The sequence below is a fragment of the Streptomyces angustmyceticus genome, from assembly GCF_040701845.1.
Lineage (GTDB): Bacteria > Actinomycetota > Actinomycetes > Streptomycetales > Streptomycetaceae > Streptomyces > Streptomyces angustmyceticus_A.
The window spans coordinates 342,129-457,471 of the sequence record NZ_JBFBHQ010000005.1; the positions used below are offsets into that span (position 1 = coordinate 342,129).

A 115,343-nucleotide genomic window follows, 5' to 3' on the forward strand; every position below is an offset into this window, starting at 1 on the left:
AGTTGCCGCCCCGTGGTCTCGCCGTAGCTCCCGTCCATCAGTCCGGACAGCACGCTGCTGAGGCACGAGACCACCACCGGCCGCACATACCCGCTGCCGACCCGGTGGTCGAGTTCGGCCAGCGCCTGGGTGGTCGCCCGGACCAGCTCCACATCGGTCATGCCCACCCGCGGCCCCGACCGCCCGTTGCGTGCCACCTGCGGGTCGGGGGAGCTGATCAGCCAGTCCCTGCTGGGCTCCACCAACGCCGAGGCGGTCATGGCGGAACGGGACAAAAGCCCCCGGGATTCGGCGTCCATGTGCCATAGTTCACGGACCTGCTCCAGTGCGTCCTCGACGGTCGCCGCGAAGTGGAGTCCCACCCCGCAGGTCACGCTGTTGCCGTTGGCCATGCCGATCTCCTCCGTCGAGACCGTGCGGCCCAGCCTGCCGCTCAGTGCCTCGGCGATGATGGCGGGCACCCTGCCGCGCGGCCGCTGACCGCCCAGCCACCGGCTCACGGACGTCTTGTCGTACCGCAGGTCCAGGCCCTGTGCCTCTCCCAGGACGTTCACCTGGCGGGCCAGAGCGGAGTTGGACAGCGAGGCTTCCTGGATGAGGGACCGCAGTCGCTGGTTGGTCTGACGCGCGACGAGTGGTCGGGCGGCCATGGTTCGCCTCCAAGCACATGCCGCCAACGGTTCACGTTGGCATATCCAGAGAGAACGGGATGGAACAGTCAATACCCAACAAGCGGGACTGAATCGCGATGACCAAAGTCAAGTAGCCGCCTGGGCGTGGCGCGCAGTAGCGCAGGCGCGCCAGGGGGCTCCAGCCATCTCCTTCTTGCGCCCGGCACTCATCCGCGCCCCGCGGTCCCCGCCGGCGCCCGCCCCTCCGCACCGCGCACAACGGCGTGGCCCGGGGGCGCGGAAAGACTCATCCGCGAGGCACACCTGGCACACTGGCCCGCAGATGTGAGGACGATCGCCGCTTCGCCCTGGTACATGCCGGTACGGTGAGCGGCGGAGGGTGAAGGTGAGGCGTCGTGGGGACCGAACCGCTTCCCCCGGGACAGCGCAGGGTCGGGGGCTGGCCCGTCGCGCACTACGGCCCGGTGCCCAGGTTCCGTGCCGACAACTGGCATCTCCAGGTCTTCGGCGCCACCGCCACGGGCGCCAAATACACCTGGACGTGGGACGAACTCGCTCACCGCCGAACACGGCTTCCCGCTCCGCCTGGTCGTCCCGCACCTCTACGGCTACAAGGGGCCGAAGTGGCTGCGCGCCCTCGAGTACATGACCGGGGACCGGCGCGGCTTCTGGGAGGAGCGCGGGTACCACAACATCGCCGACCCCTGGGCCGAGCAGCGCCACTCCTACCAGGAGGAGGACCCGGCCGTGCGGTAGGGGAGTGCCCGGCGCATCCGGTCCGTTCTAGGCTGCCGGGAGCGGGGCAACGGCTCCGCGCCCGCCTGTCGTCGCCGGATCGGGGCCACCGTGACCACTTCCCTCTCCCTCGTCGGTTTTTCGCTGTTCGCCCTGGTGGTGACGGCGGCCCCGGGCCCGGACACCCTCCTGGTCCTGCGCAACTGCCTGCGCGGCGGCCGCTTCCCGGGCATCGCGACCGCGCTCGGTGCCGCCGCGGGCTCGCTCGCCTGGGCGGTGGCGGCCGCCGTCGGGCTGGCCGCGGCGCTGCAGCGGTGGGACGCGGCGTTCACCGTGGTCCGCCTGGCCGGCGCCGCCTACCTGGTGTTCCTCGGCGTGCAGAGCCTGTGGGCCCACCGCCGCGGCGCACCGGCCCGGCCCGAGGCGCCCGGCGGGCCGGCGGATCCGGCCCCGGCCGCCGGGCGGGCCTTTGGGCAGGGGCTGTTGAGCTGCCTGCTCAACCCCAAGGTGGGCATCTTCTTCGTCTCGGTGGTCCCGCAGTTCCTCCCCGACGGCCACGCGGCGCTCTCCACGACCCTGCTCTTCGGGATCATCGACGCCGCCGTCGCCGCCGTGTGGCTGACGCTGGTCACGGTGTTCGCGGCCCGCATGCTGACCTGGCTGCGCCGCCCCCGCGTGCACACGGCGATGGAGCGAACCGCCGCCGGGGTCCTGGTGGTTCTGGGGGTGGGCACGGCTGCCGAGACGGTCTGAGGGGCCGGCGGAGGCCCGCCCCGCCCGGGCTGTCCCCCGGCGCTGCCCCTCAGGGAGTCGCACGAACGATGACGAGTGCCCCTTCGTACGCCGGCTGCCTGCGCAGATGACCCAATTCCCGGTCCCAGGCGCCGGACGCCAGATCCTGGCGCAAGGTCGTGTCGAAGTGTTCGCGCACGCGGTCGTCGACGAAGCTCCAGGCCGAACAGGCCTGGCGGGCCGCCGGATCGAGCAGCATCTCGGGGCGGCCGTAGTACGCCTCGTTGAAGCCGTCCGTGCAGTCGAAGGGGACGGGCACGGGCCGGACCGTGCAGGTGCCGCCCAGCGCGGCGGTCAGCTGGTCGACGGGCGGATAGCGGCGGGCCTCGGTGTCGAGGACCTCGGGCGCGTACCGGTACAGCCAGAAGTCCCGTACCAGCGCGGGATCGCAGGTGAGCAGGACGACCGGCCCGCGGGTCACGCGCCGCATCTCGCGCAGCCCGGCACCGGCGTCGGACCACTGGTGCACGCTGAAGAGCGTCATCGCCCCGTCGAACGCCCCGTCGGGAAAGGGCAGGTCCTCCGCGACGGCGTCGATCGCCCGGGCGAGCTGCGCCGGCCGCTGGGCCCGCATCGACTCCGAGGGCTCGACCGCCGTCACCGCAGGCACCGCTGTCTCGTACGACCCCGCGCCGGCGCCGACGTTGAGGACCGTCCGGCAGTCGCCCAGGGTCTCGGCGATGAACCGGGCGATCCGCGCGTCCGGCCGGCGGAAGGAGGAGTACCCGGAGCCGATCGCGCCGTAGTCGACGTCCCCGGCGCTGCCGTCCTCGGTTCGAGTGGTCATCGGCCTTACCTCGCCTCGTGAGCAGGAATCAGGAGAACAAGGGCCCCGCGCGCTCCCGGTTGTGTGCCCGCCGGCGCACAGGGGCCCGTGAACGTGCTACGACCGGAGCGGCGGATGGCCCCCACTGCCGCCGGAACCTCCGCAGCCTTGGCACTCCCATCCTGCATCTGCGGTAAGAATTCGACAATCACCTGGTGATTGCCTGTTTCATCACCCAAACTGCATGGCAGATGTGCAACCTGAAATGGGAGGTAGCGACAGTGCCCACCGGGGAGCAGGCGCCCACCCGCACCTCCACCCGCCTCCATGCCGGCACGCAGACGTGCGGTGCGGATCTGCTTGCTTCGGCGCATCCGGCCGGACGATGATCGACTGCGAATGCGCACCGCACCCGGGCGGCTGCCCCGGTACGCCGCTTCGCGGCGGTGCGCCCGCCACCACGGGAGGGAAGACCTCGTGACAGACGAGAGACCGGACGCGGACGGGACACCGAAGGTGCCGGAATCCCGGCGGGCCGAGGGACTGGTCGCGGCCCAGGAGAAGGCCGTCGCGCTGTTCGCCGAGATCGAGAAGCGCGGACTGGTGGCGCCCGGCCGCGGCGAGCGCGAGGTCAGCGACATGGTCCGCGACCTGGCCAACGACATGTTCGGCACCACCAAGCACTGGCACAAGCGGATCATCCGCTCCGGTCCCAACACCCTGCGGCCGTACCAGGACAATCCGCCCGACCGGATCATCGGCCCCGACGACATCGCCTTCGCCGACTTCGGCCCGATCTTCGAGGAGTACGAGGCGGACTTCGGCCGCACCTACGTCTTCGGCGACGACCCGCACAAGCACCGCCTCATGAACGACCTGCCGCGCATCTTCGACGCCGGCCGCGCCTTCTTCGCCGCCCACCCGGACCTCACCGGCCGTCAGCTGTACGCCGAGGTGGACCGCCTCGCCACGGCAGCCGGCTGGAGCATCGGCATCTGGCACTCCGGCCACCTGGTCGGCGAGTTCCCCCACGAGACCAACGACGGCGCCAAGGCCGACTCCTACATCACCCCGGAGAACAACTCCCCCCTGCGCCGCACGGATCGCGCCGGCCGCACCTCCCACTGGATCCTCGAACTCCACCTCGTCGACCGCACCCGGGGCTTCGGCGGCTTCTACGAACAACTCCTCGACCTCGCCTGACACCCCTGTCCCGCAGCCCGGAGGGCGGGAACCCGCGTCACCCGATCTCCAGTGGCGCGGTCTCGGTGTCCTGTTCGGTGTCGCTGGTGCGTACGGTGACGGTCACCTTCCACTTCCCGGGGAACGGGATCTCGAAGTCCTTCGCCGCCCAATAGCCGCCGATCTTCTTCATCTTCACGTGAAGGGGGCCGAGGCCCTTTCCGGGGAGTGCGAGGGTCACCTTGAGTTCCGGCACGACGGCCACCCCGCCGTCGGGCGTACGCACCAGCGCGTTCAGGGCGTTCGTCCCGGTGGTGGCGGGGTCCACCGTGACGGCGACCCGTCCCTTGCCGCGGCCCTTCGCGGCGCCGGTGTCGAAGGGGATGTCGGCGTAGGCCGCTGCCCGCTCGTGCGCGATGGCGGGGGACACCACCGCGGCCGGCCGGCTGTCGTTGCGTCCGGGGTCGGTGCCGGTGAGCAGCGCGGTGAGGGCGAGGACGATGCCGCTGACGGCGGTCTCCACGGCGACGGAGCGGCGCAGGGCGCGGAGGGCGGGCGTCTCGGCGTCGCGAGCGTCGTGCCGCACGGTGTGTGACGCGAGGGAGAGGCGGGCGGGCGCCGACCCGCCTCCTCCCGGGGTGCCGGCATCCTCGCCGGCCGAGGCGGCATCCGCTGATACGGCCTCGGCCGAGGCGCCGGCGGAGGGGACCGCCGAGGGGACCGCAACCAGGTGGACTTCCGGCGTCCGGTCCCGTTCGATGTCGGCGCGCGGGGGGAGGGGACGCAGGTTCCGCGTCCACCGGCGGGAGAGTCCGGCCGCGAGCAGCATGAGCAGGACGGCGCCCACCTTGGCGAGCAACAGTGCGCCGTAGAGGGTGGATCCGAGGGCGTGCCAGGAGCCCACTTGCCGCCAGGACTGGTAGATGCCGGTGAGGACGATGGCCGCCACCGCGGTGAAGGCCAGCCGCGAGAAGCGCGCGGCGACCGCGTCCATGCCGTCGTCTTCGGCGGTGGCCCGCCGCAGCGCGACGAGCAGCGCGGCCAGCCCGCCGAGCCATACGGCCATGGCGACGGAGTGCACCACGGACACCGGCACGGCCAGGGCCACCTGCGGCCCCACCGAGGCGTGCTCCGCCAGCGACCAGGTGCCGGCCACCGCGGCGGCGACGACCGTGCCGGCGGCGAGGACGGCTTTCCGTGCTCCGCCGACGAGTTCGCCGCTCAGCCGCTGCCCGAGGAAGTTCCACAGCAGCCAGGTGCCGAGCAGGAGTGCCACCCGTGCCATCAGGAACTGGCCGGTGTCGCCGATCAGGGTGTTGCGAAGGCCCGTCACGTCGAATGCGTCCCCCGGTCCGCTCCCGGACTCGTACGGTGCCCGCAGAAGCAGTTGGGCGGCCGTGGACGCCAGCAGCAGCCCCCAGCCCGTACCCATGAGCCGGCGCAGCGGCCGACGGTTCAGGCCCCGGGGCAGACACAGGACGGCGAAGGCGGCCACGCCCACCATGAGCGCGTACCCCGCGTAGGTCGTCCCGCGCGCCACGCCGTACAGCGCCCCCGTCACCTCGCCCGCCGGAGAGTCCGCCGGCACCGCGGCGCGGTGGGGGGTCACCTTTCCTATGGAGAAGGCGAAGGCCCCGGAGATCGGGTGGCTGTCCGCCGAGACCGCTCGCCACGACACCGTGTAGGTGCCCTTGGCCAGGCCCCCGGGCAGTGCCGCGCGAATCGTGGCGTGGTCGTCGGGGGCCCACCCCGCCGTCCCGGTGCGCACCCGCTTGCCGTCCGGCGCGAAGACGCGGAGGGGCTGATCGGGCAGCGACATCGTCTCGGTGAAGGTGATCGCGACCGTCTTCGGTGCGGTTTTGAGGACCGAGCCCTCCGCCGGAGCGGTACTGGACACCTTGGCGTGCGCGGACGCCGTACCCGCGCCGCCCAGCAACAGCCCCCAGGTGGAGGCCAGAAGCAGGAGCACGGCCAGGATCCCGCGGCATGGGCGACTGTGCCACGGCGCGCCAGTGGGCATGAGAGCTCTCCATACACTCGGTCGTCATCCGCCGGCCGGCATGAACGGCACCCGCCCGAGTCCGCGTCGCGGCGGTGCCGGACGGGTGGTTCCCGGCGGCTCCGGGCCCGCGTCCGCACCGGTCCGCTGCGCCGCGACGCGGCCGGCCCGCGCGCGCAGGAGGCCCGGACGCCGACGACCTTCATCACCTCATGAACACGCCTGTCGGCGACGCTCTTTGGCAGCTTCTGACATACGCCGCGCCCGCTCTTGCGCCCCCGCCGACCACACTGTTAAGGACGGGGAGCGCGGCCGGACCGGTGTGGACCGGGAGGTGAGGCGGGGGGCGTGCGGCGCGCCGCGGCGCGTGCGGCGGGCCACCGCACGCCCACGAGCATGCCTCCGGCGTTCTCCGGCGTTCTCCGGCGTTCTCCGGCGCTCTCCGGCGCTGTCCGGGCCGACCGGGAAGGCGGCCCGGACCGTCACGTCTCCGCAGCGGGTATCGGGGCCGGAGCCATCGGGGGACCGGAGCCACCGGGGAACCGGAGCCACCGGGGAGGCGTGGCCCCGTCAGTCGTCCTCGCCGTCGTCCTCGTCGTCGCCTTCGAAGAAGTCGCCCACCTCGTCGACGACTTCGGCGGCGACCATGCCTCCGACCACGCCGACGGCGACTCCCGCCGCACCGGCCGCGATGGCCGTGCCCATTCCGGGCCCGGAGCGGTGCCCGTGGCCGTCGCCGTGGTGGTCGCCGTGCCCGTAGTGGCCGCCGGGGTGCGGGGCGTGTCCGTGCGAGCCGTGGTCGTGCGCGCCGTGTCCGCAGGGCGCACGGTGTTCGACCAGGCTGCGGATCCAGGAGTCGACCTCGGCGTTCCAGTCGAGGTGTTCGACGCCGTGGTGGTCGACGGTGAAACGGTTGACCGCGTCGTGGCCCCCGGAGAAGAAGCCGCCGCGCTTGTCGGCCTCCAGGACCACCTCCAGCCCGCCCGGACCCGCGAGGAACGTCAGCTCGATCTCGTTGACCTGATGCGCGTACCGGGGGGACGGGGAGAGTTCGATCTCCTGGTAGAAGGGCAGTCGCTGGCCGGTGCCGCCGATGTGGCCCAGCTCCAGGTCCGCCGACCGGAAGCCGAATCCGAGCTGCCCGAGTGCTTCGAGGACGGCTTCCTGCGCGGGCAGGGGACGTACGGCCAGCGGGTCGATGTCGCCCTTGTCCTTCGCGCCCGCCACCGCGAGGTCGGTGCGCACCCCCAGGGCGATGCCCAGGCTCTGCCCGTGCAGTTCGGTGATCGGTGTCTCCCACGGCACCGTCAGGCCGAAGGGCACGCTGCGCAGTTCGCCGGCGGCGAGGCGGAAGCTCCCGCCGGCGCCGAACCGGTCGAAGACGACCGTGCCCGCGGCCTCCCCGTCGTCGTGCTCCGCCTCGACGTGCGCCACCAGCTCCAGGCCGATGTGCTCGATCGTGACGTCGCGGTCGCCGCCCTTCAGCTGCACCTGTCCGCTCAGGGGCCCGCCGGGGAGCACCGGGCCGGGGTCCAGGACCGTGTCGACCGTGGGTCCGCCCACGCCGAGTGAGCCGAGCAGCCGCTTGAACACCATCGTGGCGTTCACTCCTTCATTGGTACGTGTTCGTGGTGCGTGTTCGTCGGTACGTGTGTGTCGGCACGTGTGGATCGCCAACCGGAGGTCGTCCGACCGGATACGACGGGCGCAGCCCACCGGCCGGTCAAGGACTCTGTCCCTCTACACGCGTGTAGAAGCATAGGGTCGAGGGCCTCGCGGGGGTCGCATTCCGGCCTCGGGCCTCGGGCCTCGGGCCTCGGTGGTCGGTCGCGGTCGCGGTCGCGGTTACGGTCCCGCGTCCCGCGGTCTCGTGGTCTCGTGGTCTCACGGTCCCGCAGTGCCGCGCTCCCGGGTCCGGTCCGCCGCGACGCGATGGCCGCCGCCCGCGGACGGCCGGACACCGCCCCCGGACCGTCCTTCCTGGCCCGCTCGTCTGCGCCCTGCTGAAGTGACGTTCCGCGTGGGAATGATTACGTTGGGTGCGTGACGGTGAGAGTGGTGCGCGGCAGCGGAGTGCGGGGACGCCCGGTGAGGGCGGCCCTGTTGCTCGGTCTGCTGTGGCTGGTGGCCGTCCATCTGGTGGGCGCCCTCCACGGCCCGGGATTCCTCGGGCCGTACACCGCGCACTCGGCCGCGGTCTGCGGCGAGCAGGCGGTCCTGGTCGCCGCGTCCGGCGACCGGCCACACGCCCGCCCCCAGGACGACGGGCCCGGCCAACAGGCCCGGGGCCGCGGCCACGGTCGTGGGCACGAGCACGGCCACGACGACGGGGTGACCCACGCCGTGGACCGGCTGCGCGCGAGCACGGGAGCGCCCGTCGGCGCTCCCGGGACCGCCGTGGCGCTGCCCGCCGACCCGGTCGTCGCGACCGCCGCCCCCGCTTCTCCTCCCGGCCGGCCGAGGGGCTCGCCCCCGTGCGCCGGTGACGGCCGGTCCGCGCTGGCTCTGCACTGCGTCCGGCGGCAATAGGCGCGCCCGCACGCCCGTCCCCACCCGGAGGCGGGCGTGTCCGCGTGCCCGTGAACCGCCCGACCGCGCCCCGGGAGAGGGGCGCCAAGGAGTCATGCCCCCATGAACCTCTCGCTGCTCGAACCTGTCCCGGGCACGGCGCCCGGCCATGCCGTGGGCGTCGCCCGCCACCCCGCCCAACTCGTCGGCAACACCCCCGTACTACGGGTCGAGGAACCCTTCGCCCCACCGGGACGGGGCTTCTTCGCCAAGCTCGAAGGAGCCAACCCCGGTGGCATCAAGGACCGTCCGGCGCTGCACATGGTCCGCGAGGCCCGGCGCCGCGGCGACCTCGCCCTCGGCGCCCCGATCGTGGAGTCCTCCAGCGGCACCCTCGGACTGGGCCTCGCGCTGGCCGGCCTGACCTACGGTCACCCCGTCACCATCGTCTCCGACCCCGGCATGGAGGCGGCCATGCTGAGGCTGCTCATCAGCCTGGGCGCCACCATCGACCAGGTGGCCGCACCGCACCCCGAGGGCGGCTGGCAGACGGCCCGCCGGGACCGGGTCGCCGAACTGCTGGCGCGGTCCCCGGGCGCGTACTGCCCGGACCAGTACCACAACCCCGACAACGTCGCCGCCTACCGCCCGCTGGCCGCCGAGCTGATCGCCCAACTGGGCCGTATCGACGTCCTGGTCGCCGCGGTGGGCACCGGCGGACACTCGGCAGGGACCGCAGCGGTGCTCCGCGAGACGTTTCCCGAGCTGACCCTGATCGGCGTCGACGCGGTCGGCTCGACGATCTTCGGGCAGCCCGCGGCACCTCGGCTGATGCGCGGACTGGGCTCCAGCATCCACCCGTCCAACGTCGACTACGCCGCCTTCGACGAGGTCCACTGGGTGGCACCGGCCGAGGCGGTCCGGGCCTGCCGGCAGCTGGCCCGGCGCCACCACACCTCGGGCGGCTGGAGCGTCGGCGCCGTCGCCCTCGTCGCGGGCTGGGCCGCCCGCACCCGGCCCGCCGGCACCCGCATCGCGGCGATCTTCCCCGACGGGCCGCACCGCTACCTGGAGACGGTCTTCAACGACGCCTGGTGCCACGGACACCACCTGCTCGACGGCACCCCGCCCGACGAACCCGACGAGATCGCCGACCCGAGCGAGTGCGTGGTGGACCGCTGGACACGCTGCACCCGCGTCCGCGACCCGCTCGGCCGCGACCGCCATGCGACCACCGGCGGCGCGGCCCGGGAAGGTGCGCGATGAAGCGCCTGACGGCCCAGGTGGCCGCCTTCACGCCCGGCGCCCGGCTCCTGATGGCCAACCAGTTCGCCATCAACCTCGGCTTCTACATGCTCATGCCCTACCTCGCCGACCATCTCGCGCACGGACTGGGGCTCGCGGCCTGGGCGGTCGGCCTGGTCCTGGGCGTACGCAACCTCTCCCAGCAGGGCATGTTCCTCGTCGGCGGCACCCTCGCCGACCGCTTCGGCTGCAAACCCCTGATCCTGGCCGGATGCGCCCTGCGCACCGTCGCCTTCGTGCTGCTCGGGCTGGGGAGTTCGCTCCCCGCCCTGGTGGCGGCGTCGGCGCTGACGGGGCTTGCCGGGGCGCTGTTCAATCCGGCGGTCCGGGCCTACCTCGCCGCCGAGGCGGGGGAGGAACAACGGGTGGCGGCGTTCGCCGTGTTCCACGTCTTCTACCAGGCGGGCATCTTCGTCGGACCGCTGGCCGGACTGGCGCTGCTGGCCTGGGACTTCCGCCTGGTCTGCGCGGTGTCCGCAGCGATCTTCGGGGTCCTGGCGCTGTTGCAGGCCCGCGCCCTGCCGTCCCGTCCGCCCGCCGCACGCGGTGCGGAACCGGCGTGGCGGGCGGTGGCGGAGGACTGGCGCGCCATCGCCGCCAACCGGCCGTTCCTGCTGTTCGCCACCGCCATGACCGGCTCGTACGTGCTGGCCTTCCAGGTCTACCTCGCGCTGCCCCTGCGGGCGAGGGAGCTGTTCGGGGACCGGGCCGGGCTGGTGACCGGTGTGGTCTTCGCGGTGTCGGCGCTCGCCGGAGTCACCGGTCAGCTCCGGCTCACCCGGTGGGCGAAACGCAAGCTCCCCGGCGCGCGGGCCATCGTCTGGGGGCTGGCACTGATGGGTGCCGCCTTCCTGCCGCTGCTGCCCGGCCCGTACGGCGGAACGGCCGGCCGGGTCGCCGGAGTGGGCGCCCTCGCGGCCTGCGCGGCACTGCTGGCCTGGGGCGGCGCCCTGCTCTACCCCTTCGAGATGGACACCGTCGTCCGCCTCGCGGGAGAGCGGCAGGTCGCCACGCACTACGGCGCCTACAACACCGTCTCCGGCGTGGCGATCTCCCTGGGAAACCTCGCCGTGGGCGCCCTGTTCGACGCCGGCGTGGCCTGGCTGCCCTGGATCACCCTGGCAGCCACGGGCCTCCTCTGCGCCGCGGCCATGGCGGGCCTCCACCGGGGCGGGCACCTCACCCCCCGGTCTGCTGTGGTGGCGACGGTGGGGTGAGGGCGATTGGCGCGGGGCCGCCGGGGGCGCGGCCGGCGGCTACGAGGCGCGCGGGGCGGGTGACGCAGACGGGCGCAGCGGCCGCACCGTGACGCACCGTCCGCACTGTGACGCACCGTCCGCAGCGGCCGGAAGGACGACGGCGGTGGCCGATGCCGGGGCCGATGCGGCCGATGCCGGGCCGGGGCCGGGGCCGATCCAGGCACCGGCGGCAGCCCGCCGTCGTCGTCCTTCAGGCAGTTCTCCTGAGCGTCCTCCTGGGCGCCCTCCTGACGTCCTCCTGACGTCCTCCTGGGCGTCCTTCCGCCCATCCCACCTGTGTTAGCCGGACGTTAGCGGGGCGGCAGGCCTGCGATAGTGCCGCCGACCAGAGTGGGGGACGTACCGAGGAAACAACGAACCGACTGCCCCGGGGGACCCCGTCATGAGCGCCAACACCACTGCCCGCACCGCTCGTCGCCGCCGCACCCTGCGCATGGCCGCCGCGGCCCTGACCGCGGCCGCCGGCCTCACGCTCACCGCCTGCTCCGGCTCGGACGCCGCCGGCGCGAAGCCCGCGGGCCGGGCGGACTCGGGCGCGGCCGCCGCCGAGACCGGCGGCGCGGACTCCTCCGCCGGAGCACAGGGTTCCGGTGCCCAGGCGGGGTCCGGCGCCCAGGCGGAAGCCGGGGCCAAGACGGACACCAAGGCGGGCGCCGCGGGCAAGCAGTCGGGCAGCGGGCACGCCGCGGGCGGTTCCGGGGCGAGCGCGGGCATCGAGCGGTGCCACACCTCCGGCCTGAAGGCGGCGTTCGCCACGGGTGGCGACGCGGCCCCGGACCCGGACGCGGACGGAGCGACGACCACCAGCGTCGTGCTGACCAACAAGGGCGGCCGCGCCTGCAAGATCGGCGGCTTCCCGGGCGTGGACCTCAAGTCCGAGAACGGCGGCGAGCGCTGGGCGCTGGCCCGCTCGTCGAAGAAGTACGGCGCGATCACCCTGCAGCCCGGCGACAGCACCGACTTCACGATCAACGTCGCCATGACCAAGGAAGAAGAGGGCTTCTACCAGCCCGCCTTCGCGGACGTCACCCCGCCCAACGAGACCAAGTCGATCACCATCAAGTGGCCCTGGGGCACGCTCGTCGACCAGCGGAGCGCCACCCACCCGGCCACCTTCGTCAACCCGATCGGCTGACCACCTCGGTACCGCCCCGGACCTGGGCCCAGAGCCTCTCTGAGCCCGACCAGCTCAGAGCGTCGAAGAGGAACAAGGAGATCACCATGAAGTCGTGGCGCACGCGCATCGGCGTCGGTCTTGCTGTCGGTGCCGCAACGATCGCCGTCCCCCTGACCGCCACCACCGCCTCCGCCGCCCCGCCCCCCGGCGACGGCTGGGTCCCCGTCGGCGCCGAACGGTACCCCTCGAAGGGCGAGTGCGAAGCCAAGGAACTCCCGAACGCCCAGGCGAACGGGTACCACGAGGTGTGGTGCGACGACAGCAAGGCCATCATGCCCATCTTCTACCGCTGACCGGCCTCCGCCCGGCGGGAACCCGCCCCGCTGACGTGGTACCGAGAAAGCCCGCTGCCCGGTGTGACACACCGGGCAGCGGGCTTTCCGCTTCCCACGGAGGAGACCCGCGGGCGCATGGATCCGCCGGTCGGGAGCCGCCTTCGTCTTGACCTTGATGGAGGCGGGCCCACTTCCTCGGCTTTCGGGAAACTCGTCCGCACTCTGCCCTCTGCCTTCTGCACTCCGCGCTCTGAACTCGCCGGCAACGTCAGCCGGCAGATCCCCAGCGATTCCGTCTCGGGAGTCGGATGAGCACGGGAGGGAGACGGGGCCGAGGCGCTGCTGCGAAACGCTCCCGGTGCGCCCCGCGCGGACCGTACGATCGAGGCGAGGTGAGGGGGCTCATGAACATCTCCGCGTTACGCAATCCCTATGACTACCGGAACCCGGTGCGCGATGCCGCCTTCTTCGCCGGGCGGGGCGAGGAAGTCGCGGTCCTCAAGTACGAGCTCGACCAGGCCGCCGTGGACCGGCCGTCGGTCTGCGTCGTCGTCCACGGGCCACGAGCCGCAGGGAAGACGAGCCTGCTCAACGCCACCGAGTGGATGGCCAGGAAAAACGGGTTCGTCACCGTACGCGTGGAGCTGATCGAGGGAGACGGGGAGCCCGCGGCCTTCTTCCGGAAGGTGTATGAGGAACTGGTCTCCGCGATCACCGCCGAGGGCGGGGACGAGATGAGCGTTCCCGGACCGGCCGCGGTGCGGAGGGTGATGGCGGGAGCGGCCGACGCCGCCTCGGTGGCGCCACTGGAGTTTCCGGAAGCCGTGGCACTCGCCGGGTCGGAGGGGCGGGTACCGGAGGCGGCGCTGCGGGCCGATCTCGCCTACTTCATACGGCTCCTCGGGCATCCGATCGTCCTGCTGGTCGACGAAGCCCAGCTGATGGCCCACGACGCCCGTGCGCTGTCCGCTCTGCGGTTCCTCACCTCACGCGTGGACGGGCTGGTGCTGGTGCTCGCCGGCACGTCCGGGCTCATCGACCGGATCACCGACGTTCACTCCCCGATCCTGCGGCAGTTCAAGGAAATCGAGGTCAGAGGATTCGTCGAGTGGGAGGACGTCTACGCGTGCATGAAGCGCCCGCTGGTGAGCGTGGGTATTCACGGCCTCGCATCGGCCAATGCGGTCTCCGCTCTGAGACAGCTCACGGACGGCAATCCCTACGAAATTCAGCTGTACTGCCACGAAATGTTCGCCCGCTGGCAGCGTGGTGCGGCAGAAGGCATGGAGCTCACCGCGGATGTGCTGGAAGGTATCCGTTCCCGCATGGAGTCGGGGCGTGATGTCCTCGACCGTCCACTGATCCGCGCCGTCCGCGCGATGGAACGGCATGATCTCATCGCGTTCAATGTGTTGTCCTCGGCACTCGGCCATGCGACGGCGGACGAGACCTGGTTCGCCTACAACTTGGCCGGGTCACCGGAGATCACACGTGCGCAGTACGACCGATGTCGGCAATCACTGATCGCGGAAGGCATCGTCGCCGACGAGGACACCGTGCGGTTCGCCCTGCACACCGAACTCTTCGACGAGATCTATGCGCGGCTGTGGACGGCCGGGAAAGTCGGTTCGCCACCGCACCCTCAGTACACCAGCCGGAACAACCTCCATCGGCTGCTGGTCCAGCGCCTCGACCATCTTCTGTGCGACTTTTCCACCGGGCCGCTCAAGACCTTCCCCACCTGTTGCCCCGCAATGAACGGGAGTCATATCGAGGAGATCTTCCACGCGCTGGAGATGTTGCCGGAGGAAGGCCCGAACGCCGCCCCGCGGATCAGCCTCCTTCATAAAGCGATCCTGCAAGCGGGCGAGCCCTCGGCCCTCGACCTCACCACGGTGACCTGTACCTATGCCGGTCACACCGTGGAGCGCTGGCTGTACGCGGCAGACACGGACGACATCGTTCTGGCTGATTCTCCCGATTTCAAGGGGGCCACCGAGCGGGTCGCACGGCTCGGTGGCGAGGTCACCGCTGACCGGGTCCGTGTGCCGCTCCGGTCGTGGCCGGCGCGGAGCTGGTTCCAGAGCGCGACAGGACCACTGCGTGGCGAACTCGCGGACAACCACCTCAACGCGGCGTACGGCAAGTACGGGCGGGGTGAAATCCCCGCCGCCGTTGATCATCTCCAAGTGTCGTTCGCACTGACTCCCGGCTGGGAGCAGGCCAACAGCCTGACGTACCTCACCCTGGTCACTCGGGGCACAGATGACGCGCTCACCTGGGCAGAACGCGCCGTCGACCTGGCCGAGGACCCACTGGACCGTTCCCTGAGCCTCTACAACGCCGCCATGGCACATCTCCTGGCAGGAGACCGGGCAGCGGCCGCCGACCGCTTGGCGACCGCGGCCGAGTTGTTGGACTTCGTGACGGTCTCCGATCACCTGGTGGGCTTTCTGCTTCTGCCGGATCCCGACGACATGGCGATCCTGCGTGAGGAGACCCAGGTCAACCTGGTGGAGGCGGTGCGGCGCTCCCACGCCCTGCTCGGCACCGGTTCCGGTGGCCCGGGGAGCCCTCAGAAGCGGGAAGAGGAGGAGCCCGAGAAGAGCACGCTCCGCCCTCAGCGTGCCGACCAGCCCGCTTCCCGTCGAGCACCGGTCATCCTGTCCGTGGCGACCGAGTGGGCGTCCTCTCACGGCGGCCTCAGCACCTTCAACCGCGACTTGTGCCGCGCGCTGGCCGACGCCGGCGCGCAGGTGTTCTGCGTGGTGCTCGCTGCCACCTCCGAGGAGGTGGCAGCGGCAGCCGAGTGGGGCGTCACCCTGCTTCCGGCCCCCGACATGCCCGGAGCCTCCGAGGACATGCGGCTCACCAGCCGGCCGCAACTTCCCCAGGGGACGCTGCCCGACCTCGTGGTGGGACACAGCCGGATCACCGGGCCGGCGGCGAAAAAGATCGCCGACGACTTCTTTCCCACGTCCCGCCGGCTGCACTTCGTCCACATGGCTCCGGACGAAATCGAATGGCACAAGCCGGACCGGCGGACCGACGCCGGGATACGGGCAGAGGAACGGACGGACATCGAACGCACGCTGGGCCGAAGCGCGTATCGCGTGGTCGCGGTCGGCCCCCGGCTGCACGACCAGTTCCTGGCCGAGTTCACCGGTACGGAGGCCCTTCCGCCGTTGCGGCTCGACCCGGGGTTCGACTCCGCCGCGTCCTCAGTACCCCGCATGCCGCCAGGCGGCTCCCCGTGGCGGGTGCTGCTGATCGGCCGTACCGAGGACGCCCGCCTGAAGGGGGTGGATCTCGCCGCTGCGGCCTGCGGCCGGGTGGCGACGTGGTTGCACGAAGACGGTCTGCGCCGGCTGAGACTGCTCGTCCGAGGGGCGCCGGAAGCGACTGTGGAACAGCAGCGGGCGGAGATCGTGACATGGGCCGCCAGCCCGCAACTCGAAGTCGTCGTCCGCGCGTACGCGTCCGCCGAGGAGCGCGTTGCCAACGATCTGAACAGTGCCAGTCTGGTGATCGTGCCATCCAGGTCCGAGGGGTTCGGCTTGGTCGGTGTCGAAGCGATCGCCCGAGGTGTGCCCGTTCTCATCAGCTCGGGGAGCGGTATTGCCCAGATGCTGCGCGAGACGCTCGGGCACGAGGCGGCCGACCCGTTCGTCGTGTCCATCTCCGGCGACGACGCAAAGGACACGGACAAGTGGGCGCGGGCCATCGACCGGAAGCTGAGGGACCGTGCAGGAGCCTTCCGGCAGGCGGCGGAGCTGCGGGCGCAACTCGCGGAGCGAGTGACGTGGAGACAGGCTGCCGCCGTGGTGCTCGGCGCCGTGGCGCCGCAGTGAGCGCCTAAGCCGGTGTGAACGCGGCCGCAGAGACGTCGCGTTCGAGTATGGCCCGGTGGAACTCGTAGGTATCGATGTTCGAGACCTTGATCAGCAGGCAGTAGCGTTCCTCCGAGGCGATCTCCCTGGCCACCGTTGCGTACTCGCGCCGGAGGAAGTGGATGGCGGCCTGGTTCGCCAGCGCGCTCTGCCCGCACACCAGGACCACGGGGCGGCTCGACTCCTGGGGCGTGAACTTCGCGACGAGGGCGTACTCCTCGTTGCCGTGGTCGAAGAGGTACCGGTCGCCGCCGACGGAGAAGGCCACCGAATCGGGCCGGTCGCTATAGGGGTGGATGGTGACGCCCGGCAGATACGCGGCGAGATGCCCACCGGCGCGGACATTGGCGTCGCCGAGCGGACCGCCGACGCAGAACTCCGTGAGGTCACCGTTGCTACCGCGGAAGGAGTCGGGTGCCACCGAGACCTGACAGCTCAACTCGCCCGCGAGCATGGCTATCTCCATCACGGCCCGCACGTCCCTGCGGTGCACGGTGCGGGTCGAGTTGTGTTTGTTGGGCAGCACGACGAGACAGGTCTCGCCGGGCCTGACACCGAAGAAGGCCGCCTTCCTGTGCAGCCTGCGGGTGCGCTTTCCGCGCTCCCATAACCAGACGAAACCGCCGCTGAGAAGACTGGTCACCAGCCCTATCGCGATGTTCGCGAGCGTGGAAAAAATCGCCTTCCCCTCCCCTTACGGACCGCTCTCCCACCCATCCCCCGTGCGTATCCGGCCCGAAAGCACGGTCTGCGGGGCAGAGCTCTCAAGCGGCCCTGAGACCGTGCCCCATGGCGAGGCGGACGAGCCGTTTGCCGCAACAGCAGGGTAACGACCGAGCCGAGAGGCGGATGGGTGCGGGCGTGCGCTCGTAGGGAGGGCCGAGCCGGCGTCACCCGCCCGGCTGGGAACCGTCCGCTCCATGCCCCACTGGCGTTGCCTTACGGGTCGGTGGACGAGGAGGCGAGGGACGCAGCCGAGGCATGCTCCCCATCCAACGTCTCCTGGCCCTTCCGGATGGGCGGTCGGCGCCCCGTCGATCGCGACGCGCAGCCACGGACCGCCGTCCGCCGCCGTCAGCTGCTCGGGTAGCGCCCGGGGGCGAAGAACGACTCGTTGTACGGCTGGTGGGTGAGGGGGTGGAACGCCGCCGAGAAGTCGTCGGCCAGCTCGGTGATCGTGCCACGGCCCTCGACGGCGGTGAGCCAGGACGGGGGGAGGGCGAGGTCGCCGTGGTGGGCGCCGAGGAGGTTGCCGCAGATGGATCCCGTGGAGTCGCTGTCACCGGAGTGGTTGACGGAGAGCAGGAAGGCTGACTCAACGCGCATGCGCCGGGGTGCCGGGTCGGCGGGGCGGGCGAGGGCACAGTAGACGGCGATGGCCAGGGCCTCCTCGGCGATCCAGCCTCCGCCGAGGGTTTCGACCTTCTCGGGGGTCGCTGTGCCGTCGGCAGCCAAGTCGACCGCCTTGCGGAGGGCTGCCGTCGTCTCCTCGTGGCCGGGATAGCGGGCGAGGAGTTCCATCGAGCGCAGCACGGCGCCTTCGAGGGAGTCGCCGTCCAGTAGGTGTCCGATCATGGCGGCGAAGGCACCGGCCGCGTAGTAGCCGGTGGGATGGCCATGGGTGATCTGGGCGCAGCGGGCGGCGAATTCGAAGGCTCGGCGAACGGGCATGCCGGTGAGGCCGAAGGGAGCCGAGCGCATGACCGTGCCGCAGCCCTTGGAGTCGGGGTTGACCGGCCCCGGCGCTCCGAGCTCGCCGAGCGTGTCGGGGATGTGCTCGTAGCGGAGGCCGGAGACGCAGGCGTTGCCGGGGGCACGGCGGGCGTAGAGCCAGGTCTGCTGGCGCAGCCAGCCGGTGCGTCGAAGGGCGTGTTCGGCCGGCGGCGGCGGCGCGGGGTGGTTCTGGGTGTCGAGCCAGCGCAGATAGGCGTTCCGCACGAGGACGGGCCCGGCGGAGCTGATGCCGTTGTCGGTGGCGGGGCCGTAGCGGGCGTAGGCGCGGATGAGGCCTTCCGCGGTGAAGAGGGTCATCTGGGTGTCATCGGAGACCTGGCCGAGGACGACGCCGCCGACCGGCAGGAAGCCGGTGACCCCGGACGGCCCGTAGCCGTTGCGGATCGAGGCCAGCGGCTGGAACTCGATCGGGTATCCCAGGGCGTCGCCTATCGCCCCGCCCAGAAGACAGCCACGGACACGGGCACGGCGGGCGACGATGTCGCCCCACGACTGACTGTTCAAGCCGGCTCCCTCACTTGATGGTTGTGCTCATGATCATTGCGTCGATCGGTCGCGTGGTCGGAGCCTTCCGGCTCAGAAGATCCAGGCCAGGTAGAGGCTGAGCGCCGCACCACCGGCGCCGCCCAGGACCAGCCGCTTCATCCAGGCACTCGCGCGGGTTCCGGCGATCAACCGGCCCACGGCCACGGCCTGTCCCCTGCTCGGCATGATGCCGGTCGCGGCGAACGGGATCCCCAGCGCGGCGACGATCCAGCCGAGGAAGAACAGTGCGCACCAGCGCCAGATCTCGCCGAAGCCGGTGGCGAGGTAGCCGCTCACGGTCTGCTGGACGGGGATGCGGTCGCCCCGTTCGCGGTCTGCCGTGACGGTCGCCTCGTGATCGACGGTCGTTCCGTCGTCTGCGCGGAAGGTGCCGGCGCACACCGTCTTGTCGCTGTGGTGACGGCTTCCGTGGTCGATCCAGCAGCGCTCGACCGTGAGCGTGCCGTGACGACCGACGAGGCCCGCTGCGTGCGTCGAGTTGTACAGCGAGAAGCCGGCGCAGAGGAGCGCCAGAAAGAAGAAGAGGCCGCCGAAGAGACGCCCTTTCGCACTCGGCGCGGGCATCGAGACGAACGGATCCGGCGTCCCCAGTCCTGGCTCCAGCATGGCGCTACCACCCCCTCCACTCCGGCTGCTCCCGTGATCGCTCACCTTACTCAGCCGGTGCGTCGGCCCCACTGTCAGTGCCATGCCCTAGGTCAGGATTCGCCGAAGAAGTACTGCGCGCCTATGCCTTCGCGTGTGCGATGTGCGGGTACGACGGGACACTGGGACGGAACCCGGTCGGGACGAACCGCCCTATCTCCCCGCCGCCAGCCGGAGTTCATGCCCGCCCAAGCCGAATCGAAGGATCGCATTCGGTAAGCGGATAGCGTCTCAGGGTCAGCCGAAGGGGCTCACCGCCACCTTGGAAGCCGCAATGTCGAGGCATGCCGCGCTCCCCTCGTCGATCTCGATGTCGAGATTAATCATGCGACCCGCCACCTCACTTGGTGCGGCGGTAGCCGGTGAGGGTCGCTGCTATGCCGACGAAGGCGAGGAAGTGTTCGGCCTTGCGTTCATAGCGGCGGTGCAGGCGGCGGCATCCGGCGAGCCAGGAGACCGTCCTTTCGACGACCCAGCGGTGGCGGCCCAGCCGGGTGGAGGACTCGATGCCCTTGCGGGCGATGCGGTGACGGATGCCTTTCTTACGGAGCCATCGGCGCAGGTGGTCGTAGTCGTAGCCCTTGTCGGCATGGAGCTTGGCTGGATGCCGGCGGCGCGGTCCGCGGCGGGAGCGGATGGGCGGGATCCTGCCCACGAGTGGTTCCAGTCCGAGGCTGTCGTGCATGTTGGCGCCGGAGATGCCCAGGGGCAGGGGCAGCCCGTTTCGGTCCGTGATCAGGTGGATTTTCGATCTGCTCTTGCCTCGATCGGTCGGATTCGGTCCGGTCAGTGGCTCCCTTTTGCCGCCCTGACGCTGACGGAGTCAATCGCACACCGCGACCAGTTCAACGCTCCGCGGGCGCCGAGCTCGTCGAGGATGACGCGGTGCAGCCTGGCCCACACCCGGTCCCGGCTCCACTGGGCGAAGGCCGTCCTCATCGAGCACGAGTACAGCTCGCCCGTCGGCAAGCGTGCGTACGACCTTCGCCACACCTGCCTGACGACGTGGCTCAACAACGGCATCCCGCCGGCCCAGGTCGCCGCCTGGGCGGGCAACAGCGTCCCCGTCCTCCTCGGCCACCTACACGCGCTGCATCACCGGACAGCTGACCGAACTCCAGGGGCGGATCGAAGAGCCCCAGCGGCTGCCCACCGTGCCCGCAGCTGTGAAGGGACCGTCGAAAAACTTCGGGAAGTTTTCGGGAAAACCAGCCGCGGAGAGCCGTTCAAAACCCGCGCCAGCCGGACTGACGCCCTCGCCGCCGGGAGCCGTTCCGGCCCTGCCGAAGCTGCCACGACGCGTCCGCTAAACAGCCCCTGACCAGCAAAAAAGCCCTCCACAAGGGAGGGCTGGACGCAGTACGGGCGATGGCGCCCCCGGCAGGACTCGAACCTGCGGCCAAGTGCTTAGAAGGCACCTGCTCTATCCACTGAGCTACGGGGGCCGGGTGTGGACGTGGATCACGGACCGCGGTCAAGGATAGAGGTCCGGGTGCCTCGTCCCGGTTGCTTCACCTCCGTGGCACGTTGTGGAGGTTCGGTGAAGCGGTCCCGATAATCGCAGGCAGGTACGAATCCTGCATCGCTTTTGACGTCTCGTGCGGCGGGTGTTGTGCACTCGTTATGCCTGTGCCTCGCTTGTCGCGAACGTCCCATGCGTCACTCATCCCGTTCTGTGGGGATTCTCGCGGCGCGCACAAGGGGTTATACGCTTCAAAAACCTAACGAAATTGGGCATTCTGCACATGTGGCGACCTTGGACGTACGACCCCGGCTGATCGACGCACTGTCCGTTCTGCGCGACCGCGTCGACGCCGCACGTTTTCCCCTGCCACTCCGGGGCGCTGCCCGGGCCCGGCGCAACCGGGCCGAGCTGCTCGCCCAGCTGGACGACTATGTGATTCCCCGCTTGCGGTCCCCTCAGGCACCGCTGCTCGCGGTGATCGGCGGATCGACCGGAGCGGGCAAGTCCACGCTGGTGAATTCCCTGGTGGGGCGCCGGGTCTCGGAGGCGGGGGTGCTGCGGCCGACGACGCGGACGCCGGTGCTGGTCTGCCATCCCGACGACCTCCACTGGTTCGCGGGGCCCCGGGTCCTGCCGCAGCTCGCCCGGGTGTGGGTCCCCGAGCAGGACGACGGCGCCGAGGGCGGATACGCGGCGGCGGGGGACGGCCTGGGCCGGGGTGAGTACGGCGTGCACGGCGCGGGCGGGATGGCGTCCGGCGGTGCGCGTGGGGCGTTCGGCGCCGGAGGAGCGTACGACGGCGTCGGCGGCGGTGGTGGCGCTGTTCTGGGCGGGGGACCGGGCTCGGGTGCGGTGGGGGGCGGGGGTGAGGCGGGGCTGCTCACGGTGCGGATCGAGACGGACCGGGCGCTGCCCAGCGGGCTGGCGTTGCTGGACGCCCCGGACATCGATTCGCTGGTCGCGCGCAATCGGGAGCTGGCCGCGGAGCTGATCTGCGCCGCGGACGTGTGGGTGCTGGTCACCACGGCGGCCCGGTACGCGGATGCGGTGCCCTGGCATCTGCTGCGCACCGCCAAGGAGTACGACGTCACGCTGGTGACCGTGCTGGACCGGGTGCCGCATCAGATCGCCACGGACATCTCGGGGCGGTACGCGGAACTCCTCCAGCGGGCCGGCCTCGGCCACGTGCCGCGGTTCACCATTCCCGAGCTTCCCGAGTCGGCCGGCGGCGGCAGCGGTCTGCTGCCCGCCACCGCCGTGGCGGCGCTGCGCGACTGGCTGGAGCGGCACGCCCAGGACCCCGTCGCCCGTACCGCCGCCGCGGACCGAACGGCCGCCGGAGTGATCGCGTCGCTGCGCAGCAGGCTGCCCGCGCTGGCGGGAGCCGCCGCCGCGCAGCACGCCGCGGCGCTGCGGCTGGCCGGGCGGGTCGAGGAGGCGTACGAGCGGGCCGCGGAGCGGGTGCGGCAGGAGGTCGCGGCCGGTGAGGTGCTGTCCGGGGACGCACGGGCGCACTGGCGCGACCACGGGCTCGACGGCCGCTCCGACGAGCTGCTCGACGCACTGACGCACGGGCTGACCTCGCTGCTGACCTGCGCGGTGGAAGAGGCCGACGAGCGGGCCGCGGAGTGCTGGCGGCGCGATCCCGCGGCGGCCGAGGTCTCGCTGGCGGCCGCCGCGGGCGCGGCCGGCCGGCTCGGTGTGATCGTCCGGCGCTGGCGGCGCTGCCTGGAGGAGCTGGCCGAGGAGGAGACCCGTGAGGCGCGTGCGGGGCAGGCCGGTGAACGGGCCGGGTCGGTGGAGCCGGAGGAGTCGGCGGCGCTGTTGGCCACGGCACTGCTCGGCGGCCGGCGGGCCCGTACGGCGGGCGAGAACCTCGCCGACCTCTTGGGGGCCCAGACCGCGCTGCGGCTCTGCGACCGGGGCGCCCGGCTGCTGGCCGTGTACGTGGAGCGCGCGCTCGACGGGGAACGTGAGCGGCGCCTGGCACCGCTGGACCAGCTGACCGTGCCACTGGACCAGCAGGCGGAGCTGATCGCCGCGCTGTCCGTACTGCAGAGGGAGCGGCAGACGGGGAGGCCGGGAGAGGCGGAGGAGCGCAAGCGACGGCGGGACGAGGAGGAGAGGGCGCGGGAGCGGGCCACGGAACGGGCCAGGGAGCGGGAGCGGGCGATGGAGAAGGAGGAGGTGTCGGGGTGAGCGATTCCGAGGCGGTGGCTGGTGTCGAGGCGGTGGCTGGTGCCGAGGGGGCGGTTGGTTCGGGGGAGGCGGTTGATTCCGGGGAGGGCCTGAGGAAGGGGCGGGAAGCCGAGGGGAGGGCCGGGGAGCGCGTGGCGTCGGTGGACGGGGCGGCCTCGGCGGGATGTGAGGTGCCGGTGGGGGGCGTAGGGCCTGTGGGGGCCGGAGGAGTTGGCGGGGGCGGAGAGGCTGAGGGGCTTGCCGAGCCTGAGGAACTCGTAGGGGAGCAGGAGGGTGGCGCGGGGTCGGAGCCGGTGGGGCGGGCGGTGGCGGCCGGTGGGACGTGGGATGACGGGTTGATCGCGCGGCGGGCGCGGGACGTGGGGGTGCCCCGGGCGGTGGTGCGGCAGGCGGGGAGTGAGGAGCGGGGAGAGACGCCCGTGGTGGCGGGTGTGGGGTCGTCGGGCGGGGCCTGTGCGGCGTCGGGGGTACGGGCGCGGGGTGCGTCGCGGGGTGCGTTGCGTGGTGAGGCGATGGTGCAGCCGCGTTCGCCGGTGGAGGCGGCGGGCAACGGGGGCATGGGCGGGTACCGGTGGGTCGCCGACGGTGGCCGGCGGGCCGTGGCGGGTGGTCTGCGCGGGCGGCTGGATGCCTTGCGGGAGCTGATCGCGCTGTCCCGGTCCCGGCTGGACGGGCGGGCGCTGGAGGGCGCGGGGCGGGTGTTGGAGACGGCGGACGAGCGCTACCGGCTGTCCGGTGAGCACACCGTCGTCGCCATCGCGGGGGCGACCGGCAGCGGTAAGTCGTCGCTGTTCAACGCGCTGGCCGGGGCGAACCGTTCGCAGGTCGGCCCGCGGCGGCCGACGACCGCGGAGCCCGTGGCCTGTGTCTGGCCGGGCGGCCGGGCGGGCGCCGAGGGGCTGCTGCACCGGCTGGGCGTGCCCGCGCACCGGCGGCACGCCCCGGCGGACGGCAGCTCCGAGCTGCACGGACTCATCCTGATCGACCTGCCCGACCACGACTCCTCGGCCACCGAGCACCGCGCCCAGGTGGACCGGATGCTGGAGCTGGTGGACGCGGTGATCTGGGTGGTGGATCCGGAGAAGTACGCGGACGCGGTGCTGCACGAGCGGTATCTGCGGCCGCTGGCGGGCTACGCCGAGGTGATGTTCGTCGTCCTCAACCAGGTGGACCGGCTGCCCGGGGACGCCGCCGACCAGGTCGTGGACGATCTGCGCCGGCTCCTGGACGAGGACGGGCTGGCGCTCGGCGAGCACGGGGAGCCCGGGGCGGCGGTGCTCGCGCTGTCCGCCGCCACCGGCAAGGGCGTCGGCGAACTGCGGGAGGCACTCGGCCAGTTCGTCGCGGAGCGGGGCGCGGCGGACCGGCGTCTGGCGGCGGATGTGGATGCGGCGGCCGAACGGCTGCGGTCCGTATATGTCGCACAGAGCCGGGTCGGGCTGACCGAAGACGCGCGGGCGGAGTTCGACGACCGCTTGGCGGAGGCGGTCGGGGCGGTGGCCACCGGGCGCGCCGCGGAACGCGATTGGCTGCGGTACGCGGAGCGCGCGTACGGGTCGCCGTGGGCGCGGATGCGGGGGTGGCGGGGGAGCCGGTGGCGGAGCGGCGGCTCCGGGGCGGGGCTGACCGGCGCAGGGGCGCTCGGGGGAGGGCCGACGGGCGCCGGGCCGGCACACGGGGGGCGGGGCGCCGGCGGGCGTGGCTGTGCGGGGCGTGGCGAGGGGGGACGGACGGGGACGGGGAGAGCCGAGGTGTGCGGGACCGGCGCCGGCCAGTCGGATGCGCGCAGGGGCGGGACGGGCCGGACGGGTGCCGGTCGGGCCGCTCCACGGCGTGGCGGCATGTGGCGGGGATCGGTAGGGCGGCAGGGGGGCCCGGGGCAGATGCCGCCGGTCGGCGGCCTGCCCGGTGGTGCGGTCGAGGGGGGCGAACCGGCGGTGGACGGGCGGGCGGCGGCGCGGCCCGTGGTGGAGCAGGCCGTACGCACGGTGGCCGGCGAGGCGGCGCACGGGTTGCCGGCGCCCTGGGCCCAGGCGGTGCGGGAAGCGGCGGACCGGGGCGCGTACGGCCTGCCGGAGGCGTTGGACAAGGTGGCGGCGGACGCCGAGGAGGCGCTGCGGGGCGGACCGGCCGTGAAACCGCGCTGGTGGGCGGTGGCCGCCTGGCTGCAGGGAATGCTGTGCGTGCTCCAAGTCGTCGGCGTGCTCTGGCTGCTGGGCGCGGTCACGGGCGCGGGCGGGGCGGTGGCCTGGATCTCGGGGCTGCTGCCCGCGCTCATCGGCTCGGTGGGCGGGCCGGCGCTGACCTGGCTGTGCCGGGTGGTGGCACGCGGCCCGGCCAGGCGTTACGGGCAGGACGCCGAGCGCCGGCTGCGGAGCGCGGCGGCCGGGTGCGGACGGGCACGGGTCCTGGAACCGGTCGCCGCCGAGCTGTTGCGCTATCGCGAGGTACGGGAGCAGTACGCGGTGGCGTCGGGCACCTGAGGCTGCGCGCGTGAGGGCAGTTGCCCGTCGGCGGGGGTTTGCGAGGGGCGGTTGCCCGACGGGTGGGGGTGACGGGACGGGCGGTCGTCCGATGCCTGACCGGCGGTCGCCCGGCGCATGGCCCGCGGTCAACGCGACTCCTACACCGGGCCCTCGCCCCCCGACACCCGCCCCCGCTCTCCCCGCTCTCCGACACCCGACGCCCGGACCCCGACCGGCAGTTGCCCGACGGCCGGTGCGTGAGGGCGGATTCCCTCTCCCGGGTGGCCGGGTTTTCCACAACCGGCCACCCGTCCACATGCCGCGGCGGCGCCCGCCGTATCCGTGCAGCATGAGGTCAACGCAGCGCGAGCGGTACAGGCCAGGAGCGAGCGCATGACGCGGGGGAGGCGTGTTCCGTGAACGACACGATGGTGACGCTGGTGGGGAACGCCGCGACAGCGGTGGAGCACCGGCAGACGACGGCGGGGGTGACGGTGGCCAGGTTCCGGCTGGCCGCGACGTCCCGTCGGTGGGACCGGGCGCAGGAGCGCTGGACCGACGGGGGGACGAGTTTCTACACGGTCCGGTCGTGGCGCGCACTCGCCGACAACGTCGCGGCGTCGGTGGCGGTGGGGGAACCACTGGTCGTCCAGGGGCGCTTGCGGCTGAGGGAAGGGGAATCGCCCCCGGAGCGGGGCGGGCAGCGCTGGTTCTCGGCGGAGGTCGACGCCGTGGCGATCGGCCACGATCTCGCGCGCGGCACCGCCGCGTTCCGGAGAGTCGTCCGGCCGCCCCGTATGGAGGGGACGGTGCCCGGGGACGAGTCGCCGCCGGCCGCCGCAGGTTCACCGCCGAGCGCCGCAGACTCACCGCCGGCCGCCGCCAGTTCACCGGCGGCGGGGGGAGAAGGCGAGGCGGGACGAACGGCGAAGCCAGGTGGAGCGGCCAGGACAGGTGGCGCAGCGGGGGCAGGGGAAGGGGGGAAGGCAGAAGAAGCAGGGACGGCAGAAGAAGCAGGGACGGCAGAAGAAGCAGGGACGGCAGGAGGGGAACAAAAGACTCCCGTGGAGCCGCCGACGCCCCCCAAGAGACCGGTCCCGGCCGCCCTTTCGTCACCGTCCGAGCCGCCGGACGCTGTCGTTCCGCCGACCTTCACCGCACCCTCTTCGCCCGAGAAGGCTCCTATGCCCTGAAAAGTCCCGACGATTTGTCGATAATGCCAGGTAAGGGTGCCCGTTGTCGGTAACGATTGCGATTCGGATCGCTTATGGGATGCCATTACTGGGGACCCTGATGCGCCTGCTCCATAAGATCCGACAAGTACTCACGGGGGCTGACGTGTTCGGCTGTTGAGTTCTTTGGGATCTTTCCGGCGAGGCATCCTCTCCCACTCGACCGCCTCGCCCAGAGGGGAATTTCATGCTTTCGATGAAGAGGCGGGGCGCAGCTCGCCTTGCCGCCGCGGTCGTGGCCTCGGGCCTGGTCGCGGCGGGTGCGATAGCCACCGCGGGCACTGCCGCGGCGGATGACGCCACCCCCACGCACGGGGGTGCCACCGCCACGCTCGGCGGTCTGAAGACGTTCGACCAGGCGGTCGTGCACAACGACGGAGGGGACCAGCGCGTCGGCGCCGGCCTCTTCGAGATGGCGGTCGACAACGGCGGCACGCTCCAGACGTACTGCATCGACATCCACAACCCGACGCAGCAGCAGGCCAAGTACCAGGAAGTGCCCTGGAGCGCCTCGTCGCTGCACAACAACGGGGACGCGGGCAAGATCCGCTGGATTCTGCAGAACTCCTACCCGCAGGTGAACGACCTGGCCGCGCTCGCGACCAAGGCCGGCGCCGGCAACCTCACCGAGAAGACCGCCGCGGCCGGCACCCAGGTCGCGATCTGGCGCTTCTCCGACCACGTCAAGGTGGACGCGGTCGACCCGGCGGCCGAGAAGCTCGCCGACTACCTCGAGAAGAGCGCGCAGAACGTCGGCGAGCCCAAGGCGTCGCTGACGCTGGACCCGCCGGCCGTCTCCGGCAAGTCCGGCGGCAAGCTCGGCCCGGTCACCGTGCACACCAACGCCGACAGCGTCACGATCTCCCCGGCCGCCGGTGCGCCGGCCGGCGTGAAGGTCGTCGGCAAGGACGGCAAGCCGGTCACCAGCGCGGCCGACGGCACCCAGCTGTTCTTCGACGTGCCCAAGGGCGCCGCCGACGGCAGCACCTCGCTGACCGCGCAGGCCGCCACCAAGGTCCCGGTCGGCCGTGCCTTCACCGGCATCGGTGAGCACGCCAAGAGCCAGACCCAGATCCTGGCCGGCTCCAGCGAGTCCACGGTCTCCGCGGCCGCGTCGGTCTCCTGGAAGAAGCAGGGCGCCATCCCGGCGATCACCGCCGAGAAGAACTGCGCCAAGGGCGGCGTGGACGTCACGGCGGCCAACAAGGGCGATGAGGCGTTCCGCTTCCAGCTCTCCGGCAAGGAGTACGAGATCGCCCCGGGCAAGTCGCAGACCGTGACCGTCCCGGTGGCCGAGGACCAGCCGTACAACATCACCATCAAGGGTGAGGGCGGCTTCAAGAAGTCCTTCTCCGGTGTCCTGGACTGCAAGACCGCCGGCAGCGGCGGCGGCAAGCCCTCCAGCAAGCCGAGCCCGGCCTCGGTCGGCGGCAGCACCACGGGCGGCGACAAGGGCGGCGACCTCGCCGAGACCGGTTCCAGCAACGCCACCCCGATGATCGCGGGCATCGCGGTCGTCCTCGTCGTGGTCGGCGGCGGCGCGGTGTTCTTCCTCCGCAAGAAGAAGACCGGCACCACCGCATAAGGACACGCGGCGCCCCGTGCGAACCGGTTCCCGGCGACACCCGGCCGGACCGGTGAGCACCGGCGCACGGTGACCACCGGCGGCCACTCGGTCACCTCAGGGTGAGCGAGCGGCCGCCGAGCGGCAAAACCCCAGCGGCCCCGGAGCGCAGCGACGCTCCGGGGCCGTCGCCGTCCGTCGCCGGACGCCCGCCCGGCGACGCGTCTGCCCGGTCTCCGGTGCCTGCCCGGCGACGCGTCTGCCCGGTCTCCGGTGCCTGCCCGGCGACGCGTCTGCCCGGTCTCCGGTGCCTGCCCGGCGACGCGCCCGCCCGGTTGCCGCGCCCGTTCGGCGACGTGCCCCCGGTGCGGCGTCCCCGCGGCGTCGCGCCCGCCCGGCGACGTGCCCTCCCGCACAGGATCGCGGCACCGGGCAGGGGAGGCCGGGCAGGTTCCCGACGGCGCCCGGCAGGACGGCAAAGACCCCGCTCCGCAGAGACCAACGCTGACAGACGGCGACCAAGCGGACACCGTGTCGTGGCGGGCCGGTGCTGAACAGGGCTGCTCTGACCTACTCGTTTCCGCCAGAGCACAGGCGTACGGCAAGATGGGGTGTATCTGCCCTCCCTCGGATTCGTCGCACGACGGCCCGGGGCGGTGCCGCACAGACCCTGATCGATCCAATCTGCCGGACGGTTTCTCTTGGCTGAGTACATCTACACGATGCGCAAGGCGCGCAAGGCGCACGGCGACAAGGTCATCCTCGATGACGTGACGCTGAGCTTCCTGCCCGGCGCAAAGATCGGTGTCGTGGGTCCCAACGGCGCCGGTAAGTCCACGGTGCTGAAGATCATGGCCGGTCTTGAGCAGCCGTCGAACGGTGACGCGTTCCTCTCCCCGGGTTACACCGTCGGCATGCTCCTCCAGGAGCCGCCGCTGGACGAGTCGAAGACCGTGCTGCAGAACGTGCAGGACGGCGCCGCCGAGATCATGGGCAAGCTCCACCGCTTCAACGAGGTCGCCGAGCTGATGGCGACCGACTACTCCGACGAGCTCATGGAGGAGATGGGCAAGCTCCAGGAGGACCTCGACCACGCCAACGCGTGGGACCTGGACACCCAGCTGGAGCAGGCCATGGACGCGCTCGGCTGCCCGCCCGGCGACTGGCCGGTCACCAACCTCTCCGGTGGTGAGCGCCGCCGCGTCGCGCTGTGCAAGCTGCTGCTGGAGGCCCCCGACCTGCTGCTCCTCGACGAGCCCACCAACCACCTGGACGCCGAGTCCGTGCAGTGGCTGGAGCAGCACCTCGCGAAGTACCCCGGCACCGTCGTCGCCGTCACCCACGACCGGTACTTCCTCGACCACGTCGCCCAGTGGATCTGCGAGGTCGACCGCGGCCGCCTGCACGGCTACGAGGGCAACTACTCCAAGTACCTGGAGACCAAGCAGACCCGTCTCAAGGTCGAGGGGCAGAAGGACGCCAAGCGCGCCAAGCGCCTCAAGGAAGAACTGGAGTGGGTCCGCTCCAACGCGAAGGGGCGGCAGGCCAAGTCCAAGTCGCGACTGGCCCGTTACGAGGAGATGGCGGCCGAGGCCGACAAGATGCGGAAGCTGGACTTCGAGGAGATCCAGATCCCGCCGGGCCCGCGTCTGGGCAATGTCGTCGTCGAGGTCGACAAGCTCAACAAGGCCTTCGGCGAGAAGGTCCTGATCGAGAACCTGAGCTTCACGCTGCCGCGCAACGGCATCGTCGGCGTCATCGGCCCGAACGGCGCCGGCAAGACCACGCTGTTCAAGATGCTCCAGGGCCTGGAGACCCCGGACTCCGGCGACATCAAGGTCGGCGAGACGGTCAAGATCTCCTACGTCGACCAGAGCCGCGAGAACATCGACCCCAAGAAGACCCTGTGGGCCGTGGTCTCCGACGAGCTCGACTACATCAACGTCGGCCAGGTCGAGATGCCCTCGCGCGCCTACGTCTCGGCGTTCGGCTTCAAGGGCCCGGACCAGCAGAAGCCGGCCGGGGTGCTCTCCGGTGGTGAGCGCAACCGCCTGAACCTGGCGCTCACCCTCAAGCAGGGCGGCAACCTGCTGCTCCTCGACGAGCCGACCAACGACCTCGACGTGGAGACCCTGTCCTCGCTGGAGAACGCGCTGCTGGAGTTCCCGGGCTGCGCCGTGGTCGTCTCCCACGACCGCTGGTTCCTCGACCGCGTCGCCACGCACATCCTGGCGTACGAGGGCGACTCCAAGTGGTTCTGGTTCGAGGGCAACTTCGAGTCGTACGAGAAGAACAAGGTCGAGCGTCTCGGTCCGGACGCCGCCCGCCCGCACCGCGCCACGTACAAGAAGCTCACGCGGGGCTGACCACGGTGCGACACCTCTACTCCTGCCCCCTGCGCTGGTCGGACATGGACGCGTTCGGCCACGTCAACAACGCGGTGTTCGTCCGCTACCTCGAAGAGGCGCGGATCGACTTCATGCGCCGGCTGGCGCCGGGGGACGGCAGCCCGTCGTTCACGGGCGGCTCGGTCGTCGCCCGGCACGAGATCGACTATGTGCGGCCGCTGGTCCACCGGCCCGAGCCGGTGACCGTCGAGTTGTGGGTGACGAAGGTCAGCGCCGCGTCGATGACGGTCGGCTACGAGGTCAAGGACGAGGACACCCTCTACCTGCGGGCCTCGACCGTCGTCGTGCCGTACAACTTCACCGAGGAGCGCCCCCGCCGCCTCACCGCGGAGGAGAAGGCGATCCTCAAGGAGTACCTGGACGACGCCTCGCGCCAGGAGGGGGCCGTCGCGGTATGACGGTGCTGCACCTCGCCGACGCGGGGGAGGCGGCGGATCTCGCCGCCTTCCTCGCCCGGCTGATCCACTACGACAAGGCCGCCGCGGTGCGTCTCCAGGCCGGCGGCGGGGTGCTCGCCGTGTTCGGCCGCCCGCCGTCCTTCGAGGTGCTGGCGATCCGCACCGCCCGGCTCGCCGAGGACAGCACCCTGGACACCACCGTCTCGGCCGGTGAACTCCTCGACGGCATCGAGGAGTCGGCCGACGCGGTGACCGTGCCGGACGCGGTCACGGGCCCGCCGTGGACCGGGCTGCTGCCGCCGCGCGGCGGCTGGCAGCGGGTGCCGGGGCTGCCCGCCCCCGAGGCGCTGGTACGCACGGTGGCCGCCGCGGTGGCCGAATTCCGCGCCCGGGACGAGGCGTTGCCGCCGCAGCACCGCACCCGCAGCGAACGGGACCGTATCGGCCGGGAGATCTGGTCGCGGACCCTCGGCGACACCCACCTTCCGCTGCGGGCCGCCCATGCCGCGCAGTCGCTGGGCTTCCTGCGCCCGGCGCGCGCCGCCGCGCTCGTGGGGGGCGGTACGGCTCCCGGAGCGGCTGCCCCCGCGCCCCAGCAGCTGAGCCTGCTGTCGGCGGGCGGCTGGCTGCGCCTGAGCACGCCGTACGGGTCGGTTGCCGTACGGACCGGGGGCCCGGCCGGGCTGTCGGGTCTCACGGTGACGCCGGCCTGACGAGGCGGCGGCCGACCGGCCGGCAACCGGCTCTGCCGGGGCCGGAGGCCGGCGCCGGGTGTCCGGAGGCCGCCCGCAGACCGCCCCCGGGGGCCGTCCGCCCGGAAGCCGCCCGGTGCGCGGCGCTCCCCGGTCCGCGACGTTCCTCGCTCCGCGACGTTCCCCGCTCCGCGGCCTTCTCGCTCCCCAGAGCCCTCGGTCCGCGGTGTTCCCGGGCCCGCCGCGCTGATCAGTCCGCGGTGTTGACCATCGAGGCGGCGGCGTACGTCAGGTAGTTCCACAGCTGCGTCGCGTGTGCCTCGGAGAGGTCGAGGGAGTCCACCGCGTCCCGCATGTGGCGCAGCCAGGCGTCGTGGGCGGCCCGGTCGACGGTGAAGGGGGCGTGCCGCATCCGCAGCCGGGGGTGGCCGCGCCCGTCGCTGTACGTACGGGGGCCGCCCCAGTACTGCATGAGGAAGAGCGCGAGCCGCTCCTCGGCCGGGCCCAGGTCCTCCTCCGGGTACATCGGCCGCAGCAGCGGGTCCTCGGCGACTCCCTGGTAGAAGCGGTGCACCAGGCGCCGGAAGGTCTCCTCGCCACCGACCTGTTCGTAGAAGGTCTGCTCCTCGAGCGTGCCGCGTGGAATCTTGTTCACCCGTCCATGGTGGCAGACGCACCGGCCGAGGACTTCGGTCGTAGGGCGGAAGGGGCGGCGGGGCCGGAAACGCACCCGGGGCGTGACCGGTTGGTCACGCCCCGGGGTCGCCGGCGTCCGGCGGCGGTCAGCCGCGGCGGACGGTCAGCGTCGTCCAGGCACCGACATGCACCCGGTCGCCGTCATGGAGCGGCACCGGCACGTACGGCTGGATGGGGTCCTCGGCGAGGTTGATCGTCGTGCCGTTGGTGGAGTTCTGGTCCACCACGGCCCAACTGCCGTCCTGCTGCTGCACCAGCAGCGCGTGCTGGTGCGAGACGCCCGGGTCCTCCGGCGCGCTGCCCAGATCGATGTCCGGGGCCTCGCCGGTGCTGTTCCGGCGGCGGCCGACCGCGATCTGGCCGTTGGCGAGCGGGAGCACCTGCTCGGGGGAGTACGAGGGCAGGTTGAGCCCCGCCGCCTCCGGGCCGCTGCGGCCCATCATCGCCATGAAGTACTCGCGGTCCGGCGCGATCGCCACCACCCAGCCGTCGCCGACGACCGGCGACGGACCCTGCGGCGGCGCGGCGGGCCCCTGGCCGGGGCCGCCGTTCCACTGCTGGTCGGGGCCGGGCTGCTGCGGCGGCATCTGCTGCTGCTCGAACGGCTGCTGCTGCGGCGGGAACGGCGAGGGCTGCTGCTGCTCGTACGGGGCCTGCGGGCCCGGGCCGGGCGGCGCGGGTGCCATCGGCGGGGGACCGGGCTGGGCGCTCGGCGGGTTCAGCGTCCAGTCGTCGCCCTGCTGCGGCGGCGGGCCGGGCTGACCGGACGGGCCGGGACCCGGCATGCCGGGGAAGCCGCCGGGGCCGGGCTGACCGGGGCCGCCGGGGGGCATGCCGTGCTGCTGCGGGGGCTGGGGCTGCTGCGGCGGCGGGAAGCCGTAGCCGTCCTGGCCGCCCTGGGGGCCCGGGCCGGGTGCGGGGGGCGGGAAGCCGTAACCGCCCTGGCCGTCCTGGCCGCCCTGCGGGCCGGGCGCGGGCGGCGGGAAGCCGTAACCGCCCTGACCGCCCTGCGGGCCCGGCTGCTGGGCCGGCGGCGGGGCGTAGGACGTCGGGGAGTTGGTGAGGAAGTTGTAGCGGCACCCCTCGCAGAACGGTGCCATCGACTCACGCGGCGTACCGCACTGCGGGCACGTCTCGGGCCGGCCGGACGGCGCGGGGCCGCCCTGGGGGCCCGGTGCGGGGGGCGGGAAGCCGTAGCCGCCCTGGCCGCCCTGCGGACCGGGGCCGGGCGCGGGCGGGGGGAAACCGTAGCCGTCCTGGCCGCCCTGGGTTCCGGGGCCGCCCTGCGGGCCGGGTGCGGGGGGCGGGAAGCCGTAACCGCCCTGGTTGTCCGGGGCGCCGGGGCCGGGGCCGCCGAAGCCGGGCGGCGGTCCGGCCTGGCCCGGGGGCGGGCCGGGCTGTCCCGGGGGCGGGCCGGGCTGCCCGGGCGGCGGGCCGGGCTGCCCGGTGGGCTGGCTCGGCGGTGCGTTGAGGAAACCTGCAGGCAGGGAGGGCGGCGGGGGGACAGCGCCCGCCATCCGCTGGCCGCACACCTCGCACCAGTCTTCGGCCACCGACTGGTGGCCGCTCGGGCAGGTAGGCATGTCGGTTCTTCCCCCTCCGTACCGATGGCTGCGGTGGTACTGCTCGGTACTGATCGTGGCTATATCTTCACGCGAACGGTTCTCGTCGAGCGCGTCTCGAGAGTCATCTCGTCCGCTTCGGCGACCTTCGCCTTCAGTCGCACAGTACCGGTCGCCGCATCGACGACGTCCACCACCTTCGCAAGCAGTTTCGCAGTCTCCTCGTTCCCCGAGGCGCCGGCCAGCTGGACCGCGCGGCCCAGTTTCGCGAGGGCGCCGGCGGTATCGCCCGACTTGCGCGCATCAAGTCCCTGTTGGATGACATGGGACAGTTCCGCCTGGCCTGTGTAGTGCGCGACCTGCGGATCGATCGCTGTGGAAACGGCCACATCGTCCGTCCACACGGCGCGTACGAGCCCCTGGGACAGGGGGCGCGGCGGGCCGTCGGACGAGGGGAGGGCGTCCGGTGCGGCGGCGATCAGTGTGACCCGGCCGGCGAGCATCTCCCGGCCGACGGCGGCGGCCGGGACCCGCAGGCAGAGGTGGTAGTCGCGGGCCTCGTCACCCCAGGAGCCGGTCGGATAGTCGCCCGACCGCGGGCCGGAGTCCTGCCGCCGGCCGGTCAAGTCCGCCACGGTGGGCGCCACTTGCCGGACGAAGACGGTCTCGGCGCCCAACGGGGTCCACAGCCGCAGGGCGACACCGGCGATCCCCTTGCCCATCGCCTTCTCCATCTGCCGGGTGAAGTCGGCGGCGAGGCCGGCCGGATCGGCGACGATGTCGGCCGTGCCGAGCAGCGCCGAGGCGATGCCGGTGACCTCCTTGACCTCCCAGTCCGTGCCGACGCCGCGGGCGTCGCAGGTGAAGGAGCCGCCGCAGGCGTCCAGGGCGGCGCGCAGGTCCTCGGGCGACTCGTGCTCGTTGCGGCCGTCGGTGAGCAGGAGGGCGTGCCGGATGCCGGCATCGGCGGACGACAGCAGCCGGCCGGTCAGCCGCAGCCAGCTCCCGATGGCCGTGCCGCCGCCCGCGCTCAACCGCCGCAGGGCCTCCTTCGCCCGCGTACGGGTGGCCGCACCGGCCACGGCCAGCCGGCCGCCGCCGGGGAAGACCTCGGCGGCCCGATGCGTTCCGGCCACCACCGCGAAGCCGACTCCGTCACGCAGCGTGTCGATGGCGGCGGCCGTCGCCTCGCGGGCGCCGCGCATCTTCGCCGGCGGACGGTCCATCGACCCGGAGCAGTCCACCATGATCACCACGGCGGCGTCCGGCCCGCCGGTGCCCGCCGCGGGGACCGGACGGCCTCCGGTCGTGCCGCCCCCGGTCGCGGTGACCGTGACGATGGCGTGCACCTCGCGCCCGCCCTCGGGCAGATAGGGGTTCTGGTGCACCTCGGCAAAGAAGCGCGGCACACGGGACTTGGTGAGGTGGGCCATCCGTTCCGCTCCTCGGGACGCCGTAACCGGTCGATCGGGGCCGTCGTGCGCGGTGCGTGGTGCCTTGCGCCTGCTGCCTTTGTGCCGTGGGCGGGGTGCGGGGAGCGCCGTCTGCCCGCGGCTGACGCGCCGTTCCTCGCCGGCGGGGCGCTCCGTACCGCGCCCCGCCGGTCTCCGGACGTGTCCGGAGGCGAGCCGTCAGGCCGGTGCCGCCTGCCCCGTGGGGGCGGGGAACGGCACCAGCGCCACCGTGACGTTGTCGTGCCCGCCACCGTCGAGGGCATGGGTGACCAGCGTGCGGGCGCTGTTCAGGAGGCTGGTGGGTGCGTCGTACGGCAGCACCGCGGCCATCTGCTCCGCGGACTCCGCGTAGTTCCACAGCCCGTCGGTGCACACCACCACCACACCGGGGCCGTCCGGCTTGAACGTGGCGGTGTGCGGCTCGACCTCGTAGGCGTCCGCACCGAGCCAGCCGGTGATGGCGTGCGCACGCTCGTCGGCGTTCGCCTCGGCCTCCGACATCAGGTTGTTCGCGACCATCTGGGCGGCCCAGGAGTCGTCCTCGGTGAGCCGGGCGGGCGGCGCCGTGCGGTCGTTGGGGATCCAGTAGGCGCGGCTGTCGCCGACCCAGCCGACGGTCAGCAGCCCGCCGCCGACCACCGCACCGACGAAGGTGCAGGCGGGGGCGTTCTGGCGGTGGTGCTCGTCATGGGCGGCGGAGGGGTCGGCGGCCAGCGCGTCGACCGCCGACGAGGCCGCCAGGATCGCCTCGTGCATGGCCTGCTGGGGGTGGGTGCCGCGCGGCAGCGACGCCCGCAGCGCCTCGCCGGCGGCCTCGGACGCCGCCGTGGACGCCTCGTCGGGGCGGGTCGCCGAGGAGACGCCGTCGCAGACCACCGCGATCACGGCGGGGGTGCCGTCCGGGAGCGCGGCGGAGCGCAGCGCGAAGAAGTCCTCGTTGCGGTGGTGCCGGTGGCCGAGGTCGCTGACCGCCGCGACGCCCGTCAACTCGCTTTCCATGTGGTCGCGTTCGCGGGGGCGGGCGTGGCCGCAGTGCTCGCAGTAGCCGTCCGGTCCCACCGCGCCGGACCGGCAGACGGTGCACAGGGCGGTGCCGTGGGCGGGGGTGCCGGACGGTGCGGCGGTCGTCCCGGCTGCCGTGTCCGCAGCGGCGGAGGCCGGGGCGGGCGCGCCCCCTTCCGCGGCCGGGGCGCCGGACCCGGCGGCTGCCGCGTCGGCCACCGCCTCGTACCCGGCGACGCGCGGGTCGGCGGGCTGCGGAGCGGCGGCCACCGGGGCCGGGCCGGGCACCGAGGGCGCATGGCCGGGCGGCGGCGGGATGCGGCCGGGCGGCGGCGGGGCGCCCGGATCCCCGTACGGGAGACGGGCCTGCGGGTCCGGAGGCGGCGGCCCGGGCGGCCCGGGGGGTGACGGCGGCAACGGAGGCGGGGGCGGTACGGCGGGGGCGCCCTGCGCGGGCGGGGCGCCGTACGCCGGCGGCGCGGCGGGCGCCAGGAGAGCGGCACCGCACCGCCCGCAGAAGTTGTCTCCCGCGTCCAGCGGTTCGTCACAGCCCGGACACCGGGACGGCCCAGTCACACCCATGTCACACCCACGTCCTGGGGCGGAAACGGTTGGCCCGTTCCACCAGTTCGATCCTTTTCTCACCACGCTGCGCCAGTCGCGCCAGCAAGCGGTACGACCCCTCCAGGCCGAACCGCAGACCGCGCTCGTCCAGCGGGCTGCCGAGCAGCGAGGGCCGCTCGTCCACGGCCGCCGTGCCGTCCGGCCCGGCACCGTGGCTACCGGAGAGTACCCAGTCCAGGGCGCTGCCCAGTACTTCGGTGGTGAGTTGTTCCCTTCGTTCGGCGTCCAGACCGAAGTCCGCGAGCGCCTCGACCTGTTCGGCGGCCGCGCGCAGGTCCGCCAGCAGCGGATCGCGGGGCGGCCGGTCCCGCAGCCGGGCGCGGACCGCCGCGATCCGCGCCGCGATGTAGTGGATGGACGACTCCGGGACGGACTCCAGCGCCTCGACCGCGCCCACGCGCTCGCCCACCGTCAGCCGTACCCGCGCCAGCCCGAACGCCGCGCTGACATAGCTGTGGTCGGTCGCCCACACCAGACGGTAGTACTCCACGGCGTTGTCCAGCTGGCCCAGCAGCTCCGCGCATATCCCCAGCGCCAGCTTCGGTGCCGGCTCACCGGGGAACGCGTCGTAGACCGCGTCGAACGCCAGCGCGGCGCTCTCGCGGTCGCCGCTCCACAGCGCCACCAGGCCGCGGTGCCACACCACCCGCCAGTCCGCGCCCCAGGTGCCGGGCTCGTCGCCGCCCCGGCGGGCGGCGGCCCACTGCTCGGCGGGCTCCGCGGCGATCTCCGCCAGCACCCGCCGCGCCGCCGCGCCGTCACCCGTCTCCAGGTGGGCGCGCAGGGCGTGCAGCCGGATCTCCAGGGAGTCGGCGGGCGCCGAGCGCAGGGCGCCCAGCAGGTCGGCGGGCGGGGCGGCCAGCAGCCCGGCCAGCAGCTCGGCGTGCGGATCGCCCGGGTCGACCCGCGGCACCGGCAGGGCCAGGGCGGCGCCGGCGACGTCCAGCGGGAGCAGCGCGGGGCCGCCGGGGGCCGGTTCCGCCCGGCGCGCCGGTCGGGCCCCCCGCGCGCCCAGCCGCGAACTGTCGCCCTCCGCAGGGGCCGTCAGCTCCGTGTCGACCACCCTCAGTTCGGGCCCGAACAGCGGGGACAGCGCGGGCCGCGGCTCGCCCGACTGGAGCGCCACCACCTCCCGCAGCACGCCCGTCAGCTGCTCGGCCATCTCCTCCGCCGAGGCGAATCTGCGCCCCCGGTCCGGGTCCGTGGCGCGCACCAGCAGCCGGTAGAACGACTCGTAGGTGCGGAACACCTCGATGTGGTCGGGATCGGGCAGGGAGTCCGCGAAGACGTTGGTGTAGCCCTGGAAGTCGAAGGTGAGGACCGCGAGGGTGCGCGCGACGGTGTAGAGGTCGGAGGCGACCGACGGGCCCAGCGCGGCGACCTCCGGCGCCTGGTAGCCGATCGTGCCGTAGATCGGGCTCTCGTGGTCGTCCATCCTGCGCACCGCGCCCATGTCGATCAGCTTGAGCCGGTCGTGCTGCTGGATGGCGTTGTCGACCTTGAAGTCGCAGTAGAGGTAGCCGCGGCGGTGGAGGTGGCCGAGCGCCTCCAGCGCCTCGATGCCGTACGCACAGGCCTGTTCGACCGGCAGCGGATCGCGCCTGCCCCGGGGTGTGCGCCGGTCGTTGGCGAGCTCCTTGAGCGACTTGCCGCCGACGTACTCCATGACGATGTAGCCGTCGAGGCTGCCCGTCGCCCGGTCGAGGTGCTCCACGAAGTTGTAGATCCGCACGATGTTGGCGTGCTCGATCTCGGCGAGGAAGCGCCGTTCGGACATCGCCACCGCCAGCGCCTCCTCGTCGCCGGTGTCCAGCAGGCCCTTGAGCACCACCCACCGGTCGGAGACCGCGTGGTCGGTCGCGAGGTAGATCCAGCCGAGCCCGCCGTGCGCCAGGCAGCCCACGACCTTGTACTGGCCGTGCACCATGTCGCCGGGCCGCAGCTTGGGCACAAAGCTGTACGGGTGACCGCACTTGGCGCAGAAGCCTTCCGTGCGGCCCGGCTCCTCGCCGCGCGCCCGGCCCACCGGAGCGCGGCAGTCCGCGCGGCTGCAGAACCGCTTCCGCTCCGGGACCTCCGGGTCCTCCAGCACCGCCGTACGCGGATCGGGCCGCGGCACCTCCGGCACCGCCACCAGCCCCGCGCCCAACCGCCCCCGCGCCGCCGCGGACGACGAGCCGCTGCCCGCCCCGCGCAGCGAGACCGCGGCCTCGCCGGACGCCCCGTGCGACAGCCGCCCGGGCACCGAGCGGCGCGACGCCGAAGGGCGGGCGGTCGGCGTGCTGCCGCCGGAACCGGGGGCGGGCGAGGGGACCGTCAGCAGCGCCCCCGCCGCCTCGCGGTCCGCCGCGGCACCGGCGAGCGCCCGGTCCGTCGCCTCGTCCGCGAGCGCCCGGCCGGTCAGGCCCGTGGGCGGCGACGACACCAGACCGTCCGGCGAGACCACCGGCGCCAGCCCGCACAGGTCGCAGTACAGCTCGCCGCCGCCGACATCCTCGTAGCTGCCCGCGCACTCACGCCGCTGGCAGCGCTCGTCGGCCCGCTCCGTCACGAATCCCCCCTGCCCTCCCGCTGCACCGCCAACGCCTCCGCCGCCGCCTGCTGATAGCGCCACACCGCCTGCTCGGCCGCCCGCAGATCGCACGGCGCACTCCACAGCATCCGCCGCCCGACGTCGTACCGCTCGGTGAGCAGCGGATCCTGGGCCAAACCGTGACGTGCGAGCTTCGCGCGGTACGCGTCCAGCCGGCCGCGCAGCTCGGCCCGCATCGCCAGCGGCGCCGTCACCGCCGTCAACGACTCGCGGGCCCGCAGGAGTTCGTCCTCGGCCCGCTCCTCCAGGCTCTCCAGCAGCGGCGACAGCCGGTGCCACTGCGCCCGCCTGCGGTAGTCGGCGGCCGCCGCCAGCTGTTCGTGCAGCGCCGTCGACGGGCCGCTGACCGCCGGCACCTCCGACGCGGCGATCTTCGCCAGCACCTCGCCGCGGGCCTGCCGCGCCTCGGTCAGCGTGCGGTCCGCCCGCGACAGCACGTCCCGCAGCTGCATCAGCCGCCGCTCCGCGTCCTGCCGGACGTCCAGCACCGCCGCCACCTCCCGCCGGATGTCCTCCAGCGCACGGGCCGCACGGTCGTAGCGCCCGGTGTCCGGACGGCCCCCGCCCGGCGCCGAACTCCCCGTCGACGACGACACCCAGTACGCCAGCGGATCCGCGATCACCTCGGCCCGCAGCCGCACCAGTTCGTCCGTGATCCGCTCCAGGTCGTCGCCCGCCGGGTGTTCACCGGGGCGCACGCCCACGGAGTGCGCCAGCGAACGCGTCCGCTGCAACTCGGCGGACAGCAGGTCTATCCGGGCCGGCAGCGTCGACCAGACCGCATCGGCGGCGACGATGACATCCAGCGACCTGGCGTACAGCCCGTTGATCCGCTCGACGAGCCCCTCCAGGCTGAACCGTTCGCCCGGCAGCGCCGGGGAGTCCTGGGCGTCGCCGTCGGCCGCGGCCGTCTCCGGCACCGTCACCCCGTCGCCGTGCAGCAGCTCCGTCAGCTCCGCCAGGTCCTCCGGCGACGGCCAGCGCCGCCGCTCCCGCAGCTCGCGCGCCGTCTCCAACGCCGCCGTGTACGCGTCGAACAGCGTCCACAGGACCGTGATGGACCGCTCCGCCTCGGCCCAGCGCTCCTTGGTGAGGCCGGACAGCCCGGCGCCCTCCAGCAGCCGGCGTCCCGCATGGTCCTGCAACGCGAGCAGCGACGTCTCGATCGCCTCGTACTCGGCACCGAGCCGCGCCAGGGCGCGGTCCACCTCCTCCCGGTCCAGCACCGGGGCATCGGGCCTCCCCGGAGAGCCGGGGAAGGGTCCAGGGACCCCCATCGATCACCTCTCCAATACGCGTACGGTGCACGGCGTTCGGTGCGGCCGGGCGGCCGCTGCGGTCTGCTCCTTTCACGTCCCGTTCCATAGTGACGGCATCCGGGCCTCCCGGGGCGTTCGGCGGCGTGAGTCCGCTCCTTGGAGCGATCAGTCGCTGTACTGCGGCGAAGGCGGCCCCGATATGCCCGGCAGGTCGGCCCGCAGCCACGTGCGGTAGGCCTGCATCCAGGGGCTCTTGGTGCCGCCGCCGCGGTAGTCGTCCAGGACCTTGTTCACCCGCCGCACCAGATCCGTGTCGTCCTTGTTCATCGCCACGCCATAGGACTCGTCCGTGAACGGCTTGCCCTTGAGCTCCACCGTCGGATCCTGCGCCGCCTGCGCCGCCGCCAGCGCGCTGTCGGTGACCACCGCGTCCGCCCGGCCCAGCTGCAGCCGCACCAGGCAGTCGAGTTGATTGGGCACCGTCAGCACCTGCGCGCCGTGCGGCCGCGCCCGCAGCGCGGTCTCGCCCGTCGAACCCGCCGCCGTGCACACGCGTTTGCCGCGCAGCGAATCGTCGAACGCCGTGACCTTCGAGGCGACCGGGGCCAGCACCTGCTGCCCCGCCTGGAAGTACGAGGTCGAGAACGCCACCTGCTGCTTGCGCACGCAGTTGATCGTCATCGTCCGCACCACCATGTCGACCGAGCGCTTCTGCAGCGCCGGGATCCGCTGGTTGGTGGGCACCGCCTTGAAGACCACGGGCGGATGCGGCCCCAGGATGTCCTCGGCTATCGCCCGGGCCAGGTCGATGTCGAAGCCCTCCAGCTCGCCGGTGGCCGGATTGCGGTATCCCCACCGGTAGGTGTTCTGGTCCACCCCGACGACCAGCTGGCCCTTCTCCTTGATCCGCTTCACCGCCGCGCCGTCCTCCGTCGACGGGCGCAGGCTCTCCGCGGCGGTGCGCGCCGTGCACGGCGCGAGAGCCGGTGCGGCCTGCGCCGTCCCCGGGACGTACGTCCGGTGCGTGGCCGCCGGAGGGGAGACCCGGCCGGGGCCGGGCGTGTCCCGTGCGGCGTCGCCGCCCAGCGCCGGGACCAGGACGGCGGCGGCCGCGGCCATCACCCCCATCCCGGACGCGACCGGCGCCAGCACGGCCCGCAGATTCACCAGGCCTCGCGCGCGCACCCTCATCCCTCTCCCACCGGACCTCGTCACCGGTACTCCGCCAGCCTGCGGCCGATCCCCAGCACCGCGCCCACCGCTCCCGCCGCCGCCAGCACCCCGGCCCCCACCGCGAGCCCGCGCAGCGCCGCCCGCCCGGCGTCCGCCGCCGACCGGAACTCCGCTTGTTCGTGCACCAGCGCCCGTTGCAGCCCGGCGGCCACCCGGTCGAAGGACTCGCCGGTGGACCCCTCCGGGCCGATCACCTTGGCCAGCGCCCTTTCGTAGTCGCCCTTGTCGTCCGCCGCCCGCGCCGCGCCGTGCCGCTCCTGCCACTGCCGCACCCGCGTCAGCGCCTCGCGCACCGGACGCCGCCCGGCCTCGTCGTCCGCCAGCGCCAGCGCCGCGCCCAGCCTGCTCCCCGGCCCCGCATCGCCGTGCTCGCCCCCGCCCGCCAGATCCGCCATCCCGGAACGGAAACCGGCCTCGTAGAAGTCCTGCCCGCCCCCGGTCAGCACCGCACCGCGCGCCACCAGCGTCAGGTTCTCGTCCCCGCGCGCCTGCAGCGCGTCGATCCGCGCCTCGTTGAGCACCCGCAGTGACCGGGCACCGTGCTCGTACGAACCCGTCAGGCCCGTACGCGCCACCGTATGCCCCGCCACCAGCCACACCAATACGACGGCGGACGAGGCCGTCGCCGCCACCAGGCCGCGGTTGAACACCCGGTTGGTGCGCCGGTAGTGCCGCCGCTGCGCCCACCCCAGCGCGCCGATCGCCACCACCCCCGCCCCCATCGCGAGCCACGGCCGTGCCCCGGCCGCGCGGTAGTCCGCCGCCAGCCGGTCCGTCTCCGCGTCGTACAACGCGCGTGCGGCGGGGAGGAGTTCCGTCCGCATCCGCTCATTGGCGTACCGCAGGTACGCGCCGCCCAGCGGCAGCCCCTGGCGGTTGTTCGCCCGCGCCGTCTCCACCAGCCCCGCGTAGCGCGGCAGCCCGCTGTTGAGCCTGGCGATCTGCGCGCGCGCCGCGGGCGAACCACTGCTGTTGGCGGCCGCCTTGACCAGCAGCGCGGACGCCGTGGAGAGGTCGGCGGCATAGCGGTCGCGGATCGCCCCGCTCTCCGTGCGGCCGGTCAGGAAGCCGGCCGCGGCCGTCGTGTCGGCGTCCGCCAGCGAGCGGTAGATGCTCGCCGCGTCCGCGGTCAGCGGCTGGCTGTGCTCCACGACGTCGTCGGCGGCCGCCGCCCGGTTCGTGACCTGCCAGGCCGCCACCGTGCCGAACACCACCACCAGCAGGGCCAGTACGGCACCGATCACCCGCAGCCGGCCCGGCTCCGTCCGCGCCGCGGCCCGCAGCTCGTCCAGCCCCTCGGCCCAGGCCGTCCTGCGCCCCGTGGCGGGCGGTGACACGCTGGTGGTCGACACGGAACCTCCCCCTGGGCGCTGACGTCGGGACCGGCCCCCGCGCCCGGCGCCGGGGAGCGCTCACACGGAGGACTGGTGCATGGGCAGCAGTATGTCCGCAGCCGCCGGGGCACACACCGCGATTGCCCCGATCTTGTTCGGATCGCGATCCGGCGGGCATGCCGTGCCACCGGGGCGGGAGCTTGCGGGCCCGCTGCCGCCGGGTCCCGCACTAGAGTTGGCGGCAAGTCGTCAGACATCAGGTGAGACCGGATTCCGGCCACCGTGCCGGAGGGGGAGTGAGCTCGTGCAGTCGGTGCGCAAGGGCAGGGTGTCGCTCGTGGAGACCGCGACCGACGAGATCCGCGCCCAGATCGTGAACGGCACCTGGCCGGTGGGCAGCCGCATCCCGCCCGAGAGCGCGCTCTCCGACACCCTCGGTGTCAGCCGTGCCTCGGTCCGCGAAGCCGTCCGGTCCCTGGTGCACTCCGGCCTCCTGGAGCCCCGGCAGGGCGACGGCACCTTCGTGATCTCCGACGACGACAGCGCGGTCGCCCTGCGCCGCCGCCTCGAACGCGCCGAGCTCAGCCATGTCACCCAGGTCCGCCAGGGCCTCGACGTGGTCGCCGCCCGCCAGGCCGCCAAGCACCGCACCGACGCCCAGCTCGCCGGGATCGAGGCCGCGCTGTCCCGCCGGAGGGCGGCCCTCGCCGCGCAGGACGACGAGGCGTTCACCGCCGCCGACGCGGAGTTCCACGTCCTGGTCGCCGAGGCGAGCGACAACCCCGTCCTCGCCGACATCTACCGCTCCCTGAGCGCGGCCCTGCGCGAGGAACTCCGGCGCGCCGCCTGCCTGGACACCGCCACCGCCGCGCCCGACGACCCGCACTCCCGCCTCACCGACGCCATCCGCGCCCGCAACCCCCAGGCCGCCGTGGACGCCGCGGTCCTCCTCCTGGCCGGGCACGTACGGGACCTGGCGCTTCCGGGGGAGGACTGAGGGAGGACCCGGGGGAGAGAGGGTTCCTGCTGAGGGAGAAGACGCCCTCCCGGAAGGCGCCCTCCCGGAAGACACCCTCCCGGAAGGCGCCCTCCTACTCCCACGTTCCCCTCAACCGCCGGTAGGCCCCCGGCTCCGCCCCCGCCCGGTCCAGGGTGTCCAGGGCCGCGCCCATGACCGGCGGGGCGGTCACCACACGGGGGCTCGCCCGGGGGGCGCGCTCCGCCAGGAGCCGGGTGACGTGGTCGTCGAGGAGGGGGTGCCGGGCGGCCAGGACCCCGCCGCCCAGGACCACGGGGACCGGTGTGCCGAGGAGGCCGAGACGGCCCAGGGCGACGCCGGCCAGGAGGGCGATCTCCTCCGCCTGGCGGACCACGAGGGCGCGGGCGACCGCGTCGCCGGAGTCCGCGACGGCGAAGAGGAGCGGCGTCAGCTCGTGGCGGCGGTGGCCGGGCAGGGACCGCAGGTGCAGGGCCTCGGTCAGCTCCGCCATGGTGGTCAGGCCGAAGTGCGCGGGCAGGACCGTGGCCAGCCCGGTCGGTGCGCCGCGGCCGTCCTCGGCGCGGGCCGCGCACCACAGCGCCTCGTCGGCGAGGAACGCACCGCCGCCCCAGTCCCCGGAGAGCCGGCCGAGGGCGGGGAAACGTGCGGTGGCCCCCGCGCGGCCGGTCCCCGCGCAGTTGATGCCCGCCCCGCACACCACGGCGACGCCCACCCGCTCCCCGTCGTCCGGCAGCCCGGCCCGCAGCAGCGCGAAGGTGTCGTTGCGCACGCGCACCGTGCGCGCCCACCCGCGGCCCGCGATCTCCGCGGTGAGCGCGGCCTCCTCCACGGGGAGGTCGGCGTTGGCGAGGAAGGCGGAGAGGTGGTCGACGGGGCCGGGGTGCCCGGCCCGGGCCAGCACCGACCGCACCAGCGGGGCCAGGACGTCGACCGCCCGGCCGACGCCGACCACCGGCGGCCGGAAGCCGCCGCCGCGTGCCGTGCCGAGCACGTCGCCGTTGGCGGTCACCAGCGCCACGTCGGTCTTGCTGTTGCCCGCGTCGACGGCGAGCGCCGTGCCCGTCAGGCCCACGCCAGGTGCTCCCGGTTGTGCGCGAGCAGCTGGTCGGTGAGCCGGTCGGCGTGGTCGGCCCGGCCGATCAGGGGGTGGGCGAGGAGGGCGGAGAACACGGCGTCGCGCCCGCCGGCCCGGTCCGCCCGCCGGCCGCCCCTGCCCCACAGCGCGGCCTCCAGGGCGAGGTGTTCGTAGGCGGTGACGTGTGCGACCAGCCCGGCGTACAGCGGTTCGAGGGGGCGCACGGGAAGGGGTGTTGCGCCCGTCGCGTCCACGGTCGCGGGCACCTCGATGACCGCGTCGTCGGGCAGGAACGGCAGGGTGCCGCGGTTGAGGGTGTTGACGACCTGGGTGTCCCCGGTGTCCCGCAGGAGGGAGGCGGTGAGCGCCACCGCGGCCTCCGAGTAGAAGGCACCGCCGCGCCGGGACAGCAGCTCCGGCTTCTCGTCGAGCGCCGGATCGCCGTAGCGCTCCAGGAGCTGCCGTTCGAGGGCGGCGACCTCCTCGGCCCGGGAGGGCCTGCCGCGCAACTCCTCCACGACCGCGTCGTGTTGGTAGTAGTAGCGCAGGTAGTAGGAGGGGACGGCGCCGAGGCGGTCGAGGAGCGCGCGGGGCAGGCGCAGGTGGTCGGCGAGGGCGCCGCCGTGGTCCTTCAGCAGCCGGGGCAGGACGTCCTGGCCCCCGACGCGGACCGCCCGCTCCCAGGTGAGGTGGTTGAGGCCGACGTGCTCCAGCTCGACCTCGCCCGGTGGGACGCCCAGCAGCGCGGCGAACCTGCGCTGGAGGCCGATGGCGACGTTGCACAGCCCGACGGCGTGGTGGCCGTGGGCGAGCAGGGCGCGGGTGACGATGCCGACGGGGTTGGTGAAGTCGACGATCCAGGCCCGGGGGGTGCGGCGGCGCACCCGCTCGGCGATGTCCAGGACGACCGGGACCGTGCGCAGCGCCTTGGCGAGCCCGCCGGCGCCGGTGGTCTCCTGGCCGACGCAGCCGCACTCCAGCGGCCAGGTCTCGTCCTGGTGGCGGGCGGCCTGGCCGCCGACGCGCAGTTGCAGCAGCACGGCGTCCGCGCCGTCGACGCCGGCGTCCAGGTCCGCGGTCCAGGAGATCCGGCCGGGGTGCCCCTGCCTGGCGAAGATCCGCCGGGCCAGGCCGCCCACCAGCTCCAGCCGCTCCGCCGCCGGGTCGATCAGGACGAGCTCCTCCAGCGGCAGGACGTCCTGCAGCCGCGCGAAGCCGTCGACGAGTTCGGGGGTGTAGGTCGAGCCGCCGCCGACCACGGCGAGCTTGATGCGGGGGTGCGCGGCGCGTCCCTGGGAAACCGGCATACAGGATCAGCCCTTCACTCCGGTGAGCGTGACGCCTTCGACGAAGGCCTTCTGGACGAAGCGGAAAACGATCGTGAACGGTGCCGTGGGCGGCGGCGTTGCGGCCATGGCGGGGAACCGTCCGGCCCCGGCCCGGACCGCTCAGCCCGTGTGGAACACCGCATCGCGGGCCTTCGCCAGCGCGGTCCGCAGGGCGCCGATCAGGATCGGCGGGCCGTCGACATCGCTCAGGCGCAGGGCGGGACGGGGCAGCGCGAGCCCGGTGAACTCCTCCTCCACCAGGGCGCGCAGCGCTTCCCCGCCGGCCTGCGCGACCTCGCCGGAGAGCACCACCAGCCGCGGGTCGACCACCGCGACCACGGCCGCGATCCCGGTCGCCAGCCGCCGTGCGACCTCCGCCCGGACCTCGTCCCGCGCCAGCGCCCCGGCGACCGTACGGACCTGCGGGTCCCCGTGCTCCCGGGCCAGTGCGAGCACGCTCGGCGCCCCGACCAGCCGCTGGAAGCCGCCGCCGGCGTCCGGCCGCGCGGCGCTGCGGTCGCCGCCCCGGGACAACGGGGCGCCCGGCAGCGGCATGTAGCCGATCTCGCCCGCGCCGCCGGTGGCTCCGCGCAGCAGCCGGCCGTCCAGCACGATGGCGGCGCCGACCCCCTCGCCGACCCACACCAGCACGAAGTCGTCGACGTCCCGGGCGGCCCCCTCGTACTGCTCGGCGACCGCCGCCAGGTTCACATCGTTCTCGATGGTGACCGGCGTGCCCAGCACCTCGGCCAGCTCCTCCTCGAGCGCCCGCGAGTGCCAGTCCGGCAGGTGCGGCGCGTAGCGCAGCCGGCCGGTCCGCGGGTCCAGGGCGCCGGGCGTGCCGATCACCGTCCCGTGCACCTGCTCGCGCGCCAGCCCGGCCCCGGCCAGCGCCCCGTCGACGGCCCGCGCGACCAACCGCGCCGTCCGGTGCGGCGCGCCCGGGGCGACGGCGTCGGTGCCGACCCGCTCCCGACCGAGCACCTGCCCGGTGAGGTCGGCGACGGCGGCGGTGATCCCCTGCTGATCGACGGCCAGCGCGGCGACGTGCGCCGCCGTCGGGTCGATCTCGTAGAGCTGCGCGCTGGGCCCCGGCCGCCCGGTCACGTTCCCGGTCGTCCGCACCAGCCCCGCCGCCTCCAGCCGGGCCAGCACCTGCGAGGCGGTGGGCTTCGACAGCCCGGTCAGCTCCCCGATCTGCGTGCGGGTCAACGGGCCCCGCGACACCAGCAGATCGAGCGCGGCCCGGTCGTTCATGGCCCGCAGCACCCGCGGCGTCCCCGGCACCCCCCGCACACCCTGCCCCCTGCCCATGCCCCACCCCGTCCACCGGGGGCCGTACGACCCACCGGTCATCTGTTAACAAACCTTCCAATAACTGAACAGGAAGGTAGGGGGCGGGCGGGGGCGCGTCAATGGGGCGGCGGCGCAACTTCGCGGCGGTCCGCAGGCCCCCTGGCTGCCGGTCGCCGGGCCCGGGGCATCCGGCGCTCCGTCGGAGAGACGGCGAAGCCGTGACGCCCCGGGCTCGGCGAGCGAGGCCCGGGGCGTCACGGCGGTACGGCGCGGCGGGGTGCTACTTCCCCGTCTTCGACGGCGAAGCGATCGGGCTGGTGGCCACGGACTGGGGGGAGAGGGGGTTGTTGAGGGCCGAGGGGGCGGCCATGGCGGCGGTGGGGTCGGCGGCCTCTTCCTCCTCGTCCTCGGGGGCCGGGCGGGGGGCGAGGTGGACGCCGGCGGCGTCGAGGGCGCGCTTGATGCGCCAGCGCAGTTCGCGTTCCACGCCGGGTGCCTTGCCGGGCATGGTTTTGGCCGAAACGCTGATGGTGACCGTGTCCAGGTGCACCTCGCTCAGGCCGAGGACCTCCACCGGCTCCCACAGCTGCTCGTTCCAGGGCTCGGCCTTGGACATCTCCTCGCCGGCGGCGGTGATGGTCTCGCGGGCGCGCTCCAGGTCCTGGTCGGCGGCGATCACCACGTCGACGGCGGCGGTGGACCAGCCCTGGCTGAGGTTGCCGATCCGCTTGACCTCGCCGTTGCGGATGTACCAGATCGCGCCGTTGGGGCCGCGCAGCTTGGTGACGCGCAGGCCGACCTCGATGACCGTACCGGTGGCCACCCCGGCGTCGATCTCGTCGCCGACGCCGTACTGGTCCTCCAGGATCATGAAGACGCCGGAGAGGAAGTCGGTGACGAGGTTGCGGGCGCCGAAACCGATGGCGACACCGGCCACACCGGCACTGGCCAGCAGCGGCGCCAGGTTGATCTTCAGCACGGAGAGCACCGTCAGTGCGGCGGTGCCCATGATCACGAACGAGGCGACGCTGCGCAGCACCGAGCCGATGGCCTCGGAGCGCTGCCGGCGTCTCTCGGCGTTCACGAGCAGACCGCCCAGCGCGGTGCCCTGGGCGGCGGCCGCGGTGCGGTTCATCCGCTCGATGAGCTTGGTGATGGTGCGGCGGATCACATGCCGCAGCACCACCGCGATCACGATGATGAGCAAGATCTGCAGGCTGGACGTGAGCCACGTCCCCCAGTTCTCCTGCACCCAGCCGGCGGCGTTGGTGGCCTTCTGAGTGGCGTCGTCGAGCGACGTCGGGCCGGATGTGCCGGGCGTGGCGGCGCGCAGGTGCGCGCCGGCGGCCGGCGAAGCGGACCAGAACACAGTCGAACCTTCCGTGTGGGACAGCAGACCCGGGCCTCGGTGGGACCCCAGGAAACCGGGCAGACCAACCACACTAACGGGGCAACGGGAGCGGTCCGCGCCCTTGTTCGAGTCGGATAGTTGTGCGGAGGCCGGAATGAGCCCGGTTCCGGACGGAGGTACCGGTGTGTGGTGGAAAACACCTCCGACCCGTTACTCGGTCATGGTGGCGCTCTCACCAGGCACCGGGGGACACTGTGGGGAGATCGTCCCGGCGCGAGCCACGCGCCGCCGGCGTACAAGGAGGCACCCGTGCCGCATGTCCTGGTCCTCAACGCGTCGTACGAGCCGCTCGGCGTCGTACCGCTCCGCCGCGCGCTCATCCTCGTCCTCAATGAGAAGGCTGTCAGCCTCGAGGAGTCCGGCGCCCTGATGCACAGTGCGACCCATGTCATACCCGCTCCGAGCGTGGTCCGCTTGAAGCGGTTCGTGCGGGTGCCCTTTCGAGGCCCCGTGCCACTGACCCGCCGGGCGCTGTTCGCCCGTGACGGCGGGCGCTGTATGTACTGCGGTGGCGTCGCAACCAGCGTCGACCACGTCATCCCGCGCAGCCGCGGAGGTCAGCACACCTGGGAGAACGTCGTCGCCGCCTGCCGGCGCTGCAACCACGTCAAGGCCGACCGCCATGTCGCCGAGATCGGCTGGCGGCTGCGGCATCAGCCCGCCCCGCCATCAGGACTGGCGTGGCGGATCATCGGGACGGGCCATCGCGACCCGCGCTGGCTGCCGTATTTGCAGCCGTACGGCGCGGATGACGCCCTGGCCCGGATCGACGCCGTATCGGCGTAGGTCCGGGTTTCTGCGTCTTCGACGGTGGTGCGGACGTCCCGCCCTTCGGGGACGTCCCGCTCCGGCCGGGGCGGACGCCGCCGGACCCTCGCCCCGTGGCCGGGTGCCGCGGCGACGAGGGTCCCGCGGCGCCCACGACGGCAGCCCGTTGCCCCAGGAGGAGGGGAACCGCCCGCGCGCCCCGGGGGCACCTACCGCTCAGCCGTGGCCCGCGCCCGACTGCTCAGGGCCCTTCCCCTTGCCGGCCGGCCCGGGGCCGTTCCTGCCGCCCGGTCCGTCGTCCTTCCCGGCCGGCCCCCGGTCCGCGCCGTCCGGCCCGTGGTCCGTGTCCGCCGGTCCCCGATCCGCGTCTCCCGGCCCCTGGCCGGCGACCGCGTACGCCTCCACGGACCACAGCGAGTAGCCGAAGCGGGTGGCCCGCTTGTCGCCCTGGATGCGGACGAAGCGGGCGCCCTCGGCGTCCATCCTGATGGATTCGCGACCGCCCTTGCCGTCCCGGACCGTGGCCGCGGTGCGCCAGCTGCGGCCGTCCGCCGAGACCTGGATGCGGTAGCGGGCGGCGTAGGCGTCCTGCCAGTTCAGGACGATCCGGCCGAGGCGGGTGGGGTGGGCCAGTGCGAACTGCAGCCAGGCGCCGTCCTCGGCGGGGGAGGACCAGCGGGTCCCGGGGTCGCCGTCGGTGGCCGCCGATGCCGGGAAGCCGGCGGTCTCGTCCCCGGAGGAGGTGGCGACGGTGCCGCGCGCCAGGTCCTTGCCGCCGGTGCGCGGGTACGTCCGCACCGTCAGCGTCTGCTCCGCGCCGCCGATCTCCACCGGGATCTCGTACGTCCCCGACGGCGTGTCCTCGGGGACGTCGACGGTGATACGGACCGTGGCCGTGCCGCCGCGCGGCGCGGTGACCTTCGCGGGGGCATGCACCGTGAAGCCCTTGGGCGCCTTGACCGACAGCTTCCCGCGGACGTCGCCGGGGCGGCGGGAGTAGACCAGGGCGTCGACCGTGGCGCTGCCGCCGGTCTGGGCGTCCGCCTCCTTGCGGGACAGTTCGAGGCCGGCGGCCGGGGTGTCGTCGAACCAGGGCGTGACGGCGTGCACGGCCGGTGCGTCCGCGCCCTTCGCCCAGGTCAGCCGTACCGCGTCGGCGCGCAGCCCGGGCGTCTTGGATTCGGTCCAGCCGGTGGGGGAGAGCCGGTCGAGGCGGCGCCAGCCCTCGCCCGGGACGTGCGCCTCGACGGAGACGGCGCCCGCGGACGGCCCCGGGTCGGTCAGGGCGGTCACCGCGGCCAGCGGGCGGGTCCGCTGGAAGGGGACGGTCAGCGACGTCGTGTCGGCGCCGTCGTCGGGCCGGGGGGTGTCCCGGCGGGCGCCGGTCCAGGCATCGGCCTCGGTCATCGCCCGCTCCAGGAACGGGGCCAGCACGCCCTTGCCGACCGTCGCCGGGCTGTGCGCGCACTCCGTGCGCAGCCGCTGCACGGCGCGCTGGGCCGACCAGGCGGCGTCGCCGTCGCCATGCGCCTGCGCCATGAGCGTGTCGACGGCCTGCTCACCGGCGCTGCCGTAGCGGGCCAGCTGCTCGGCCCACGGACGGATCTCGGTGGCCAGGTCCGAGCGCAGGTCGCGGGGCACGTCGCGCATGGTGCGGAACGCGGCCCGCAGCGCCTCGGCCGCCTCGGCGAGGTCCGGGTCCCGGCCGGGCCGGCCGTGGTTGACCGCCGCCTCGCGGGCCTTCCAGAAGCGGTCGATCAGGGGTCGCAGATACCCCGACTCGGTCCGGTCGAGCAGCGAGGAGGAGGCGTTGCCGGCCAGCGCGCGCAGCGCGGCACGGCCCCGCGGATCGCCGCCCGCCAGGTCGTCGACGGCCGCGTCCCAGGACCGGTCCGGGTGGTAGTCGCGCGGGTTCCATGCGTAGTCGGCGGCCGTGAACAGCGGGATGCGGGAGGCGAGGGGCTGCTCCATGGCGTTGGCGAGCAGCGCCGTCGAGCCGGTGGCGACGGCCGGTTCCCTGCCGCGGTAGGCGCCGAGGAAGATCCGGTCCTGGGCGTAGTCGTTGACCGGGTAGTTGTCCATGGTGACCAGGGAGTGGCCGAACGCCTGGCGGGCGGTGGACAGCTCGCCGCCGGTGATGGTCCGCGGGACCACGCCCACACCGGTCCAGGCCACCTCGACCCCGTCGCCGAGCGCGTCGGCCAGCGCCCGGCGGTACGCCGTCGTGCCGTCCTGGTAGTACTCGGTCGGCATCAGCGAGAGCGCCGGGGCCCGCGGGTGGCGCCGCGCCAGGTGTGCGGCGAGCGCGTTGGCGACCTTGGCCTGCGCCTCGGCGGCGGCCCGGGGGCCGGAGCCGAAGGCGTCCGCGTCGGCGTCGCAGTGCCACTCGCTGTAGCTGACGTCCTGGAACTGCAGCTGGAAGGAGCGCACGCCCAGCGCCCACATCGCGTCCACCTTGCGCCGCAGCGCCCGCAGGTCCTCCTCGGACGACAGGCACATCGCCTGGCCCGGGGCGACGGCCCAGCCCAGCGTGATGTGGTTGGCGCGGGCCCGCTCGGCCAGCGCCCGGAAGCCGGCGCGCTGGTCGGCCGGGTAGGGGTCGCGCCACCGCGCCTGGCGGTACGGATCGTCCCCCGGCGCGTACAGGTAGTGGTTCTGCTTGGTGCGGCCCATGAAGTCCAGCTGGGCGAGCCGCTGGGCCTGGCTCCAGGGCTGCCCGAAGAAGCCCTCGGTGGTGCCGCGCACCGCCGTGCCGGGCCAGTCGCGCACGGCGACCGAGGCCAGCTGCCGGCCGGCCCGCCGCCCGCCGCCCCGGCCGGAGGACCCCTCCGTGCCGTCGGTGACCAGCTGCCGCAGGGTCTGCGCCCCGTGGAAGAGGCCGTCGGGGCCGACGCCGTCCAGGGCGACGGTGTCCCGGCCCGCGACCTGGCCCACGGCCAGGCGGTAGCCGCCGGCGGGCAGATCGCCGCGGGCCGGTGCCCGCAGCGCCCGCAGGGCGTCCGCGGCCTGCTCGCCGCCGACCCGGATCACCGGCCCGGCCGCGGGCAGCCGGTCGCCGGGCGCCACCTGCCGGACGGTGCGTACCCCGGCGTCCCGCAGCAGGCCGCGCAGCACGTCCAGCGCGTAGGGGTCGGTGTCCGGCGCGGCCACCAGGGTCGCCTCGTCGCCCAGCGGCACGGCGGTGCCGAGTTCCCGCATCGACTGCGGGCGCGGCCAGACCGCGGGCAGCTGCCCGGCGCCGGCCGGCCGGTCCGGCTGGTCGGGGGCGGCGCCGACGGTGTGGCCGGCGGGCGCCGCCTGGGCGCTGGGCACCCCGCCGAGCAGGCCCCCGATGACCGCGGCGGCCAGCGCGGTGGTCCCCGCCACCCGCGCACGGGCGCCCGTGCCGATCCCCCGGCCGCTCCTACCGATACTTCCGACGCTCCATACGCCCCGGCCTCGCACGGCTGCTCCTCGTCCCCGTCCATCACCCGCCGGTCCGCACCGGCGCCCCGATTTACCCCGCCGATGCCCGTTCGGACAGACCTTCGGCCGTGAGCCCACCATTGTGGCGGTTCGGGTGTCAACAAGGCGATGGCGGGTCCCGGACGGTCGGCCGCGGCCCCGCGCCCGACCCCCTCGGCGACCGGGCCGGCGACCCCTTCCGCAGCCGCGCCGGGGGCGGTGCCGGGGTGGTTCCCGGTCCGCAGGAATTCCGCCCCGGAGCCCCGCTTCCCGGCGTTCTGTACGCCCTCCGGGGCTCCGCGCAGTGAAATCGCCTGCGTGGGGGATAATGTGACGTGGGACACGTTTCATGACCGGATACGTCTGCGATCGTGTCGAGTGGGTAGGGCCAACGTGTCCCATTACCGATGAACGGGAGGCCCTCGTGGCCGCATCCGCTCAGCTGCTCCTCGACGCCCTGTCCTCCAAACCGGGAGGTGCGACGATGGAGTCCGACATCTTCGACGGGGTGTCCGACCCCGATTCCGGCCTGGACGGCTCCGGATCCTTCAGCTTCGTCGAGCCGCCCCTGACCAGCGAGCCCCCGCTCGCCGACGCCGCCCCGCTGACCAGCGAGGTCCCGATCTCCGCCGAGCTGCCGCTGACCAGCGAGCCGACAGCCGCCGGCCTGGGTACGGAGTCCATGGAGGTCTGAGGACCCATGGGCCGCGCGCGGCTCGCCCGGCTGCACGGCATCGCCACCTCCTACGAACCCTCGCCGGGCAGGAGCATCCAGGTCACCGGCGACACCGTCGTCGCCGTGCTCGGCGCACTGGGGGTCGATGCCTCCACCCCGCAGGCCGTACGCAGCGCCCTGGCCGCGTACGAGGACCGCGCGGCCCGCGCCCTGCTTCCCCCCACCGTCGTCGCCCGCCCGGGCCGCCCGCCCGACCTCGCCCGTCTCCCCGAAGGCACCGCCCTGCGGGTCGAGACCGAGAGCGGGGCCGCCGCGGAGGGCCTGGCGGCGTCCGGCCCGGCGGCCCTGGCCCGGCTGCCCCTCGGCATCCATGTGCTGCACGCCGCCGCCCCCGACGGCCGCGGTGCCCGCGCCCGCCTGATCGTGGCGCCCGACCGGGTGCCCGCACCGCCCGGCCGCAGTCACGGCTTCCTGGTGCAGCTCTACTCCCTCCTGTCCCGGCAGTCCTGGGGCATGGGCGACCTGGGGGACCTCGCCGACCTCGCCGCCTGGTCCGGGCGCGCCCTGGGCACCGGCTTCCTCCAGCTCAACCCGCTGCACGCGGCCGTCCCCGGTCCGCCCACCGACCCCTCGCCCTACCGGCCCTCCTCGCGCCGCTTCCCCGACCCGGTCCATCTGCGCATCGAGCACATCCCGGAGTACGCCCGGCTCACCGGCGCCGCGCGATTACGGGCCGAGGAGCTCGCCGCGCGGGCCGGGGCGCTGCGCGACGGAGTGCTCGACGGGGGCGCGCTGATCGACCGGGACGCGGTCTGGGCGCTCAAGCGCGAGGCCCTGGAGCTGGTGCGGACGGTCCCGCTGACCCCGGGCCGCCGGGCCGCGTACTGCGACTTCCTCGCCGAGCAGGGCGAGGCGCTGGAGGACCACGCCACCTGGTGCGCCATCGCCGAGCGGCACGGCCCCGACTGGCGCGGCTGGCCCGACGGGCTGGGCGACCCGCGCTCCGCGGCCACGGCCCGGCTGCGGCCGCAGCTGCTGGACCGGATCGACTTCCACAGCCGGCTGGTCTGGCTCACCGACCAGCAGCTGGCCGCCGCCCAACGCAGCGCGCGGGAGGCCGGGATGGGTGTCGGGCTGGTGCACGACCTCGCCGTCGGCGTCCATCCCTCCGGTGCCGACACCTGGGCGCAGCAGGACGCCTTCGCCGCCGGGATGTCCGTCGGGGCGCCGCCGGACGCCTTCAACTCCCGTGGCCAGGACTGGGGGCTGCCGCCCTGGCGCCCGGACGCGCTGGCCGCCGCCGGGTACGCCCCGTACCGGGAACTGCTGCGCGGCATGCTGCGGCACGCCGGGGCGCTGCGCATCGACCATGTGATGGGGCTTTTCCGGCTGTGGTGGGTCCCGGAGGGCCGGCCGCCGACGGAGGGCGCCTATGTGCGCTACGACGGTGAGGCGATGCTCTCGGTGCTCGCCCTGGAGGCGCACCGGGCCGGTGCCGCGGTGATCGGCGAGGACCTGGGCACCGTCGAACCGGGCGTCCGCGGCGCACTCGCCGAACGGGGCGTCCTGGGGACGTCGGTGCTGTGGTTCGAGCGGGATTACGGGAGTGGGGACACCGACGGGCGGGGCGGGGAGGCCGCCCCGGAGGCCATCTCGGAGCCGGCCCGGGGCCGCGCCTCGGACCCCGGCCCGGAGCCTGCCCCGGATCCCGCCGCCAAGCCTGCTGCGAAGCCCGCCCCGGATCCCGTCGCGAAGCCCGCCCCCGCCCCCGTGGCCCGCATCCTGGCGCCCGAGGAGTGGCGCAGTGCCTGCCTGGCCACCGTCACCACCCACGATCTGCCGCCCACCGCGGCCCGGCTGACCGGTGAGGACGTCGCCCTGCGCGAACGGCTCGGGCTGCTCGCCGGGCCGCCGGAGCGGGAGCGGTCCCGCGCCCGGCACGAACGCACCGCATGGCTGCGGGAGTTGGTGCGGCGCGGCCTGCTGCCCGAAGGGGCGGCCGACGAGGAGGCGGCCGTGAAGGCCGTGCACCGCTTCCTGCTGCGGACCCCGGCGCGGATGGTGGGCGTCTGGCTGCCCGACGCGGTGGGGGACCGGCGCCCGCAGAACCTCCCCGGGACATGGGAGGAGTACCCGAACTGGCGCCTCCCGATCGCCGGCCCCGACGGCCTTCCGCGCACCCTGGAGGAGCTGGCCGCCTCGCCCCGTCTGCACGCGCTGATGCGCGAATTGTCCGACGGCCGGTGGTGGCTCCGCCCGGCCGGGGCCGCCGGTTGTGCCACCCCGGGCGCGCGGGGCGCGGGGGCGTCCGATACGTTGACTTCGTGAGCAACAAGGTCAATAAGAATGTCCTGCGCGCCGGAACCATCACCGCCGGCACCGCGCTGATGCTGCTGATGTCGTCCCCCGCGTTTGCGCTCACCCGCGACGATGGTGACGACCCGGGTCCGGGTCTGAGCGTGATCGCCACGCTCGGCCTCTATGTCGCTGCACCCATCGTGCTCTTCCTCGTCATCGCCGGACTGGTCGTCGCCGGCGACAAGTCCCGCAAGCAGGCCGGCTCCAAGGGCTGACGCCGGGCACCAGTGACGCCTTCGGGGCGCCCCGCGGTCATCGACCGCGGGGCGCCCTTCGTCATGTCCGGACGGGGTCCGGAAGGGGCGCCCATCGGTGACAGAACCGAGGGGCGCCCTTTGTCGTACCCAGATATTTCCGCAGGTGGAAAAGGGGTTGCGGGGCGGCTATCGAGCGCTTTTCGGCCGGTTTGCTCGGGGGGAGGTGTTTAACCGGCCCTAACCTACGATGACGTAACCTACGGGTCCGTAGGTCAAACCTACGGACCCGTAGGTCATCGTCCCCAGGAGTTCCCCCGTGACCATCGCCCCCGCCCGCCATAACGGAGAGCTCGGCCAGGCCGCCTGGAGCGACGCTCAGCTGCTCTACGCACTCGAAGAGGTCGTCGAGAAGGAACTCGACCGCCACCTGAAGGTCGCCAAGGACTGGATGCCGCACGAGTACGTGCCGTGGAGCGACGGGCGCAACTTCCCCGGGCCGCTGGACGGAGAGGCCTGGGACCCCGAGCAGTCCAAGGTCAGCGACATCGGCCGGATCGCCCTCGTGGTCAACCTCCTCACCGAGGACAACCTCCCCAGCTACCACCACGAGATCGCCACCCTCTTCGGCCGCGACGGCGCCTGGGGCACCTGGGTGCACCGCTGGACCGCCGAGGAGGGCCGGCACGGCATCGTGATGCGCGACTACCTCCTCACCAGCCGTGCGGTCGACCCGGACCAGCTGGAGCAGTTCCGCATGGCCCACATGTCGGAGGGCTTCGAGTCCGACAACGCGCACAGCATGCTGCACTCGGTGGCGTACGTCGCCTTCCAGGAGCTGGCCACCCGCATCTCGCACCGCAACACCGGCCACCACTCCGGCGACCCGGTCTGCGACCGGATGCTGGCCCGGATCGCCACCGACGAGAACCTCCACATGGTCTTCTACCGCAACCTCCTGGGCGCGTCCTTCGAGATGGCGCCCGACCAGACCATGTGCGCGGTGCGCGACGTCGTCACCGGCTTCCGGATGCCCGGCCACGGCATGCCCGGTTTCGAGCGGTCCGCCGCCCGGATGGCGATAGGCGGGATCTACAACCTGCGGATCCACCACGACGACGTGCTGCAGCCGGTGCTGCGCTTCTTGAAGGTGCTGGAGATCGGCGGGCTGGGCCCGGCCGGGCTGGCCGCGCAGGAGGAGCTGGGGCTGTTCATGGACGGCCTGGACGGCCAGGCGCGGAAGTTCGACGAGCGCCAGGCCGCCATCCTCGCCCGCCGCGAGGCCAACCGCCGCGCCTGACCCGGCCGGCCTCCCGGGGCCGCCGCCTGCGGGCGGGTGACCGTGCCGGCGGGTGCGTACGCTGCCCGCATGGCCGACTGGGATCTCAAGAAGCTGCGCATCCTGCGCACCCTCCACGAGCTGGGCACGGTCACCGCGACCGCCGAGGCGCTGCACATGACGCCCTCGGCGGTCTCCCAGCAGCTGACCGGGCTCGCCAAGGCGCTCGGGGTCACGCTGCTGGAGGCGCACGGCCGGCGGGTCCGGCTGACCGACGCCGCGCAGCTGGTGCTGCGGCACGCCGAGGCGGTCTTCGCCCAGCTGGAGCGCGCGGACGCGGACCTGCTCGGCTACCTCCAGGGCGAGGCCGGCCAGGTGCGGGTCGGCGCCTTCTCCACGGCCATCCCCGCCCTGGTGGTCCCGGCCGTCCAGGAGCTGCGCCGCAGCCACCCGGGCCTGTCGGTCGTCGTACGGGAGGCGGAGGCCGAGGCGGCCTACGAGCTGCTGGCCGAGGGCAGTGTCGATCTGGCGCTGTCGCTGGCCGCGCACGCCCCCACCCCGCGCGACCCCAAGTTCAGCCGGGTCTCGCTGCTCGCCGACCCGCTCGACGTGGCGCTGCCGGCCGGCCATCCCCTGGCCGGCGAGCCGGGGCTGCGGCTGGCCGATCTGGCGGGCGAGCCCTGGATCTTCGGCAGCAGCGGGCCCTGGTCGCAGATCACCACCACCGCCTGCGAGAACGCCGGGTTCGTGCCCGAGCAGGCGCACGCCGCCGCCGACTGGAGCGCGATCTGGGCGATGGTCGCGGCGGGGATGGGCGTGGCGCTGGTGCCCCGGATGGCGCTGGCCGGCGGGCTCGGCGCCGCCGGGCGCGGGGCGGCGGAAGGCGGCACTCGGGGCGGGCACGGCGGGGGAGTGGCGGTGCGGGTCCTGCACGCCGACCAGCCGCGCCGCCATGTGGTCGCCGCCGCCCGCCGAGGCTCCGAGGGGGCGCCGGGTCTGGCGCGGGTGCTCGCCGCGCTGCGGCAGGCGGCCGCCGCGCAGACGCCGGGGGACCCAACCGTTCAGTCCAGCTGAACGTATTCCTCAAAAACTTTCGATGGACCTGAGGGGTGAGCCGCTGCGACCGTGGAGCGGTCCGCACCGCTCACCTCGTCGAAAGGCCACGATGACCGCCGAACCGGCCGCCCACGCCACCGATCCGCACGCCAACGACGCGAACCCGTACGGCGGCGGAGACCCCTACGCCGACTACCGCGGCGGCGACTTCCCCTTCACCTCGCTCGTCGACCTCGCCGACCGCCGCCTCGGCGCCGGGGTGATCGCCGCGAACGACGAGTTCTTCGCCGAGCGCGAGAACCTGCTGAAGCCCACCCCGGCGGTCTTCGACCCCGAGCACTTCGGCCACAAGGGCAAGATCATGGACGGCTGGGAGACCCGGCGCCGCCGCGGCGCCGACGGCGACCACCCCTTCCCGGCCGACGACGAGCACGACTGGGCCCTGATCCGTCTCGCCGCCCCCGGCGTGATCCGCGGCGTCATCGTCGACACCGCCCACTTCCGGGGCAACTACCCCCAGCAGATCACCGTCGAGGCCACCGCGCTCCCGGGCAGCCCCGGCCCCGAGGAACTGCTCGCCGACGAGGTGAAGTGGGAGGAACTGGTCCCGCGCACCCCCGTCCGCGGCCACGCCGCCAACGGCTTCGCGGTCACCGTGGAGCGCCGCTTCACCCACCTGCGGCTCAAGCAGCACCCCGACGGCGGGATAGCCCGCCTGAGGGTCCACGGCGAGGTCGTGCCGGACCCGGAGTGGCTCGATGTGCTCGGCACCCTCGACCTGGCGTCCGTGCTGCACGGCGGCACCGTCGAGGACGCCTCCGACCGCTTCTACTCCTCGCCCGCCCAGCTCATCCGGCCCGACCTGTCCCGCAAGATGGACGACGGTTGGGAGAACCGCCGCCGCCGGGTCAGGGGCACCAACGACTGGGTGCGCTTCCGGCTCGCCGCCCAGGGCGAGATCCGCGCCGTGGAGATCGACACCGCCTACCTCAAGGGCAACTCCGCGGGCTGGGCCGCCCTGTCGGGGTGCGACGGCGACCCGTCCGACGAGGCCTCCTGGTTCGAGATCCTGCCGAAGACCAAGCTCCAGCCCGACACCCCGCACCGCTTCCGGCTGCCGGCGGCCGTGACCGCCACCCACGTACGGCTGGACGTCTTCCCCGACGGCGGCCTGGCGCGGCTGCGCCTGCACGGCAACCTCACCGCGGCGGGCCGCGCCGCCCTCGGCGGCCGCTTCACCGCTCTCGGCGGCTGAGCCGCACCCCCTCTTCCGCCGGGCCCCGCGGGAGGGGGCGGGACCCGGCGGACACCGGCGTGCCCGGCGTACGGACGAGGCCGGCTCCCGTCCGCCGGGCGCTCCCACCGGCCGTGGCGGCGAAAGGGGGCTCCCGCCGCCACGGCGAGAGCCCCCGAGGGGCCGGGCGGGATCCGCGAGGGCGGACCCCGCCACGGGGGACGGTCAGGCCGCCGCGTCCGCGGCCTGCGCCTTCAGCGCCCGCTCGATGCCCGCGCGCGACTCCGTCATCAGCCGGCGCAGCGCCGCGCTCGGCTCGGCCGACGCCAGCCAGGCGTCCGTGGCGTCCAGCGTCTCCTGCGAGACCTGCAGCGCCGGGTAGAGGCCCACCGCGATCTGCTGCGCCATCTCGTGGCTGCGGGCGTTCCAGATGTCCTTGACCGCGTCGAAGTACTTCGCGGTGTAGGACGCCAGCAGCTCCCGCTGGTCGGTCTGGACGAAGCCGCCGATGACGGACTCCTGCAGGGAGTTGGGGAGCCGGTCGGACTCCACGACCGACGCCCAGGCCTCGGCCTTCGCCTCCGCCGTGGGGCGCGCCGCGCGGGACGTGGCGGCGTACCGCTCGCCCGCGGAGGTCTTGTCCCGGTCCAGCTCCGCCGCGATGGCCTTCTCGTCCGCCCGGCCGGTGGCCGCCAGCCGGTGCACCAGCGCCCAGCGCAGCTCGGTGTCCACGGCGAGCCCGGGGATCTCCTGCGTCCCGTCCAACAGGCCCTGCAGCAGGTCCAGCTGGTCGTCGGTACGGGCCGCGGCGGCGAACGCGCGGGCCCAGGCCAGCTGGTGGTCGCTGCCCGGCTCGGCCGCCCGCAGCTGCTCCAGCGCCGCCGCCGTCCAGGTCGCGAGTCCCGTCTCGCGCCAGTCCGGGGCCGCGTACAGGTCCAGCGCCAGCTTCACCTGGCGGTGCAGCGACTGGACGACGCCGATGTCCGACTCCTTGCCGATGCCGGACAGCACCAGCGCCAGGTAGTCGCGGGTGGCCAGTTCGCCGTCGCGCGTCATGTCCCAGGCCGAGGCCCACGACAGGGCGCGCGGCAGCGACTCGGTGAAGTCGCCGAGGTGCTCGGTGACGGTCTTCAGCGACTCCTCGTCCAGCCGGACCTTGGCGTACGACAGGTCGTCGTCGTTGAGGAGCAGCACGGCCGGCCGCGGCTCGCCCGTCAGCTGCGGCACGGGCGTCAGCTCCCCGTCCACGTCCAGCTCGATCCGCCGGGTGCGCACCAGCTTGCCGTCCTGGAGGTCGTAGGCGCCGACCGCGATCCGGTGCGGCCGCAGCACGGGCTCGCCCTTGGCGCCGGCCGGCAGCGCCGGGGCCTCCTGCCGGACGGCGAAGGAGGTGATGACGCCGTCGGCGTCCACCTCGATCTCCGGCCGCAGGATGTTGATCCCGGCCGTCTCCAGCCACTTCTTCGACCAGGTCTTCAGGTCCCGCCCGCTGGTCTCCTCCAGCGCGCCGAGCAGGTCCGACAGCCGGGTGTTGCCGTAGGCGTGCGCCTTGAAGTAGGCCTGGACGCCCTGGAAGAACTCGTCCATGCCGACGTAGGCGACCAGCTGCTTGAGGACGCTGGCGCCCTTGGCGTAGGTGATGCCGTCGAAGTTGACCAGGACGTCGTCGAGGTCGTTGATCTCGGCCATGATCGGGTGGGTGGACGGCAGCTGGTCCTGCCGGTAGGCCCAGGTCTTCATGGAGTTGGCGAACGTGGTCCACGAGTGCGGCCACCTGGAGCCCGGGGCGTACGCCTGGCAGGCGATCGAGGTGTAGGTGGCGAACGACTCGTTCAGCCACAGGTCGTTCCACCACTCCATGGTGACCAGGTCGCCGAACCACATGTGGGCCAGCTCGTGCAGGATCGTCTCCGCACGCACCTCGTACGCCGCGTCCGTCACCTTCGACCGGAAGACGTACTGGTCGCGGATGGTCACCGCGCCCGCGTTCTCCATCGCGCCGGCGTTGAACTCCGGCACGAAGAGCTGGTCGTACTTCTCGAAGGGGTAGGCGTAGTCGAACTTCTCCTGGAACCAGTCGAAGCCCTGCCGGGTGACCGCGAAGATCTCCTCCGCGTCGAGGTGCTCGGCCAGCGAGGGACGGCAGTAGATGCCCAGCGGCACCGTCCGCCCGTCCTTCTCGTACGAGCTGTGCACGCTGTGGTAAGGACCGGCGATCAGCGCCGTGATGTACGTGGAGATCCGCGGCGTCGGCGCGAAGCGCCAGACGGTGCCGGCCGGCTCCGGCGTCGGCGAGTTGGAGATCACCGTCCAGCCCTCCGGGGCCTTCACGGTGAACTGGAACGTCGCCTTCAGGTCCGGCTGCTCGAAGGAGGCGAACACCCGCCGCGCGTCCGGGACCTCGAACTGCGTGTAGAGGTAGGCCTGTTGGTCCACCGGGTCGACGAAGCGGTGCAGTCCCTCGCCGGTGTTGGTGTAGGCGCAGTCCGCGACCACCCGCAGCTCGTTGCGGCCGGCCCGCAGTCCGGGCAGCGCGATCCGCGAGTCCTGGAACACCGTGCCCGGGTCCAGCGCCTCGCCGTTGAGCAGCACCTCGTGCACGGCCGGCGCGACCAGGTCGATGAAGGAGTCCGCGCCCGCCTCGGCGACGTCGAACCGCACCGTCGTCACCGACCGGTAGGTGCCGCCCCCGTTCCCGGCGTCGCCCGGGGTACCCCCTTCCTGCGCGCCGGAGAGGTCGAGATCGATCTCATACGCGTCCACGGTCAGCAGGCGCGCCCGCTGCTGCGCCTCTTCGCGGGTCAGATTCGTGCCAGGCACCAGGTCATCTCCTCGTAAGCGTCCTCGTATGCGGCGTTCGCGTCATCCTTCCACGGCACGGGTCCCTTGATCGTGGGCAGCCGGGGATCGGGCGCCGCCGGGCCGGCGCCCGCCGCACCGCCGCCCGCAGCGCGGCGTCCGGTTCCCGCCAGCGCCGCACGCCCGCGACGCCGATCCTGGAGCCATGACGACCCACACCGCGCACCCGGCCCGCCCGCAGACGACCGACTACACCGCTCTCGCCATCCCCCGGACCGCGCTGGAGGAGCTGCGGGTCACCGACGACGCCGGGCGGCCCGCCGAACCGTTCACCGCACGGGAGGACGGGGTGCCGCAGGACGCCGTCGGGGCGCCGCTGCGCTGCTGTCTGCTCGAGGTCCGGGCCGGTGAGCGGGTGGCGCTGGTGTCGTATGCGCCGTTGCGCCGCTGGGCGGCCGGGACCGGGGCGGAGCCCGGGGCGTACGACGAGCAGGGGCCGGTGTTCATCCACGCCGCGGCGTGCGGCGGGCCGGACGGCCGGTATCCCGCCGTGGGGGCCGGAGCGCTGCGCGTGCTGCGCCGCTACAACGCCCGGGGCCAGATCATCGGCGGCCGCTGCCTGGAGGTCCCCGAGGACGCCGAGGCCGCGTTCGACGCCGCCCTGGGGGAGGCGTTCGCGGACCCGGAGACGGCGCTGGTGCACGTACGGGCCGTGGAGTACGGCTGCTTCCACTTCGAGGTCCGGCCGGAACGCTAGCCCGGAAACGCATACGGAAACGGCGGGTGCCCGTACGGAGACTCCGTACGGGCACCCGCCGCTGGTGCGTGGGGTGCGGTCAGCCGCGCAGCTCCGCGGCGACCAGCTCCGCGATCTGGACGGCATTCAGCGCCGCGCCCTTGCGGAGGTTGTCGTTGGAGACGAACAGCGCCAGGCCGTTCTCGGCGGTCTCGTCCTCGCGGATCCGGCCCACGAAGGACGCGTCCTGGCCGGCGGCCTGGAGCGGGGTGGGGACGTCCGAGAGGGTGACGCCGGGGGCGCCGGCCAGCAGCTCCTGGGCGCGGGCCGGGCTGATCGGGCGCGCGAAGCGGGCGTTGACCTGCAGCGAGTGGCCGGTGAAGACCGGGACGCGGACGCAGGTGCCGGACACCTTCAGCTCCGGGATCTCCAGGATCTTGCGGCTCTCGTGGCGGAGCTTCTGCTCCTCGTCGGTCTCGTTCAGACCGTCGTCGACGATCGAGCCGGCCATCGGCAGCACGTTGAAGGCGATCGGGCGGACGTACTTGTCCGGCTCGGGGAACTCGACGGACGCGCCGTCGTGCGTCAGCTTGGTGGCGTCCTGCTCGACGGCCTTGCGGACCTGGCCGTCCAGCTCCTCCACACCGGCCAGACCGCTGCCGGAGACCGCCTGGTAGGTGGCGACGACCAGGGAGACCAGGCCGGCCTCCTCGTGCAGCGGGCGCAGCACGGGCATCGCGGCCATGGTGGTGCAGTTCGGGTTGGCGATGATGCCCTTGGGCCGGTCGGTGATCGCCGACGGGTTGACCTCGGAGACGACCAGCGGGACCTGGGGGTCACGGCGCCAGGCCGAGGAGTTGTCGATCACGACCGGGCCGGCGTCGGCGACCTTCTCGGCCAGCGCCTTGGACGTGGCGCCGCCCGCCGAGAAGATCACGATGTCCAGTGCCGAGTAGTCGGCGGTGGCCGCGTCCTCGACCGTGATCTCGGTGTCCTGCCAGGGCAGGGTACGTCCGGCGGACCGGGCCGAAGCGAACAGCCGCAGCTGCTCGACCGGGAAGTTCCGCTCGGCGAGGATGCCTCGCACCACGCCGCCGACCTGACCGGTGGCTCCGACGATTCCGATCCTCATGGGACTCCTTCTTTCTGGCCTGACATGGGTGTCTGCTCGGAACACCTGCTCAGTGGTGCCTCCATCATGTGTGTGATACCCGTCGCGTTGTCCAATCCGTTCCGTTCCGTGGCGGGTCGGGTGGCCCTACCGGTGCGTAGTGCGCCGGTGTGCTCACGGTGCGTACGGGGCGGGCGCCGGCGCGGTACCGCGCGCGGTCCCCGGAGGGGCGCCGGGGAGGCTCCCGGGGCGAGCGGTCCGGGAGGGTGCCGGGGCGGTGCCGGGCGGTCCGGCTACCCCGGGGGATGAACAGCCGGTGACCGCCGGCCGCACCGCCGGGCAGGGCTCCGTGGCCGGCAGATGACCGGCAGATCCTCGTGCGGTGATGGGTTCTCCGCGTTGCGGTGGCGTTCACGCACCGGTCACCCCCGGTGCCAACCATCCCAGGTGACAGGGCAGTTGTGCTGCCCGGCCGCCTTTGCGTTCGCACCCGGGGAGCCCGCGTATGTCCCGTATACGGTCCGCCGCCACCTTCGACCGCCGTACGTTCCTCACCGCCACCGGAGCGGTCGGCGCCGCCACCGGGCTCGGGCTCGCCTTCGGCGTCGGCCCGGACCGGCAGGCCCAGGCCGCCACCGTCACCTCCGGCCCGGCCCCGGCCGCGCCCGCCCCGGTCGAGGCCCCGGCCGTCCCCCGCACCCCGTACACCCGCGGCACCACCCTCGCCGGGGTGTCCGCGCCGCGCGGCAGCGGAGGCTACCGCCGGCTCACCGACGGCCCCGCCTGGAAGCGGGTGGTGCGCGCCGACCTCGCCGCGGCACACGGCGGGCGCGACCGGCGGCGCACCGCGCTGGCGTCGTTCGTGCAGTTCACCGACCTGCACCTGGTCGATGTGCAGAGCCCGCTGCGCTACGAGTACCTGCGTGCCGAGACCGCCAGCGCCTGGCGGCCGCAGGAGGCGCTGTCGGTGGCCGGGGTCGTCTCGCTGATCGAACGGGTCAACGCGCTGCCCGGCGGACCGGCCACCGGCGCCCCGCTGTCCTTCGTGATGACCACCGGCGACAACACCGACAACAACTCCAAGCTGGAGCTGGAGTGGTTCCTGACCGCGATGAGCGGCGGCCGGATCACCCCGAACTCCGGCGACCCGCGCCGCTACGAAGGCGTCCAGGACAGCGGCCTGAAGCTGTACTGGCAGCCGGAGAGCGCGCTGCGCGACGCCGACAAGCAGGTGGGCTTCCCGCGGCTGGACGGGTTCCTCGACGCCGCGATCCGCACCGTCCACAGCCCGGGGCTGCGGCTGCCGTGGTACTCGACGGTCGGCAACCACGACTCGCTGCCCGGTGGGTGCTACGCGCCGGGCGACCCCTTCTGGACCGAGATCGCCACCGGCGACCGCAAGCTGGAGACGCTGCCCGCCGCCGAGGCCGCAAAGGTCTGGAAGGCGGTCAAGGACGGCCTCGACCCCCAGGGGGCGGACTTCAAGCGGCTGCTGACGGCGCACGCCAAGCAGACCAGGCAGGTCACCCCCGACGAGCGGCGCGCCCCCTTCACCCGGGCCGAGTACCTGCGCGCCCACCTCGACCCGGCGCACACCGGCCCCGGTCCGCACGGCCACGGCTACACCTCCGCGCACCTCGAAGGGAACCGGCTCTACTACACCTTCCGGATCTCCGACCACGTCCTCGGGATCAGCCTGGACACCACCGACCCCGGCGGCCACTACACCGGCTCGGTCGGCGACGCCCAGCTGCGCTGGCTGGAGCGGACGCTGAAGGAGAACGAGCAGGGGGAGAAGGCCCACGTGCTGGTCTTCAGCCACCACACCAGCAAGACGATGAACAACACCCGGCCCGACCCGGCCCACCCGCACGAGCGGCGGCACAGCGGCGCCGAACTGGTGGAGGTGCTGTCCGCGCACCCCGCCGTCGTCGGCTGGGTCAACGGCCACAGCCACAAGAACGAGATCCTCGCGCACGACGGCTTCTGGGAGATCTCCACCGCCTCGCACATCGACTTCCCGCAGCTGGCCCGGGTCATCGAGCTGGTGGACAACCACGACGGCACGCTGTCGCTGTTCACCACCCTGATCGAGTCGGCCGCCCCGCACCGCACGGACTTCGACGACCTCTCGCAGACCGGACTGGCGGCCCTCTACCGCGAGCTCTCCTTCAACGCCCCCAAGGCCCGTACGGACCTGGCGGGCACGGCCGGGGACCGCAACGTCGAACTGCTGCTCAAGCGGCACTGACGGGCACGGGGAGACACCTCCCTAGCGCGGCAGCACCACCACATACGCGCTCGGCTCCCGGTCGCCCGCCGCCATCAGCGCCGTACGGATCACCGCGGCCTGCTGCTCGGGGGACGTGCGCAGGGTGCGCGGCAGGCAGCGGACGACGGTGATGCCCAGCCGCTCCAGATGCTCGCGCTTGTGGAAGAACGGCGACTGCAGCGGGTCCTCCTCGGGGCGCGGCGCCCGGGTGTCGATCTCCAGGGCCACCGCGTGCTCCGGCCAGAAGGCGTCCACGCCGCCCAGGTGCGGCCCGCCCGGCAGCCGCAGCTCGACGTTCCACAGCGGGTCCGGCAGGCCGTGGGCGCGCACCATCGCGTAGAGCCGCTGCTCGGCCAGCGCCCGGCCCTCGGCCAGCAGGGTGTCCACCGCGTCCACCACGTGCGGCCGGGTCAGCAGCCGGGCCCGGCTCAGCTCCCGCACCACCGACGTCGCCTCGCAGTGGCCGCCGCGCACCGCCTCGGTCAGCAGCCGGCGCACCGTCGCCGCATCGGTGAGCGAGGCGACCGCGTCCGCCACCGCGCGCGGCACCGGCGCGGCCGGCACCCCGGTGATCTCCTGCGCGACGGGCAGCTCCACGGTCCGTACGATCCGCGCGAAGCCGGTCGAGCGCAGCCGCCGGGTACGGGCCACCAGCACCTCGATGCGGTCCAGGGCGAGCAGCGGGGGCGCCTCGGTGAAGCCGTGCAGGGCGAGCGCCGCCAGGCCGGTGATCATCGCCTCGGGGGCGTCCGCGGACTCGGCGCTCTGCCGGGGCACCGCCAGACCCCGGTGGCTGGCGTACAGCAGGGCCGCATGCAGCCGTTCCTCGCTGGTGGGCGGACCCGCGTGCAGCAGATAGATGCCGGGGAGCAGTTGCTGCCAGGGGCCGCCGGCGCGGCAGCGTTCGGTGGTCTCCGCGGCCGGGATGCCGTGCTCGCGCAGCTGACGGGTGGTCATCACCCGGCACTGCGCCTCGGAGAGGTGACGGAGGGGGAGGGGGGAGAGCGGGGTGTCGTGGTTCATGTCACCTCGATTCCCGCACCCGCTCCGCCCCCTAACCGCTGTTACACGCCCGTACCACAAACCGGACAACCCTGTACTAAAGTACGGGCGTTCGACTGCCGAAAGGAGCTGGTCGCCCCGGGGGTTACGGCCTCGGACCGGCCGCCTCGTCACAAGCCTGTGCCCGCAGTGCCCGTGCCAGATCGTCCCGCTTCTCCAGGACCAGCCGGCGCAGCGCGGGCGCCGCCTGCGGGTGCCCGTCCAGCCAGCCGTCCGCGGCGTCCAGGGTGGCCTGCTCCACCAGCCAGGCCGGGAACAGCCCGTGCACCACGTCCATCGCGATCTCGATGGAGCGCTCCCGCCACACCCGCTCGACCGCCGCGAAGTAGCGCGGCAGATACGGGGCCAGCAGCTCCGGCTGCCCGAACTGCGCGAACCCGGCGACCGTCGCCTCCACCAGGGCGTTGGAGAGCACATCGGACTCCACGACCTGCGCCCAGGCCTGCTCCTTGACCTCGGCCGAGGGGCGGGCGGCCAGGCAGCGCACCTGGTGGCGCTTGCCGGAGGCGGTGTTGTCGCGGGCCAGCTCGGCGGCGAGCACGGCCTCGTCCGCGACGCCGTGCGCCGCCAGCGGCTCCAGGATCGCCCAGCGCAGCTCCTGGTCCACGTCCAGGCCGTCGATCTTCGCCGTGCCGTCCAGCAGGCCCTGGAGCAGCTGGAGGTCGGCCGGGGTGGTGGCGACGGCGGTGAAGTGCCGCGCCCAGGCGAGCTGGTGGCCGCTGCCGGGATCGGCGAGCCGCAGCTCGTGCAGGGCGCCCTCGGCCAGTTCCCTGGCGGCCCGCTCCCGGCCCTCCGGCGCGGAGTACTGCTCCAGCGCCGTCTGCGCCTGGGCGTGCAGCGACTGCAGCACCCCGATGTCGGTCTCCCGGCCGGCGAACCGGCGCACCAGGTCGAGGTAGTCGCGGGCCGGCATCAGCCCGTCGCGGGTCAGACCCCACAGCGCGGCCCAGCACACCGCCCGTGCCATCGGGTCGGTCAGGTCGCCGAGCCGGGCCCGCAGGGTGGCCAGCGAGCCCTCGTCGAACCGGACCTTGGCGTACGTGAGGTCCTCGTCGTTGACCAGCACCAGCTCGGGCCGTTCGAGGCCGGCCAGTTCGGGCACGGTGGTCCGCGGCCCGGAGACGTCCACCTCGGCGCGGGCGTAGCGCACCAGCGCCGAGTCCGCGTCCTGGCGCCGGTACAGGCCGACCGCGACCCGGTGCGGCCGCAGCTGCGGGTGCGAGGGGGCCGCCTCCTGGAGGATGCCCAGCTCGGTGATCCGGTCCTGGGCGTCGTAGGTGACCTGCGGGGTCAGGGAGTTGACGCCCGCGGTCTCCAGCCAGGCCCGCGACCAGGCCGCCAGGTCCCGGCCCGAGGTCTCCTCCAGCACCGCCAGCAGGTCCGTCAGCCGGGTGTTGCCGTAGGCGTGCCGCTTGAAGTAGCGCCGGGCGCCCTCCAGGAAGGCGTCCTGGCCCACATACGCCACCAGCTGCTTGAGGACGGCTGCGCCCTTGGCGTAGGTGATCCCGTCGAAGTTGAGCTTGGCGTCCTCCAGGTCCCGGATGTCGGCGGTGACCGGGTGGGTGGAGGGCAGCTGGTCGGCGCGGTAGGCCCAGGACTTGCGGCGGTTGGCGAAGGTGATCCAGCCGTCGGTGAAGCGCGTCGCCCCCACCAGCGCGAAGGCGCCCATGAAGTCCGCGTAGGACTCCTTGAGCCACAGGTCGTCCCACCACTGCATGGTGACCAGGTCGCCGAACCACATGTGTGCCATCTCGTGCAGGATGACGTTCGCCCGGTTCTCGTACGACGCCTGGGTCACCTTCCCGCGGAAGACGAACTCCTCGCGGAAGGTGACACAGCCCGGGTTCTCCATCGCCCCGAGGTTGTACTCCGGGACGAAGGCCTGGTCGTACTTCCCGAAGGGGTAGGGGAAGTCGAAGTGGTCGTGGAAGAAGTCCAGGCCCTGCTTGGTGACGGTGAAGATGTCGTCGGCGTCGAAGTGCTTCGCCAGGCCCTTGCGGCACAGAGCGCCCAGCGGGATCTCCAGCTCGGTGCCGTCCTCGAAGGTGCGCCGGTAGCTGTCGCGGACGTAGTGGTAGGGGCCGGCGACCACGGCCGTGATGTACGTCGAGATCGGCTCGGTGGTGGCGAAGCGGTGCCGTCCGCCCTCGGCCCCGCCCTCCTGCACACCGTTGCTGAGCACCCGCCAGCCCTCGGGGGCGGTGACCTCGAAGGTGAACGGGGCCTTCAGGTCGGGCTGTTCGAAGTTGGCGAAGACCCGGCGGGAGTCGGCCGGTTCGTACTGGGTGTAGAGGTAGACCTCGCCGTCCTCGGGGTCCACGAAGCGGTGCAGGCCCTCACCGGTCCGGCTGTAGGCGCACTGGGCGTCGACGACGAGGGTGTTCCGTGCGGCCAGCGCGTCCAGCGTGATCCGGGTGCCGTCGAAGACCTCGGCGGGGTCCAGCTCCCGGCCGTTGAGGGTGACGGAGGTGACCGCGGGCGCCAGCAGGTCGGCGAAGGTCGAGGCGCCGGGCTCGGCACAGGAGAAGCGCAGGGTGGTCCGGGAGCGGAAGGTCTCCGCGGCCGTACCGGAGGCGATCGCGGAGCGGACGTCCAGCGCCACGTCGTACGCGTCGACGCTCAGCAGCCGGCCCCGCTCACGTGCCTCGTCCCGGGACAGATTCTCACCTGGCACGACGTGACTCCCTCGTCCTCGTATCGAATATCGAACAACGGGAATCATGGCACGCCCCCCGTCGGTTGAACCTTCGACAGAACGGCACCGCCTACCGACGCAGCCGCGCTCTCAGAAGGAGACCCCGTGTCCGACACCGCGACGACCCCCGCAGACTTCTGGTTCGACCCGCTGTGCCCCTGGGCCTGGATGACCTCACGCTGGATGCTGGAGGTGGAGAAGGTCCGCCCGGTCGAGGTGCGCTGGCACGTGATGAGCCTGGCGGTGCTCAACGAGAACCGGCTCGACGAGCTCCCCGCGGAGTACGCCGAGAACATGCGCCCCGGCGGCAAGGCCTGGGGCCCGGTCCGTGTGGTGATCGCCGCCCAGCAGCTGCACGGCGACGAGGTCGTGGGCCGGCTCTACACCGCCCTCGGCACCCGCATCCACAACGAGGGCCTCGGGGTGACCCCCGAGAGCATCGCCGCCGCCCTGGAGGACGCGGGCCTGCCCGCCGACCTGATCGACTACGCCGACAAGGACACCTACGACGCGGAGCTGCGCGCCTCCCACAAGGAAGGCATCGACCTGGTCGGCCAGGAGGTCGGCACCCCCGTCATCGCCGTCCCCGGGCACGACGGCGAGCAGATCGCCTTCTTCGGCCCGGTGGTCACCCCGGCCCCCAAGGGCGAGGAGGCCGCCAAGCTGTGGGACGGCACGCTGATGGTGGCGTCCATCCCCGGCTTCTACGAGATCAAGCGGACGCGGACCCAGGGGCCGGTCTTCGACTGATCCCGGTCGCACGGGCACATGGGAGCGCCTCCGCACGTATCGGACGTGCGGAGGCGCTCCGTCATTCCGCCTGCCGGGTGAGCGGTGAGAAGACGATCACGAGGCAGGACGACTGCGACCGCGGCCGGGCCGTTACGGCGCCAGCAGCAGGCTGTGCGCGCGCTCCTTGGCGGACGCGTACCGCTTGGCGACGTCCTGCCAGTTCACGACCTGCCACATGGCCTCGATGAAGTCCACCTTCTGGTTCTTGTACTGCAGGTAGAAGGCGTGCTCCCAGGCGTCGAAGACCAGGACCGGGACCGAGCCCTGCCCGACGTTGCCCTGGTGGTCGTAGACCTGCTCGACGATCAGCCGGGCACTGACCGGCTCGTAGGCCAGCACGCCCCAGCCGGAGCCCTGGGTGGTGGCCGCGGCCTTGGTCAGCTGGGCCTTGAAGTTCGCGAACGAGCCGAAGGACTCGGCGATCGCGTCGGCCAGCTCGCCCACGCCGTCCTTCTCCAGCGGCTCGCCGCCGCCGTCGCCGGTCATGTTGTGCCAGTAGATGCTGTGGAGGATGTGGCCGGAGAGGTGGAACGCGAGGTTCTTCTCCAGGCCGTTGATGTTGCCCCACGCTTCCTTGTCGCGGGCCTCGGCGAGCTGCTCCAGGGTGTCGTTCGCGCCCTTCACGTACGCCGCGTGGTGCTTGTCGTGGTGCAGCTCGATGATCTCGGGGCTGATGACCGGGGCCAGCGCCGAGTAGTCGTACGGAAGTTCCGGAAGTGTGTAGGTGGCCATGCCGAGCCTCTCCAACTGCTTACGACTTCTTATTGCGAACTATGTGCAAGAGCACGCTACCAGCAGGAGTGATCATCGGCCGGTCATGGGCACCGGCCTGGTCCCAAAGACGGAGGCGGGGCGGGACCTCGGTGGGAGGTCCCGCCCCGCCTCGGGGGAGTGGGGAAGTACTACTGCCCGGCCGGGCCCGCGCCCCTGCCCAGCGACCGCTGCCGGACGAGGCCGATCACGGCCAGCACCACGCCGAAGCCGCCGGTGAACAGCAGCTGGATCCGCTGGCTCTCGTCGCGCAGCATCAGCAGCAGCACGGCGACGATGCCCGCCAGCGCCACCCAGGTCAGGACCGGGAAGGCCCACATCTTCACCACGAGCTTCTCGGGCGACTCGCGCTCCAGCATCCGGCGCATCCGCAGCTGGGCGGTGGCGATGAAGCCCCACACCACCAGGACGGCCGCGCCGACCATGTTCAGCAGCCACTGGAAGACCGTGGTGGGCCACAGGAAGCTGAAGACGACCGCGAGGAAGCCGAAGGCGGAGCACAGCAGGACGGCGCGGCGCGGGACGCCGCCGCTGACCTTGCCGAGGAACGCCGGGCCCTGGCCGCGGGAGATCAGCGAGTAGGCCATCCGCGAGGAGCCGTAGAGGTTGGCGTTCACCGCGGAGAGCAGCGCCACCAGGATGACCACGTTCATGATCTGGCCGGCCGCCGGGATCTTCAGGTAGTCCAGGACCGCCACGTACGGGCCGCTCTTGGCGATGGAGGGGGCGCTCCAGGGGATGACGGTGACGATGACCGCCATCGAGCCGACGTAGAAGAGGGCGATGCGCCACATCGCGGTGCGCACCGCGCGGGCCACACCGCGCACCGGGTCCTTGGACTCGGCGGCCGCGATGGTCACCGTCTCCAGGCCGCCGTAGGCGAACACCGAGGCCAGCAGGCCGACCATCAGCCCGTCCACGCCCTTGGGGAGGAAGCCGCCGTCACCGGTGAGGTGCGAGGTGCCCGGGGCGTGGGTGCCGGGCAGCACGCCGAAGATGGCCAGCACGCCCAGGACGAGGAAGACACCGATCGCCGCGACCTTCAGCGCGGCGAACCAGAACTCGAACTCGCCGAAGTTGGAGACCGCGGTGAGGTTGGTGCCCGTGAAGATCACCATGAACAGCAGGACCCACATCCACGGCTGGGTGGCGGGGAACCACTGCACCATCACATCCGCGGCGCCCAGCGCCTCGGCGGCCACCGCCACGCACAGCAGCGCGGTGAACATCCAGCCCGCCGTGAAGCCGGCCCAGGAGCCTATGGAGCGCTCGGCGTGCACGGAGAAGGAGCCGGAGGCCGGATTCGCCGCGGCCATCTCGCCGAGCATCCGCATGATCAGCATGACCAGCGCGCCGGAGACGGCGTAGGCGAGCACGATCGACGGTCCGGCCGCCGCGATGCCGGCGCGGGAGCCGACGAACAGTCCCGCGCCGATCACCCCGCCCAGGGCGATCATCGAGAGGTGGCGCTGCTTGAGGCCGTTGGACAGCGTGGAATCGCTGCCCGGGCCGGCGCCCTGGACCGCGTCGCCGTGCTCGCGCGCGGGTGCGGCGGACGAGGGTGTCCGATTCATGTCGTACCTGTCCCAGTAGGTGAGAGCGGAGCAAGGCGATACTGCGTTCTCCCCGGGCCGCGACCGGTGCGAAGAGGCTGACGGGCCCCCTGGACCCCCACCGGGGCGGGCGGATCGCGCAGGGCCTGCCGACGGCTGGATCCGGGGTCCTCGGCAAAGCGGGCTCAGTTTGAGCGCCGGTGTCCGCTCAGGGCAACAGTCGTGCAGCGAATGTTCGGTATTCAGACGTGATCGCGACTGTCGGTGTTCGTTCTGTTGTCGATTGTGACGCGGGGTGACCCCCGCGACACCGGGCCTCAGCGGCGCGCGCGGCGCTCCCGAAGCGCCCGGGCGCCCGCGACGAGCAGCACCACGGCGGTCGCGCCGGCCGACCACAGCAGCTGCGGCCGGGCCGTGTCGTCGGTCAGCATCAGCACCAGCACACCGCCCATCGCCACCAGCGCCGCCCAGGTCAGATAGGGGAAGCCCCACATCCGCAGGGTCAGCTTGCCGGGCGCCTCGCGGGCGATCCGCGGGCGCAGCCGCAGCTGGGAGACGGCGATCAGGCCCCAGACGAAGAGCAGCACCGCGCCGACCGCGTTGAGCATGTAGAGGAAGACCGAATCCGGCCATTTCAGATTCAGCAGCACGGAGACAAAGCCGAAGGCCACCGAGGCGAGCACGGCCCGGCGCGGCACCCCGCCGCCCGACACCTTCAGCAGCGCCCGCGGCGCCTCGCCCCGCTCGGCCAGCGAGAAGACCATCCGCGACGAGCCGTAGAGGTTGGCGTTGAGCGCGGAGAGCAGGGCCACGAACACCACGATGTTCATGATCTGGCCGGCGCCCGGCACGCCGATGCCGTCCAGCACCGCGACGTAGGGGCTCTTGCCCGGCTGCATCGACGACCAGGGCAGCAGGGTCACGATGACCAGCATCGAACCGACGTAGAAGAACAGGATCCGCCACACCGCGCTGCGCACCGCCCGGCCCACCGCGCGCGCCGGATCGTCCGACTCGGCCGCGGCGATGGTGACGACCTCCAGGCCGCCGAAGGCGAACACCACCGCGAGGACCCCGGAGACCACCCCGGACCAGCCGTGCGGCAGGAACCCGCCCTGTCCGGTGAGGTTCGTCAGCCCGACGGGCTCGGTGTCCGGCAGCACCCCGAAGACCGCCAGCAGGCTCAGCGCGAGGAACAGCACGATCGCGGTGACCTTCAGGGTCGCGAACCAGAACTCGAACTCGCCGAAGTTCCGCACCGCGGCCAGGTTGGCGACGGTGAAGACGATCATGAAGATCAGCACCCAGCCCCACTGCGGCACCCCCGGCACCCAGCCGTTGGCTATCTGGGCCGCGCCGGTCGCCTCCACGGCGAGCACCACGACCAGCAGGAACCAGTACAGCCAGCCGACGCTGAACCCGGCCCAGCGCCCCAGCGCCCGCTCCGCGTGCACCGAGAACGCGCCGGAGGCCGGTATCGCCGCCGACATCTCGCCGAGCATCCGCATCACCAGCGTGGCCAGCGCGCCCGCGATCAGATACGACAGCACGATCCCGGGGCCGGCCACGGCTATGCCCGCGCCGGAGCCGACGAACAGGCCCGCGCCGATCACTCCGCCCAGGCCCAGCATCGTCAGATGGCGCTGCTTGAGCCCCCCGGACAGCGGCTCTTTCCCTTCGGTGACCGTCCCCGAAGAGGGCTCGACGGCTTGGGTCGGTGCGTCGTGCATGGGCTCGTACTCTCGCAAGGGCCGGGGCGGCGGGGCCGCCGGCGGGTTGGGGGAACTCCACAGGTCACCGCGGGGCGCGCCCAGTGTCGCCGCATGTCGCGCGCTACCACAAAACCGGCGTCCGGAAGCGGCCCCGGCCGTGATGAGCATCACGTGACCTGCAAGGACGCCTCGAGGGCCGTCGGGTCCGGGCATTCTGGCGGTTGTTCGGAACTCTCCAAGCGGGCCGGTACGGCTTTGTCGCCGCCACACGATGATCTCCGGCGGCCCGCTGGACTAACGTCAACGCGTCCCGTCCTGTCCCTCTCACACCCGCGGAGTCCCGATGAGCACCGCCGCTCTCTCTCGCCCCGGCACCGTCCTCGCCGATCTGCTGCCGGCCGCCACCGCCTCCCGCGCCCGTGTCCGTGACGCCGCGCTGGTGCTCGGCGGCGCCGCGCTCACCGGCATCGCGGCCCAGATCGCCGTCCCGGTCCCCGGCTCCCCGGTCCCGGTCACCGGCCAGACCTTCGCCGCCCTGCTGGTCGGCGCCTCGCTCGGCGCGGGCCGCGGGCTGCTGTCGCTGGCGCTGTACGCCCTGGCGGGCATGGCGGGCCTGCCGTGGTTCGCCGGCGGTGCCTCGGGCGCGGGCGGGGCCACCTTCGGCTACATCATGGGCATGCTGCTCGCCGCCACCGTCGTGGGCGCGCTGGCCCGCCGCGGCGGCGACCGCGGCGTGCTGCGCACCGCCGCCACCATGGCCGCGGGCACGGCCCTGATCTACGCCGTCGGCGTCCCCTACCTGGCGCTGAGCACCGGCATGTCCCTCGGCCAGGCCGTCGCCGCCGGCCTCGTCCCGTTCCTGATCGGTGACGCCCTCAAGGCCGCGCTGGCCATGGGCGCGCTGCCCACCGCCTGGAAGCTGGCCGGACGCCGCGGCTGAGCCGGCCGTACGGCGCGGACGAAAGGGCCGGGCCCCGTACACACCCTGTGTGTACGGGGCCCGGCCCTTTGCGGTCCCTGTCGAGCCCGGTCCCTCAGACGCCGGCCCCCGGGGCGCCCGCCCCGTCCGCCGCGGCCGTCCGCGGCCGCCGCCGGTCCAGGATCAGCCCGACCGCCAGCACCACCACGGCCGCGACCACCGACAGCACCATCTGCTGGCGCCCGTCGGGGTTGTAGAACATGTAGCCGATGACGAAGACGATCAGCGCGATCGTCGCGTAGGTCAGCCACGGGTAGAGCCACATCCGCACCGTCAGCCGCTCCGGCGTCTCCCGCTCGATGACCCGGCGCATCCGCAGCTGCGAGAAGCAGATGACCAGCCACACGAACAGCGCCACCGCGCCCGACGAGTTCAGCAGGAACTGGAAGATCGTGTCCTTCGAGGTGTAGCTGAAGATCGTCGCCACGAAGCCGAAGGCGACCGACGCCCAGATCGCGACCGCCGGCACGCCGCCCTTGTTGACGGTGGCGAACGACTTCGGCGCGTCGCCGCGCTGGCCGAGCGAGAACGCCATCCGGGAGGCGGTGTAGAGCCCGGAGTTCAGACAGGACAGCACCGCGGTCAGCACCACGACGTCCATCACGGTGCCCGCGTACGGAATGTCCAGCGACTGCAGCACGGCCACGTACGGGCTCTTCTCCACCGCCTTGGTGTTCCACGGCAGCAGCGTCACGATCACCGCGATCGAGCCGATGTAGAAGAGCGCGATCCGCCAGATGACGCTGTTGACGGCCTTGCGGACGGCCTGCACCGGGTTCGGCGACTCGCTCGCCGCCAGCGTGACGATCTCGCTGCCCATGAAGGAGAAGACCACCAGCAGCATGCCGGAGAGGATCGCGCCGGGACCGTGCGGCAGGAACCCGCCGTGCCCGGTCAGGTTCTCCGTGCCGACCGGGGCGCCGCCGGGCGGCAGCCCGAATATCGCCAGCGCGCCGACCACGATGAAGACGACGATCGCGACGACCTTGATCCCGGCGAACCAGAACTCGAACTCGCCGAACGAGCCGACCGAGACCAGGTTCGTGCCGGTCAGCACGATCATCACCAGCAGCGCCCAGGCCCACTGCGGGACGGCCGGGACCCAGCCTGTGAGGATCGCGGCGGCCGCGGTCGCCTCGACGGCCAGTACGACCGACCAGAAGAACCAGTACAGCCAGCCGATCGTGAAGCCTGCCCAGCGGCCCAGCGCCCGGTCCGCGTAGGCGGAGAAGGAACCGGAGGTGGGGGAGGCCGCGGCCATCTCGCCCAGCATCCGCATGACCAGCACGACCAGCAGGCCGGTCAGCGCGTAGGAGAGCAGAATGCCGGGACCGGCGGCCGCGATCCCGGCGCCGGAGCCGACGAACAGGCCGGCGCCGATGACACCGCCGATGGCGATCATCGACAGATGGCGGTTCTTGAGTCCTGCCTGCAGCCCTTCCTGCGACTGCGCCCCGGTCACTCCGCCGCCGAGGTCACCGGGGACCGCTGTGGTGGTGGGGGTGCCCCCTGCTCCCGGAGAGCTAGGGGGAAGGTGCGCGCCCATGTGCACCGTCCTTCGTGGTTCGCGGATGGATCCCCCGCATTAGATCTTCGTTAACCGTGGATTGGAAGGTCTGACGCCGGATTGTTGTGTGAAACCCTGGAGGGTTGGGTCGTGTGCTTGCGTACAGAAGGCGGGGGGTGGCTTTCTGTGCACGCAGCCCGGGGCCTGCCCCGGGACGACCCGGCGGCGCCTACCCGGTCCTGCTCGTGTCACACTCATCGCATGCGCGTGTACCTCGGCTCCGACCATGCAGGTTTTGACCTCAAGAACCACCTCGTCGAGTGGCTCAAGGCCCACGGCCACGAGCCCGTCGACTGCGGTCCCCACATCTACGACGCCCAGGACGACTACCCGCCGTTCTGCCTGCGCGCCGCGGAGCGGACCGCCGCCGACCCGGACGGCCTCGGGATCGTGATCGGCGGCTCCGGCAACGGCGAGCAGATCGCCGCCAACAAGGTCAAGGGCGTACGGGCCGCACTGGCCTGGAGCGAGGAGACCGCCAAGCTCGGCCGCGAGCACAACAACGCCAACGTCATCTCCGTGGGCGGCCGGATGCACACCCAGGAGGAGGCGACCCGGTTCATCGAGGTCTTCCTCGCCACCCCCTACTCGGGTGAGGAGCGGCACACCCGCCGCATCGACATGCTCTCGGCCTACGAGACCACCGGCGAACTGCCGCCCGTCCCCGCCCACCACCCGCAGGGCTGACCCCCGCCCGCTCCGCCGCCCGCCCGCCCCGGACGCCGGGGAGGGCGGGCGCGCCCACTGGAGGACACCCGTGCCCGAGGGGCATACGATCCACCGCCTCGCCCTGGACCACCGCTCCCGCTTCGAGGGCGCACCCGTACGGGCGAGCAGCCCCCAGGGCAAGTTCGCGGACGGCGCGGCGCTCGTCGACGGCCAGGTCATGACGACCGCCGAGGCACACGGCAAACACCTCTTCCTCGGCTTCGGTCCCCCAAGGACCTCCGACGAGCTCCGGTCCAGGGGGTACCCCCATCGCTGGATCCACGTCCACCTCGGCCTGTTCGGCAAGCTCGGCTTCGGTGCGGCCCCCGCCCCGCCGCCCACCGACACGGTGCGCCTCCGGCTCGCGAACCCGTCCGCCTACGCCGATCTGCGCGGCCCCACCACCTGCGCACTGATCACCGAGGACGAGAAGCACGCGATACACGACCGGCTGGGCCCCGACCCGCTGCGCCCCGGCGACGACGGCACCCGCGCCTGGCAGCGGATCTCCCGCAGCCGGACGACGATCGCGGCGCTGCTGCTCGACCAGAAGATCATCGCCGGGGTCGGCAACGTCTACCGTGCCGAGGTCCTCTTCCGCCACGGCATCGACCCCTACCGTCCCGGCCGCGACCTCGCCCGCGGCGAATGGGACGCGATCTGGGCCGACCTGGTGTTCCTGATGGCCGAGGGCGTCCGGCACAACCGGATCGACACCGTCCGACCGGAACACCTGCCGGAGGCGATGGGCCGCCCGCCGCGGGTCGACGACCACGGCGGCGAGGTGTACGTCTACCGCCGCGACCGCCAGGGCTGTCACATCTGCGGCGCCGAGATCCGCACCGCAGGGCTCGCCGCCCGCAACCTCTTCTGGTGCCCGGGCTGCCAGCCGTCCACCGGCGGCTGACCGCCGGGGGCCGGACCGGCCCTCAGAACCCGTGCGGCAGCCAGGGCGCCACCTCCGACCCGAACGCCCGCGACGCCGCCGCCAGCGCACCGGGCCGCAGCTCGTGCACCCGCCCCGCCGCCGCCAGCGCGTACAGCGAGAACCCGCCCAGATAGGCCGAGCCCAGCTCCCGTACGGACAGCGCCAGGTCGGCCGGGGCCGTGGTCGGCTCGCAGACCGCGCCCTCGGCGTCACCGGACAGCCGCCAACGCCCCTCGTTCCAGGGGCAGAACGGGTCCGTCACCGCCAACACCACCTCCACCGGCGTCCGGTACGTCCGCGCCGCCAGCGCCGCGCCCACCTCCACCGGGCGGACGAACAACGACTCCTCCAGCCGGATGCCGCACCGCCGCATGTCCGGTACGAGATGCAGCAGCGCGTCGTCCACGGGCCGGCCGGGCACCGACACCGACGTCGTCAGGTCGATCCCGAACAGAAAGCGCCACAGCGCCGCGTACCCCACCGGGTCCAGCGCCTCGACGTCGCGGACCAGCACCGTCCCCGTCGGCCCGGCGTGATCGTGCCCCGGCTTCACCGCGAAGCGCGCGTACCCCACCACCTCGCCGGCCGCCTCGGCGACCACGCACTGCAGCACCCCCGCCCCGTTCCGCCTGCCCGGCTCGTCCAGCACGGGGAGCCGCTCCCAGTCCGGCCGCCGGGCCAGCATCCCGGGCCGGCCGGGCACCAGGTGGGCGTAGACCCGCTCGCAGTCGGCCACCGCGGTCGCCGGATCGACCAGCCGCAGCCGTACGCCCTCCACACCGGGCAGGTCGGGGGCGGGCAGCCGCACGGTGTCCACGGTCAGCTCCATGTCCTGGGTCGCCGGCCCGTAGCCGAACCGGCCGTAGATCGCCGGCTCGGAGGCGGTCAGCACCGCCAGCGGCTCCCCGCGCTCGCGGACGTCCGCCAGCTGCTGCCGCATCATCGACCGCAGCAGGCCGCGGCGGCGGTGCGTCGCGCGTACGCTCACCGCCGTCACACCGGCCACCGGCACCTCGGCCCCGCCCGGCACCGTCAGCCCGAAGGAGAAGGCCCCCGCCGTGCCGACACAGTCGCCGTCGTCCCAGACGGCCAGGGCCCGTTCGACCTCGGTGAGGGCACGCCGGAGCGCACGGTTCTCCTCGGACGGGGGCACCCCGCCGAACGCCCGGTCCAGCGCGTCCGACCAGTCGTCCCACTCGGCGTCCCGCAATGTCCGCAATTCGCTTGCCATGGCCCATGCCTAGCAGGGGGCTCTCCGGCCGCGCGACCGCATTTCGAACGGTGTTTCCCGGCTATTCTCCGGGGCGACGTGCGGCGAATCGACGCGCCGCCGAACGGGTGGATAAGGTCCCAGAGCTATGACAAGCGGCCAGGGCACGGAAACCCTGACGGCCCGGATGCACAAAGGTCTGCACCGGGCCCGCATCGGCGTGCGCAAGGCCGGGGTCGACTACTTCCGCGGCGAGGGCTCCGACCGCTTCGCCCTCGCCGTCCTCCTCCTCGCCATACCCGCCATCGCCGCGGGCACCCTCTGGTGGCCCGAATGGATCGCCCCGGCGGCTCTGGTCCTCCCGGTCATCGCCGGCGGCCTGCTGCTGCGCCCGGCCAACCTCCTGGTCCTGTACGGCGCGTCCGCGGCCGCCCTGGTCGTCGAGGCCGCCCTGTTCGGCCCGTACGACGAGGGACCGGACCGGATCACCCCGGGCACGGTCCTGGTCGTCGCCGCGGTCGGGCTCTTCGGCCTGCTGATCGCACAGTTCCGCAGCCGGGTCGGCGTGCCCTGGCGGCGGGGCGGCACGATGCTCTTCGACCTGCGCGAACGGATCCGCGTCCAGAGCGAACTACCGCGGCTGCCCGAGGGCTGGCACCACGAGATGGCGCTGCGCCCGGCCGGCGGGCAGTCCTTCTCCGGCGACTTCGTGGTGGCCTCCCGCACCCACGGCGGCGACATCCTCGAGGTGGTGCTGACGGACGTCTCCGGCAAGGGCATGGACGCCGCCTCCCGCGCGCTGCTGCTGTCCGGCGCCTTCGGCGGCCTGCTCGGCTCGCTGCCGCCGCACGGCTTCCTGCCCGCCGCCAACGGCTACCTGCTGCGCCAGGACTGGGACGAGGGGTTCGCGACCTCCGTCCACCTCGTCCTCGACCTGGAGTCCGGCGACTACGAACTCCTCTCCGCCGGCCACCTGCCGGCCCTCCAGCTCAGCGCCGGCAGCGGCCGCTGGGAGGAGAAGCCGGGGGAGGGGCCGCTGCTCGGCGTCTACGACGGCGCCCAGTTCGACCCGGTCAAGGGGACACTGCGGCCCGGCGACGTCCTGATGCTGTTCACCGACGGCCTGGTCGAGGCCGCCGACCGCGACATCGCCGAGGGCATCGACCGGCTGACCGGCGAGGCCGACCGCTATGTCGCCAGTGGCTTCGCCGGGGCCGCCTGGCATCTGATCGAGGCCGTCGCCAAGGACGTCAACGACGACCGCGCGCTGCTGCTGATCTGCCGGGACGCGTGACGCGGACGCCGGGTCGGGCTCTCCCGGTCCGGCCGGGAACCCGGGTTCAGGCGCGGACGCCGCGCGCTCAGGCGCCGACGCGGGCCCGCGCGGAGTCGGCCGGGTCCTTCCGGAACGCCCAGGCCATCGTCGGCTCCATCGCGAAGCGGAACACCCGGCGGACCGGCGGGGTGCACAGGGCCGTCACGACGCCCGCCGCGATCAGCGTGACCGCGACCTCCCCGAGCGGCGAGTGCAGCCACTTGTAGTCGTCGAACCAGCCCCAGAACCGCGAGCCCTTGGCCAGGAAGCCGTGCAGCAGGTAGCCGTACAGCGTCCCCGCGCCGAGCACCGTGAACCACGTCCGCCGCGTCGGGACCCAGGAGAAGAAGCAGGCCACCATCACGATCGAGCAGCCGAAGAGGGCCAGCGTCATCACCGCGCCGATCCACCAGGTGGTGCCCAGCTCCTGGGCACTGTCGCGGTGGTAGAACCACGCCGAGCTCATCCGGGGCGCCGCCCAGTAGGCCATCACCAGCGCACAGGCGAAGACCGGCAGGGACGCGATCCGCACCGCCCGCCGCTGCACCATCGCGAAGTGCTCCGGACGCAGCGCCAGTCCCAGGACGAAGAACGGCAGGAACTGCAGCACCCGCTGGAGGTCCAGATCGTCACCGATGTCCGGGGAGACGGACGCGAGGACGGCGATGGCCACCGCGAGCGGAATCGGCCAGCGCACGACCTTCCACAGCGGGGTGGTCAGCCGCCAGATGAACAGGGCCACCAGGAACCACGTCAGGAACCACGGGTCGAGGAGGCTGATGGGGTGCCCGGGGTCGTCGTCCGCCCAGCGCTTGAAGAACGCGTAGGCGGTCTCGAAGAGGACGTAGGGGACCGCGACCCCGGTGACCAGGCGCTGCAGCCGGTCCTTGCGCATGTCGAAACTGCGCGAGAAGTAGCCGGAGATGATGATGAAGGCCGGCATGTGGAAGGTGTAGACGGTCATGTAGAGCGCCTCGGCGGCGCGGCTGCCGTCGGTCAGCGGTTCCCAGGCGTGCCCCATCGCCACCAGCACGATGGCCAGGTACTTCGCGTTGTCGAAGAACGCGTTGCGGCCACCGCTCTTCGGTGCGGGTGCTGCCGTGCCCTCGGCACCGGACGGCCGGTCCGCGGACTGCGGCCGGTCGGTGCCCTCCGCCGCCCGGGCAGCGGGAAGTTCGGTTCGCGGTGTCGGGGCAGCGGGAAACATTGGAGGCACGATAGCGGCGGCCGGCGAATGCGTAAAACCACAGGGGAGGCATTCCCCTTTTTCCTCGGGTTCCGCCGCGGAGGGGCCCCCGATAAAATCCGCAATCGCCGGGGAGAACCCGGGAAACCCCTCCCCGCCACTGTCCGGTTCATGCCCGTACGTCCCCCCAAATCGGGCTGTATCCCCCGCAAACGACTCAGGGGGAATGTCCGATTCCTTGGTCTTATGTCCTCATGCTAATAAGCCTTGCTCGCACCCATCGGGGCAGTGACGGATACCACGGAAGAGAAATTCCCCCCGGCCGGAAAATGATCAGAATGTGGCCGGGAATGATCCGCGCGAATTGCCGGAGCCGCGTCAGGAAACCTGACGCCGTCTCGGACGGGCAAACCGGTATCGCGTCGCCCGGGGGAATTCGCCCGCCGGCCCGGCCCGCTCACCCCGCCCACCGGCCGCCGCCGCACAGGATCCGCCGCGGCGCGCTTAGCGCCTCCGCCCCGGCCGTCACCCTCGCGCCCCACGCGTCACCCTGCTGCGCTCCCGCAGTCCCACCGGCTGGAATCGGGCAAAGCGTTGGCCGATGATTCGTCACCGGCCTGCAGTGGGCATGGAGTTGGTGGCACGATGGTGCAGGGGGTGTGCGCGGCATGCCCCGGGCCGGTGAGGCGTTCCGACCGAGGGTGTGATCAGTGTGGCTCTTTCGCTGTCAGTGGTGCTGCTGTTGGGGATCATTCTGATCGTCCTGATCAGAGGGAAGTCGATCAAGGCGGGACCGGCATTCGTCGCCATACTGTTCGGCTTCTTCCTCGCCTCCACGGGCATGGCGCCGTCCATCAATCGGTTCCTCAACTCGATCGCGGACACCATCAACCACATCACCTTCTAGGCGGCCCCCCGCCCGGTGCCCGCCGCCCCGTGCCGGGCGCCGTACCGGGCTCAGTCGTCCGAGGCCCCTTCGCCCCCGGCCCGCGCCACCGCCTCGCGTACGGCTTCCTCGCTCCGCCCCACCAGTGCCGAACCGTCGTCCGCGGTGATGATCGGCCGCTGGATCAGCCGGGGGTGTGCCGCCAGCGCCGCGATCCACCGCTCGCGCGCGGCGTCGGTGCGCTCCCACTCCGCGAGGCCCAGCTCCTCGGCCTCGGCCTCCTGGGTCCGGGTGATGTCCCAGGGCTCCAGGCCCAGTCGCGCCAGCACGCCGCGCAGGTCCTCGGCGTCCGGCGGATCCTCCAGATACCGGCGCACGGTGTACCGGGCACCTTCTTCGTCGAGGATCTCCACGGCCGAACGGCACTTGGAGCACGCGGGATTGAGCCAGATCTCCATGCGGGACACCCTATGGGGGCCGCGGGCCCGGAGCGAAGAGGTGCGCAGGCACCCGGCGCCCCGGCCCGGAACGCGGAAAACCCCAGGCCATCCGGCCCGGGGCTTCCTCAGGAGAGCGGGCGACGGGAATCGAACCCGCGTAGCTAGTTTGGAAGACTAGGGCTCTACCATTGAGCTACGCCCGCGAGCGCCACAGGTCGCAGGACCTCGGCACGCAGTGCATCCTAGCGGGTCGCGGCGGTGTGCCGCACATCCCCTTCGCGCGGACCGTGGATCCGGCCCGTCCGCGCGAACGCGCCGCTCTCGGGGCATCCCGATAACTGGCAGCCGTAGCGCTTGCGGCCATGTACCCTACGTGTCGCACCGACGGGGTGTGGCGCAGCTTGGTAGCGCGTCCGCTTTGGGAGCGGAAGGTCGTCGGTTCGAATCCGGCCACCCCGACCAGCAGGTCAGCCCGGCAGTACGCCGCCGGGCACAACCCCGGCCCACTCGGCGGCGCCGCAGGATCGGCGGCCATTCAAGATCGCGTTGTGGGCGTCATCCTCCTTGCGGTTACTATGCAAGCTGCGTGCCCGTGTGTCTGTGTACCGGGCGTGATCGGCCGGACCCGGATCAGCCGGGACCGGTGGATCTCAAGCAGAACCCCAGAAGTCAGCCCCAAGGAGACCGAACCGTGAAGAGCGCCGTGGAGACCCTGAACCCGACTCGGGTTCGGCTCACTGTCGAGGTGCCCTTCGAGGAGCTCAAGCCCAGCCTCGACGCGGCGTACAAGAAGATCAACCAGCAGGTCACGGTGAAGGGCTTCCGCCAGGGCAAGATCCCGGCCCGGGTCATCGACCAGCGGTTCGGCCGTGGCGCCGTGCTGGAGGAGGCCGTCAACGACGCGCTCCCGAAGTTCTACACCGAGGCGGTCAACGAGGGTGAGCTGAACGTCCTCGGCCAGCCCGAGGTCGACATCACCGAGCTGAAGGACGGCGAGCTGCTGGCCTTCACCGCCGAGGTCGACATCCGCCCCGCCCTCGAGATCCCGGACTACTCCGGCATCGAGGTCGAGGTCGACGCCGTGGAGGTGTCGGACGAGGACGTCGACAAGTCCGTCGAGCAGCTGCGTGAGCGCTTCGCGACGACCAGCCCGGTCGAGCGCGCGGCCCAGGACGGCGACGTCCTGACGCTGAACCTCGAGGCCAAGGTGGACGGCGAGGTCCTGGAGGACGGCGTCGCCCAGGGCGTCACCTACACCGTCGGCTCCGGCGAGCTCCTCGACGGCATCGACGAGGCCGTCACCGGCGTGGAGGCCGGCAACAGCGCGACCTTCACCTCCGAGCTCAAGGGCGGTTCCGCCGAGGGCAAGGAGGCCGAGGTCACCGTCGAGGTCACCGAGGTCAAGTCCCGCGAACTGCCCGAGCTGGACGACGACTTCGCCCAGCTGGCGAGCGAGTTCGACACCTTCGAGGAGCTCAAGGCGGACAGCCGCAAGCGCCTCGCGCAGATGAAGAAGTACGACCAGGCCACCCAGGCGCAGGAGAAGGTCCTGGACGAGCTGCTCAAGCTCGTCGAGGTGCCGATGCCGGAGAAGCTGCTCGCGGACGAGATCCAGACCCGCAAGCACAACCTGGAGAACCACCAGCTCGCGCAGATGGGCCTCGACCTCGCGAAGTACCTGGAGATCCAGGGCAAGAGCGAGGAGGAGTTCGACGCCGAGACCAAGGAGCAGGCCGAGAAGGGCATCAAGACCCAGTTCATCCTGGACGAGCTGGTCAACAAGGAGAAGCTGAACGTCAGCCAGGAGGAGCTCACCGAGCACCTCATGCGCCGCGCGCAGTCCTCCGGCATGTCCCCCGACCAGTTCGCCCAGGCCGTCGTCGAGGGCGGCCAGGTGCCGATGCTCGTCGGTGAGGTCGCCCGCGGCAAGGCCCTCGCGGTCGTCGTCGAGGCCGCCACGGTCAAGGACAGCAACGGCGAGGTCGTCGACCTCGACGACGAGGACGAGACCGCCGAGACCGTCGAGGCCGGCGCCGAGGGCACCGAGGAGCAGCCCGAGGCCTGATCCCCGGCCGCCGCGCGCCGGCAGGCAGTACTCCGGCCACGGGCCCGAACACGCACGTCCGCGTGTTCGGGCCCGCGGTCGTACCGCCCCGTGAGCCTGCGCTCACAGCGAACAGTTATCGATGCGGGATGGCGTTGTCCGACCTGCGCGTTAGGGTCCGTAGATACGAGGGCAGGGGAGTCCCTGAAACCGCGCCGGGCCCACACGCGGCGCCGCCTCCCCACGCCCCAGCAGACGACGCTGAGACGGCCTGGAGCCGTCCGACAACGAGCAGGTGGACACGTGACGATCCCGATGCCTTCCGCCGCCGCTGAGCCGACCTTCGGTGGCCTCGGCGACCAGGTCTACAACCGGCTGCTCGGCGAGCGGATCATCTTCCTCGGCCAGCCGGTCGACGACGACATCGCCAACAAGATCACCGCGCAGCTGCTTCTCCTCGCCGCGGACCCGGACAAGGACATCTTCCTCTACATCAACTCCCCGGGCGGCTCGATCTCGGCCGGGTTGGCGATCTACGACACCATGCAGTACATCAAGAACGACGTGGTGACGATCGCGATGGGCCTCGCCGCCTCCATGGGACAGTTCCTGCTGAGCGCCGGCACCCCCGGCAAGCGCTTCGCGCTGCCGAACGCCGAGATCCTCATCCACCAGCCCTCCGCGGGCCTGGCCGGCTCCGCGTCGGACATCAAGATCCACGCCGAGCGGCTGCTGCACACCAAGAAGCGGATGGCGGAGCTGACGGCGTTCCACACCGGTCAGACCGTCGAGCGGATCACCCAGGACTCGGACCGCGACCGCTGGTTCTCCGCCGATGAGGCCAAGGAGTACGGCCTGATCGACGACGTGATGACCTCCGCCGCCGGCGTTCCGGGCGGGGGCGGCACGGGGGCCTGAGCCCCGTACCACTCGCCCTACAGCCCCCAGCCCACTTGATCGCCACCAGGACGGTGAACACCACGATGAACAACTACCCCGGCAGCGGCCTCTCGCAGGGCGCGGAGTCCGAGTTTTCCGGCCCGCGCGCCGAGTCCCGCTACATCGTCCCGCGCTTCGTCGAGCGCACCTCGCAGGGCGTGCGCGAGTACGACCCGTACGCGAAGCTGTTCGAGGAGCGCGTGATCTTCCTCGGCGTGCAGATCGACGACGCCTCGGCCAACGACGTCATGGCGCAGCTGCTGTGCCTGGAGTCGATGGACCCGGACCGGGACATCTCGATCTACATCAACAGCCCGGGCGGCTCCTTCACGGCGCTCACGGCCATCTACGACACGATGCAGTTCGTGAAGCCGGACATCCAGACGGTCTGCATGGGCCAGGCGGCCTCCGCCGCGGCCGTGCTGCTCGCCGCCGGCACCCCCGGCAAGCGGATGGCGCTGCCCAACGCCCGTGTGCTGATCCACCAGCCCTACAGCGAGACCGGCCGCGGCCAGGTCTCCGACCTGGAGATCGCCGCCAACGAGATCCTGCGGATGCGTTCGCAGCTGGAGGACCTGCTGGCCAAGCACTCCTCCACCCCGGTCGAGAAGATCCGTGACGACATCGAGCGTGACAAGATCCTGACCGCCGAGGAGTCGCTGGCGTACGGTCTGGTCGACCAGATCGTCTCGACTCGCAAGTCGTCCGTCTCGATCGGCTGACGATCTTCGCGAAGTGAGCCGGAGCGTTGCCCCCTTGGACCGGATTCGGAACGAGTGAACCGAGTCGGTCCAAGGGGGGCCCGTACGGGGGGCCCGGCAAGGTACCGTCGATAGGCAAGCACCCGGGTCCGCGGAGCAATGCGGATCCCAGGCGAAGGGGAAGCACCTCGTGGCACGCATCGGTGACGGCGGCGACCTGCTCAAGTGCTCATTCTGCGGAAAGAGTCAGAAGCAGGTGAAGAAGCTCATCGCGGGACCTGGTGTGTACATCTGCGACGAGTGCATCGACCTCTGCAACGAAATCATCGAGGAGGAGCTCGCCGAGACCTCCGAGGTGCGGTGGGAGGAGCTCCCCAAGCCGAGGGAGATCTACGAGTTCCTGAACGGCTATGTCGTCGGCCAGGATCCCGCCAAGAAGGCGCTCTCGGTGGCCGTCTACAACCACTACAAGCGGGTGCAGGCGGGCGAGAACGGCCCCGGCCGCGGCGACGAGGGCATCGAGCTCGCCAAGTCCAACATCCTGCTGCTCGGCCCCACCGGCTCCGGCAAGACGCTGCTCGCGCAGACCCTCGCCCGGATGCTGAACGTCCCCTTCGCCTTCGCCGACGCCACGGCGCTGACGGAGGCCGGCTACGTCGGCGAGGACGTCGAGAACATCCTCCTCAAGCTGATCCAGGCCGCGGACTTCGACATCAAGAAGGCCGAGACCGGCATCATCTACATCGACGAGATCGACAAGGTCGCCCGGAAGAGCGAAAACCCGTCGATCACCCGTGATGTCTCCGGCGAGGGCGTCCAGCAGGCGCTGCTGAAGATCCTGGAGGGCACCACCGCCTCCGTGCCGCCCCAGGGCGGCCGCAAGCACCCGCACCAGGAATTCATCCAGATCGACACCACCAACGTCCTCTTCATCGTCGGCGGTGCCTTCGCCGGCCTGGAGAAGATCATCGAGGCCCGGTCCGGCGCCAAGGGCATCGGCTTCGGCGCCACGATCCGCTCCAAGCGCGAGATCGAGTCCAAGGACCAGCTCCAGGACGTCATGCCGGAGGACCTGGTGAAGTTCGGGATGATCCCGGAGTTCATCGGCCGCCTGCCCGTCCTCACCTCGGTCCACAACCTCGACCGCGAGGCCCTGCTGCAGATCCTGGTCGAGCCGCGCAACGCGCTCGTCAAGCAGTACAAGCGCCTCTTCGAACTCGACGGTGTCGAGCTGGACTTCGACCGCCCGGCCCTGGAGGCCATCGCCGACCAGGCGATCCTGCGCGGCACCGGCGCCCGTGGTCTGCGCGCCATCATGGAGGAGGTCCTCCAGGCGGTGATGTACGAGATCCCGTCCCGCAAGGACGTCGCCCGCGTCGTCATCACCGAGGACGTCGTCCACTCGAACGTGAACCCGACCCTGGTCCCGCGCAACCGCGGCGAGTCGGGAGAGCCGCAGGAAAAGAGCGCGTAGGCGCCCGGTACGCAGGACGAGAGCCGCCCGGCAGCGATCGCTGCCGGGCGGCTCTCGTGGTTTTCGAGGGAGAAGCGGTTCAGTTGAGGCCCAGCTCGCAGGCCTTGTCGGCGTGCTCGGGCTTGACCCGGATTGCCGTCAGCATTCCTGCGCAGATGCCGACATTCGCATGCCGCGTCGTCCAGTCGCCGGTGCCCGCGAGGCTGCACGCGCTCCGCACATTGGGCCCCACCTTGTACCTGGCCTCGGCCAGGAACGACGTGCACTGCTTGGTGGTGGCCTGGGCCGGTGCAGTCGCCACGATCGGAAGCGCACCCGCCACCATCAGTACTCCAGTTGCCGCGGCCAGGCGTCGCATCGTGTTGCGCATGGTAATCCCCCCTAGTTGTTGATCTTTCGGCTGAAGGAAGCTATCAGCCGCCGAACCCTCCCTTTCGGCTATGCGCAGAGTTTTGGCCAATGCCCTGCCAGGCGTGCGCTCTCTTGGCTCTCGGCAAAAAAGACGCTCGACGAGGCAACCTCATCGAGCGTCTTGAAGCTTCAAGAACCGGAACGGGAGCGCTACTTCTCCTTGCGGACCTCGTTGCGGATCTTTGCGGTCTTCTCCGAGAGCTGTTCGGCGGTGGCGGCCTGGGCCGACGGGGCGCTCGGAGAGGGGATCGCCTGGTTCAGCACCACGCCCACCGCGCTGGAGTCGCCCCAGATGCAGACGCTCATCCCGCCGGAGGCGGTGATGGTCCCGGCGGTGAAGGAGACCTTGTAGGCCTTGCACTTCATGACCTCGCCGTCGAAGCCCTCGGGCGAGTACGCGGTGACCGGGGTGACCGTCTCGACCTTGGCCTTGGACTCGCTCTGCTTCTGGCTCTCGTCGAGCTTGGCGAACATCTTGTCCACGGCCCCGGACGGGTCCGCGATGTTGCCGTAGACGCCGCCGACGCTGAGCTTGTCCGTCTTGGACTTCTGGTAGCTCGCGTTGACGGAGGTGCCGTTGGTGATGCCCATCGCCTTGGCTTCCTTGTCGTCGGCGAGGGGCTTGGAACCGCCGGCCCCGCCGTCGGCCGCCTTGGTGTACTCACCGCTCAGCAGGCTGTCCGGCAGCGAGATCGTGTACGGCTTCACATCCCCGCCCGAGCCGAAGGCGAAGTACGCGCCGACGCCGATCGCGGCGACGACCGCGACCGCGCCGATGATGAGGCCGATCTTCTTGCCGTTGCCGCCGGACTCCGGGGCGCCCTGGGGGATCGTGCCGTAGGGGGTCTGCTGGCCGCCGTAGGGAGCCTGCTGGCCGTAGCCGGGCTGGGCGCCCTGCTGGGGGTAGCCGTAGCCCTGCGCGGGGGCCTGCTGCGGGTAGCCGTAGCCCTGTTGCTGTCCAGGCGCCTGGCCGCCCTGCTGCGGGTAGCCGTAACCCGGCTGCGGGGCCTGCGGCTGCTGCGGCTGGCCGTACGGGCCGGGCTGCGGCTGCTGCGGCTGGCCGTACGGGCCGGGAGGCGGCTGGTTGAAGCTCATGGAGCGGTTCCCCTCGTGACAACTGGAGCCAGTTGAGTGCTGCGTGATGTTTATACGCTCCCGACATCCTGTACGACGCCGCCGACAGTCGTGGCCCCGGGGGCGAAACCGATTCGAAGCTGCTACATCCGCGCCCGTACACTGTGCGTCGTGACCGAGAACACTCAGCAGAGCAACCACAGCGCCCCCGAACTGCCGACTCAGTACACGCCGGCCGATGTAGAGGGGCCGCTGTACGAGCGCTGGGTAGAGCGGGGTTACTTCGAGGCGGACGAGAAGAGCGACAAGCCGCCGTACACCGTCGTCATCCCGCCGCCGAACGTCACCGGCTCCCTGCACCTGGGGCACGCCTTCGAGCACACGCTGATCGACGCGCTCACCCGCCGCAAGCGCATGCAGGGCCACGAGACGCTCTGGCAGCCGGGCATGGACCACGCCGGTATCGCGACCCAGAACGTCGTCGAGCGCGAGCTCGCGAAGGAGGGCGTCTCCCGGCACGACCTGGGCCGTGAGGCGTTCGTCGAGCGGGTCTGGCAGTGGAAGAACGAGTCCGGTGGCCAGATCTCGGGCCAGATGCGGCGCCTGGGCGACGGCGTCGCCTGGTCCCGTGAGCGCTTCACCATGGACGAGGGCCTGTCCAAGGCCGTCCAGACGATCTTCAAGCGGCTCTACGACGACGAGTTGATCTACCGCGCCGAGCGCATCATCAACTGGTGCCCGCGCTGTCTGACCGCCATCTCGGACATCGAGGTCGAGTACCAGGACGACGACGGCGAGCTCGTCTCGATCCGGTACGGCGATGTGGAAGGGGCGGAGCAGAGCGACTCCACCGAGGGCGGTGGCGGGCGACGGGCGGGCGCCTCCATCGTCGTGGCGACGACGCGGGCCGAGACGATGCTCGGCGACACCGCGGTCGCCGTCCACCCCGAGGACGAGCGCTACGCCCATCTCATCGGCACCGAGATCGAGTTGCCGCTGACCGGCCGCCGGATCCCGGTCGTCGCCGACGAGCACGTCGACCCGGAGTTCGGCACCGGCGCGGTCAAGGTCACCCCGGCCCACGACCCCAACGACTTCGAGATCGGCCGCCGGCACGACCTGCCGAACCTCGCGGTGCTCGACGAGCGCGGCGTGATCACGGCGCACGGCCCCTTCCAGGGCCTGGACCGCTTCGAGGCCCGCTCCGCGATCGTCGGCGCGCTGCGCGCCGAGGGCCGGATCGTCGCCGAGAAGCGCCCCTACACCCACTCCGTCGGGCACTGCTCGCGCTGCAAGACCACCATCGAGCCGCGGCTGTCGATGCAGTGGTGGGTCAAGGTCGGCCCGCTGGCGAAGGCCGCGGGCGACGCGGTCCGCGACGGCAGGGTCGCGATCCACCCCAAGGAGATGGAGTCCCGCTACTTCGGCTGGGTCGACAACCTCCACGACTGGTGCATCTCGCGGCAGCTGTGGTGGGGCCACCGCATCCCCGTCTGGTACGGCCCGAACGGCGAGGTCGTCTGCGTCGGACCGGACGACGAGGCGCCCACCGGCGAGGGCTGGACGCAGGACACCGACGTCCTGGACACCTGGTTCTCCTCCGGGCTGTGGCCGTTCTCCACGCTCGGCTGGCCCGAGCAGACCCCCAGCGTCGGGAAGTTCTACCCGAACTCCGTCCTGGTCACCGGCTACGACATCCTCTTCTTCTGGGTCGCCCGGATGATGATGTTCGGGCTGTACGCGATGGACGGCACCCCGCCGTTCCACACCATCGCGCTGCACGGCATGGTCCGCGACCAGTTCGGCAAGAAGATGTCGAAGTCCTTCGGCAACGCGGTCAACCCGCTGGACTGGATGGACGCGTACGGCTCCGACGCCGTCCGGTTCACGCTGGCCCGCGGGGCCAACCCCGGAGTCGACGTCCCGATCGGTGAGGACTGGGTCCAGGGCTCCCGGAACTTCGCCAACAAGATCTGGAATGCCACCCGCTTCGCGCTGATGAACGGCGCGACGGTGGAGGGCGACCTCCCGCCCGCCGAGCAGCTGTCGGCGGCCGACCGGTGGATCCTGTCCCGGCTGAACTCGGTCGTCGCCGAGGTCGACGCGCACTACGACGACTACCAGTTCGCGAAGCTGTCGGACACCCTCTTCCACTTCGCGTGGGACGAGGTCTTCGACTGGTACGTCGAGCTGTCCAAGACGACGTTCATGGCGGGCGGCCCGGCCGCCGAGGTCTCGCGCCGGGTGCTGGGCGAGGTCCTGGACGTCACGCTGCGGCTGCTGCACCCGATCGTCCCGTTCGTCACCGAGACCCTGTGGACGACGCTGACCGGCGGTGAGTCGGTCGTGATCGCCGACTGGCCGAAGGATTCCGGCTTCCGGGACGCGGCGGCCGAGCGGGAGATCGAGACCGTCCAGCAGGTCGTGACCGAGGTCCGCCGCTTCCGCTCCGACCAGGGGCTGCAGCCGGGCCAGAAGGTCCCCGCCCAGCTGGAGCTGACCGGTACGGCGCTGGCGCCCCACGAGGCCGCGATGCGCTCGCTGCTGCGGCTGCAGCCGGCCGGTGAGGGCTTCAGCGCCACCGCGTCGCTGCCGGTCGCGGGTGCCAAGGTCGCGCTGGACCTGTCCGGCACCATCGACGTCGAGGCCGAGCGCAAGCGGCTGACGAAGGACCTGGGCGCCGCCGAGAAGGAGAAGGCGCAGGCCACCGCCAAGCTCGGCAACGAGGCGTTCCTCGCCAAGGCGCCGGAGAAGGTCGTGGACAAGATCCGCGGCCGGCTGGAGGCCGCGGAGGCGGACATCGTCCGGATCACCGCGCAGCTGGCGGCCCTGCCCACGGCGTAGCCGCGGGCCCCGGGCCGTCCCCGGGACCGTCATGCGCAGGCCCCTCGTCCTCACGGGCGGGGGGCCTGCGCCGTCCCTGCCCCCGCCGTCCCCGTTCGCGCACCGGCCAGAGCAGCACGTACGCCGTCGAGACCGCCACGAACGCCAGGCGGATCAGGCCGCGGGCGGCGTCGTCGGGCACGGCGAAGACGCTGCCGTAGAGGATCAGCAGGGCCAGCCAGCTCCACCAGGGGACCAGGCGGCGCTGGCCGATGACGTCCCACAGCAGGGTGCCGAGCAGTACGGACGCGGTGTAGTACGTGTAGACGCTGGGGTCGAGGACGATGCGGGCGTTGGCGCCCAGCAGCACCACCGCCGCCCAGCGCCCCCGCCACACGGCGATCGCGCCCAGCGCCAGGCCGAGGGCGGCCTGGGCGGGGCGGTCCCAGGAGGGGGTCTCGGGGTCGCCGACGCCCAGCCAGCGCAGGGCCGACGCCGGATGGTTGGGGATGGCGAACTTCGCCGCGGCGAAGGACTGCGGGTCGCCGAGGAAGAACGGGAGCCAGGCGACGGCGACCAGGCCCGCGCACCACAGTCCGGCGCGCAGCCACTTCTCTCTCGGCAGTGCCGGCAATAGCGGGACGAAGGCCAGCGCGGTGGGCTTGGAATCCATCGCCAGGGCCAGGCAGACGCCGGTGAGGGCGGCGTTGCCGCGGGTGAGGGCGCGTACCGCGAGGGCGGTGAAGAACAGCGCCAGGACGTCGTCGAGATGCCCGAAGCGGACCGCGACCTCGGTCCACATCGGGATGAAGGCCAGTCCGGCGATCAGTACGCGCTGCCGCAGCCGCTGGTGGTTGGTGCCGGTGCCCAGGAAGTGGTGGGCGGCGCTGCGGCCCGCCAGCACCACGATGACCAGGCCGAGCAGTGACATCAGGGCCGCGGCCAGGAACTGCCCGGTGGCCTCCGGGAAGGGGTTGAACAGGCCGGCGGTCAGGAAGCTGAGCGGGCCCATCTGGAGCTCGGGGTGGTGTGCGTAGAGGTTCAGCCCGCCGGAGCCGTCGCCCGCGTCGCCCTGGTAGATCAGCTCGCCGCCGGTGCGCAGGTAGTGCCAGGAGAAGCCGCCGTGCGGCTCGACGACGACGAACCACAGCACCGTCCAGGCGGTGAGCAGTATCAGATGCGTCTGCTGACCGATCGCCGGCACCGTCCTCAGCTCCTGCCGTCCCGCGCCCTGCCTCGTGGTGATCACCGGGGGACACCACAGCCCGCCGTCGAAGAGGGCGAAAGACGGCAGGAAGTTGTCCCGGGACGGCGGATCCGTCCGTTCTCATCGCTCTCTCATGTGGCCGAGGCACGGTGGACCGGAATGCCGGACTTCCGGCAGCACCGCACGCCCCCCCCCCCCACCGAGGAGCCGCGCCCCCATGAACAAGCCCCTGCGCCGGGCCGCGATCTTCTGCCTGGCCCTGATCGCCGCGCTGATGGGCTGGGCCACCTGGATCCAGGGCGCAAAGGCCGGTGACTACAAGGAGGACCCGCACAATCCGCGGGTGGCGATCGGCAAGTACGCGGCGCCGCTGGGCAACATCCTCGTCGGCGGGGAACCCGTGACCGGCTCCGCCGCCACCGACTCCACGCTCAAGTACAAGCGGACCTACAAGGACGGCGCGCTCTACGCGCCGGTCACCGGCTTCACCTCGCAGATCTACGGCAGCAACCAGCTGGAGAGCCTCTACGGCGACCTCCTCGACGGCTCCGACAGCCGGCTGCAGAGCCCCGCCGACGCGCTGACCCGCACCCGGGCCAAGGGCGGCGACGTGGCCACCACCATCGACCCCGCGGTCCAGAAGGCCGGCTACCGGGCGCTGGCAGGCAAGAAGGGCGCCGCCGTCGCCATGGACCCGGCCACGGGCCGCATCCTGGGCATGGTCAGCACCCCGTCGTACGACCCGGGGAAGTTCTCTGGGTCCGCCGGGGCCGACCAGAAGGCCTGGAAGAAGCTGTCCGGTGACGCGGAGCACCCCGAGGTCAACCGGGCGCTGCGGCAGCCGCTGCCGCCCGGCTCCACCTTCAAGCTGGTGGTCGCCGCTGCCGCGCTGGAGAACGGCCTGTACTCCTCGGTGGACGAGCCCACCGACAGCCCCGACCCGTACACGCTCCCGCACACCCGCACCAAGCTCACCAACGAGAACCGCGCCGCACCCTGCAAGGACGCGGACATCCGCACCGCGCTCCAGTACTCCTGCAACACCGTCTTCGCGAAGATGGCCGTCGACCTGGGCAAGGACAAGGTGAAGGCGCAGGCCGAGAAGTTCGGCTTCAACGACGACAAGGTGGACACCCCCGTGCGGGCCGGCAAGAGCGTCTACCCCTCCGACATGGACGAGGCACAGACCGCGCTGTCCGGCATCGGCCAGTTCGACGACCAGGCGACCCCGCTGCAGATGGCGATGGTCTCCGCGGCCATCGCGAACGGCGGCGAGCTCAAGGCCCCGCAGATGGTCGACAAGCTGACCGACGGCGGCGGCAACACCGTCCAGGACTTCGGGCCGAGGACGTACCGCGACGGCCGGACCATGTCGGCGCGTACGGCACAGCAGCTGCAGTCGGCGATGCAGACGGTCGTGGACAAGGGCACCGGGTCCGGCGCGAAGATCGGCGGACTGACCGTCGGCGGCAAGACGGGCACCGCCCAGCACGGCGTCGACAACAGCGGTACGCCCTACGCCTGGTTCGTCTCGTACGCCGAGGACGGCAAGGGACACCGGGTGGCGGTGGCCGTGATGGTCGAGGACGGGCACGCCGCCCGCAACGAGGTCTCCGGCAACGGCCTGGCGGCCCCGACCGCGCGGGCCATGATGAAGGCGGCACTGGGGTAGGGGGCGGCTCCGGCGGACGGCGCGCTCCGTGGGGACGGCCGCGCCGGCCGGGCCCCCGGGCGCGGGCGGCGACCCGGGAGGGGCAGCGCAGCGCACCGCTGTCACACGTGCCTCGTAGACTGGTCGGCGTGAGCGAGCGCCCCCAGAACGACGACCCCGACCCGAACGAAGCCTTCGACGAACTGGTCGAGGCGGAGACCGACCGTGACCCGGATCTTGCGGTGATCGAGGCCGGCAGCCGGACCCTGCGCGCCCAGGCCGGGCCGCCGCAGGGGGACGGGATTCCCGCCCGGCCGGCCGATCCCGAGGTCGACCGTGCGCTGCGCGCCGTCGAGGACGAGCTGGCCGGCCGCTGGGGCGAGACCAAGCTCGACCCGTCGGTGCAGCGCATCGCGGCGCTGCTGGACATCCTCGGCGAACCCCAGCGCGCCTACCCGTCCATCCACATCACCGGCACCAACGGCAAGACCAGCACCGCCCGCATGATCGAGGCACTGCTGTCCGCCTTCGACCTGCGCACCGGCCGCTACACCAGCCCGCACGTCCAGTCGATCACCGAGCGGATCAGCCTGGACGCCGCCCCGATCTCCGCCGAGCGCTTCATCGAGACGTACCGGGACATCGCCCCGTACATCGAGATGATCGACGCCCAGCAGGAGCACCGCCTGTCGTTCTTCGAGGTGCTCACGGCCATGGCGTACGCCGCCTTCGCCGACAGCCCCGTGGACGTCGCGGTCGTCGAGGTCGGCATGGGCGGCACCTGGGACGCGACGAACGTCATCGACGGCGATGTCGCCGTGGTCACCCCGATCTCGCTGGACCACACCGACCGGCTGGGGGAGACACCCGAGCAGATCGCCGGCGAGAAGTCCGGGATCATCAAGAAGGACGCCACGGTCGTGCTGGCCCAGCAGCCGGTGGACGCGGCGTCGGTGATGCTCAAGCGCGCGGTCGAGGTGGACGCCACGGTCGCCCGTGAGGGCATGGAGTTCGGCGTGCTCAGCCGCGAGGTCGCGGTCGGCGGGCAGATGCTGACCCTGCGCGGGCTGGGCGGCGAGTACCCCGAGATCTTCCTGCCGCTGTACGGCGCCCACCAGGCGCACAACGCCGCGGTGGCGCTCGCCGCGGTCGAGGCGTTCTTCGGCGTCGGCTCGGACCACGCCCGCACCCTGGACATCGACACCATCCGCTCCGCGTTCGCCGCCGTCAGCTCGCCCGGCCGGATGGAGGTCGTGCGGCGCAGCCCGACGGTCGTGCTGGACGCGGCGCACAACCCCGCGGGCGCGCGGGCGGCGGCCGAGGCGGTCACCGAGGCGTTCGGCTTCAGCCGGCTGGTGGGCGTCGTCGGGGCCAGCGGGGACAAGGACGTCCGCGGCTTCCTGGAGGCGTTCGAGCCGATCTTCGCCGAGGTCGTGGTGACACGTAATTCCAGCCATCGTGCGATGGACCCGGACGAGCTGGCGGCCGTCGCCGTCGAGGTCTTCGGCGCCGAGCGGGTCCAGGTCGAGCCGCGGCTGGACGACGCCCTGGAGGCGGCGATCACCCTCGCCGAGGAAGAGGGCGAGTTCTCCGGAGCGGGTGTCCTGGTGACCGGCTCGGTGATCACGGTCGGCGAGGCCCGGCTGCTGATGGGGAGGGGCTGACCATGCGCACGCTGTGTGCCAGCACCCTGATAGGCGAATTCTTCGTGATCGGCTTCGCCGGTCTGGTCGCGATGCAGATGACCGACCTGCCGGCGGCCACGGTCTGGACGGTCAGCGGCGTCGCGATGCTGCTGAGCCTCGCGCTGTGCGGGATGCTGACCCGTCCGGGTGGCGTCCAGCTCGGCTGGGTGCTGCAGATCGCCCTGATCGCCAGCGGTTTCGTGGTGCCGACGATGTTCTTCCTGGGCGTGGTCTTCGCGGCCCTGTGGTGGGCCTCGGTCCACTTCGGCCGCAAGATCGACGAGGCGAAGGCCCGTTGGGCGGCGCAGGCCGAGGCGTCGGGCGAGGCGGCTTAGGGAGTGTCCGCGCGGCCCCCGGACGGCCCGTGCCCGGAGACCGGGGGCGGGGCCGCTCACGGCCCGGTCACCCATGTAGCCTCAGTTCACCCGCTGACCGTTGTTCATATCCAGGGAGTTTCTCCGTGAGCCAGCGCACCCTCGTCCTTCTCAAGCCCGACGCCGTCACGCGCGGCCTGATCGGCGAGATCATCGGCCGTATCGAGCGGAAGGCCGGCTGGACGATCAGCGCGCTGGAGCTGCGCAGCCTGGACCGTGCCCTTCTGGAGCAGCACTACGCCGAGCACGTCGGCAAGCCGTTCTACGAGCCGCTGGTCGCTTTCATGTCCTCCGGTCCGGTGGTCTCGATGGTCGTCGAGGGCGAGCGGGTGATCGAGGGCGTGCGGATGCTCGCCGGTCCGACTGACCCGATTGCCGCACCGGGTGGGTCCATTCGTGGGGACTTCGGAACGATCACCCGGGAGAATCTGATCCATGCGTCGGATTCCGAAGAGTCCGCCGAGCGCGAGATCAAGATTTTCTTTCCCGGCATTTCCTGACGAGTCATCAGCTGTGCACCCCTCGTGACCAGGGGCGACCGACAAAATCATCGGTCGCCCTTTGGTGTATACGACACGATCGGGGGAACGCATCACCGCGACACGACGTCACCATTAAGGGGGGCGGGTGCGTGTACGGCTGACAATGGCGGAACAGCCTCCCGACGTGTTCGAGTGGGCGCACTACGAACTACGATGGAGGCTTCCGCGCCGCACAGCGCATCACCTCCTGCCGACCTCCAGTAAGCATTCGCTCCAGTTGGGAAGGCCAGACGTATCCTCATGGGGAACAACATGTCGTTCATCGGCCGTGACATGGCTGTCGACCTCGGGACCGCCAACACGCTGGTGTACGTCAGGGGCCGCGGCATCGTCCTCAACGAGCCGTCGGTCGTGGCCATCAACACCAACACCGGCGGCATTCTCGCGGTGGGTGCTGAGGCGAAGAAGATGATCGGGCGCACGCCCGGCAACATCGTCGCCGTACGGCCCCTGAAAGACGGCGTGATCGCCGATTTCGAGATCACCGAGCGGATGCTCCGCTACTTCATCCTCAAGATCCACAAGCGGCGCTACCTGGCCCGCCCGCGGGTCGTCGTGTGTGTCCCCTCCGGCATCACCGGAGTGGAGCGCCGCGCGGTCATCGAGGCCTCCACCCAGGCCGGCGCGCGCCAGGTCCACATCATCGAGGAACCGATGGCCGCGGCGATCGGCTCCGGCCTGCCGGTCCACGAGGCCACCGGCAACATGGTCGTGGACATCGGCGGCGGCACGACCGAGGTCGCGGTCATCTCGCTCGGCGGCATCGTCACCGCGCAGTCCATCCGGGTGGCCGGCGACGAGCTCGACAACGCGATCATCCAGCACATCAAGAAGGAGTACAGCCTTCTGCTGGGCGAGCGCACCGCCGAGAGCATCAAGATCACCATCGGCTCGGCGTACGACCTCGAACAGGACGAGCACACCGAGATCCGCGGCCGTGACCTGGTCTCCGGCCTGCCGAAGACCGTCGTCATCTCGGCCGCCGAGGTCCGCAAGGCCATCGAGGAGCCGGTCAACTCGATTGTCGACGCGGTCAAGACGACGCTCGACAAGTGCCCGCCGGAGCTGTCCGGTGACGTCATGGACCGCGGCATCGTGCTCACCGGAGGCGGCGCCCTGCTCCGCGGCCTCGACGAGCGGCTGCGCCGCGAGACCGGTATGCCCATCCACATCGCCGAGGACCCGCTCGACTCCGTCGCGCTCGGTTCCGGCAAGTGCGTCGAGGAGTTCGAGGCGCTCCAGCAGGTCCTCGACTCCCAGCCGCGCAGGTAGCACGGCCCGGGTCCCGGTCCGCGCCGCGGCCGTCGAACGGCGTCCGCGGCGCCCGGGAACCCCGGCGCCGGTGACCGGGTCCGTCCGGCCGCTGGTATACAGGCACAACACCCCGACAGACACGGTGCACTGACGCTCCACCATCCGGCACCGTCATACAGGCACAACGCTCAACTCCCGAACGAGACCGGCGGGGCCCGCAGCCGGCCGGTCCTACGAGGAAGGACACGGCCGCCGCACGTGAGGGACACACGAGAGAGCCGGCTGCTGCTGGTGCTGCTGGTCGCGATCGCGTTCGCGCTGATCACGGTCGATATCCGCGGCGGCGAACAGTCCCCGCTCGATGGTGCCCGGCAAGTCGCCGCCTCCGCCTTCGGCCCGGTCGAGAGCGGCGTCGCCCGCGTCGTCAATCCGGTCGGCAACGCCATCGGCGCCGTGCGGGACTCCGGCAGCCGGCACGACCGGATCAGCAGGCTGGAGCACCAGAACGAGGCGCTGAAGGCCAAGCTCGGCTCCTCCGACCGGAACCGCAGCCGGGCCGCCGAGCTCGACAAGATCCTCAAGATCGCGGGCACCGGCCAGTACGGCATCAAGGGCGCCCAGGTCATCGCCATCGGCTCGGCCCAGGGCTTTTCCTGGACCATCACCATCGACGCCGGCCGCCGGGACGGCATCGCCCGTGACATGACCGTGCTCAACGGCGACGGTCTGGTCGGCCGGGTCACCACCGTCGGCGCCGACACCTCCACCGTCCTGCTCGCCGCCGACCCCGACTTCACCGTCGGCACCCGCATGGAGAAGACCAACGAGATCGGCTTCGCCAACGGGCAGGGCGTCCGCTCGCTGCGCGTCCAGCTCCTCAACGGCAAGGCCAACATCAGGCGGGGCGACCGCCTGGTCACCTTCGGCTCCAGCCGGGACAAGCCGTTCGTGCCCGGCGTGCCCGTGGGCAGGGTCGTCAGGGTCGAGCCGTCCAACGGCGACCTGACCCGCAACCTCCAGGTGCGGCCCTTCGTGTCCTTCTCCCAGCTCGACATCGTCGGCGTGGTCGTCGCGCCGCCCCGCGAGGACCCGCGCGACACCGTGCTGCCGCCCGCCCCCGCGAAGCCCAAGCCGACGCCGACGGTCACCGTCACGGCCACCCCCTCCGCGAGCGCCTCTCCCAGGAGCTGACCGATGCGCATCAACCGGATCCTGCTCTCGGCCCCGCTGGTGGTCGTCGCCCTCGTCATCCAGGTCACCATGCTCGCCAGACTCCAGCTTCCCGGTGCGGTACCGGATCTGCTGCTGCTCGTCGTGCTCGGTCTGGCGCTGGTCTACGGCCATGTCGGCGGCGCCCTGGTCGGCTTCTTCGCCGGTCTGCTGGCCGACCTCGCCCCGCCCTCCGACCACGCCATCGGCCGCTATGCGCTGGTGCTCTGCGTCATCGGCTACGCCGCGGGGCTGACCAAGCCGGACTCCGGCCAGCACCGTTCGGCGACGCTGCCGCTGATCGTCGTCCTCGGCGCGGCCGTCGGCTCCACGCTGATGTACGCCGGCGTCGGCGCGCTGGTCGGCGACACCGCCGCCCGGCACGTCGGCATCGTCGGGCTGCTGCTCAGCGCCACCCTCTACGACCTGCTGCTGGCCCCGTTCACGGTGCCGTTGGTGATGGCGCTGGCGCGCAGAACCGAGGGCGATCTGCTGTCCGGCGACGGTTCGAGCAGTACCAGCGGGGCGGGCGGCAGCCGGGACGCGGGCTACGGCTGGCTCACCACCGGTACCGGCCTCAAGGCCAGCCGAGGCGCCATGAAGTCCCTGCGCACGGGGACGGGCATCGGCAGCCAGCGCGGCAGTCTGCTCGGCAAGTCGGCCCGCGACAAGGTGGGCCGCATCAAGGGGGTCAAGCGACTGTGACGCCCTCCCCTCTCCCGACCACCACCTCTCGTGGAGGCGCTGCGCGCCATGAGTAATCTCCCGGAAACCCGGACCTCCCGGGTCGGCGTCCGGCTCATCGCGATCCAGATCCTGGTCTTCTCCCTGCTGCTGACCCTCGGCGGGCGGTTGTGGTATCTGCAGATCCGCAACGGCCAGGAGTACGCCACGGAGGCGAAGAACAACCACGTCCAGCAGGTCATCGAGCCCGCCACCCGCGGCTCCATCCTCGATGCGCGCGGGGTGCCGCTGGCCGACAACCAGACCCGTCTGGTCGTCTCCGCGAGCCGCACCGAGCTGCTGAAGATGAAGGACGACGGCAAGGCCGTGCTCGGCCGGCTGGCCAAGGTGCTCGGCCTGTCCGAGAAGGAGATCCGCAACAAGGTCCGGCTGTGCGACTCCAAGACGCCGCAGCCCTGCTGGAACGGCTCGCCGTACCAGCCGATCCCGATCACCGACGAGGCCACCACCCAGCAGGCCCTCCAGATCCGGGAGCGTTCCGAGGACTTCCCCGGCATCAGCGCCGAGCCCACCGCCGTGCGCCGCTACGCCGAGCCCGGCAACGCCAACACCGCCCAGGTGCTCGGCTACCTCTCGCCGGTGACCGACGAGGAGATCAACAAGGCCAAGAACACCAGCTCGCCCTTCCTGCGCTCCGACCAGATCGGCCGGTCCGGTCTGGAGCGGACGTACGACCGCTACCTGCGCGGCAAGGCCGCCGTCACCCGCTACGAGGTCGACAACCTCGGCCGGGTCATCGGCCGGGCCGCCAGCGAGAAGGGCCAGGGCGGCGCGAGCGTCGTCACCAGCATCGACGCGAGGGTCCAGGCCATAGCGGAGAAGCAGCTCGAGCAGGCCATGAAGGACGCCCGCAAGGTGCACGACAAGAACACCGGCACCAACTACAAGGCCGACTCGGGCGCCGTGGTCGTGATGGAGGCCAAGACCGGCCGGGTGGTGGCGATGGCCTCCAACCCCACCTACGACCCCAACGCCTGGGTCGGCGGCATCTCCGGCAAGGACTACGCCCACCTCACCGGCAAGGACTCCAACTACCCGCTGCTCAACCGCGCCATCCAGGGGCAGGCCGCCCCCGGCTCGATCTTCAAGGTCATCTCGACCACGGCGGCGATCAACGCGGGCTACGACTTCAACGGCCACTACCCCTGCACCAGCTCGTACAGCATCGGCGGCCAGGTCTTCAAGAACTTCGAGGGCGAGGGCCACGGCGACATCAGCCTGGGCCGGGCGCTGGAGGTCTCCTGCGACACCGTCTTCTACCGGCTCTCGCACGACGAGTGGAAGAAGGACGGCGGCGACAAGCCCAAGAAGAACCCCAACGACTGGTTCTACCGCACCGCCCACCAGTTCGGCCTGGGCAAGGAGACCGGCATCGACCTCCCCAACGAGGTCACCGGCCGGGTCCCCGACCGCAAGTGGAAGACCGACTTCTGGAAGGCCAACAAGGCCGGCTGGTGCGAGCAGGCCAAGGCCTGGCCCAAGAAGAAGGACTTCGGCACCAAGCTCGCCCGTGAGGGCTGCCTCGAAGGCATGAAGCTGCACGCCTACGACTCCATCAACTACGCGATCGGGCAGGGCGACACCCTCGTCACCCCGATCCAGATGGCGACCATCTACGGCGCGATCGCCAACGGCGGCACCCTCTACAACCCGACCGTCGGCAAGGCGGTCGTCAGCCCCGACGGCAAGCGGGTGCAGCAGATCAAGCCCACGTCCCACGGCAAGCTGCCCGACAGCCCCAAGACGCTCCGGCAGATCGACTCCGCGCTGGCCGGTGTGGCCACCCGCGGTACCGCCGCCTGGCGCTTCCAGGGCTGGCCGCAGGACAAGATTCCGATGCACGCCAAGACCGGCACGGCCGAGGTCTACGGCAAGCAGACCACCTCGTGGTTCGCGACGTACACCAAGGACTACACGATCGTCATGACGATCGCTCAGGGTGGTACCGGCTCCGGCGCCTCCGGCCCGGCGGTGCGCAACATCTACAACGCCCTGTACGGAGTCGACGAGAAGGGAGGGATCAACCCGAAGGCCGCCCTGCTGCCGAAGCCCCAGGGCTCGCTCCCCAAGATCGAGGGTGACGGGACCATCCAGGCTCAGCCCATCAAGCCGTACGTCCTGCCGTCGCCGTCCGCATCGGAGAGCCCACAGTGACGACCAGCCATACCTCCCGGGCGTTCTCGATCCGGCGCTACACCCCCGAGCTCGGCACCTGGGGCAAGCTGACGGCGCGCGATTCGGTGCTGCGCAAGCTGGACTGGATACTGCTGCTGTCCTGCCTGGTGCTCTCGCTGATCGGCTCGATGCTGGTCTTCTCCGCCACCCGCAACCGCACCGAGCTCAACCACGGCGACGAGTACTACTACTTCCTGCACCACCTGTTGAACCTCGGGATCGGCTTGGCGCTGACGGCCGGCACGATCTGGCTCGGGCACCGCACGCTCCGCGGCGCGGTCCCGATCCTCTACGGCCTGTCGGTCGTGCTGGCGCTGCTGGTGCTGACGCCGCTGGGCGCCACCATCAACGGCTCGCGCTCCTGGCTGGCGATCCCCGGCGGCTTCTCGCTGCAGCCCGCCGAGTTCGCGAAGATCACCATCACGCTCGGCATGGCCATGATCCTGGCGTCCCGGGTCGACGCGGGCGACCGCCCGAACCCCGGCCACCGGACCGTCGTCCAGGCGCTCGCGCTGGCCGCCGTCCCGGTCGCCGTGATCATGCTGATGCCGGACCTCGGCTCGGTGATGGTGCTCGGCGCCGTCATCCTGGGCGTCCTGCTCTCCTCCGGCGCCTCCAACCGCTGGATCCTCGGGCTGGTCGGGACCGGCGTCGTGGGCTGTGTGGCGATCTGGCAGCTCGGTCTGCTGGACGCCTACCAGATCGCCCGCTTCGCGGCGTTCGCCAACCCGAGCCTCGACCCGGCCGGTGTCGGCTACAACACCAACCAGGCCCGGATCGCGATCGGCGGCGGCGGACTGACCGGCTCCGGCCTCTTCCACGGCAGCCAGACCACCGGCCAGTTCGTCCCCGAACAGCAGACGGACTTCATCTTCACCGTCGCCGGTGAGGAGCTCGGCTTCCTGGGGGCGGGCCTGATCATCGTGCTGCTCGGCGTCGTGATGTGGCGGGCCTGCCGGATCGCGCGCGAGTCGACCGAGCTCTACGGCACGATCGTCGCCGCCGGCATCATCGCGTGGTTCGCCTTCCAGTCCTTCGAGAACATCGGGATGACGCTGGGCATCATGCCCGTCACCGGCCTCCCCCTGCCGTTCGTCTCCTACGGCGGCACGTCCATGTTCGCGGTCTGGATCGCGATCGGGCTGCTCCAGTCGATCCGCGTCCAGCGCCCCCTGTCGGCCTCCCGCTGACGCCGGTTCCCCGCCCGCGAGGCCCGTGCGTGCTCCCCGCCCGCGCTCATGGTGCGGCCGGGAGGCGCAGCTCGAACCAGAGCGTGGTGGACCGGGGGAGGCCCTCGGAAGGGGTGGTGCCCCAGTCGTCGGCGAGCCGGCCCGTCAGCAGCAGCCCGTAGTCGTCCGGCGGCTCGCCGGCCGCGGGGCCGGGGCGCGGAATCCGGGCCGGTGCGTCGTCGTGCACGCTGATCCGCAGGCCGTGCCCGGCGGTCAGCAGCCGCAGCCAGATGTCCGCGGTCCGCGGGGTGTGCAGATGGGCGCGGGTCACCGCCTCAGAGGTGAGCAGCACGGCGGTGTCGAGGAGCGGCGCGAGCGGGGCGCGGCGCAGCACGGCGCGGACGAAGTCGCGGGCGGCCTTCGGGGCCGCGGGGGTGCTCGGTGCGGACAGGACGTAGGGACGGGCGCCTGCCGGGACGCGGATGGGTGTCCGGGGGACGGGTGCGGTCGAGGGGTGCACGGGTGTCTCCCTCCCCGAGGGGTCGAGTGAGCGCCGATCCAGCTCTGCACTCTGCGTATTCGCTTCGTTACACAGCGTAAGCCATGGTGTGCGGCGGATGCCACCCGCTCCCCGCATCCCGTCGCGCGGGGCTTCCCCGGTCGGGTGGGTGGCCCCGGCGGGAGCGGGTGGCTAGCCTCGATGCATGGCGGACACCGTGCGGGAAATCGAGCGGAAGTACGAGGTCGACGACGACGCGCGACTGCCCGATCTGGCCGGCATCGGCCGGGTCGCCACCGTGGGGGAAGCCGGGGTCGACGACCTCGACGCCCTCTACTACGACACTCCGGACCAGCGCCTCGCCGCCGCCCACATCACGCTGCGCCGGCGCACCGGCGGCAAGGACGCGGGCTGGCACCTGAAGCTGCCGGTCGCGCCCGGTGTGCGGGACGAGGTGCGGGCGCCGCTGTCCGAGGTGCCGCCCCCGGAGCTGACCGCCCTCGTCCGGTCACGGGTACTGGACCGGGAGCCGGTCCCGCTCGTACGGCTGCGGACGCGGCGCACGGTCCGGGTGCTCAAGGACGCCGCGGGGGCGCCGCTCGCGGAGCTCGCGGTGGACGAGGTGCGCGCCCGGCGGGCGGGGGAGTCCGCGAAGGGCGGGGCAGGGCCGGCCGAGGTCCGCTGGCGCGAGATCGAGGTGGAGCTGCTCGGCGGCGGCGATGCGGCGCTGCTGGACGAGGTCGGCAGGGCGCTGGTCGCGGCGGGGGCGCGCCCCGCCGCCACGGAGTCCAAGCTGGCGCGGGCGCTGGCCGAGACGGGCCTGGACCGCGACCGGCCCGCGCCCCCGGGCGCGCAGCCGCACACGCCGCGCCCCCGAGGTGCCGGGAAGCGCGGAGGGAAGGGGAAGGCCAAGGGCAAGGGCAAGGGGGCCGGGAAGAAGGCCGGGCCCACCGCCGCCGACGTGGTGCTCCAGTACGTCCGCGAGCAGGTACGGGTGATCATCGAGCTCGATCCGGCGGTACGGCAGGACCTGCCCGACTCGGTGCACCGGATGCGGGTCGCCACCCGCCGGCTGCGCAGCGCCTTCCGCTCGTACACCCAGGTGCTCGACCGCGCCGTCACCCTGCCCATCGGCCTCGAACTCAAGTGGCTGGCGGCGGAGTTGGGGGTGGACCGGGACCGCGAGGTGCTGACCGAACGGCTGCAGGGCGCGCTGGCCGAGGTGCCCCGGCCGCTGCGGCTCGGCCCGGTGGCCGCCCGGCTGCGCATCTGGTCCGAGCGGCGGCGGGCCGGCTCGCGCAAGGAGGTGCTCGCCGTATTGGACGGGTCCCGCTATCTGTCGCTGCTGAAGAGCCTGTACGCCCTCCTGGAGGCGCCGCCGCTGCGCCCGGCCGCCGACCGTCCGGCGCCCGGGATCGTGGCCGCGGCCGTGCTGAAGGACTACCGGCGGCTGGCTCGCCGTGTGGAGGCCGCGCTGGCGGCGCCGGCCGGGCGGGAGCGGGACGAGGCGCTGCACGGTGCCCGCAAGGCCGCCAAGCGGGCGCGGTACGCGGCGGAGGCCGCCCGTCCGGCGCTCGGCGGGCCGGCGAAGACGTTCGCCAAGCGGATCAAGCGGGTGCAGCAGCTGCTGGGCGACCACCAGGACAGCGTGGTGGCGCGCGGCGCGCTGCGCGAGCTCGCCACCCAGGCGCACCAGGCCGGCGAGGGCGGCTTCACCTTCGGTCTGCTGTACGGGCGCGAGGAGGCCCGCGCGGCGGACCGGGAGCGGGAGCTGCCGCGCCTGTGGAAGAAGGTCTCACGGCGCAAGCACCGGGACGCGCTCCGGGCGTGACGGCGCACGGCGGCCGGCCGTCGTGCCGCGGTGCACCGGGCGCGACCGTCGGGCGGGGCCCGGCCCCGGGGCGCGCCCGGGCCCCCGGCCCGCCGCGGCCCGCCGGCTGCCGTGCGAGGGGGTGTCTGCGAGCGGTTACGCTTGAGAGTCGCCCCCTGCCAGCTCACGAAGGTTCGAGATGTCTGCCGAGTCGGTCTTCCCGCAGCTCGAGGCCCTGCTCCCGCATGTGCAGAAGCCCATTCAGTACGTCGGCGGTGAGCTGAACTCCACCGTCAAGGACTGGGACTCCTGCGATGTGCGGTGGGCGCTCATGTACCCGGACGCCTACGAGGTCGGTCTGCCCAACCAGGGCGTCATGATCCTCTACGAGGTCCTCAACGAACGCGAGGGCGTGCTGGCCGAGCGCACGTACAGCGTGTGGCCGGACCTCGAAGCGCTGATGCGGGAGCACCAGGTCCCGCAGTTCACGGTCGACGGGCACCGCCCCGTCGGCGCCTTCGACGTGCTCGGGGTCTCCTTCTCGACCGAGCTGGGGTACACCAACCTCCTCACGGCCCTGGACCTCGCCGGCATCCCGATGGAGGCCAAGGACCGCACCGAGGACCACCCGATCGTCCTGGCGGGCGGTCACGCGGCCTTCAACCCCGAGCCGATCGCGGACTTCCTGGACTGCGCGGTCGTGGGCGACGGCGAGCAGGCGGTGCTGGAGATCACCGAGATCATCCGCGCCTGGAAGGCCGAGGACCGGCCCGGCGGCCGCGACGAGCTGCTGTTCCGCCTCGCGAAGACCGGCAGCGTCTACGTCCCCAAGTTCTACGACGTCGAGTACCTCGCCGACGGGCGGATCTCCCGCGTCGTGCCGAACCGCTCCGGCGTCCCGTGGCGGGTGTCCAAGCACACCGTCATGGACCTCGACGAGTGGCCCTACCCCAAGCAGCCGCTCGTCCCCCTGGCCGAGACCGTCCACGAGCGGATGTCGGTCGAGATCTTCCGCGGCTGCACCCGCGGCTGCCGTTTCTGCCAGGCCGGCATGATCACGCGCCCTGTACGGGAGCGAAGCATCACCGGCATCGGCGACATGGTGGACAAGGGGCTGAAGGCCACGGGATTCGAGGAGGTCGGCCTGTTGTCGCTGTCCTCCGCGGACCACACCGAGATCGGTGACATCGCCAAGGGGCTCGCCGACCGGTACGAGGAAGACAAGATCGGTCTGTCGCTGCCGTCGACCCGGGTCGACGCCTTCAACGTCGATCTCGCCAACGAGCTGACGCGCAACGGCCGTCGCTCCGGTCTGACCTTCGCGCCCGAGGGCGGCTCCGAGCGGATGCGCAAGGTCATCAACAAGATGGTCTCCGAAGAGGACCTGATCAGGACCGTCTCGACGGCCTACGGCAACGGCTGGCGGCAGGTGAAGCTCTACTTCATGTGCGGTCTGCCGACCGAGACCGACGAGGACGTGCTGCAGATCGGCGACATGGCGGTCAAGGTCATCGCCGAGGGCCGCAAGGCCTCCGGGCAGAACGACATCCGCTGCACGGTCTCCATCGGCGGTTTCGTCCCCAAGCCGCACACCCCGTTCCAGTGGGCGCCGCAGCTGTCGGCCGAGGAGACGGACGCCCGGCTCGAAAAGCTCCGGGACAAGATCCGCGGCGACAAGAAGTACGGCCGTTCCATCGGCTTCCGCTACCACGACGGCAAGCCCGGCATCGTCGAGGGCCTGCTCTCGCGCGGCGACCGCCGCGTCGGCTCGGTCATCCGCGCCGTCTACGAGGGCGGCGGCCGCTTCGACGGCTGGCGCGAGCACTTCTCGTACGACCGCTGGATGAAGGCCGCCGAGGAGACGCTGCCCGACTTCGGCGTGGACGTCGCCTGGTACACCACCCGTGAGCGGGAGTACGAGGAGGTCCTGCCCTGGGACCACCTGGACTCCGGCCTCGACAAGGACTGGCTCTGGGAGGACTGGCAGGACGCGCTCGACGAGACCGAGGTCGAGGACTGCCGCTGGACCCCGTGCTTCGACTGCGGCGTCTGCCCGCAGATGGACACCGAGATCCAGATCGGCCCGACCGGCAAGAAGCTGCTGCCGCTGACCGTCGTCAAGTAGCCCTTCCCGTACGCCCCTTCGGCCCGGCTCCCGCACCCCGCGGGGCCGGGCCGCGGCGTGCTCCCGCACAATGGGGCGATGCCGCCGCAGCTCATCGCCCCCACCGTCGCCGTCCATGCCTCCTTCCTCGCCGCGATGGAGGAGTTCCGCGCCGACGGCACGGAGCAGGTACCGCACTCCGGCCTCGCCCGGGAGCTGCGCACGTGGGCCGACCGCTGGCCGACCGCCGAGGGGTTCGCCGAGTACGTGGGCACGGTCGGGGGCGCATCCCTGGAGGAGCGCGCCGACGGCGTGGTCCCCATGACGACCCGGTGGTGGGTGGCGGACGGTGTCTACCTGGGGCGGGTGACGTTCCGCCACCGCCTCACCGGCGAACTCCTCGACTACGGCGGCCACATCGGCTACGCCGTGCGCCCCGGCGCGCGCCGCCGGGGCCACGCCACCGCCATGCTGCGCGCCGCCCTCCCGGTCGCCCATCACGAACTGGGCCTCGACCCGGTGCTGGTCACCTGCGACGACACCAACACCGGCTCGCGTAAGGTCATCGAGTCCTGCGGCGGGATCTTCGAGGACCAGCGGGACGAGAAGCTGCGCTACTGGATCCGCGCACCCGCGGCCGGCGCCGGGCAGTAGCGGCACCGGCCCGCCCGGAGGGGGCGGGGAGCGCCGCCGCGCCTGCGCGACGGGCCGTCCCGGGACGCGGCAGGGCAAGGACGGACGTACGGGGGGAACGGGAATGGAGCGGGAACACACGGGGACGGACCGGCAGGTGCCCGCCCGGTACGAGCCGGGCGAGGGCTGTGTGACCCAAGTGGTCCGGATCCCGGTGCGGATCGTGGTGCTGGTGCTCGTGGTGCCGGTGCGCCTGGTGTGGGACGCGCTGACCGCGGCCGGCCGGGCCGTCGACCGGAGCGTGCTGCGCCCCCTCGGACGCGGCCTCGCCCGGCTGTGGCACACCCTCGTGGTCCGCCCCGCGGCATGGGCCTGGCGCATCCTCGTGGTGGTGCCCGTCGCCTGGGCCTGGCACACCCTCGTCGTGCTCCCGCTCGGGTGGACCTGGCGCTCGCTGGTGCTCGCCCCGCTGGGGTGGCTGTGGCGCGCCGTCCTCGCCCCGGCGGGCCGGGGGGCCGGCGCGGCCCTGGCGTGGCTGGTGCGGTACCTGCTCGTGGTCCCCGCCCAGTGGCTGTACGCGCAGGTGCTGACGCCGCTGGGGCACGGCCTCGCCCGGCTGCTGCGCGGCCTGGGCACGGTCCTGCTGTGGCTGGGCCGTGCGGTGTTCGTCCGGCCGTGGGTGGCCCTGTGGCGGTACGTCCTGGCGCCCGCGGGCCGGGCGGCCGGCGCGGCCCTGGCGTGGCTGGTGCGGTACCTGCTCGTGGTCCCCGCCCAGTGGCTGTACGCCCGGGTGCTGACGCCGTGCGGACGGGGCGTCGCCTGGCTGGTGCGCGGCATCGGCACCGTGCTCGCCGCCCTCGTGCGGTGGCTCGTGATCGTGCCGCTGGTCACCCTGTGGCGGTATGTGCTGGCGCCCGCCGGGCGGCTGCTCGCGGCCGTGGTGACGGTGGTCGTGCGCGAGACCGGGGCGGCGCTCGGGCACTGCTGGCGCGCCGCCGGCATCGTCTCCCGGGCCGTCGGCCGGTTCCTCGCCGCGGTGCTGCGGTGGCTCCTCGTCGAACCGCTGCGCTGGACCTACCGCAGTGTGCTCACCCCCCTCGGGCACGGCATACGGGACGGCATCTGGCGGCCGGTCCGGCAGGCGCTGCGCAGCGCCCGCGAGACCGTGCGGCAGACCCGCAGGGAGATCCGGCGGGCGCTGTTCGGCGCCCCCGAGGAGCCGCGGCGGGTTCCGGCCGCCCGGCCCCGGCGGGAACCGGGAGCTCCCGGGACACGTACTCTAGGTAGCAGTACGACCGCACTCACGAAGGACTGAACGACACTGGGCAAGCGACAGCCCGAAGGCCCGCCGCCCGCACCGGCGGTGCAGCGCATCCGACTGCGCTACACCAAGCGCGGCCGCCTCCGGTTCACCAGCCACCGCGACTTCCAGCGCGCTTTCGAGCGGGCGCTGCGCCGCGCCGAGGTCCCCATGGCCTACTCCGCGGGCTTCACCCCGCACCCCAAGGTGTCGTACGCCAACGCCGCCCCGACCGGTACGGGCAGCGAGGCCGAATATCTGGAGATCCAGCTCGCCGAACACCGCGATCCGGAAACCCTGCGCGCCCTCCTCGACGAGTCGCTGCCCGACGGGCTCGATGTGACCGACGCGGTCGAGGCCCGCACCAGCGGCCTGGCCGACCGGCTGCAGGCCTCGGTGTGGGAGATCCGGCTCGACGGCATCGAGGCCCCGGAGGCCGCGCGCGCTGTCGAGGCGTTCCTCGCCGCGGACGAGGTACTGGTCGAGCGGCGGACGAAAAACGGCATGCGGACCTTCGACGCGCGGGCCGCTGTGGCCCGCCTGGAGGCCGCCGGCCACGACAGCGATAGGCCCGACGGCAAAGCCTGTGCGATACTGCGGCTGGTTGTTCGGCATCTGACACCTGCCGTTCGACCCGACGACGTCCTGTCCGGCCTCCGAGCTACGGCCGACCTGGCGCCGCCGGTCCCCGCAGCGGTGACCAGGCTGGCGCAGGGGCTGCTCGATGAGGAGACCGGCGCGGTGACCGACCCGCTAGTGCCCGACCGCGACGCTGCCACGGCCGCCCCACCCACGGCCGCCGGGCTGAGTGCCGCGAAGGCGACGAGCGGGGCCTCCCCGGCAGCCGGGGGCGGTACTGCGTAGGACCGCCGTCGTCGCGTCGCCGATCAGCCAGGGAGCCACCCCGGTCCGGCAGGCGCACTGACCAGGAGACTTTCGCCGGTCACCGCCCTACGGGGATCGGCGAGCGAGACGACAGCTCCCGTGCGGCGCCCACGCCCCGGACAGCGGGACCGCGCTCATCACGCGGACCGCGGCCGGAATCAGGCGCGGCGCCCGGGAGCGTGACGGGAGAACCGCCCGCATGCTCGAGCCCATTGAGCCCACCCGCTCCACGCCGTCCCAGGACCGTGGCGCCGACGACAACCACTCACCCAGCGACACCCTGCCGCCGCGCCGCCGGCGCCGTGCGGCCTCCCGGCCGGCCGGTCCTCCGGTGGCCGGCGGCGTCGCCGAAGAGGTGGTGAGCACCGAGGCCGCCGCGCCCGCGGCCGATCCGGCCCTCGACGAGGAGGCCACCGCCTCCGCGGTCACCACCGGGGACGAGGCCAAGCCCGCCCGTACCCGCCGCCGCGCGACCCGTAAGGTCACCGCCCCGGCCGGCGCCCCGCAGCCCGCCGACGGCGAGCCCGCCGAACCCGCCGCCGAGGCCCCCGCGCCCGCCGTGGAGACGCCCGCCGTGGAGACGCCCGCCGAGGCGCCGCAGGCGGAGGACGCCGCGCCGCGCCGCGGCCGCCGCCGTGCGACCCGCAAGGTCACCGCCCCCGCCGGAACCCCGCAGACCGAGGCCGGCCAGGAGACTGCCGCCGCCGAGGAGACCGCGCCCGCCGCGCAGCCCGCCCCAAAGGCCCCGGCCACCGTGGCGGCCCCGGACGCCGCCGAGGCCGAGGACGCCGCGCCGCGCCGTACCCGCCGCCGTGCGACCCGCAAGGTCACCGCGCCGGCCGGCGCCCCGCAGCCGGGCGACGCCGAGGAGGCCGCCGCCGAGAGCGCCGCGCCGGTCGCCGAGAGCGCCGCGCCCGCCGCCGCCGAGGAGGAGGCCGCGGCCCCCGCCGAGGACGCCAAGCCGCCCCGGGCGCGCCGCCGTGCCACCCGTAAGGTCACCGCGCCCTCGGGCGCCCCGCAGGTGACCGGGGAAGCCGAGGAGGCCGAGGCCGAGGCGCCGGCGGCCGAGCAGGCCCCCGCCGCCGAGGACGCGACCGCCGAGGCCCCCCGCCGCCGGGCGCGCCGCCGTGGTGAGCGGGCCGCCGAGCAGCCCGCCGCCGAGGCGCCCCG

General features: G+C 72.5%; 86 protein-coding genes, 3 tRNA genes and 4 pseudogenes (2 of these 93 cut by a window edge). 54 read left to right on the plus strand and 39 right to left on the minus strand.

Going from position 1 to position 115,343, the window contains the following annotated elements:
• On the minus strand, window positions 1–650 hold the 5' end (the start) of the coding sequence (locus AB0411_RS14700) for a transcriptional regulator (protein ID WP_366417653.1). 745 nt of this gene lie to the left of the window's left edge; the window shows 650 of its 1,395 coding nt (coding positions 1–650); its start codon is at window positions 648–650; its stop codon lies off the left edge, out of view.
• A gap of 377 nt (window positions 651–1,027) precedes the next feature.
• Here AB0411_RS14700 and AB0411_RS14705 point away from each other — a divergent pair.
• Both AB0411_RS14705 and AB0411_RS14710 read left to right on the plus strand, forming a co-directional pair.
• A pseudogene (locus tag AB0411_RS14705) lies at window positions 1,028–1,388 on the plus strand (molybdopterin-dependent oxidoreductase).
• A 90-nt stretch (window positions 1,389–1,478) separates the two neighbouring features.
• A complete protein-coding gene (locus tag AB0411_RS14710) occupies window positions 1,479–2,120 on the plus strand; it encodes a LysE family translocator (protein ID WP_366417654.1) in 642 nt (213 codons plus the stop codon).
• A 49-nt stretch (window positions 2,121–2,169) separates the two neighbouring features.
• On the opposite strand, the gene AB0411_RS14715 is transcribed toward AB0411_RS14710, so the two are convergent.
• The gene (locus tag AB0411_RS14715; RefSeq protein WP_366417655.1) at window positions 2,170–2,946 is read right to left on the minus strand and encodes a class I SAM-dependent methyltransferase; all 777 of its coding nucleotides are present in this window, start codon (window positions 2,944–2,946) and stop codon (window positions 2,170–2,172) included.
• 456 nt (window positions 2,947–3,402) lie between these two features.
• Here AB0411_RS14715 and AB0411_RS14720 point away from each other — a divergent pair, with 456 nt between their 5' ends.
• Complete coding sequence (locus AB0411_RS14720) at window positions 3,403–4,128, plus strand: M24 family metallopeptidase (protein ID WP_437042072.1); 726 nt, start codon at window positions 3,403–3,405, stop codon at window positions 4,126–4,128.
• Between the two features lie 37 nt (window positions 4,129–4,165).
• Here AB0411_RS14720 and AB0411_RS14725 read toward each other — a convergent pair whose 3' ends face one another.
• Both AB0411_RS14725 and AB0411_RS14730 read right to left on the minus strand, forming a co-directional pair.
• Complete coding sequence (locus AB0411_RS14725) at window positions 4,166–6,076, minus strand: copper resistance CopC/CopD family protein (RefSeq protein WP_366417656.1); 1,911 nt, start codon at window positions 6,074–6,076, stop codon at window positions 4,166–4,168.
• A 600-nt stretch (window positions 6,077–6,676) separates the two neighbouring features.
• Window positions 6,677–7,702, minus strand: a complete 1,026-nt coding sequence (locus tag AB0411_RS14730; protein WP_366417815.1) for a sporulation protein — start codon at window positions 7,700–7,702, stop codon at window positions 6,677–6,679.
• 447 nt (window positions 7,703–8,149) lie between these two features.
• On the opposite strand from AB0411_RS14730, the gene AB0411_RS14735 reads away from it, so the two are divergent.
• From AB0411_RS14735 to AB0411_RS14760, 6 genes are all read left to right on the plus strand, one after another.
• A complete protein-coding gene (locus AB0411_RS14735; protein WP_366417657.1) occupies window positions 8,150–8,635 on the plus strand; it encodes a hypothetical protein in 486 nt (161 codons plus the stop codon).
• Between the two features lie 102 nt (window positions 8,636–8,737).
• On the plus strand, window positions 8,738–9,880 hold the full coding sequence (locus AB0411_RS14740) for a PLP-dependent cysteine synthase family protein (RefSeq protein ID WP_366417658.1): 1,143 nt from the start codon (window positions 8,738–8,740) through the stop codon (window positions 9,878–9,880).
• Window positions 9,877–11,136: an MDR family MFS transporter gene (locus tag AB0411_RS14745; protein ID WP_366417660.1), complete on the plus strand. Its 1,260-nt coding sequence runs from the start codon at window positions 9,877–9,879 to the stop codon at window positions 11,134–11,136. Before AB0411_RS14740 ends, AB0411_RS14745 begins: the two co-directional genes overlap by 4 nt.
• A 424-nt stretch (window positions 11,137–11,560) precedes the next feature.
• A complete protein-coding gene (locus AB0411_RS14750) occupies window positions 11,561–12,313 on the plus strand; it encodes a DUF4232 domain-containing protein (protein ID WP_366417661.1) in 753 nt (250 codons plus the stop codon).
• A gap of 86 nt (window positions 12,314–12,399) precedes the next feature.
• Window positions 12,400–12,648, plus strand: coding sequence for a hypothetical protein (locus AB0411_RS14755; protein WP_366417663.1), 249 nt, complete (start codon window positions 12,400–12,402; stop codon window positions 12,646–12,648).
• A 386-nt stretch (window positions 12,649–13,034) separates the two neighbouring features.
• Window positions 13,035–16,481 carry a glycosyltransferase gene (locus tag AB0411_RS14760; protein WP_366417664.1) on the plus strand — a complete coding sequence of 1,149 codons (3,447 nt, stop codon included), beginning with the start codon at window positions 13,035–13,037 and terminating at the stop codon, window positions 16,479–16,481.
• A 4-nt stretch (window positions 16,482–16,485) separates the two neighbouring features.
• Here the strand turns inward: AB0411_RS14760 and AB0411_RS14765 are convergent, their stop codons facing one another.
• From AB0411_RS14765 to AB0411_RS14775, 3 genes are all read right to left on the minus strand, one after another.
• Window positions 16,486–17,163 carry a hypothetical protein gene (locus AB0411_RS14765; protein ID WP_366417665.1) on the minus strand — a complete coding sequence of 226 codons (678 nt, stop codon included), beginning with the start codon at window positions 17,161–17,163 and terminating at the stop codon, window positions 16,486–16,488.
• Between the two features lie 431 nt (window positions 17,164–17,594).
• Entirely contained in the window at window positions 17,595–18,758 is a 1,164-nt protein-coding gene (locus AB0411_RS14770; protein ID WP_366417666.1) for an ADP-ribosylglycohydrolase family protein, read from the minus strand.
• 72 nt (window positions 18,759–18,830) lie between these two features.
• Window positions 18,831–19,406, minus strand: coding sequence for a hypothetical protein (locus AB0411_RS14775; protein WP_366417667.1), 576 nt, complete (start codon window positions 19,404–19,406; stop codon window positions 18,831–18,833).
• Between the two features lie 89 nt (window positions 19,407–19,495).
• Between AB0411_RS14775 and AB0411_RS14780 the strand changes: the two are divergent.
• Window positions 19,496–19,588, plus strand: a pseudogene (locus AB0411_RS14780) (phosphorothioated DNA-binding restriction endonuclease); the annotation flags it as partial.
• A 197-nt stretch (window positions 19,589–19,785) separates the two neighbouring features.
• Here AB0411_RS14780 and AB0411_RS14785 read toward each other — a convergent pair.
• Window positions 19,786–20,366: pseudogene (locus AB0411_RS14785) on the minus strand (IS5 family transposase); the annotation flags it as partial.
• 448 nt (window positions 20,367–20,814) lie between these two features.
• Window positions 20,815–20,890: transfer RNA gene (locus AB0411_RS14795), tRNA-Arg, on the minus strand.
• A 302-nt stretch (window positions 20,891–21,192) separates the two neighbouring features.
• Here AB0411_RS14795 and AB0411_RS14800 point away from each other — a divergent pair.
• The 7 genes from AB0411_RS14800 to AB0411_RS14830 all read left to right on the plus strand — a co-directional run bounded on the left by AB0411_RS14800 (window position 21,193) and on the right by AB0411_RS14830 (window position 31,889).
• On the plus strand, window positions 21,193–23,109 hold the full coding sequence (locus tag AB0411_RS14800; protein ID WP_366417668.1) for a GTPase domain-containing protein: 1,917 nt from the start codon (window positions 21,193–21,195) through the stop codon (window positions 23,107–23,109).
• Between the two features lie 557 nt (window positions 23,110–23,666).
• On the plus strand, window positions 23,667–25,592 hold the full coding sequence (locus AB0411_RS14805) for a YfjP family GTPase (RefSeq protein WP_437042161.1): 1,926 nt from the start codon (window positions 23,667–23,669) through the stop codon (window positions 25,590–25,592).
• Window positions 25,593–26,002: 410 nt separating this feature from the next.
• A complete protein-coding gene (locus AB0411_RS14810) occupies window positions 26,003–26,767 on the plus strand; it encodes a single-stranded DNA-binding protein (RefSeq protein ID WP_366417816.1) in 765 nt (254 codons plus the stop codon).
• A gap of 226 nt (window positions 26,768–26,993) precedes the next feature.
• Window positions 26,994–28,391 (plus strand): LAETG motif-containing sortase-dependent surface protein, encoded by a 1,398-nt coding sequence (locus AB0411_RS14815; protein ID WP_366417670.1) that lies wholly within the window; start codon window positions 26,994–26,996, stop codon window positions 28,389–28,391.
• 680 nt (window positions 28,392–29,071) lie between these two features.
• Entirely contained in the window at window positions 29,072–30,736 is a 1,665-nt protein-coding gene (gene ettA, locus AB0411_RS14820) for an energy-dependent translational throttle protein EttA (protein WP_366417671.1), read from the plus strand.
• A 5-nt stretch (window positions 30,737–30,741) separates the two neighbouring features.
• Window positions 30,742–31,176: an acyl-CoA thioesterase gene (locus AB0411_RS14825; RefSeq protein ID WP_366417672.1), complete on the plus strand. Its 435-nt coding sequence runs from the start codon at window positions 30,742–30,744 to the stop codon at window positions 31,174–31,176.
• A complete protein-coding gene (locus AB0411_RS14830; protein WP_366417673.1) occupies window positions 31,173–31,889 on the plus strand; it encodes a hypothetical protein in 717 nt (238 codons plus the stop codon). Before AB0411_RS14825 ends, AB0411_RS14830 begins: the two co-directional genes overlap by 4 nt.
• 229 nt (window positions 31,890–32,118) lie before the next feature.
• On the opposite strand, the gene AB0411_RS14835 is transcribed toward AB0411_RS14830, so the two are convergent.
• The 8 genes from AB0411_RS14835 to AB0411_RS14870 all read right to left on the minus strand — a co-directional run bounded on the left by AB0411_RS14835 (window position 32,119) and on the right by AB0411_RS14870 (window position 43,643).
• On the minus strand, window positions 32,119–32,523 hold the full coding sequence (locus AB0411_RS14835) for a globin (RefSeq protein ID WP_086720976.1): 405 nt from the start codon (window positions 32,521–32,523) through the stop codon (window positions 32,119–32,121).
• Between the two features lie 127 nt (window positions 32,524–32,650).
• Window positions 32,651–34,147, minus strand: coding sequence for an FHA domain-containing protein (locus tag AB0411_RS14840; RefSeq protein ID WP_366417674.1), 1,497 nt, complete (start codon window positions 34,145–34,147; stop codon window positions 32,651–32,653).
• 59 nt (window positions 34,148–34,206) lie between these two features.
• A complete protein-coding gene (locus AB0411_RS14845) occupies window positions 34,207–35,559 on the minus strand; it encodes a vWA domain-containing protein (protein ID WP_366417675.1) in 1,353 nt (450 codons plus the stop codon).
• 198 nt (window positions 35,560–35,757) lie between these two features.
• Window positions 35,758–37,164, minus strand: a complete 1,407-nt coding sequence (locus AB0411_RS14850) for a PP2C family serine/threonine-protein phosphatase (RefSeq protein WP_366417676.1) — start codon at window positions 37,162–37,164, stop codon at window positions 35,758–35,760.
• A 1-nt stretch (window position 37,165) separates the two neighbouring features.
• Window positions 37,166–39,757 (minus strand): serine/threonine-protein kinase, encoded by a 2,592-nt coding sequence (locus tag AB0411_RS14855; protein ID WP_366417677.1) that lies wholly within the window; start codon window positions 39,755–39,757, stop codon window positions 37,166–37,168.
• Window positions 39,754–41,076 (minus strand): hypothetical protein, encoded by a 1,323-nt coding sequence (locus AB0411_RS14860; RefSeq protein WP_366417678.1) that lies wholly within the window; start codon window positions 41,074–41,076, stop codon window positions 39,754–39,756. Before AB0411_RS14860 ends, AB0411_RS14855 begins: the two co-directional genes overlap by 4 nt.
• A 147-nt stretch (window positions 41,077–41,223) precedes the next feature.
• Entirely contained in the window at window positions 41,224–42,249 is a 1,026-nt protein-coding gene (locus tag AB0411_RS14865) for a glutamate ABC transporter substrate-binding protein (protein WP_366417679.1), read from the minus strand.
• Window positions 42,250–42,269: 20 nt separating this feature from the next.
• Window positions 42,270–43,643, minus strand: coding sequence for a hypothetical protein (locus AB0411_RS14870; protein WP_366417680.1), 1,374 nt, complete (start codon window positions 43,641–43,643; stop codon window positions 42,270–42,272).
• 286 nt (window positions 43,644–43,929) lie between these two features.
• Between AB0411_RS14870 and AB0411_RS14875 the strand changes: the two genes are divergently transcribed.
• A complete protein-coding gene (locus AB0411_RS14875) occupies window positions 43,930–44,622 on the plus strand; it encodes a FadR/GntR family transcriptional regulator (protein WP_366417681.1) in 693 nt (230 codons plus the stop codon).
• A 94-nt stretch (window positions 44,623–44,716) separates the two neighbouring features.
• On the opposite strand, the gene AB0411_RS14880 is transcribed toward AB0411_RS14875, so the two are convergent.
• From AB0411_RS14880 to AB0411_RS14900, 5 genes and pseudogenes are all read right to left on the minus strand, one after another.
• Window positions 44,717–45,697, minus strand: coding sequence for an N-acetylglucosamine kinase (locus tag AB0411_RS14880; protein ID WP_366417682.1), 981 nt, complete (start codon window positions 45,695–45,697; stop codon window positions 44,717–44,719).
• Window positions 45,688–46,971 (minus strand): 6-phospho-beta-glucosidase, encoded by a 1,284-nt coding sequence (locus AB0411_RS14885; RefSeq protein ID WP_366417817.1) that lies wholly within the window; start codon window positions 46,969–46,971, stop codon window positions 45,688–45,690. The genes AB0411_RS14880 and AB0411_RS14885 overlap by 10 nt, the downstream gene beginning before the upstream one ends.
• Window positions 46,972–47,013: 42 nt before the next feature.
• Window positions 47,014–47,115: pseudogene (locus AB0411_RS14890) on the minus strand (carbohydrate ABC transporter permease); the annotation flags it as partial.
• Between the two features lie 33 nt (window positions 47,116–47,148).
• Window positions 47,149–48,285, minus strand: a complete 1,137-nt coding sequence (locus AB0411_RS14895) for an ROK family transcriptional regulator (protein WP_366417818.1) — start codon at window positions 48,283–48,285, stop codon at window positions 47,149–47,151.
• Between the two features lie 319 nt (window positions 48,286–48,604).
• Window positions 48,605–49,693, minus strand: coding sequence for a mechanosensitive ion channel family protein (locus AB0411_RS14900; RefSeq protein ID WP_366417683.1), 1,089 nt, complete (start codon window positions 49,691–49,693; stop codon window positions 48,605–48,607).
• Window positions 49,694–49,984: 291 nt separating this feature from the next.
• Between AB0411_RS14900 and AB0411_RS14905 the strand changes: the two genes are divergently transcribed.
• Window positions 49,985–50,521 (plus strand): HNH endonuclease, encoded by a 537-nt coding sequence (locus AB0411_RS14905; protein WP_006605595.1) that lies wholly within the window; start codon window positions 49,985–49,987, stop codon window positions 50,519–50,521.
• A 198-nt stretch (window positions 50,522–50,719) separates the two neighbouring features.
• On the opposite strand, the gene AB0411_RS14910 is transcribed toward AB0411_RS14905, so the two are convergent.
• Window positions 50,720–53,869 carry a beta-N-acetylglucosaminidase domain-containing protein gene (locus AB0411_RS14910; protein ID WP_366417684.1) on the minus strand — a complete coding sequence of 1,050 codons (3,150 nt, stop codon included), beginning with the start codon at window positions 53,867–53,869 and terminating at the stop codon, window positions 50,720–50,722.
• Between the two features lie 502 nt (window positions 53,870–54,371).
• On the opposite strand from AB0411_RS14910, the gene AB0411_RS14915 reads away from it, so the two are divergent.
• The 6 genes from AB0411_RS14915 to alc all read left to right on the plus strand — a co-directional run bounded on the left by AB0411_RS14915 (window position 54,372) and on the right by alc (window position 60,765).
• Window positions 54,372–54,641: a hypothetical protein gene (locus AB0411_RS14915; protein WP_086717658.1), complete on the plus strand. Its 270-nt coding sequence runs from the start codon at window positions 54,372–54,374 to the stop codon at window positions 54,639–54,641.
• Window positions 54,642–54,647: 6 nt separating this feature from the next.
• Entirely contained in the window at window positions 54,648–56,951 is a 2,304-nt protein-coding gene (gene malQ, locus AB0411_RS14920; protein ID WP_366417685.1) for a 4-alpha-glucanotransferase, read from the plus strand.
• Window positions 56,948–57,196 carry a hypothetical protein gene (locus tag AB0411_RS14925; RefSeq protein WP_086716161.1) on the plus strand — a complete coding sequence of 83 codons (249 nt, stop codon included), beginning with the start codon at window positions 56,948–56,950 and terminating at the stop codon, window positions 57,194–57,196. Before malQ ends, AB0411_RS14925 begins: the two co-directional genes overlap by 4 nt.
• A 298-nt stretch (window positions 57,197–57,494) precedes the next feature.
• Window positions 57,495–58,475 carry an acyl-ACP desaturase gene (locus AB0411_RS14930; RefSeq protein ID WP_366417686.1) on the plus strand — a complete coding sequence of 327 codons (981 nt, stop codon included), beginning with the start codon at window positions 57,495–57,497 and terminating at the stop codon, window positions 58,473–58,475.
• A gap of 69 nt (window positions 58,476–58,544) precedes the next feature.
• Window positions 58,545–59,528: a LysR family transcriptional regulator gene (locus tag AB0411_RS14935; RefSeq protein ID WP_366417687.1), complete on the plus strand. Its 984-nt coding sequence runs from the start codon at window positions 58,545–58,547 to the stop codon at window positions 59,526–59,528.
• A gap of 91 nt (window positions 59,529–59,619) precedes the next feature.
• Window positions 59,620–60,765, plus strand: a complete 1,146-nt coding sequence (gene alc, locus AB0411_RS14940) for an allantoicase (RefSeq protein ID WP_366417688.1) — start codon at window positions 59,620–59,622, stop codon at window positions 60,763–60,765.
• Window positions 60,766–60,969: 204 nt separating this feature from the next.
• Here the strand turns inward: alc and pepN (AB0411_RS14945) are convergent, their stop codons facing one another.
• Entirely contained in the window at window positions 60,970–63,564 is a 2,595-nt protein-coding gene (pepN, locus tag AB0411_RS14945) for an aminopeptidase N (RefSeq protein WP_366417689.1), read from the minus strand.
• Window positions 63,565–63,748: 184 nt separating this feature from the next.
• Between pepN (AB0411_RS14945) and AB0411_RS14950 the strand changes: the two genes are divergently transcribed.
• Window positions 63,749–64,300: a DUF1203 domain-containing protein gene (locus AB0411_RS14950; RefSeq protein WP_366417690.1), complete on the plus strand. Its 552-nt coding sequence runs from the start codon at window positions 63,749–63,751 to the stop codon at window positions 64,298–64,300.
• Window positions 64,301–64,379: 79 nt separating this feature from the next.
• Here the strand turns inward: AB0411_RS14950 and AB0411_RS14955 are convergent, their stop codons facing one another.
• Window positions 64,380–65,411, minus strand: a complete 1,032-nt coding sequence (locus AB0411_RS14955) for an aspartate-semialdehyde dehydrogenase (protein ID WP_366417691.1) — start codon at window positions 65,409–65,411, stop codon at window positions 64,380–64,382.
• 484 nt (window positions 65,412–65,895) lie between these two features.
• On the opposite strand from AB0411_RS14955, the gene AB0411_RS14960 reads away from it, so the two are divergent.
• Window positions 65,896–67,641, plus strand: a complete 1,746-nt coding sequence (locus AB0411_RS14960) for a TIGR03767 family metallophosphoesterase (RefSeq protein WP_366417692.1) — start codon at window positions 65,896–65,898, stop codon at window positions 67,639–67,641.
• A 21-nt stretch (window positions 67,642–67,662) separates the two neighbouring features.
• Here the strand turns inward: AB0411_RS14960 and AB0411_RS14965 are convergent, their stop codons facing one another.
• Both AB0411_RS14965 and pepN (AB0411_RS14970) read right to left on the minus strand, forming a co-directional pair.
• Entirely contained in the window at window positions 67,663–68,685 is a 1,023-nt protein-coding gene (locus AB0411_RS14965; protein ID WP_366417693.1) for a hypothetical protein, read from the minus strand.
• Between the two features lie 124 nt (window positions 68,686–68,809).
• Window positions 68,810–71,398 (minus strand): aminopeptidase N, encoded by a 2,589-nt coding sequence (pepN, locus tag AB0411_RS14970; protein ID WP_366417694.1) that lies wholly within the window; start codon window positions 71,396–71,398, stop codon window positions 68,810–68,812.
• A 126-nt stretch (window positions 71,399–71,524) separates the two neighbouring features.
• Between pepN (AB0411_RS14970) and AB0411_RS14975 the strand changes: the two genes are divergently transcribed.
• Window positions 71,525–72,169: a mycothiol-dependent nitroreductase Rv2466c family protein gene (locus tag AB0411_RS14975; protein ID WP_366417695.1), complete on the plus strand. Its 645-nt coding sequence runs from the start codon at window positions 71,525–71,527 to the stop codon at window positions 72,167–72,169.
• A 132-nt stretch (window positions 72,170–72,301) separates the two neighbouring features.
• Here the strand turns inward: AB0411_RS14975 and AB0411_RS14980 are convergent, their stop codons facing one another.
• From AB0411_RS14980 to AB0411_RS14990, 3 genes are all read right to left on the minus strand, one after another.
• On the minus strand, window positions 72,302–72,943 hold the full coding sequence (locus tag AB0411_RS14980) for a superoxide dismutase (RefSeq protein ID WP_366417696.1): 642 nt from the start codon (window positions 72,941–72,943) through the stop codon (window positions 72,302–72,304).
• A 170-nt stretch (window positions 72,944–73,113) separates the two neighbouring features.
• On the minus strand, window positions 73,114–74,556 hold the full coding sequence (locus AB0411_RS14985; RefSeq protein WP_366417697.1) for an amino acid permease: 1,443 nt from the start codon (window positions 74,554–74,556) through the stop codon (window positions 73,114–73,116).
• 296 nt (window positions 74,557–74,852) lie between these two features.
• Window positions 74,853–76,265 carry an amino acid permease gene (locus AB0411_RS14990; protein ID WP_366417698.1) on the minus strand — a complete coding sequence of 471 codons (1,413 nt, stop codon included), beginning with the start codon at window positions 76,263–76,265 and terminating at the stop codon, window positions 74,853–74,855.
• Window positions 76,266–76,590: 325 nt separating this feature from the next.
• Here AB0411_RS14990 and AB0411_RS14995 point away from each other — a divergent pair, with 325 nt between their 5' ends.
• Window positions 76,591–77,187: a biotin transporter BioY gene (locus AB0411_RS14995; RefSeq protein WP_366417699.1), complete on the plus strand. Its 597-nt coding sequence runs from the start codon at window positions 76,591–76,593 to the stop codon at window positions 77,185–77,187.
• Between the two features lie 94 nt (window positions 77,188–77,281).
• On the opposite strand, the gene AB0411_RS15000 is transcribed toward AB0411_RS14995, so the two are convergent.
• Window positions 77,282–78,772, minus strand: a complete 1,491-nt coding sequence (locus AB0411_RS15000) for an amino acid permease (protein WP_366417700.1) — start codon at window positions 78,770–78,772, stop codon at window positions 77,282–77,284.
• A 222-nt stretch (window positions 78,773–78,994) separates the two neighbouring features.
• Between AB0411_RS15000 and AB0411_RS15005 the strand changes: the two genes are divergently transcribed.
• On the plus strand, window positions 78,995–79,480 hold the full coding sequence (locus tag AB0411_RS15005; RefSeq protein ID WP_152104425.1) for a ribose-5-phosphate isomerase: 486 nt from the start codon (window positions 78,995–78,997) through the stop codon (window positions 79,478–79,480).
• A gap of 70 nt (window positions 79,481–79,550) precedes the next feature.
• Window positions 79,551–80,408, plus strand: coding sequence for an Fpg/Nei family DNA glycosylase (locus AB0411_RS15010; protein WP_366417701.1), 858 nt, complete (start codon window positions 79,551–79,553; stop codon window positions 80,406–80,408).
• Between the two features lie 22 nt (window positions 80,409–80,430).
• Here AB0411_RS15010 and AB0411_RS15015 read toward each other — a convergent pair whose 3' ends face one another.
• The gene (locus AB0411_RS15015) at window positions 80,431–81,660 is read right to left on the minus strand and encodes a GNAT family N-acetyltransferase (RefSeq protein WP_366417702.1); all 1,230 of its coding nucleotides are present in this window, start codon (window positions 81,658–81,660) and stop codon (window positions 80,431–80,433) included.
• Window positions 81,661–81,787: 127 nt separating this feature from the next.
• Here AB0411_RS15015 and AB0411_RS15020 point away from each other — a divergent pair, with 127 nt between their 5' ends.
• On the plus strand, window positions 81,788–82,933 hold the full coding sequence (locus AB0411_RS15020) for a PP2C family protein-serine/threonine phosphatase (RefSeq protein ID WP_366417703.1): 1,146 nt from the start codon (window positions 81,788–81,790) through the stop codon (window positions 82,931–82,933).
• Between the two features lie 67 nt (window positions 82,934–83,000).
• Here AB0411_RS15020 and AB0411_RS15025 read toward each other — a convergent pair whose 3' ends face one another.
• A complete protein-coding gene (locus tag AB0411_RS15025) occupies window positions 83,001–84,161 on the minus strand; it encodes an acyltransferase family protein (RefSeq protein ID WP_366417704.1) in 1,161 nt (386 codons plus the stop codon).
• A 691-nt stretch (window positions 84,162–84,852) separates the two neighbouring features.
• On the opposite strand from AB0411_RS15025, the gene AB0411_RS15030 reads away from it, so the two are divergent.
• On the plus strand, window positions 84,853–85,047 hold the full coding sequence (locus tag AB0411_RS15030; protein ID WP_030082107.1) for a hypothetical protein: 195 nt from the start codon (window positions 84,853–84,855) through the stop codon (window positions 85,045–85,047).
• Window positions 85,048–85,097: 50 nt separating this feature from the next.
• Here the strand turns inward: AB0411_RS15030 and AB0411_RS15035 are convergent, their stop codons facing one another.
• Entirely contained in the window at window positions 85,098–85,484 is a 387-nt protein-coding gene (locus AB0411_RS15035) for an arsenate reductase family protein (protein ID WP_366417705.1), read from the minus strand.
• Between the two features lie 114 nt (window positions 85,485–85,598).
• A tRNA-Gly gene (locus tag AB0411_RS15040) sits at window positions 85,599–85,669 on the minus strand.
• 182 nt (window positions 85,670–85,851) lie between these two features.
• Between AB0411_RS15040 and AB0411_RS15045 the strand changes: the two genes are divergently transcribed.
• The 5 genes from AB0411_RS15045 (at window position 85,852) to clpX (ending at window position 90,624) form a co-directional block, all read left to right on the plus strand.
• Window positions 85,852–85,928: transfer RNA gene (locus AB0411_RS15045), tRNA-Pro, on the plus strand.
• A 229-nt stretch (window positions 85,929–86,157) separates the two neighbouring features.
• Window positions 86,158–87,531, plus strand: a complete 1,374-nt coding sequence (gene tig / locus AB0411_RS15050; protein ID WP_366417706.1) for a trigger factor — start codon at window positions 86,158–86,160, stop codon at window positions 87,529–87,531.
• A gap of 294 nt (window positions 87,532–87,825) precedes the next feature.
• Entirely contained in the window at window positions 87,826–88,428 is a 603-nt protein-coding gene (locus AB0411_RS15055; protein ID WP_030283915.1) for an ATP-dependent Clp protease proteolytic subunit, read from the plus strand.
• Window positions 88,429–88,493: 65 nt separating this feature from the next.
• Window positions 88,494–89,171, plus strand: coding sequence for an ATP-dependent Clp protease proteolytic subunit (locus tag AB0411_RS15060; protein WP_088802049.1), 678 nt, complete (start codon window positions 88,494–88,496; stop codon window positions 89,169–89,171).
• A 169-nt stretch (window positions 89,172–89,340) separates the two neighbouring features.
• Window positions 89,341–90,624, plus strand: coding sequence for an ATP-dependent Clp protease ATP-binding subunit ClpX (gene clpX, locus AB0411_RS15065; RefSeq protein WP_006605628.1), 1,284 nt, complete (start codon window positions 89,341–89,343; stop codon window positions 90,622–90,624).
• 79 nt (window positions 90,625–90,703) lie between these two features.
• Here clpX and AB0411_RS15070 read toward each other — a convergent pair whose 3' ends face one another.
• Together AB0411_RS15070 and AB0411_RS15075 are read right to left on the minus strand one after the other, a co-directional pair.
• The gene (locus AB0411_RS15070; protein ID WP_366417708.1) at window positions 90,704–90,925 is read right to left on the minus strand and encodes a hypothetical protein; all 222 of its coding nucleotides are present in this window, start codon (window positions 90,923–90,925) and stop codon (window positions 90,704–90,706) included.
• A gap of 260 nt (window positions 90,926–91,185) precedes the next feature.
• Entirely contained in the window at window positions 91,186–92,130 is a 945-nt protein-coding gene (locus AB0411_RS15075; protein WP_366417709.1) for a hypothetical protein, read from the minus strand.
• A gap of 150 nt (window positions 92,131–92,280) precedes the next feature.
• Here AB0411_RS15075 and AB0411_RS15080 point away from each other — a divergent pair, with 150 nt between their 5' ends.
• A complete protein-coding gene (locus AB0411_RS15080; protein ID WP_366417710.1) occupies window positions 92,281–94,953 on the plus strand; it encodes a valine--tRNA ligase in 2,673 nt (890 codons plus the stop codon).
• Here AB0411_RS15080 and AB0411_RS15085 read toward each other — a convergent pair.
• Complete coding sequence (locus tag AB0411_RS15085) at window positions 94,919–96,136, minus strand: hypothetical protein (RefSeq protein WP_366417819.1); 1,218 nt, start codon at window positions 96,134–96,136, stop codon at window positions 94,919–94,921. The two genes, AB0411_RS15080 and AB0411_RS15085, sit on opposite strands and share 35 nt — an antisense overlap.
• A 220-nt stretch (window positions 96,137–96,356) precedes the next feature.
• On the opposite strand from AB0411_RS15085, the gene AB0411_RS15090 reads away from it, so the two are divergent.
• The 9 genes from AB0411_RS15090 to rodA all read left to right on the plus strand — a co-directional run bounded on the left by AB0411_RS15090 (window position 96,357) and on the right by rodA (window position 106,963).
• Window positions 96,357–97,811, plus strand: a complete 1,455-nt coding sequence (locus AB0411_RS15090) for a peptidoglycan D,D-transpeptidase FtsI family protein (RefSeq protein ID WP_366417711.1) — start codon at window positions 96,357–96,359, stop codon at window positions 97,809–97,811.
• A gap of 128 nt (window positions 97,812–97,939) precedes the next feature.
• Window positions 97,940–99,454, plus strand: coding sequence for a bifunctional tetrahydrofolate synthase/dihydrofolate synthase (gene folC / locus AB0411_RS15095; protein ID WP_366417712.1), 1,515 nt, complete (start codon window positions 97,940–97,942; stop codon window positions 99,452–99,454).
• Between the two features lie 2 nt (window positions 99,455–99,456).
• Entirely contained in the window at window positions 99,457–99,810 is a 354-nt protein-coding gene (locus AB0411_RS15100) for a DUF4233 domain-containing protein (RefSeq protein WP_366417713.1), read from the plus strand.
• Window positions 99,811–99,935: 125 nt separating this feature from the next.
• Complete coding sequence (ndk, locus tag AB0411_RS15105; RefSeq protein WP_159480864.1) at window positions 99,936–100,349, plus strand: nucleoside-diphosphate kinase; 414 nt, start codon at window positions 99,936–99,938, stop codon at window positions 100,347–100,349.
• Between the two features lie 294 nt (window positions 100,350–100,643).
• Complete coding sequence (locus AB0411_RS15110) at window positions 100,644–101,663, plus strand: rod shape-determining protein (RefSeq protein ID WP_003985182.1); 1,020 nt, start codon at window positions 100,644–100,646, stop codon at window positions 101,661–101,663.
• Window positions 101,664–101,903: 240 nt separating this feature from the next.
• Window positions 101,904–102,836: a rod shape-determining protein MreC gene (mreC, locus tag AB0411_RS15115; protein WP_366417714.1), complete on the plus strand. Its 933-nt coding sequence runs from the start codon at window positions 101,904–101,906 to the stop codon at window positions 102,834–102,836.
• 3 nt (window positions 102,837–102,839) lie between these two features.
• Window positions 102,840–103,559, plus strand: coding sequence for a rod shape-determining protein MreD (gene mreD / locus AB0411_RS15120; protein WP_366417715.1), 720 nt, complete (start codon window positions 102,840–102,842; stop codon window positions 103,557–103,559).
• A 48-nt stretch (window positions 103,560–103,607) separates the two neighbouring features.
• Window positions 103,608–105,752, plus strand: coding sequence for a penicillin-binding protein 2 (mrdA, locus tag AB0411_RS15125; RefSeq protein WP_366417716.1), 2,145 nt, complete (start codon window positions 103,608–103,610; stop codon window positions 105,750–105,752).
• A gap of 29 nt (window positions 105,753–105,781) precedes the next feature.
• A complete protein-coding gene (gene rodA, locus AB0411_RS15130; protein ID WP_366417821.1) occupies window positions 105,782–106,963 on the plus strand; it encodes a rod shape-determining protein RodA in 1,182 nt (393 codons plus the stop codon).
• A gap of 46 nt (window positions 106,964–107,009) precedes the next feature.
• Here the strand turns inward: rodA and AB0411_RS15135 are convergent, their stop codons facing one another.
• Window positions 107,010–107,462, minus strand: coding sequence for an ATP-binding protein (locus AB0411_RS15135; protein WP_366417717.1), 453 nt, complete (start codon window positions 107,460–107,462; stop codon window positions 107,010–107,012).
• Window positions 107,463–107,646: 184 nt separating this feature from the next.
• On the opposite strand from AB0411_RS15135, the gene AB0411_RS15140 reads away from it, so the two are divergent.
• The 6 genes from AB0411_RS15140 to AB0411_RS15165 all read left to right on the plus strand — a co-directional run.
• Complete coding sequence (locus AB0411_RS15140) at window positions 107,647–109,272, plus strand: CYTH and CHAD domain-containing protein (protein WP_366417718.1); 1,626 nt, start codon at window positions 107,647–107,649, stop codon at window positions 109,270–109,272.
• A 178-nt stretch (window positions 109,273–109,450) separates the two neighbouring features.
• Complete coding sequence (locus tag AB0411_RS15145) at window positions 109,451–111,376, plus strand: TIGR03960 family B12-binding radical SAM protein (protein WP_366417719.1); 1,926 nt, start codon at window positions 109,451–109,453, stop codon at window positions 111,374–111,376.
• Between the two features lie 78 nt (window positions 111,377–111,454).
• Window positions 111,455–112,009 (plus strand): GNAT family N-acetyltransferase, encoded by a 555-nt coding sequence (locus AB0411_RS15150; RefSeq protein WP_366417720.1) that lies wholly within the window; start codon window positions 111,455–111,457, stop codon window positions 112,007–112,009.
• Window positions 112,010–112,112: 103 nt separating this feature from the next.
• Window positions 112,113–113,303 (plus strand): hypothetical protein, encoded by a 1,191-nt coding sequence (locus tag AB0411_RS15155; protein WP_366417721.1) that lies wholly within the window; start codon window positions 112,113–112,115, stop codon window positions 113,301–113,303.
• A gap of 48 nt (window positions 113,304–113,351) precedes the next feature.
• Window positions 113,352–114,152 (plus strand): TIGR03936 family radical SAM-associated protein, encoded by an 801-nt coding sequence (locus AB0411_RS15160; protein WP_366417722.1) that lies wholly within the window; start codon window positions 113,352–113,354, stop codon window positions 114,150–114,152.
• A 220-nt stretch (window positions 114,153–114,372) separates the two neighbouring features.
• Window positions 114,373–115,343, plus strand: partial view of an Rne/Rng family ribonuclease gene (locus tag AB0411_RS15165; protein WP_366417723.1) — the 5' end (the start) only. Its footprint extends 2,665 nt past the window's final position; only the first 971 of its 3,636 coding nucleotides appear in the window; its start codon is at window positions 114,373–114,375; the stop codon falls past the right edge of the window.

Excerpts from the sequence above, each read along its gene's own strand:
- AB0411_RS14715 (WP_366417655.1), bottom strand. The coding sequence starts at position 2,946 with ATGACCACTCGAACCGAGGACGGCAGCGCCGGGGACGTCGACTACGGC.
- AB0411_RS14730 (WP_366417815.1), bottom strand. The coding sequence starts at position 7,702 with ATGGTGTTCAAGCGGCTGCTCGGCTCACTCGGCGTGGGCGGACCCACG.
- AB0411_RS14740 (WP_366417658.1), top strand. The coding sequence starts at position 8,738 with ATGAACCTCTCGCTGCTCGAACCTGTCCCGGGCACGGCGCCCGGCCAT.
- AB0411_RS14745 (WP_366417660.1), top strand. The coding sequence starts at position 9,877 with ATGAAGCGCCTGACGGCCCAGGTGGCCGCCTTCACGCCCGGCGCCCGG.
- AB0411_RS14750 (WP_366417661.1), top strand. The coding sequence starts at position 11,561 with ATGAGCGCCAACACCACTGCCCGCACCGCTCGTCGCCGCCGCACCCTG.
- AB0411_RS14755 (WP_366417663.1), top strand. The coding sequence starts at position 12,400 with ATGAAGTCGTGGCGCACGCGCATCGGCGTCGGTCTTGCTGTCGGTGCC.
- AB0411_RS14760 (WP_366417664.1), top strand. The coding sequence starts at position 13,035 with ATGAACATCTCCGCGTTACGCAATCCCTATGACTACCGGAACCCGGTG.
- AB0411_RS14775 (WP_366417667.1), bottom strand. The coding sequence starts at position 19,406 with ATGCTGGAGCCAGGACTGGGGACGCCGGATCCGTTCGTCTCGATGCCC.
- AB0411_RS14805 (WP_437042161.1), top strand. The coding sequence starts at position 23,667 with ATGGGCGGGTACCGGTGGGTCGCCGACGGTGGCCGGCGGGCCGTGGCG.
- AB0411_RS14810 (WP_366417816.1), top strand. The coding sequence starts at position 26,003 with ATGGTGACGCTGGTGGGGAACGCCGCGACAGCGGTGGAGCACCGGCAG.
- AB0411_RS14815 (WP_366417670.1), top strand. The coding sequence starts at position 26,994 with ATGCTTTCGATGAAGAGGCGGGGCGCAGCTCGCCTTGCCGCCGCGGTC.
- AB0411_RS14830 (WP_366417673.1), top strand. The coding sequence starts at position 31,173 with ATGACGGTGCTGCACCTCGCCGACGCGGGGGAGGCGGCGGATCTCGCC.
- AB0411_RS14840 (WP_366417674.1), bottom strand. The coding sequence starts at position 34,147 with ATGCCTACCTGCCCGAGCGGCCACCAGTCGGTGGCCGAAGACTGGTGC.
- AB0411_RS14845 (WP_366417675.1), bottom strand. The coding sequence starts at position 35,559 with ATGGCCCACCTCACCAAGTCCCGTGTGCCGCGCTTCTTTGCCGAGGTG.
- AB0411_RS14850 (WP_366417676.1), bottom strand. The coding sequence starts at position 37,164 with ATGGGTGTGACTGGGCCGTCCCGGTGTCCGGGCTGTGACGAACCGCTG.
- AB0411_RS14860 (WP_366417678.1), bottom strand. The coding sequence starts at position 41,076 with ATGGGGGTCCCTGGACCCTTCCCCGGCTCTCCGGGGAGGCCCGATGCC.
- AB0411_RS14865 (WP_366417679.1), bottom strand. The coding sequence starts at position 42,249 with ATGAGGGTGCGCGCGCGAGGCCTGGTGAATCTGCGGGCCGTGCTGGCG.
- AB0411_RS14895 (WP_366417818.1), bottom strand. The coding sequence starts at position 48,285 with ATGAACGACCGGGCCGCGCTCGATCTGCTGGTGTCGCGGGGCCCGTTG.
- malQ (WP_366417685.1), top strand. The coding sequence starts at position 54,648 with ATGGGCCGCGCGCGGCTCGCCCGGCTGCACGGCATCGCCACCTCCTAC.
- AB0411_RS14935 (WP_366417687.1), top strand. The coding sequence starts at position 58,545 with ATGGCCGACTGGGATCTCAAGAAGCTGCGCATCCTGCGCACCCTCCAC.
- alc (WP_366417688.1), top strand. The coding sequence starts at position 59,620 with ATGACCGCCGAACCGGCCGCCCACGCCACCGATCCGCACGCCAACGAC.
- AB0411_RS14950 (WP_366417690.1), top strand. The coding sequence starts at position 63,749 with ATGACGACCCACACCGCGCACCCGGCCCGCCCGCAGACGACCGACTAC.
- AB0411_RS14955 (WP_366417691.1), bottom strand. The coding sequence starts at position 65,411 with ATGAGGATCGGAATCGTCGGAGCCACCGGTCAGGTCGGCGGCGTGGTG.
- AB0411_RS14960 (WP_366417692.1), top strand. The coding sequence starts at position 65,896 with ATGTCCCGTATACGGTCCGCCGCCACCTTCGACCGCCGTACGTTCCTC.
- AB0411_RS14965 (WP_366417693.1), bottom strand. The coding sequence starts at position 68,685 with ATGAACCACGACACCCCGCTCTCCCCCCTCCCCCTCCGTCACCTCTCC.
- AB0411_RS14980 (WP_366417696.1), bottom strand. The coding sequence starts at position 72,943 with ATGGCCACCTACACACTTCCGGAACTTCCGTACGACTACTCGGCGCTG.
- AB0411_RS14985 (WP_366417697.1), bottom strand. The coding sequence starts at position 74,556 with ATGAATCGGACACCCTCGTCCGCCGCACCCGCGCGCGAGCACGGCGAC.
- AB0411_RS14990 (WP_366417698.1), bottom strand. The coding sequence starts at position 76,265 with ATGCACGACGCACCGACCCAAGCCGTCGAGCCCTCTTCGGGGACGGTC.
- AB0411_RS14995 (WP_366417699.1), top strand. The coding sequence starts at position 76,591 with ATGAGCACCGCCGCTCTCTCTCGCCCCGGCACCGTCCTCGCCGATCTG.
- AB0411_RS15000 (WP_366417700.1), bottom strand. The coding sequence starts at position 78,772 with ATGGGCGCGCACCTTCCCCCTAGCTCTCCGGGAGCAGGGGGCACCCCC.
- AB0411_RS15005 (WP_152104425.1), top strand. The coding sequence starts at position 78,995 with ATGCGCGTGTACCTCGGCTCCGACCATGCAGGTTTTGACCTCAAGAAC.
- AB0411_RS15015 (WP_366417702.1), bottom strand. The coding sequence starts at position 81,660 with ATGGCAAGCGAATTGCGGACATTGCGGGACGCCGAGTGGGACGACTGG.
- AB0411_RS15020 (WP_366417703.1), top strand. The coding sequence starts at position 81,788 with ATGACAAGCGGCCAGGGCACGGAAACCCTGACGGCCCGGATGCACAAA.
- AB0411_RS15025 (WP_366417704.1), bottom strand. The coding sequence starts at position 84,161 with ATGTTTCCCGCTGCCCCGACACCGCGAACCGAACTTCCCGCTGCCCGG.
- AB0411_RS15035 (WP_366417705.1), bottom strand. The coding sequence starts at position 85,484 with ATGGAGATCTGGCTCAATCCCGCGTGCTCCAAGTGCCGTTCGGCCGTG.
- AB0411_RS15055 (WP_030283915.1), top strand. The coding sequence starts at position 87,826 with ATGCCTTCCGCCGCCGCTGAGCCGACCTTCGGTGGCCTCGGCGACCAG.
- AB0411_RS15060 (WP_088802049.1), top strand. The coding sequence starts at position 88,494 with ATGAACAACTACCCCGGCAGCGGCCTCTCGCAGGGCGCGGAGTCCGAG.
- AB0411_RS15075 (WP_366417709.1), bottom strand. The coding sequence starts at position 92,130 with ATGAGCTTCAACCAGCCGCCTCCCGGCCCGTACGGCCAGCCGCAGCAG.
- AB0411_RS15090 (WP_366417711.1), top strand. The coding sequence starts at position 96,357 with ATGAACAAGCCCCTGCGCCGGGCCGCGATCTTCTGCCTGGCCCTGATC.
- AB0411_RS15100 (WP_366417713.1), top strand. The coding sequence starts at position 99,457 with ATGCGCACGCTGTGTGCCAGCACCCTGATAGGCGAATTCTTCGTGATC.
- AB0411_RS15110 (WP_003985182.1), top strand. The coding sequence starts at position 100,644 with ATGTCGTTCATCGGCCGTGACATGGCTGTCGACCTCGGGACCGCCAAC.
- mreD (WP_366417715.1), top strand. The coding sequence starts at position 102,840 with ATGCGCATCAACCGGATCCTGCTCTCGGCCCCGCTGGTGGTCGTCGCC.
- mrdA (WP_366417716.1), top strand. The coding sequence starts at position 103,608 with ATGAGTAATCTCCCGGAAACCCGGACCTCCCGGGTCGGCGTCCGGCTC.
- AB0411_RS15140 (WP_366417718.1), top strand. The coding sequence starts at position 107,647 with ATGGCGGACACCGTGCGGGAAATCGAGCGGAAGTACGAGGTCGACGAC.
- AB0411_RS15145 (WP_366417719.1), top strand. The coding sequence starts at position 109,451 with ATGTCTGCCGAGTCGGTCTTCCCGCAGCTCGAGGCCCTGCTCCCGCAT.
- AB0411_RS15150 (WP_366417720.1), top strand. The coding sequence starts at position 111,455 with ATGCCGCCGCAGCTCATCGCCCCCACCGTCGCCGTCCATGCCTCCTTC.
- AB0411_RS15155 (WP_366417721.1), top strand. The coding sequence starts at position 112,113 with ATGGAGCGGGAACACACGGGGACGGACCGGCAGGTGCCCGCCCGGTAC.